Source organism: Thalassoglobus neptunius (assembly GCF_007859735.1).
GTDB classification, from domain to species: domain Bacteria; phylum Planctomycetota; class Planctomycetia; order Planctomycetales; family Planctomycetaceae; genus Thalassoglobus; species Thalassoglobus neptunius.
The window spans coordinates 1,371,265-1,486,607 of record NZ_SIHI01000001.1; the positions used below are offsets into that span (position 1 = coordinate 1,371,265).

76 protein-coding genes (1 of these 76 running past the window's edge) are annotated in these 115,343 nt (G+C 53.0%); 39 read left to right on the forward strand and 37 right to left on the reverse strand.

Annotated features, from left to right (window positions below):
- The 3 genes from KOR42_RS05605 to KOR42_RS05615 all read left to right on the forward strand — a co-directional run.
- On the forward strand, positions 1-1,368 hold the 3' portion of the coding sequence (locus KOR42_RS05605) for a hypothetical protein (protein ID WP_146507772.1). It extends 423 nt beyond the left edge of the window; 1,368 of the gene's 1,791 nt are visible here — the last part of the coding sequence; its start codon lies off the left edge, out of view; its stop codon occupies positions 1,366-1,368.
- A 7-nt stretch (positions 1,369-1,375) separates the two neighbouring features.
- Positions 1,376-3,178: an adenylate/guanylate cyclase domain-containing protein gene (locus KOR42_RS05610; protein ID WP_197440891.1), complete on the forward strand. Its 1,803-nt coding sequence runs from the start codon at positions 1,376-1,378 to the stop codon at positions 3,176-3,178.
- Positions 3,179-3,266: 88 nt separating this feature from the next.
- Positions 3,267-4,097, forward strand: coding sequence for a DUF1853 family protein (locus KOR42_RS05615; RefSeq protein ID WP_146507776.1), 831 nt, complete (start codon positions 3,267-3,269; stop codon positions 4,095-4,097).
- 15 nt (positions 4,098-4,112) lie between these two features.
- Here the strand turns inward: KOR42_RS05615 and ggt are convergent, their stop codons facing one another.
- The 5 genes from ggt to KOR42_RS05640 form a co-directional block, all read right to left on the reverse strand.
- Positions 4,113-5,819, reverse strand: a complete 1,707-nt coding sequence (ggt, locus tag KOR42_RS05620; RefSeq protein ID WP_146507778.1) for a gamma-glutamyltransferase — start codon at positions 5,817-5,819, stop codon at positions 4,113-4,115.
- Between the two features lie 14 nt (positions 5,820-5,833).
- Complete coding sequence (hisC, locus tag KOR42_RS05625; RefSeq protein WP_146507780.1) at positions 5,834-6,943, reverse strand: histidinol-phosphate transaminase; 1,110 nt, start codon at positions 6,941-6,943, stop codon at positions 5,834-5,836.
- A 109-nt stretch (positions 6,944-7,052) separates the two neighbouring features.
- On the reverse strand, positions 7,053-8,420 hold the full coding sequence (locus tag KOR42_RS05630; RefSeq protein WP_146507782.1) for a sulfatase family protein: 1,368 nt from the start codon (positions 8,418-8,420) through the stop codon (positions 7,053-7,055).
- Positions 8,421-8,864: 444 nt separating this feature from the next.
- Positions 8,865-11,012, reverse strand: coding sequence for a hypothetical protein (locus tag KOR42_RS05635; protein ID WP_146507784.1), 2,148 nt, complete (start codon positions 11,010-11,012; stop codon positions 8,865-8,867).
- Between the two features lie 263 nt (positions 11,013-11,275).
- On the reverse strand, positions 11,276-12,430 hold the full coding sequence (locus tag KOR42_RS05640; RefSeq protein WP_197440892.1) for a lactate racemase domain-containing protein: 1,155 nt from the start codon (positions 12,428-12,430) through the stop codon (positions 11,276-11,278).
- 442 nt (positions 12,431-12,872) lie between these two features.
- Between KOR42_RS05640 and KOR42_RS05645 the strand changes: the two genes are divergently transcribed.
- The 3 genes from KOR42_RS05645 (at position 12,873) to KOR42_RS05655 (ending at position 15,643) form a co-directional block, all read left to right on the forward strand.
- A complete protein-coding gene (locus KOR42_RS05645; protein ID WP_146509996.1) occupies positions 12,873-13,472 on the forward strand; it encodes an RNA polymerase sigma factor in 600 nt (199 codons plus the stop codon).
- Between the two features lie 217 nt (positions 13,473-13,689).
- Positions 13,690-14,238 carry a PspA/IM30 family protein gene (locus KOR42_RS05650; RefSeq protein WP_197440893.1) on the forward strand — a complete coding sequence of 183 codons (549 nt, stop codon included), beginning with the start codon at positions 13,690-13,692 and terminating at the stop codon, positions 14,236-14,238.
- A gap of 214 nt (positions 14,239-14,452) precedes the next feature.
- Positions 14,453-15,643, forward strand: a complete 1,191-nt coding sequence (locus KOR42_RS05655) for a pyridoxal phosphate-dependent aminotransferase (protein WP_146507796.1) — start codon at positions 14,453-14,455, stop codon at positions 15,641-15,643.
- A gap of 135 nt (positions 15,644-15,778) precedes the next feature.
- Here KOR42_RS05655 and KOR42_RS05660 read toward each other — a convergent pair whose 3' ends face one another.
- Positions 15,779-16,837: an amidohydrolase family protein gene (locus KOR42_RS05660; RefSeq protein WP_146507798.1), complete on the reverse strand. Its 1,059-nt coding sequence runs from the start codon at positions 16,835-16,837 to the stop codon at positions 15,779-15,781.
- A gap of 252 nt (positions 16,838-17,089) precedes the next feature.
- Here KOR42_RS05660 and KOR42_RS05665 point away from each other — a divergent pair, with 252 nt between their 5' ends.
- On the forward strand, positions 17,090-18,046 hold the full coding sequence (locus KOR42_RS05665; protein WP_146507800.1) for a homocysteine S-methyltransferase family protein: 957 nt from the start codon (positions 17,090-17,092) through the stop codon (positions 18,044-18,046).
- Positions 18,047-18,197: 151 nt separating this feature from the next.
- Here the strand turns inward: KOR42_RS05665 and KOR42_RS05670 are convergent, their stop codons facing one another.
- Positions 18,198-19,082 carry a PEP-CTERM sorting domain-containing protein gene (locus tag KOR42_RS05670; protein WP_197440894.1) on the reverse strand — a complete coding sequence of 295 codons (885 nt, stop codon included), beginning with the start codon at positions 19,080-19,082 and terminating at the stop codon, positions 18,198-18,200.
- 531 nt (positions 19,083-19,613) lie between these two features.
- Between KOR42_RS05670 and KOR42_RS05675 the strand changes: the two genes are divergently transcribed.
- The 3 genes from KOR42_RS05675 (at position 19,614) to KOR42_RS05685 (ending at position 23,213) form a co-directional block, all read left to right on the forward strand.
- Entirely contained in the window at positions 19,614-20,552 is a 939-nt protein-coding gene (locus tag KOR42_RS05675; RefSeq protein ID WP_146507803.1) for a DUF6807 domain-containing protein, read from the forward strand.
- Between the two features lie 140 nt (positions 20,553-20,692).
- On the forward strand, positions 20,693-22,006 hold the full coding sequence (locus KOR42_RS05680; RefSeq protein WP_197440895.1) for a Gfo/Idh/MocA family protein: 1,314 nt from the start codon (positions 20,693-20,695) through the stop codon (positions 22,004-22,006).
- A gap of 52 nt (positions 22,007-22,058) precedes the next feature.
- Positions 22,059-23,213: a leucine-rich repeat domain-containing protein gene (locus KOR42_RS05685; protein WP_146507807.1), complete on the forward strand. Its 1,155-nt coding sequence runs from the start codon at positions 22,059-22,061 to the stop codon at positions 23,211-23,213.
- Positions 23,214-23,421: 208 nt separating this feature from the next.
- Here KOR42_RS05685 and KOR42_RS05690 read toward each other — a convergent pair whose 3' ends face one another.
- Positions 23,422-24,726 (reverse strand): Gfo/Idh/MocA family protein, encoded by a 1,305-nt coding sequence (locus KOR42_RS05690; RefSeq protein WP_146507809.1) that lies wholly within the window; start codon positions 24,724-24,726, stop codon positions 23,422-23,424.
- A gap of 326 nt (positions 24,727-25,052) precedes the next feature.
- On the opposite strand from KOR42_RS05690, the gene KOR42_RS05695 reads away from it, so the two are divergent.
- The 5 genes from KOR42_RS05695 to KOR42_RS05715 all read left to right on the forward strand — a co-directional run bounded on the left by KOR42_RS05695 (position 25,053) and on the right by KOR42_RS05715 (position 30,961).
- Entirely contained in the window at positions 25,053-26,852 is a 1,800-nt protein-coding gene (locus tag KOR42_RS05695) for an arylsulfatase (RefSeq protein WP_146507811.1), read from the forward strand.
- Complete coding sequence (locus KOR42_RS05700; protein WP_197440896.1) at positions 26,809-27,819, forward strand: DUF6807 family protein; 1,011 nt, start codon at positions 26,809-26,811, stop codon at positions 27,817-27,819. Before KOR42_RS05695 ends, KOR42_RS05700 begins: the two co-directional genes overlap by 44 nt.
- Positions 27,819-29,369: a sulfatase family protein gene (locus KOR42_RS05705; RefSeq protein ID WP_146507815.1), complete on the forward strand. Its 1,551-nt coding sequence runs from the start codon at positions 27,819-27,821 to the stop codon at positions 29,367-29,369. The genes KOR42_RS05700 and KOR42_RS05705 overlap by 1 nt, the downstream gene beginning before the upstream one ends.
- Positions 29,370-29,654: 285 nt before the next feature.
- Positions 29,655-30,047, forward strand: a complete 393-nt coding sequence (locus KOR42_RS05710) for a VOC family protein (protein ID WP_146507817.1) — start codon at positions 29,655-29,657, stop codon at positions 30,045-30,047.
- Between the two features lie 116 nt (positions 30,048-30,163).
- On the forward strand, positions 30,164-30,961 hold the full coding sequence (locus KOR42_RS05715; protein WP_146507819.1) for a TrkA C-terminal domain-containing protein: 798 nt from the start codon (positions 30,164-30,166) through the stop codon (positions 30,959-30,961).
- A gap of 48 nt (positions 30,962-31,009) precedes the next feature.
- Here the strand turns inward: KOR42_RS05715 and KOR42_RS05720 are convergent, their stop codons facing one another.
- The 3 genes from KOR42_RS05720 to KOR42_RS05730 form a co-directional block, all read right to left on the reverse strand.
- The gene (locus KOR42_RS05720; protein WP_197440897.1) at positions 31,010-32,683 is read right to left on the reverse strand and encodes an ATP-binding response regulator; all 1,674 of its coding nucleotides are present in this window, start codon (positions 32,681-32,683) and stop codon (positions 31,010-31,012) included.
- Between the two features lie 317 nt (positions 32,684-33,000).
- The gene (locus tag KOR42_RS05725) at positions 33,001-33,777 is read right to left on the reverse strand and encodes a response regulator (protein ID WP_146507823.1); all 777 of its coding nucleotides are present in this window, start codon (positions 33,775-33,777) and stop codon (positions 33,001-33,003) included.
- 292 nt (positions 33,778-34,069) lie between these two features.
- Positions 34,070-35,809, reverse strand: coding sequence for a hypothetical protein (locus KOR42_RS05730; protein ID WP_146507825.1), 1,740 nt, complete (start codon positions 35,807-35,809; stop codon positions 34,070-34,072).
- Positions 35,810-36,186: 377 nt separating this feature from the next.
- Between KOR42_RS05730 and KOR42_RS05735 the strand changes: the two genes are divergently transcribed.
- Positions 36,187-37,785, forward strand: coding sequence for a glycosyltransferase family 39 protein (locus KOR42_RS05735; protein WP_146507827.1), 1,599 nt, complete (start codon positions 36,187-36,189; stop codon positions 37,783-37,785).
- A 103-nt stretch (positions 37,786-37,888) separates the two neighbouring features.
- Here KOR42_RS05735 and hemE read toward each other — a convergent pair whose 3' ends face one another.
- Positions 37,889-38,935 (reverse strand): uroporphyrinogen decarboxylase, encoded by a 1,047-nt coding sequence (hemE, locus tag KOR42_RS05740; protein WP_231740683.1) that lies wholly within the window; start codon positions 38,933-38,935, stop codon positions 37,889-37,891.
- A 382-nt stretch (positions 38,936-39,317) separates the two neighbouring features.
- Here hemE and groL (KOR42_RS05745) point away from each other — a divergent pair, with 382 nt between their 5' ends.
- The 6 genes from groL (KOR42_RS05745) to KOR42_RS05770 all read left to right on the forward strand — a co-directional run bounded on the left by groL (KOR42_RS05745) (position 39,318) and on the right by KOR42_RS05770 (position 45,898).
- Entirely contained in the window at positions 39,318-41,039 is a 1,722-nt protein-coding gene (groL, locus tag KOR42_RS05745; RefSeq protein ID WP_146507829.1) for a chaperonin GroEL, read from the forward strand.
- A gap of 199 nt (positions 41,040-41,238) precedes the next feature.
- Positions 41,239-41,529, forward strand: coding sequence for a co-chaperone GroES (groES, locus tag KOR42_RS05750; protein WP_146507831.1), 291 nt, complete (start codon positions 41,239-41,241; stop codon positions 41,527-41,529).
- Positions 41,530-41,645: 116 nt separating this feature from the next.
- Positions 41,646-43,262 (forward strand): chaperonin GroEL, encoded by a 1,617-nt coding sequence (gene groL / locus KOR42_RS05755; protein ID WP_146507833.1) that lies wholly within the window; start codon positions 41,646-41,648, stop codon positions 43,260-43,262.
- Between the two features lie 309 nt (positions 43,263-43,571).
- Positions 43,572-44,690 carry a molecular chaperone DnaJ gene (dnaJ, locus tag KOR42_RS05760; RefSeq protein ID WP_197440898.1) on the forward strand — a complete coding sequence of 373 codons (1,119 nt, stop codon included), beginning with the start codon at positions 43,572-43,574 and terminating at the stop codon, positions 44,688-44,690.
- 217 nt (positions 44,691-44,907) lie between these two features.
- The gene (grpE, locus tag KOR42_RS05765) at positions 44,908-45,486 is read left to right on the forward strand and encodes a nucleotide exchange factor GrpE (RefSeq protein WP_146507837.1); all 579 of its coding nucleotides are present in this window, start codon (positions 44,908-44,910) and stop codon (positions 45,484-45,486) included.
- 127 nt (positions 45,487-45,613) lie between these two features.
- Positions 45,614-45,898 (forward strand): FmdB family zinc ribbon protein, encoded by a 285-nt coding sequence (locus KOR42_RS05770; protein WP_146507839.1) that lies wholly within the window; start codon positions 45,614-45,616, stop codon positions 45,896-45,898.
- A gap of 310 nt (positions 45,899-46,208) precedes the next feature.
- Here KOR42_RS05770 and KOR42_RS05775 read toward each other — a convergent pair whose 3' ends face one another.
- Complete coding sequence (locus KOR42_RS05775; protein WP_146507841.1) at positions 46,209-46,865, reverse strand: hypothetical protein; 657 nt, start codon at positions 46,863-46,865, stop codon at positions 46,209-46,211.
- 454 nt (positions 46,866-47,319) lie between these two features.
- Here KOR42_RS05775 and KOR42_RS05780 point away from each other — a divergent pair, with 454 nt between their 5' ends.
- The gene (locus tag KOR42_RS05780; RefSeq protein ID WP_146507843.1) at positions 47,320-48,501 is read left to right on the forward strand and encodes a DUF3500 domain-containing protein; all 1,182 of its coding nucleotides are present in this window, start codon (positions 47,320-47,322) and stop codon (positions 48,499-48,501) included.
- Positions 48,502-48,586: 85 nt separating this feature from the next.
- Here KOR42_RS05780 and KOR42_RS05785 read toward each other — a convergent pair whose 3' ends face one another.
- From KOR42_RS05785 to glpK, 3 genes are all read right to left on the reverse strand, one after another.
- On the reverse strand, positions 48,587-49,621 hold the full coding sequence (locus tag KOR42_RS05785) for an isoaspartyl peptidase/L-asparaginase family protein (protein ID WP_197440899.1): 1,035 nt from the start codon (positions 49,619-49,621) through the stop codon (positions 48,587-48,589).
- Positions 49,622-49,728: 107 nt separating this feature from the next.
- Complete coding sequence (locus KOR42_RS05790; RefSeq protein ID WP_146507845.1) at positions 49,729-51,222, reverse strand: type VI secretion system contractile sheath domain-containing protein; 1,494 nt, start codon at positions 51,220-51,222, stop codon at positions 49,729-49,731.
- Positions 51,223-51,442: 220 nt separating this feature from the next.
- Positions 51,443-52,933, reverse strand: a complete 1,491-nt coding sequence (gene glpK / locus KOR42_RS05795) for a glycerol kinase GlpK (RefSeq protein ID WP_146507847.1) — start codon at positions 52,931-52,933, stop codon at positions 51,443-51,445.
- Between the two features lie 493 nt (positions 52,934-53,426).
- On the opposite strand from glpK, the gene lpdA reads away from it, so the two are divergent.
- Positions 53,427-54,851, forward strand: coding sequence for a dihydrolipoyl dehydrogenase (gene lpdA, locus KOR42_RS05800; RefSeq protein WP_146507849.1), 1,425 nt, complete (start codon positions 53,427-53,429; stop codon positions 54,849-54,851).
- 431 nt (positions 54,852-55,282) lie between these two features.
- Here the strand turns inward: lpdA and KOR42_RS05805 are convergent, their stop codons facing one another.
- Positions 55,283-55,510 (reverse strand): carbon storage regulator, encoded by a 228-nt coding sequence (locus tag KOR42_RS05805; RefSeq protein WP_146507851.1) that lies wholly within the window; start codon positions 55,508-55,510, stop codon positions 55,283-55,285.
- Between the two features lie 583 nt (positions 55,511-56,093).
- Here KOR42_RS05805 and dnaK point away from each other — a divergent pair.
- Both dnaK and KOR42_RS05815 read left to right on the forward strand, forming a co-directional pair.
- Positions 56,094-58,001 (forward strand): molecular chaperone DnaK, encoded by a 1,908-nt coding sequence (gene dnaK, locus KOR42_RS05810; protein ID WP_146507853.1) that lies wholly within the window; start codon positions 56,094-56,096, stop codon positions 57,999-58,001.
- 188 nt (positions 58,002-58,189) lie between these two features.
- Complete coding sequence (locus KOR42_RS05815) at positions 58,190-59,584, forward strand: (Fe-S)-binding protein (protein ID WP_231740686.1); 1,395 nt, start codon at positions 58,190-58,192, stop codon at positions 59,582-59,584.
- A gap of 239 nt (positions 59,585-59,823) precedes the next feature.
- Here the strand turns inward: KOR42_RS05815 and KOR42_RS05820 are convergent, their stop codons facing one another.
- Entirely contained in the window at positions 59,824-60,975 is a 1,152-nt protein-coding gene (locus KOR42_RS05820; protein ID WP_146507855.1) for a hypothetical protein, read from the reverse strand.
- Positions 60,976-61,447: 472 nt separating this feature from the next.
- Here KOR42_RS05820 and rplU point away from each other — a divergent pair, with 472 nt between their 5' ends.
- Positions 61,448-61,819 (forward strand): 50S ribosomal protein L21, encoded by a 372-nt coding sequence (gene rplU / locus KOR42_RS05825; protein WP_146507857.1) that lies wholly within the window; start codon positions 61,448-61,450, stop codon positions 61,817-61,819.
- 204 nt (positions 61,820-62,023) lie between these two features.
- Here rplU and KOR42_RS05830 read toward each other — a convergent pair whose 3' ends face one another.
- The gene (locus tag KOR42_RS05830) at positions 62,024-63,139 is read right to left on the reverse strand and encodes an aminotransferase class V-fold PLP-dependent enzyme (RefSeq protein WP_146507859.1); all 1,116 of its coding nucleotides are present in this window, start codon (positions 63,137-63,139) and stop codon (positions 62,024-62,026) included.
- Between the two features lie 202 nt (positions 63,140-63,341).
- On the opposite strand from KOR42_RS05830, the gene KOR42_RS05835 reads away from it, so the two are divergent.
- Complete coding sequence (locus KOR42_RS05835) at positions 63,342-64,061, forward strand: lysophospholipid acyltransferase family protein (RefSeq protein ID WP_146507861.1); 720 nt, start codon at positions 63,342-63,344, stop codon at positions 64,059-64,061.
- 90 nt (positions 64,062-64,151) lie between these two features.
- Here KOR42_RS05835 and KOR42_RS05840 read toward each other — a convergent pair whose 3' ends face one another.
- The gene (locus tag KOR42_RS05840) at positions 64,152-64,712 is read right to left on the reverse strand and encodes a hypothetical protein (RefSeq protein ID WP_146507863.1); all 561 of its coding nucleotides are present in this window, start codon (positions 64,710-64,712) and stop codon (positions 64,152-64,154) included.
- Positions 64,713-64,872: 160 nt separating this feature from the next.
- Positions 64,873-65,565: a tRNA (adenosine(37)-N6)-threonylcarbamoyltransferase complex dimerization subunit type 1 TsaB gene (gene tsaB / locus KOR42_RS05845; protein ID WP_146507865.1), complete on the reverse strand. Its 693-nt coding sequence runs from the start codon at positions 65,563-65,565 to the stop codon at positions 64,873-64,875.
- 249 nt (positions 65,566-65,814) lie between these two features.
- Between tsaB and KOR42_RS05850 the strand changes: the two genes are divergently transcribed.
- Positions 65,815-67,116: an NAD(P)/FAD-dependent oxidoreductase gene (locus tag KOR42_RS05850; RefSeq protein ID WP_146507867.1), complete on the forward strand. Its 1,302-nt coding sequence runs from the start codon at positions 65,815-65,817 to the stop codon at positions 67,114-67,116.
- Between the two features lie 74 nt (positions 67,117-67,190).
- Here KOR42_RS05850 and KOR42_RS05855 read toward each other — a convergent pair whose 3' ends face one another.
- The 6 genes from KOR42_RS05855 to KOR42_RS05880 form a co-directional block, all read right to left on the reverse strand.
- Positions 67,191-71,336, reverse strand: coding sequence for a c-type cytochrome (locus KOR42_RS05855; RefSeq protein WP_197440901.1), 4,146 nt, complete (start codon positions 71,334-71,336; stop codon positions 67,191-67,193).
- A gap of 91 nt (positions 71,337-71,427) precedes the next feature.
- Complete coding sequence (locus tag KOR42_RS05860; protein WP_146507871.1) at positions 71,428-73,032, reverse strand: amidophosphoribosyltransferase; 1,605 nt, start codon at positions 73,030-73,032, stop codon at positions 71,428-71,430.
- Between the two features lie 143 nt (positions 73,033-73,175).
- Positions 73,176-76,094, reverse strand: a complete 2,919-nt coding sequence (locus KOR42_RS05865; RefSeq protein ID WP_146507873.1) for a PQQ-dependent sugar dehydrogenase — start codon at positions 76,092-76,094, stop codon at positions 73,176-73,178.
- 193 nt (positions 76,095-76,287) lie between these two features.
- The gene (locus tag KOR42_RS05870) at positions 76,288-78,018 is read right to left on the reverse strand and encodes an SMP-30/gluconolactonase/LRE family protein (protein WP_146507875.1); all 1,731 of its coding nucleotides are present in this window, start codon (positions 78,016-78,018) and stop codon (positions 76,288-76,290) included.
- Between the two features lie 431 nt (positions 78,019-78,449).
- A complete protein-coding gene (locus tag KOR42_RS05875) occupies positions 78,450-78,752 on the reverse strand; it encodes a Dabb family protein (protein WP_146507877.1) in 303 nt (100 codons plus the stop codon).
- A 408-nt stretch (positions 78,753-79,160) separates the two neighbouring features.
- Positions 79,161-79,874, reverse strand: a complete 714-nt coding sequence (locus tag KOR42_RS05880; protein WP_146507879.1) for a CvpA family protein — start codon at positions 79,872-79,874, stop codon at positions 79,161-79,163.
- A 402-nt stretch (positions 79,875-80,276) separates the two neighbouring features.
- Here KOR42_RS05880 and KOR42_RS05885 point away from each other — a divergent pair, with 402 nt between their 5' ends.
- The 3 genes from KOR42_RS05885 (at position 80,277) to KOR42_RS05895 (ending at position 83,723) form a co-directional block, all read left to right on the forward strand.
- Positions 80,277-81,086 (forward strand): HAD-IIB family hydrolase, encoded by an 810-nt coding sequence (locus KOR42_RS05885; protein WP_146507881.1) that lies wholly within the window; start codon positions 80,277-80,279, stop codon positions 81,084-81,086.
- 58 nt (positions 81,087-81,144) lie between these two features.
- Positions 81,145-82,362, forward strand: coding sequence for a glycosyltransferase family protein (locus KOR42_RS05890; protein WP_146507883.1), 1,218 nt, complete (start codon positions 81,145-81,147; stop codon positions 82,360-82,362).
- A gap of 122 nt (positions 82,363-82,484) precedes the next feature.
- Complete coding sequence (locus KOR42_RS05895; RefSeq protein ID WP_231740688.1) at positions 82,485-83,723, forward strand: cytochrome P450 family protein; 1,239 nt, start codon at positions 82,485-82,487, stop codon at positions 83,721-83,723.
- 101 nt (positions 83,724-83,824) lie between these two features.
- Here the strand turns inward: KOR42_RS05895 and KOR42_RS05900 are convergent, their stop codons facing one another.
- The 3 genes from KOR42_RS05900 to KOR42_RS05910 all read right to left on the reverse strand — a co-directional run bounded on the left by KOR42_RS05900 (position 83,825) and on the right by KOR42_RS05910 (position 91,645).
- Positions 83,825-87,148, reverse strand: a complete 3,324-nt coding sequence (locus KOR42_RS05900; protein ID WP_146507887.1) for a TlpA family protein disulfide reductase — start codon at positions 87,146-87,148, stop codon at positions 83,825-83,827.
- Between the two features lie 78 nt (positions 87,149-87,226).
- Entirely contained in the window at positions 87,227-88,258 is a 1,032-nt protein-coding gene (locus KOR42_RS05905; RefSeq protein ID WP_231740690.1) for a squalene--hopene cyclase, read from the reverse strand.
- Positions 88,259-88,360: 102 nt separating this feature from the next.
- Positions 88,361-91,645 (reverse strand): hypothetical protein, encoded by a 3,285-nt coding sequence (locus KOR42_RS05910; protein WP_146507889.1) that lies wholly within the window; start codon positions 91,643-91,645, stop codon positions 88,361-88,363.
- Between the two features lie 734 nt (positions 91,646-92,379).
- Here KOR42_RS05910 and KOR42_RS05915 point away from each other — a divergent pair.
- The 5 genes from KOR42_RS05915 (at position 92,380) to KOR42_RS05935 (ending at position 100,774) form a co-directional block, all read left to right on the forward strand.
- Complete coding sequence (locus tag KOR42_RS05915) at positions 92,380-93,909, forward strand: hypothetical protein (RefSeq protein ID WP_146507891.1); 1,530 nt, start codon at positions 92,380-92,382, stop codon at positions 93,907-93,909.
- Between the two features lie 411 nt (positions 93,910-94,320).
- Positions 94,321-95,364 carry an AAA family ATPase gene (locus KOR42_RS05920; RefSeq protein ID WP_146507893.1) on the forward strand — a complete coding sequence of 348 codons (1,044 nt, stop codon included), beginning with the start codon at positions 94,321-94,323 and terminating at the stop codon, positions 95,362-95,364.
- Between the two features lie 101 nt (positions 95,365-95,465).
- Positions 95,466-96,359 carry a DUF58 domain-containing protein gene (locus tag KOR42_RS05925; protein WP_146507895.1) on the forward strand — a complete coding sequence of 298 codons (894 nt, stop codon included), beginning with the start codon at positions 95,466-95,468 and terminating at the stop codon, positions 96,357-96,359.
- A gap of 156 nt (positions 96,360-96,515) precedes the next feature.
- Entirely contained in the window at positions 96,516-98,534 is a 2,019-nt protein-coding gene (locus tag KOR42_RS05930; RefSeq protein WP_146507897.1) for a BatA domain-containing protein, read from the forward strand.
- Positions 98,531-100,774, forward strand: a complete 2,244-nt coding sequence (locus tag KOR42_RS05935) for a hypothetical protein (protein WP_146507899.1) — start codon at positions 98,531-98,533, stop codon at positions 100,772-100,774. The genes KOR42_RS05930 and KOR42_RS05935 overlap by 4 nt, the downstream gene beginning before the upstream one ends.
- A gap of 60 nt (positions 100,775-100,834) precedes the next feature.
- On the opposite strand, the gene KOR42_RS05940 is transcribed toward KOR42_RS05935, so the two are convergent.
- From KOR42_RS05940 to KOR42_RS05955, 4 genes are read right to left on the reverse strand one after another with little or no spacing between them, the layout of a single operon-like run.
- Positions 100,835-101,776, reverse strand: a complete 942-nt coding sequence (locus KOR42_RS05940; RefSeq protein ID WP_146507901.1) for a WD40 repeat domain-containing protein — start codon at positions 101,774-101,776, stop codon at positions 100,835-100,837.
- 21 nt (positions 101,777-101,797) lie between these two features.
- The gene (locus KOR42_RS05945; RefSeq protein WP_146507903.1) at positions 101,798-103,165 is read right to left on the reverse strand and encodes a DUF1501 domain-containing protein; all 1,368 of its coding nucleotides are present in this window, start codon (positions 103,163-103,165) and stop codon (positions 101,798-101,800) included.
- 30 nt (positions 103,166-103,195) lie between these two features.
- Complete coding sequence (locus tag KOR42_RS05950; protein WP_146507905.1) at positions 103,196-105,346, reverse strand: DUF1553 domain-containing protein; 2,151 nt, start codon at positions 105,344-105,346, stop codon at positions 103,196-103,198.
- A gap of 18 nt (positions 105,347-105,364) precedes the next feature.
- On the reverse strand, positions 105,365-106,291 hold the full coding sequence (locus KOR42_RS05955) for a hypothetical protein (RefSeq protein ID WP_146507907.1): 927 nt from the start codon (positions 106,289-106,291) through the stop codon (positions 105,365-105,367).
- A gap of 345 nt (positions 106,292-106,636) precedes the next feature.
- On the opposite strand from KOR42_RS05955, the gene KOR42_RS05960 reads away from it, so the two are divergent.
- On the forward strand, positions 106,637-107,536 hold the full coding sequence (locus tag KOR42_RS05960; RefSeq protein ID WP_146507909.1) for an NAD(P)-dependent oxidoreductase: 900 nt from the start codon (positions 106,637-106,639) through the stop codon (positions 107,534-107,536).
- 390 nt (positions 107,537-107,926) lie between these two features.
- A complete protein-coding gene (locus KOR42_RS05965) occupies positions 107,927-108,877 on the forward strand; it encodes a DUF3500 domain-containing protein (protein ID WP_146507911.1) in 951 nt (316 codons plus the stop codon).
- 287 nt (positions 108,878-109,164) lie between these two features.
- Here the strand turns inward: KOR42_RS05965 and KOR42_RS05970 are convergent, their stop codons facing one another.
- The 3 genes from KOR42_RS05970 to rnr form a co-directional block, all read right to left on the reverse strand.
- Positions 109,165-110,343, reverse strand: a complete 1,179-nt coding sequence (locus tag KOR42_RS05970; protein ID WP_146507913.1) for an alpha/beta hydrolase — start codon at positions 110,341-110,343, stop codon at positions 109,165-109,167.
- A gap of 483 nt (positions 110,344-110,826) precedes the next feature.
- Positions 110,827-112,932, reverse strand: a complete 2,106-nt coding sequence (locus KOR42_RS05975) for a hypothetical protein (protein ID WP_146507915.1) — start codon at positions 112,930-112,932, stop codon at positions 110,827-110,829.
- Positions 112,933-113,036: 104 nt separating this feature from the next.
- The gene (gene rnr, locus KOR42_RS05980; protein WP_197440904.1) at positions 113,037-115,322 is read right to left on the reverse strand and encodes a ribonuclease R; all 2,286 of its coding nucleotides are present in this window, start codon (positions 115,320-115,322) and stop codon (positions 113,037-113,039) included.
- Between the last annotated feature and the right edge of the window lie 21 nt (positions 115,323-115,343).

Here is a 115,343-nt window from a genome sequence, read left to right on the forward strand (position 1 = left end):
TTTCTCGGTCGCCGCGTCGCAGCCCGGCTGGATCTGTCCCCACTGAGTCAGGTTTTCTGCGGACTGGCTTTCCTCACACTGCCGTTTGTCCATTTGCAACTCGGAGTGATTCAACTCGGGGCCGTTTGGTCGATTCTGTTGATTCTTCTCTGTCTGATCGAATTTGAAAAGAATCCGACTCTCGTTTCGGGGACTGCGTTCGGAATGGCGTTGGGAATCTGCTATCTCGCGTGTCACTACTACGGTTTGTTTATGGTGATTCTGTTGCCATGTTTTCTGATTTATCTGGGGCGGAAATTGCTGCTTCGGTCGACGTGGATTGGATTGGTTTGCGGTGCGATCGCTGCATTCGCGATCGTCAGTCCATTTGTGTGGGCTCAATTCCGATGGCTGGAACCAATGTCCGAACCGAGACGGATCGAACTGATTTCCCGCTTATCGGCTCACGGGACCGATTACCTGTTTACCAGTGAACGACGATTCTTGTGGACCGAACTTGGACCTCTTTTCGGTTTCGATGTTCGCTATCGACGCGATGTCGGTTGTGGAACATTGATGATGGTGTTCGCGGCAATCGGTCTCATCGCCGGAAGTCTTGTTCGCTCGCGGAGAAAGTGGACGTGGTTATTACTGCTGTGGGGAGGAATCGCGGGGCTGTTGTCACTTGGCCCGACTATTCATTGCGGGAGCTGGCATCACTACGAGGTGTTCATGGACTGGATTCCGGGATTGCAATTGATTCGCAGCCCGTATCGATTCGGCGTCATCGTTCAGATTGCGATTGTTTTGCTGGCGACCTTCGGAGTCGAAACCTTGTGGAACTGGCGTGTTTGTGTCGAAGCAAACCAATCGAAGATGCGCGGCCGCTTGCGGCGTTCGCTTGAAGTCGGAGTTGTTGTCGTGCTTGCCGGGATTACGGTTGCGGAAACCTGGCCGAAACATTGTTCGTGGGCGGAACCTCCGTATACGGAAGTGAATCGGCAGTGGGTCCAGTGGCTTCAGGCAGAAACCGAACCGGAGGCCGTTGTCGCTTGTGTTCCGTTTGCAACGGGAGGAAAAACGACCGACTTCATCGAAACAACTCGTTGGATGCTTCTGGCTCTCGAGCATGACCGCAGAATGCCGGATGGCTACTCGGGATTCTTCCCTCAACAACATCGCAACTTACGCGCAGCGATGAGAAGCTTTCCAGATGACGCGAGTTGTGATTTTCTCTCGGGAGTGAGCGTCGATTATGTCGTCATCAAGGATTCAGTTCTTCCGGAAATTCTGAAAAACGTGCCTCCACTCTTTGATGACCGCACTGCGAAGGTCAGAATCTATTCTCTGGAGTCAGTCGCTCGCGCACTTCATGCGGACCGAAATTAGCGAATCAATGCCTATCCCACTTCAAATTTTTTATCACGATCGTCAGGTCTTTACGGGATCATTGAGCCATGCGCTTGAACTCGGTCGACAGCAACACCACGAGACGGATGTCGTCCTTCTGCAAGTCAATTCTGGAACCGGTCAGCAAGCACCGAGACTCGTTCTGGCTCCCTTGGCCGAAACGAGGATTGGAAGGCGACAACTTCTCATTGAAGAAGTTTCTGGCGATCAGGTACGACTTCGCAATTTGAGCCCGATTGTTCCCGTTCAAGTGACTGGACGCGGAGAACTCGATCCTGAATCCGAACAGACGTTCTCGATTCCCGTCGAAGTGGTCTTTCCCTCCAATCATCGAATTTTAGTCGGCGGGTCGTCTTCGAATACGCTTCAAAGTCTTGGCTTGGCGACGTGCGCTCCGGGACAACATCTCGATCAGTTCGTTGCCAAATCGGTTGACCAACTCGACCTCTCCGGGAGCGACGTCGAACAACTCGTCCAGGTGCTTCAAGCGGCGATGGATGTCTTTCAATCTGCGAGGACACAGGCAGACTTGTTCAAAAGCGCCGTTCAAGGTGCCCGCACAATGGTGGGGATGAACCGGGCTGTCGTGGTCATGTTGGACGATGGAAAATGGATCCCGAACTGGACGGAGTCGTCTCAGAAGCCCTGGCGGATCAGTGAGAGTGTGCTCTGGAAAGTCCATGCTGGGAAACAGACCTTTTGGGATTCTGCAGCGTTCGACACATCCAAAACTTCGACCAACGTCGAAGGCGTGATCGCCGCACCTGTTCTCAACATTGATGGAGAAGTCATCGGTGCTCTCTATGGAGAGTGTCAACGAAAGCGGCTCGAATCCGGACCAGAAGTGATTAGTCGAGTGCAGGCGCGGCTCATGGAGTTGCTGTCTTGCGGTGTGTCGTCCGGCCTTTCGCGTATCGAACAGGAAGTTCGAGCTATCAATATGAAGTTGCAGTTCGAGCAGTACTTCACCAAAAAACTGGCGGAGGAACTCGAATTGAACCCGACTCTGATCGACGGTCGGGATGCAGATGTGACAGTCTTGTTTTGCGATATCCGTCGTTTCAGTCGGATCTCAGAACGAATCGGAACAAAGCAGACCTTTCAGTGGATCAACGATGTAATGGAATCTTTGTCGATGTGTGTCAATCGCCACGACGGAGTTCTTGTCGACTATATCGGTGATGAATTGATGGCGATGTGGGGCGCACCGAAGCCGCAGACCGATCATGCCAGCCTTGCCTGCCGGGCAGCGATTGACATGTTGAAGTCGCTTCCTGAGATCGAACAACGCTGGAGTGAGACACTCGGTGAACCGCTCGAAGTCGGAATCGGAATCAACTCAGGCCAAGTGCGAGCGGGAAATACCGGCTCCCACTTCAAGTTCAAGTACAGTCCACTCGGCACGACCGTCAACCTTGCCAGTCGACTCGAAGGAGCGACGAAGTACTTACGCACACCTGCCTTGATCTCCGGTGAAACTTCTCATCTTCTCGATTCAAACATTCCGCGACGGCGGTTGTGTCAGGTGAAGGTTGTCAACATCGATGAACCGGTTCCGCTGTATGAACTCGCTGGGACCACTTGTGAACCGAAACTTGTCGCTGGGTACGAAACCGCACTCGCAGCATTCGAGCAGAAGGATTTCACGAAGGCGGCAAATTCGCTGACAGGGCTTCTGCAATCTTTTCCGAATGATGGTCCCTCGCTCGTTCTGCTTTCCCGCACGGTTCACGCAATGATCAACGGAGCCGACGCCGAACATCCTGTCTGGGTGCTGCCTGCGAAGTGATCGCGTCAAACAAGCATTGAGGTGCTAAACGCGAACGTCGTTCGTTGAGCAGTGCCGGATTCCTCTGAAAAATTCCAAGCGAACGCACATGCATCAATTGACTCGTCAAATGTTCCGCGACTTGGAATGGATTCTGAACACTCCTTCCCTGTTGACGACACCCATTCCCGAAGAGCTTGGCCCGATTGAGATCGCGGAGATGGATGACTTAGGAGTGACTCATGTTCCGAAGCGGGTTGGCCGCTATTTCGAAGAGTTGATTGCATGCTGGCTTCGTTCGCGCAGCGACATCGAAGTACTTCATCAGCAGACTCAATTGCATGACGGGAATCGAACGATCGGCGAAATCGATTTCATTTATCGCACTCCGCAAGGTGATGTCGTCCACTGCGAAACAGCTGTGAAATTTTACCTTTACGCCCCGTTCGTGGGTGATGGCCAATGTCAGTTCATCGGTCCGAATTCGGCCGACAACTTTGAAAAGAAGACATCGCGACTCTTCAGCCATCAACTTCAATTAGGGAAGAAGCACTTTCCCGAGGTGACACACACATTCGCTTTTATGAAGGGGCAGATTTTCGTTCATCCGGGAGATGCTGTTCACACTCACCGGCCGGAACTCATGAGCGGCGATCTGCTGCAGGGAACGTGGATTTACGAAGACGAACTTGATCTTCTGGAAGAACTCTTTCCGGAATGTTGTTACTACCCGGCTGAGAAACCGTTCTGGTTGAGTCCGATTTCTGTTGGTCCCGATCAGAAGAAGCATTCGCGGAAAGAGTTGACTCAGTTTCTGGATTCCCACTTCCGCCAAGCCAGAACTCCGCGGCTGTGGAGTGTGCGATCAGGTGATAGCTCCGACGTTCACGAAATCGACCGAGTCTTCGTCGTCTCTCGCGACTGGCCGGGCCCGCAATAGCTGGGAATCTTGCTGTCAGAATCCGGCGGCAGCAGCTCCCGGTCGACGGTGATCGACTCCGGTTTGAAGCCCTTCGTTCTCCGGATCAACGACGATGATTTGTGCTGAGCCCTGAGCCCCTGCCTCGTCGAGAACGTGGCCTCTTTCGAGGAGTATGTTGAGCGTGTCCGGAGAGAAACCGTTTCGTTCGTATCGAATCCGGTCAGGCAGCCACTGTTGATGAATGCGTCCGTAGTTGACCGCGTCTTGAGCATTCATTTCGTGATCGATCACATTGACGATTGTCTGCAAAACCGTGTTGATGATTGTCCGACCACCGGGGCTTCCGGTGACCATCAAGAGTTCGCCGTTTCGTTCCACAATCGTGGGAGTCATGCTGGAAAGCATTCGTTTTCCCGGGGCTGTCAGATTCGCCGGGGTTCCGATCTGTCCGGCGAGAGTTGTTACTCCTTCGACTGGATTGAAGTCGCCCATTTCGTTGTTCAGAAGGAAACCTCCACCGGAAACGACAATTCCAGAGCCGTAGCTGTATTCCAGAGTTGTCGTCAGTGCGACAGCATTCCGCTCGCCATCGACGACCGACAGGTGAGTTGTTTCTGGACTCTCGTGCAGCTGTTGAATCTGTTCGATTTCAGAGATACCCGCTTGATCCGGGGCAATCTTTAAGTGCTGTTCTTTGGCATATTGCTTCGAGATCAACAAATCGATCGGCTGGTCAGCGACGAAGTCGGGATCGCCCAAATGACGTGCGCGATCGAGGTACGAAAGTCGCATCGACTCCGCCATCCAGTGCAGCGAATTGGCTGAGCCGGCCCCGAACTCTCTCAGATTGACGTTTTCGAGGATGTTTAACATCTGAATCAACGTCACCCCGCCTGAACTGGGGGGCGGCATTGAGATGATCTTGTGTCCTCGATAGTCGCCGGTGACCGGAGATCGTTGTATCGGTCGATAGGCTTTCAGGTCCTCATGGTCGATCAGGCCACCCATTGCCTTCATTTGTTTCACAATCAGATCGGCCGTTTTTCCCTCGTAAAAGCCGGCAGGACCTTTGAGTGCAATTCGCTCCAGCGACTTTGCGAGGTCCTTTTGAACGAGCCGGTCGCCTACCACGAACAACTTGCCGTTGTTGGTGAACTGATCTAAAGCAGCTTCTGAAATCTTGAAGCGGTCGTGTGATCCCGCCAATGATTGCGCGAGGCCGGGAGTGACTTCGAAGCCTTGCTCGGCGAGTTCGATGGCAGGTTCGACAAGCCGTTTCCATGGCAGTTTTCCGTGTTCAGTCCAGGCGAGGTGAAGTCCTGCCACAGATCCGGGAACGCCAACTGCAAGAGCGCTCGAGTGATGGCGATTTCGATCGTAGTTCCCGTCTTCGTCGATCCACATTTCTGCAGTTGCACCGCGAGGAGCCACCTCTCGAAAGTCGTAAGTTGTCGTCGACCCGTCAGCGCCGCGATAAACGAGAAACCCTCCGCCTCCAATGTTTCCAGCTGCGGGATGTGTGACGGCAAGTGCGAATGCACTCGCAACAGCTGCGTCGATGGCGTTTCCCCCATCTCGCATGACATCTCTTCCGACTTGTGATGCCAGTTCACTTTGAGTGACCACCGCACAATTCGGAAACCGTTCCGGGATGCTTCCCGCGGAAAGCGACGTGCTTGAACAGACAACAACCAGAAGTGTGCTGAGGAGAGTTGTTAAGTGGTGTCTCGGAAAGACCATCTCTTGCTTCCGGTTTAAGTCGATGGAGAATCTTCGATAACCACTCGAAGCGTTTTTAAGAGACTCTGAATTTCTTCGTCCGTGCCCACGGTGATCCGCAATCCGTCGAGTTTTCCATCGGGATATCGGTCGCACGGCTCAATTCCACCGGGGAACTGCATGAATCGAATCAGGACTTTTCGAGCTTTGAGCTCTTCGTAAATTGTTTGATGTTTGAGTACCGGGTGCGTCGCCCATACGAAATTGGCATCACTTGGAACGACATCAAAGCCCGACTCTGACAGTTCCGATGCGAGTTGTGCACGTGTGTTGAGGATCTTGTTTCTGTTGGCAAGCATCCAGTCTTGATCAAGCAGCGCAGCTTCAGCAGCTGCCAATGCAATCATATCGCAGTTGTAGCTGTCTTTGACTTTTCGCATTCCGCGAATCATGTCGGGCTGAGCGATACAAAAGCCGAAGCGCAACCCGGCGAGGCTGTAGGACTTGCTGAGAGTTTTGGTCACAACGACCTGACTGCCAACTTCGGAACGGAGAAGCTCCATGCGATGCGGATTGGCAGCGAAGTCGCCGTATGCTTCATCGTGAACCAAAACTCCATTCGGGGGAACGAGTTTCTGGATACAGTCCAGCGACCAGGAATTCCCGGAGGGAGAATTTGGATTGGGAAGAAACAGCAATTTCGCTTGTTCGATGAGCGGTCGATTTCGCTGTAAATCCCAGGACCAGTCTCCGTTGAGTTGCAGCCGCGCCCGCCGGGTTCCCTGAATTTCGGCGAGCGTTTCGTAAAGGACGTAACTCGGATACGGGTAAGCAATCAAATCGTTCTTGTCGGCAAACGCTCGAACAAGAATCGTCAGGTTTTCGTCACTGCCGTTCGCGGGGAGAATCCAGTCGGGATCGACTCCGTAAACGTCCGCCGCCGCTTGGCAGAACTTCCGTCCCAATGGATCGGGATAGACATTCAGCCGACCCTCTAATGCTTGCTTGATCGCTGCAACCACTTGTGGAGACGGAGGATATGGGTTTTCGTTCGTGTTGAGTTTGACCCATCCAGATTCTTGAGGTTGTTCTCCAGGGGTGTAACCAGCAAGGGCTTCAACATCGGGCCGGAACAGTGACGTCATTAAATAGTGTCTTTCACGAGAGAACTAATGGAGTGGCTGCAGATCCGATTTCACACAATCACGGTGACTTTTGTGACCAGTTCACAGTGACCTATTGTGACGAGATCGTCTACTCTTGCCAGTCCTCACGCAACGTTTCGATGCGGGCTGTCAATTCTTGAACGACGTCCGGGTGTTCTTTCGCCACATTGGTCATTTCTTCCGGATCGCTTTGGAGATTCACAAGAAAGACATCATCTTCCGCGGTGAGTTCGCCTTTATTGCTTCGGTCTTGAGGATGAATGAGCAATTTCCACTGACCGGATCGCAATGCGAGTTGCGGCTTTCTTCCGCCTCCAAGTTCCCAGAACAATTCTTGGTGAGGAGATGGTCCATTCTCGAGAACAACATCGGCGATGCTTTTTCCGTCAAGATGATGGTCAACCGGTTCCACGTCGCACAATTCAAGGATTGTCGGATACCAGTCACAACCGAAAGCCATCTGATCGCGGACTTCACCTTGAGGAATTTTCTCGGGCCAGGAAATGAAGCTGGGAACGCGAACTCCTCCCTCAAAGAGGCATCCTTTGGCTCCGCGAAGATTTCCGGCGTTGCCTCCTCCGAAAAATGCTCGTTCTTCGGTTGAGTGTCCGTGGTCAGATTGCAGAATCACAATCGTGTTCTCTCTCAATCCTTGCTGATCGAGAAAATCAATCACTTCGCCGACTTTCTCATCCATCGTGGAGACGAACTCTGCGTACATTCGCCTCGGGGCGGGCAGATCCTGATAGACCTCTCTCCATCGCTCGGTTCCCTGCATCGGGTAATGAGGGACATTGATCGCCCAATACAGAAAGAATGGTTGATCCGATTCCTGGCTGATGAAGTTTTTGCACTCGCGGACCATCAGATCGGGGAAGAACTGGCCGTCCTCCCAGATTTCCTTCCCGTTTCGCCAGAGATCATGGCGATTCGGACCCACCCAGTAGAAGAAGTGCGAGTAGTTGTCGATGCATCCGCCCATGTGGCCGTACGACGAGTCAAAACCCTGACCGTTTGGCATCGTGGCTTCATCATAACCGAGGTGCCATTTCCCAACGTGACCAGTTCGATAACCGGCAGCCTTGAGTGCTTCGGCAATAGTCACTTCACTCGCTGGCATCCCCGCATGTCCGTGGCTCGATGAGACGTTTCCGGGAACACCGGCCCGGGCAGGAAAACGTCCGGTCATCAGCCCGGCTCGTGAAGCGGAACAGATCGCCGACGGAGAATACATATGGGTGAAACGGACTCCGGTTTCTGCAAGCAGATCCTGAGTAGGAGTGACGAGGTCTTCTGAACCGTAACAATTCGCGTCAAAGGTCCCCTGATCGTCTGTGTAAATGAGCACGACGTTGGGAGCTTCTGCACTCACGAATTGGGGAATCAATCCCCAAAGCCCAAGAATTCCAACGCGAACGATGAGCGATTTCCATTGCATTGAGAACATACGAGCCATTTCTGTTCTGTGGTGTTTATCGAGAATCAATTTCTTCCGCGATCAGAGCTTTGCCCGACTTGGGCTGAGTTCACTTCCCTTTCAAATGTTTTGAAAGATGCAAATTGTCAGACGCAGTGTGAAACGCAAATTGGATGGTTGGAGAATGAGTCGGTGGGATCGAGCGACAAACACAATCAATGAGGGACGCTTGAGAAAAGCAAGGTGCTCAAAGTTGTGTGGACGCTTGGTCGATGACTCTCAATTGGTTGTCGGTCAGGAAGGAAGTTTTTCAAGGCAGGAAAGATGCCTGTTCCGTAAAGGAGGCCACTTCCCGACATGAAGCGGCCTCGCCAGAGCAAGTTGCTCTTTCCTGTGCACTCGCTTGCGCTGTCTCATCAGTTCAAACGCTGAGTTTGCTCGTGCGAGTGAGTGCAAACCAAATCAAAACGTGCTCTCGTGTGCTCACTCCGTGGATGAGACTTGGGCGTCTTCCGTTGCATTGTCGGGGATCTGAACGACGAGAATTTCGACGACGAATTCTCCTCCGGAACTGCCCTGCTGTCCTCCTCCGTAGCCTCCGTCGTAGTTGGAGGAATCATCGTATCCGCCGGGGCTTTGAGGATTCGCGGGACCATTTTGAGCGGACTTCTGAATCAAGTCAGCAATCTTTCCGCGGGCCTTATTTCGTGAGAGGAGAACATCAACGCTTTGGAGATCGTCTGACTTTCGGTCCTTCTTCACTCCCGCGTCGAGCCACATTCCGTTGCCGTTGAGAATCGTCCGGACTTCTTCTCCGCGAACAGCGTTGCGATAGTGCTGAACCGTTGTGTTGTTCAATTCAGAGGACTCGATGCGAACGTAATTGACGATCGTCTTTTCAAGCGGAGCGAGTTCGCTCGAATCGCTTCCAGCAACTGGGATTTCGAAACGATGCGATGCTGTCACTTCAGCATTGCGATGGAGTTCCAGTGGAATTTCTGCTGGCTGAAAAGGAACGGCGTTCTCGGTGGTCGCGGCGAGTTTCATCCGATCCATCAGGCCGATCAGACTCTGTTCGCTGGCATCCAGCCAGGCATAGCCCGCTTCAATTCTTGCCTCACGCTCCGGATCCGGTTCATCCTTCTTGCGAGGTCGGAATGCGGACTGGCGATTGTTGGCCTGCCCTGCTCTTGGGTTTGCTTCCGGTCGTTCTTCCCGTGTCTGTGCTTTCGTCAGCAAGTGGATTGCCGGATCGTGCAGATGTTTTTCGAATGCTTCCTGAGCAAGTAGAACTGCCGGAGACTTCAGGTTGTGATCTGCGAAGAAGCTTCGGAGTGCATCACGCGTTTGGACAGCGGGGATTTGTGCGGCGAGCAACAGTGCGTCGGTCGACTCGGGGTTCTTCTCCATGTTCTGAGCAGCGAACTGCACGAACTCTGGGGTCCAAAGGTAAGTCACAATCGACTCGGCGTCCTTTTGCGAGAGCGGGATCGACTCCACTTCAATCGGCTCAGCTTTGACCTGCGGTCGAGGAGTTTGAGCCATCATGGGCTGGCCACCATCCGGGTTGTAGCCACTGTCGTATCCGGAGTCGTCATCGTCATCGTAATCGTTGTAGCTGTTGTACGGCGAGGATTGTGTGGACTCCACGGGATCTTGCGGGACACCGACGAGTGCGTCGATCGCCGAGATCGCAAGACCGATGTGCAGAGCAACTGCTCGGTCCGCAAACGGGGAAGCTGCTGCCGAATCGGCTTGAGTGAGCGCCGTCCACAGAAGCTGGCGTGTCGGATTGTTCGGGTGAGGAATATTGCGAAGCAAAGCGTTCGTGGCGATCTTTTCGGACTCGCCTTCTTCAAGCCCTAATTCCGTGGTCCCGCTAAAGACATTCTGAATGACGGCGTAAGCTTCTTTTGTTCCGTTCTGGGCCAGCAAGTCGATGAGCGAAGCGGCGATTTGAGATTTGGGGCTCGCCTGTTGACGTCCCCGATTCTGGTAGCCGTAGCCTCCATCGTAATCATCGTCTCCGTCATACCCTCCCGGGTATCCGCTGTTCCCTCCGGAATTGGTTTCCGGTTCAGCTGTCAGTGCGGCGATCCACAATTCGAATTGTTTGACTGCTTCCGCGCCAGCAGGCTGAGTCTTTGAGAATGTTTCAAAGACCGGAATGACTTTCACGTCACCTTCAGCGATTGCCTCGGTGACTTGTTCGGGAGTCCATTCTGCGACATTTTCCGGACGAGGCGGTTTTCGAGGTTGGCTCCCGGGATAACTTCCTCCGTCGTAACCGGGATTGTAGCCGTTGTCGTCATCATCATCGTCGTCGTCGCTTGAGTAGCCAGGATTGTAGCTCCCTCCGGAGTCTCCATGTTCTCCGCCTCCAGGAGGGCCACCGGCAGACGCCATTTCGTTTGACTGGGGTGATTCTTCACTCTCTCCGGGCGCGTTGGCGGGAGATTCTTCCGACACACTTTCGCGACTGCTGGAAGTGTCCGCTGGTGTCGAGTTTGATGCAGCTGCGTCGTCCGCACCGTCACCTCCTCCACATCCGACTGCCACGACACATGCCAAGCCGAGGGCGATTAAAAGATGCGATGACAATTTCTGATGCTCTCGCTGATGCTCTGACATTCTCTGTGTTCTCCACATCGTCGAACGCTGCGACCAAAACTTCGCTGCTACCCTGAAAGCCACATTCTCTGCCGATTGAAGCGGCAGGAATCACTCGGGCCCAGTTTCGCATTTCAACTGTGGAAAAACCAGTCTAATTGATCTTCATTGATCCGTTTCATTCAAGCACGCATCGCTGCTTCCTTCTCTGAAAGCAGACCGACAGAGTGGCTCGCGCGAAGGAGAGCAATTGATTCCGAGTTGTGTTCGAGAAGATTCAACGATCACTGACAGATTGTGAAGACTTTTTGTGCACTCTCGATGACCGCGATGGAATCGTCACTTTGAATGAGCTTTTGCACTTCCTCATCGCTTTCGAGAGGGATCATGAACAGCTCTTCCACCACATGAGATGGCAATTCGCTGCGAAGATAGACATTCGCCCAGTCTGCGACTTTGGCCAGTTGAATCGCTGTCTGATACCCCTTGGGGCGGTTGCTTTCGAGCACTTGAACTGCTTCTTCCGGCGTTCGGGCCTGACGCATCACTTCGATCGCTTCAGTCAGCTTCTGGTCGAGTTGCGTCAAGACGACGATTCGTCCTTCTCGGTCAACAATCCGGCGGGCTGAATTGACTGCTTCGGCAACCTGATCCCAATCCTGACCGGCGGGACCGGACTCGATGGCGATGAGGACCATCTCCACGCGTTGGTCCAGTTCAACGACGCACGTCTCGAAAAGTTCCTTGCGAGCCGTTCTTGCGACGGCATCACTGGCCCCTGCAAAGACAGCCTGAATTGCGTCTCCATGACCGGGAATGACGCTCACGACAAACTGCATTCCCAGCAGCCAACCCACTTCGTCGGCGAGTTGCCGCAACGGTCGTTGATCTTGAGGGGTGAGTTCGTCGTGTCCCTGCCCGACTGCCTGCTCGATGGCTTCCGAGTTCGATAAGGCGGGATACAGGACTCCTGATTCCCCGCGAAAACCCATCAGTGGATCAAAACCCGCAACGCCGACGGCAATCACGAAGTCTGAATGGACAATTCTGCTTGCAAGGTAAATTCGTTGTCCGCCGGTCGATGACGCCAGATACGCGATGTCCTCTTCCGATTGAGGATCGTGGCGGACCCACTCGATTTTCGATCGCGGATCGGGCGCAAGCAGAACGCGAGGATCGTTCACCTCCAATCCGGAGCGAGCGGCCGCCTGAAGGATGGTGACGTCTTCTGGCAACACTCCGGATTTTGACAACTCCTTCCAGAGGATGGCGATGATCGCATCTGCCCTGGGAGTTTCGGGATCGAGGGCGATCAGGACTTTATCTCCCGGAACACAGGCTTTCTGTACCGTCGGAAAGTCGATGGGATTCGCAAGAGCATCACGGATGGCACTCGCAACGTCCCCAACATCCGGACGGGGAAGGAAGTGGAGATGCATCCGCTTTTTCAGAATCTCTCCACGAAACGAACCATTGGATCCGAATGTGCAATGCAAAGAAATCAGTTCATTACTCATGTTGTGTTGAAGCGCCTACCGCTCTAAAAGGTTGTCTCAAAACCGCATTTGAATCGATCCGTGATGCGGAAAACAATCGAGGTGCCCGGTTTTCGGGTGTGGCCGAGGTTTCGTTTCGCGGGATTTCAATCACAACGGATTCCCTCAAACACGTAGGAAACCGTTCGGTCCGAAGGTTTCCAACGCGCGCCAATTGTTCTCCCGAAACGGTGTCATTTCCAGACAGGCAATTCGTGTCTGGAGATCGCTGCTCTCGGTTTGGCTGTCCGAACGAAAGTCTGCATTGGGTGACTGCTTTGATTCCCGTTGCCATCAATGATTATCATCTCTGTTCACTATGACTGACCGGATTTCCACTGAAAACATGACCGACGACGAATTGATGATCCTGATCCAGGCAGGAACTCTCGATGCGTTCAACGATATCGTTGACCGTTATCAGGGGATGTTAGTCGGGTTTTTTCTGCGCAATACCCGCGACGTCCAACTTTCTGAAGATCTCGCCCAGGAAACCCTTCTGAAGGTCTATAATCAAGCGTGGGACTACTTGCCGCTCGGACGTTTTCGAGGCTGGATGTTCCGGATTGCTCGAAATCTGTTGATCGACAATGTTCGTCGTCGCACAAACGATGCTTTGGTTCAAGCTGTCAAATGGCAACCGCAAACCGAAGACAACGCCCTGAATCGGATCGCCGAGGAGATCTTTCAGCCGGAAGAACGAGTGCAGCATGTTGAGTTTGCGTCTTTGATCGACGAACTTCTCGCGGAAATCCCTGAGGATCAACGGCAGACATTTGTGCTTCATCATTATTCAGAACTGAGTCTCCCGGAGGTTTCTGAAATTATGGAGGTCCCATTGGCAACCTGTAAGAGTCGGTTGAGGCTGGCCCGGGAGAAACTCGCCGATAAACTTCATGCACGTGGAATTGGCCCGCAGGGGCTTCAAGGGTTTACGACAATCTAGGTTCGGTCAGCGAGTTTCGATGGAATCCAACCTGTCGACGGAAAACAACCGCAAAAAACTCTCGAACAATCTCTTTACAATGTTTCACAGGCAGGCACACTGTCTATCGAATGATCGAAATTATCTCGGAAACCGAATCAGATTGATCCGCGATGAAGACTTTGACGTTTGACAATTCACTTTGCCCATGAAAAGCGGGTGTTCGGGATACCTAAAGATGCCATATTTCAGCCGATTAACAGATATTGTGACATGCAACCTTACTTCGATTCTGGAGGAAGCCGAGGACAAGGAAGCAGTTCTCAAGGAGATCATCTTTGAGATGACAGAAGGTCTCGCCGGGGCCGAACGAAGCGTCCGCACCGCTTCAACGAACGTTTCCCGACTCGAAGTCGAAATCGGAGAGCAACGTCAACAGGCTGAACAGTGGGTTCAAGAAGCACAGAACGCACTCACAAACGGAAATGAAGATCAGGCACGCTCTGCTTTGGAGCGAAAACACGAAGTTGAAGACCTGATCGCGGGGCTGGAACAACAGCTTGCCGCCGCTGTTTCGACGCGAGATCACCTGAAGACGATTCTGAATGCTCTTCAGGCTCGCCTCGCCGACGGCCGCCGCCGCCTTCGCAGCATCGATTCCGAGACGGAAGAAGTCGAAGTCGTTGCCAGTGCCGATGCTGTCCCCGAAACTCCTGCAGTCGTTGAGAAAAAGTCGAAAGTCGATGCCGAACTCGAAGCCCTGAGAAAGCAAATGCAAGCCAAGTAGGCGGCAAACTTCGCAATCTCAAGGCACTTTTCTTGACAAAACATGTGAGTTCTGACTCTTCGAAGCTTGACCGCGAAAAGACTTCGACGACTATCGTGCGAATTGTGAACTTTTCTCGACTTCAGGACTCTGGTTCTCTGAAGATCCACCTGACTGGGGAGCGTACGAACCCAGCAGCGATGCTTTATTCCTTCTAGCGTTGTGATTCCGAACCATGCGACTCTCCAAGGCTGTCCAAACTCTCAAACCGTCTGCAACAATCGCCGCTGCGACGAAAGCCAAAGAACTCAAAGCGTCTGGAGTCAAGGTTTACGAATTCACGCTGGGAGAGCCGGACTTCACGACGCCTGAGCACATTTGCGACGCAGCCAAGCAGGCAATTGATGCAGGAGAAACGCATTACACACCCGCAGCCGGGACTCCCAGACTGAAGCAGGCGATTTGCGACCGCTACCAGCGGGACTACAACCTCAGCTATGAACCATCGCAAGTTGTGGTTTCCAATGGGGCGAAGCATTCGATTCATAATGTTCTGTCGGCACTGTGCGGTCCCGGCGATGAAGTGATCATTCCGACTCCTTACTGGGTGAGCTATAGCGCACTCGTTGAGTTGACCGGCGCGACTCCCGTTCTCGTTCCAACGACTCAGGAAAGCGGATTTTGTCTTTCAGCTGAACAGTTCGAGTCAGCGATCACCGACAAAACCCGGCTTCTGATGTTGAACAATCCATGTAATCCGACCGGAGCTGCCTATCCGGTCGAGACTCTGGAGTCTCTCGCGAAAGTTGCTGTCAAACGTGAGATTCCCGTTCTCTCTGACGAAATCTACGAACATCTGGTCTACGAAGGTGCCGAGTTCCGGTCGTTTGCCTCATTCGGTGAAGACGTCAAAAATTTGACAATCATCGTCAGTGGGGTCAGCAAAGCTTACGCGATGACCGGTTGGCGAATCGGCTGGACACTCGCCCCGGTTGATGTCACCAAGGCCATGAGCAACCTCCAAAGCCAGCAAACTTCGAATCCATGCAGCATCAGCCAGTGTGCTGCAGAAGCAGCGTTGAATGGACCTCAAGACTGCGTTCAGGAAATGTTGAAGCACTTCGCCGAACGTCGCGAATACGTCCTCGAACGCCTGGGGAACATCGACGGCCTCAGCTTCGCCACTCCCGGGGGAGCGTTTTACGCGTTCTTCGATGTCAGCAAGTTCTTCGGGAAACCGCTTCAGGGGGGAGTTGTCGTCAACAATTCTACTGAGTTCTGCACGGCAGCCCTCGAACAGGCTCACGTCGGACTCGTCACCGGCGACGCGTTTGGTGCTCCGGGGTATGTCCGATTGTCTTTCGCAACGGACCTCCAAACTCTCGAAGAAGGCATCAACCAACTCGAAAAATTCCTTGCTGGCTAGTTGGCAGCGAGAGTGCCGGTCGAGATTCGAGTCTTCACACAGCGCATTCGTTTGAATGTTTAAGTGGAGGCCCGGATCTTGGCACAGCGAGCGAATTGCCTGATCCCGATTGAACGGCGGGAAAGAACTCTTTTCTCAGTTCGAGAAGAAGACCGACTCGGCGGATTTTCTGAGAATCCAGTCTTTGTCGTCATCGGACAGGAAGTCGATTCGATCCTTGATCAGCGCCAGGGAATCGTTGTAGTTGTTGGGAGGTGTCAGCTGATACGGACAGTCGCTTCCCCACATTAATCGCTGCGGGCTGAAGGCGTCGTAAAGTTGACGGATCATCGGAATCAGTTCCCGATGGGGAGGTTGTTTCTCCCCGAGAGCGTAGTATGCAGAGACCTTCACGAAGACGTTCGGAAATCGGGCAAGCCGGACCAAATTGTCGAGGTCAGACTGACGAATGGTTCCATCGATTCCGATTCGGGCAAAGTGGTCAATGACAACCGTTGTCTCCGGGAATGACTGGCACATCCGGTCGACTTCCGGAAGGTACTCCGGGTTGATGAGCGGGCACATCGCCAGCCCGACTTCAGGACCTTGACGCCACATCGCGTTCATTCCGTCGGAGTCGCTCCAAAGTTTCACTCCTCCATCTCCAGGGCGAATTCTGAGCCCGCGAAAACCCGAAGCATGCAGGCTGACGAGTGAATCAGAAAGGTTTTCCGCTCTTGGTTCAACGCAGGCAACGCCGGAGAATCGACCGGGAAACCTCTCGATCGTATCAATGAGATAGGAGTTGTCTTTGTCGTGATAAATCGTGTGTTGAATCAAGACCACGCGGTCAACGCCGACGGGCTCGGCAATCGCAAGGAGTTCTTCGGGGGTGAACGTTCGTGGCTGAAGGTCCGCGACGGTTTGCGTTCCCTGTAGAGGATACGACTCAATGTCGTCTGTCCAGACATGCGAATGGCAATCGATGAAGCCTGACTTCATGTTGTCCTCTGCAAAGATCTTCGAAAAGCCGAAGGATGTTCCGAGTGCCAGCGACGTCGACTTCAAGAACGTTCGTCGATCGCAGTTCCGAACCCTTTTCTCCCGCTCTGTGTCAACGTCTCGGCCTGAGTTCATTTTTCGACCAGTCTCTTTGGAGTTGCGAGCAAGGCTTCCGTGATTCTTGAGGGCATGTTGCTCCAGCTCAATCAGCATGGTGACATCGGTTGATTGATGATGGCAGGATTAATAGCGAGGTTCAATCCATCGATTTGGGAGATTGGTGATGTCATGTCTGAAAATCGTGTCACACATGCAGAACAAGTCCGCTTTGAAGGAAGTAGATCGAAGTCGTTCCAGGTCGACATCTTGTTTGAAATTGCGCGAGTGTGTTCGAACTTGTGAAGAGTATCTTTGCTTCGAAGTTTTTGAGTATCCCGAATTCCTATGGGTCAATGGAGTGTTTGAATGAGTTCTTATCGAAATCAATTGCCGCAACTGAATGGCGAGACTTTGCTCACCGACGGAGGATTGGAATCGACACTCTTCTTTCAGGACGGATTTGAACTTCCGGAGTATTCCGCGTACCTCTTGCTTGATGATGACGAAGGAGTCCAGCATCTGACGGATTACTTCCGAAGGTTCCTTGCCATCGCTGATCGCTTTTCATTGGGGTTTCTTTTGGAAAGTGTCACCTGGCGAGCGAATCAAGATTGGGCAGAACGCATCGGATACAGCTCGAGCCAACTCGATTCTGTCAATCAGCGCGCCATTGAAATGCTCTTGCAGCTGCGGCAAGAAAACGAGAAAGCTGGCTGCCCGATCGTTGTGAGTGGATGTCTTGGCCCTCGTGGAGATGGGTACGTAGTCGGATCAATGATGACTTCGGAACAGGCCGCCGAGTATCACGAACCGCAAATCCGTTCGCTCGCGAGTGGGGGAACAGACATGGTCACCGCGATGACACTCACCTACGCAGAGGAAGCGATTGGAATCGCACTGGCGGGTCAGAGTGCTCGTGTTCCCGTTGCGATTTCATTCACTGTGGAAACGGATGGACGTCTTCCAAGCGGTCAGCCTCTTGGGGAAGCCATCGAACAGATTGATCAGGAAACAGGTTCGGCCCCCGCGTACTACATGATCAACTGTGCCCATCCAACGCACTTCGGGCCGACTCTCACCGGAGCTTCGGATTGGCGTTCGCGGATCGGAGGGCTGCGCGCCAACGCGTCGAAATTGAGTCACGAAGAACTCGATGGATCCGAGGAACTCGACTCCGGAAATCCGGAAGAATTCGGGCAGGAACACCGCCAGCTTCTCGATTCGCTCGATCACAACATCAGTGTCCTCGGAGGATGTTGCGGGACGGACCATCGGCACATCGAAGCACTGTGTCAATCGGTGTTTGCTTCAAGACTCGATTGATGTTTTTCAATGCAAAGGGCATTGACGACCGCGGGGCACGAATCGTCTTGGGGAGTTGACGGCTAATATCACCAAAATGAAGCAAACCCGGCGAAATGACAGTTGTCATCTTGCCGGGTTTGTCTTTGCAAGCAGTGAAATTTGGCCCTTATCAGGCAGCGTTTTTGCGTCGGCGAGAAGCGAAGCCAAGTCCAGTCAGCCCCATTGCCAGCAGCGCCATGGAGGTTGGTTCAGGAACTGGATTGGTGGGAGGAATGTCGATCACGTCTGGCACTCCGCCGAGGTAGGTGATGACCGTCGCAGAGTTCGCGTTAGGATCGATGACCCAGGAGAGAGCTGTGGTGATGTCTTCAGGACCGAAAGCTGGGCCGAATGTTGGATCGACGAATGCTGGAAGAGAGGTCATGTCGACTTCTCCAGTCAGGCTGAATGCAGCTGTTCCCGCTGTGATGTCAGTTCGCAGATCCGACCACTCATCAGCTGCCCAACCTTCGAAAGTTGAATTTACAAGACCTTGAGAGTCTGAATACGCTCCGCTCTGACTGATTCCAAATTCTTCCGTCTGGTCAACGGTGAAAAGTTCGAGATCTCCACCGGCAACTGAACCGCGAGTGAACAAGATGTCGATAATACCGAAAACATCTTGATCTAGATAGTTGATGAATCGAAGGTCACCAAGCGTTTCGTTGCTGTTTGTGGTGAAGGTGATTTCATTCCGCATATTCGAATCACCGTCAGCGATCGAAGCTGTTGAACGCCAGAAAACCGTATTGCCGTTTGAACCGACGAAGGAACCACTACTGACATAGGTGTCGTCAGTCGTGATGCTGCCCGTTCCACTTAGGGCTGACACGCCAGCACCGGTCTGGACGTAGTTGATCATTTCGAACATGACGTTCGTCGTCGTTGTTCCGCTAACGGCTCCATTGGCCGTAATGTTCGCGACTTCGGACTGGCCGCCTGGATCGACGTCGACTTCGAAATGTCCAACTGTTCCGGCAGGGACGTCATTGTCGATCAGGTCTGCGGAGACCATTGTTGGAATTAGAAGGGCGCAACTGAATATGGGAAGAAAAAAACTTAGCCTCTTAAGTAAGCAATTCATGATTTCTCTCTCAATTCACAAATCTGGACTTCAACAAACCGTCTGGCCACATTGCCAATTCGTGAATATCAACGTATCCGGCCGGTATTACCGAGTGCAATCGTCAGTTTGAGAAAATAGGAGTAATAGGAAGATTTCCCCCTTGCTTTCTCAGAATCTCAACGCGGAGTGAACCCATCAATTGTTTAGCGGGCATTTCGTTGTTCAGTATTTGAATCGCGTGTTCAGAGAATTCAACAATTTTGGATTGCGAGTCTGCAACACTTGGGCGAATGGTTGTTTTTCGACGCAGTCTTGAATCGAATAAAGGTCGAGGCTGCTCCCCGCGTAACTGGTCCGCTCTTTTGACTTTTGCTCTTCGAGATGTTTGTTTGCGTTTGACGTGAAGCCGATGAACGAGAGTGAGTCTGTGGTTGAGGGGAGCACTGGATGATTCGACCCACAATGAGATGAGACGTGCTGATGAGCGGACTTCCCTATTGCGAAATCATTCCTCTTCCGAATGATCAGGTCAGTTTCCGGATCAATGGAGTCGAAAAGACTCGCTGGTATTTTGGATCGCAGTACCTGCGGCCGTTTTTCTTTCCAATCAATTCTTCGAGCGGGCAATCACTGACGCGCATGGGACATCCCGGCGCCCCGAATCATGATCACCATCAGTCGGTCTGGTTTGCGCATCATCGTGTTCTTGGAATTGACTTCTGGGCGAACGGACTCCCGCAGGTTCGCCAGAAAGAATGGTTTGTCTACGACGATGGCGAAGGAGTCGCCCGAATGGCGGTTCGCCTGGAATGGGCTGATGGACATGATCCCTCTCCCCTGCTGCATCAAGAACTGATCGTGCAAATTCGTTCTCTTCCGGACTCCAGCTACACGCTCGATCTTCAGTCCACTTTCCTCCCTGAGAGCGAGATGATTGAGTTCCAGAAGACCAACTTCGGCTTTCTAGCAGTCCGTGTGGCGAAGTCGATTTCGGTCCATTTCGGAGACGGAGTACTGACTGGTGCTTCCGGTGCGACTGGTGAACCCAATCTCTTTGGTCAGGAAAACATCTGGATGGACTATTCGGGTTCATTGGCAAACTACGACGAAGCTGGCAATCAGACGAAGGCCATCTCCGGGATTACGTACTTCGATCATCCTGAGAATCCATCACATCCGACAAAGTGGCATGTTCGCGAAGACGGATGGATGGGAGCGTCTGCCTGTTTCTCTGGTCCGCTGGAAACAACGAGAGATCGACCATTGAAGTTGCGCTATCTCCTCCATGTTCACGATGGCCCTGTCGATCCAGCAGCAGCCAATGCGCTCTTCTCGGAATGGCAAAAACTTCCGTGGCTGGAGGTGGTTCGTTCGAAGCGTCCACATCAGCACTATGAGTTGCAAAGCGTGAATGAATAGTTTCAGGAACATATCTTGATGCGTCACCGTTGTTGAACAAACAACGCAAAATGGTGAGTCAATCGCTTCCAGCGAGTGCACAGACGCGGGCAACTTGTTCTATGATGTTGCCCTCACCAGAAATGACATCAGGAGAATTCATGACTTCACCATTTCTCGATCGACGAACCTTCCTTCATAGCGCCGCAGCCACAGCACTCCTTGGACCTCTCATCGCAAAGGCTCAAACAACTCACGACCCTGTCAAGATCGCCTGTGTCGGCGTCGGCGGCAAAGGCTGGTCCGACATGATGGAGTGTTCGAAAGGAAACGAAATTGTTGCAATCTGTGACATCGACGAAGGTCGATTGCTGAAAGCGGGCGAGCAATTTCCGAAAGCCAAAAAGTTCGCGGACTGGCGCAAACTCCTCGAAATGCCCGGCATCGATGCTGTGACCATTTCAACGCCCGATCACATGCACGCCCCCGTCACACTCACTGCGATTCAAGCGGGTAAGCATGTTTATGCTCAAAAACCTCTGACTCATTCGGTCAAAGAATCACGAACGTTAACCGAAGCCGCTCGTGAGGCCGGTGTCGTGACACAAATGGGAATCCAGCATCATGCGACCGCTCGATTGAAGCTGGCCGTTGATGCCCTTCGGAAAGGTGTCGTTGGGAAGGTACACGAGGTTCACGTCTGGACGGACCGACCCGGAACATTCTGGAAACAGGGGCTGACACGACCTGAACATCACGACCCGGTTCCAAAGACCGTCGCTTGGGATTTGTGGCTTGGAGTTGCTCCCGAGCGGCCTTATGTCGCTCCGCTTTATCATCCATTCCATTGGCGAGGCTGGTGGGACTTTGGAACCGGCGCGCTGGGTGACATGGGTTGCCATCTTCTCGATCCCGTTATCCACGGACTGGAACTGGGGGCTCCGAAATCTGTGACAGCAGAGGGGCCAGAGCCCAGCCCAGAAAGTGGTCCGCTCTGGTGCGAAGTTCAATACACGTTCCCCGGAACGAGTCACACCACAGACGAGGTTCTCGTTCACTGGTATGAAGCTGGACGACAACCGGACCGAAAATTGTTTGACGCCCCGCAAGACTGGGCTGGCTCGAAGAACGGTGTTCTTTATCGTGGATCAGAAGGGAATCTTTTTGTTGGATTTCCTGAGATGCCGGAGATCTTCCCCAAGGCAAAATTCGCCGACTACGAGTGGCCGGAAATGAGTGATCACAATCACTATCAGGAGTGGACGAATGCCGTCGCGGGAATCGGAAAGACATCCTGCCCGTTCGAGTATTCCGGACCGTTGACGGAAACGGTGTTGCTCGGAAACGTTGCTTATCGTTCGCAAAGCAAAATTCACTGGAACACCGAAAAGTTGATCTGTGAAGGAAACCCCGGCGCGACGCAATTTCTTCATCGCGAATACCGTAAGGGATGGTCAATTCCCAATCTGGGATAGACATTCAATCGTTCACAGAACAACAGCTATTTTTGAATGAGAACTGAAACTGATGAGAAAAACATTCCTTTTGTTGATCGCGTGCGGAGCATGGAGTTTCGTTTCTGGATGCGTTGAGGAAAACCCACCAGAAGACACGACCGCAAAGCCGGTCGTCGAACCAGCCGTTGAGAATCCGCCGCCGAGCGAGTCCCAAGCCCCTCCTCCCGCTGAGGGAGCAGATGACGAGAATATGGTTCAGGCGATTCGGCGTGCTGCAGCCAACGTGAAGGTGAACAGCGACGGTGTCGTGACCGAAGTTGACTATCGCGGCAAGAAGGTCAATGACGAGTATCTTCTGATTCTGACGAAGCTGAGTGGTTTGCAGTCGGTCTTGTTGAACGAAACCGAAATCACGGATGCGGGTCTTGAAACACTCGGGAAAATTGAGACGTTGAGAAATCTCGACTTGCGTGACTGTCCGATCAGCAACGACGGACTCGCTCACCTCGTCGGGCTGAAAAATCTGCGAGCGCTCCGGCTTTCCGGAAAATCAGGAGCCACGACAGTCGACGATGATGGAATGGAATCGGTCGGACAATTGACGAACCTGAAAGCCTTGCTGCTTGATTTTCTGTGGGTCAGCGGCGACGGACTTGCGAAGCTGAACAGCCTCGAAAACCTCGAAGAATTGTATCTCGCCGGGACACTCGTCGGGGATGAAGATCTCAAGCAGGTGCAGCAGTTTCCGAACCTTAAAAAGTTGCGGATTTCGAAATTGTCGCAAGTGACAGGCGCGGGGCTGACACACATTCAGGAACTGCCGTTGACCGATCTCGATCTGAGTGAAAGCAGCTCGATGTTTGACAACGATCTTTCAGCGTTGGCGAACATGAATGATCTTCAGCGACTCAATCTGTGGCGTGTCGCGATGACTGACGCAGGAGCCGCTCACCTTGCCGGGCTGACCAAAATGAAATGGCTCAACCTCGACAACACACAGGTGACGGACGCCGGGATTCCGAGTTTGAAGGAGATGTCTGACCTTGAGTTTTTGCACTTGGGGTCGACTTCGGTCACCGATGAGGGAATTCAGGAGTTGGCGGCGTTGAAAGCTCTCAAAGATTTGAAGGTGACGCGAACTGCCGTAACGGAAGCTGGTGTCGACGAGCTTCAAAAGAAGCTGCCGGATGTTTCGATTCAACTCAAGTACATCGAGGGACAATAGCGTTCAGTTTCTGAATGAATGTCCAACAAGAAGATCTGAGACAATTCGCGAGCAAGTTTGTCTCGATTGTTCAAACGAGTTGGATTTGAATCGAACATGAAAAAATCGCCGTCGATAACGAGTCTGATCGACGGCGATTTTTCTGTTTGGAGCAACACTCGTCGTGAGAAACAAGCTCAGACGGGTGCAGCGAAATCTTGCCAATGCTTTAGGCGACTTCCCAGCCTTCTCGGTACTGCTTGGAAATGTACTGATCGGCTGCATCGGTGTTGGTTGCTTTCAGCTTTGCAGCGTCCCATTCGAGCTTCTGACCAGTTCGATAAGCCACGTTGCCGAGAAGAACCGTTTCCGTGAGTGCTCCGGCATAGTCAAAGTTGCAAAGTGGTTGAGTTCCATCTTTGCAAGCTTTGATCCATTCTGCGTGTTGGCCGATGGAAGATTCGATCCACGGAGTCGGAGGTTGGAAGTCAGCGAATTTTTCTTTCGGGAACAGTCTGTAGTTGTTGTAATCAGCGAACATTTTCCCTTCGCTGCCGACAAACATCACTCCGCTTCCCGGAACTCGTTCGCCAGCCACTTCGCGAGGAGTTTGATCTCCGTCGTACCAGATCAATTTGCACGCAGCGAGATCTTCCCGGGCTGGGAATTCGTATTCCACGCTCAAGCCGAGTGGGCATGTTTCCTCGTGGACTTTCGGACCATGAGCAACACAGCTTGTTGGATGACGTAGCTTGAGAGCCCAGAATGGGAGGTCCATGTAATGGCATCCCATGTCGCCGAGCGTCCCTTGACCGAAATCCCACCAGCGTCGCCACTGTGCGGGATGGTAGCGGCCAGCGGCATATGGTCGTTCAGGTGCTGGGCCAAGCCACAGATCCCAGTGAAGGTGAGCCGGTGGTTCGGTTCCATTCTCTGGTCGTTCACCTCCGCCCCAGCCTTTGCCGACCCAAACGTGAACGTCGGTCACGTCTCCAATCGCTCCCGATTGAATGATCTCGACGACGCGTCGATAGTTGTCGCCTGCGTGAATCTGCGTTCCCATTTGCGTGACAACGCCGTGCTCTTTGGCTGCTTCGGCGATGATGCGGGCTTCCTGAACTGTGTGCGTCAGCGGTTTTTCGCAGTAGACGTGAAGCCCCTGTCGAATCGCCCGGATCGTTGCCGGGGCATGATGGTGGTCCGTTGTCCCGATGACAACTGCGTCGATCTTGCCCTTTTCCTGATCGAGCATTTCACGATAGTCGTGATACGTGCGGGCGTTTGGAAACTCGCCAAGCTTTCGCTTCAGGTAGTTCTCGTCAACATCGACGAGGGCCACAATGTTTTCGCCTTGGACTCCCTGAATATCATTCGCTGCACGGTTGGCTGTTCCGATGCAGGCGATGTTGAGTTTTTCGTTGGGGGAACTCGATTCCTGTGCTTTTGCTCCAGTCCAGACAGAACTGGCGATGGCAGCGGCGCCAGCCGTTGTGGCCTGGATGAATGTCCGACGTGAGGTACGTGGGTTCAACATGGTGAGATTGTCCTCAATGGTAAGAAAGGAAGTCCGTGGTGGTGGGAGATCAGTAGACTCGTGCGGGCAATGAATCTCGGACCGTTACATATCCTGTCGCTTTGAGGGTGTCAGCGTCAAGTATTGTCGTGATCGATCAGTCAAAATCGGAATGGCATGATTGACATTTTGGATCGGTTGAGATGCTGGAAGATCGGGGTGGATCAAGATATGTTGATGCACAGGTTGTTTCAGATGGGGTTAGGACGTTGTGTCGATGCGACCGCAAAAACTCCCCAAAATACTCCCGAGGAAACAGTTTCTCCAAAAGAAAGTGAGCGTTCGCGATGCGAGGTCACGGATTGTGTTGTCTTCTCATTGTTCTGGCGAATTGTTCGGCGCAAAGCGTCGTTGCTGAAGGTCAGCCCAATGTTGTTTTGGTGATTACTGATGACCAAGGGTACGGAGATCTCTCCTGTCATGGAAATCCCGTCCTTAAGACTCCCGCGATTGATGCTCTCTTCGAAGAAAGTGTTCGGCTGACGGACTATCACGTTTCGCCAACGTGCTCGCCGACACGCGCAGCCCTGGTCACGGGACACTGGACGAATCGCACAGGGGTTTGGCATACGATTATGGGACGGTCGATGCTTCGTGAAAATGAAGTGACTATGGGGCAGATCTTCAAAGACAATGGGTACGCAACCGGAATGTTTGGGAAGTGGCACTTGGGAGACAATGCCCCCTATCGCCCTGAAGATCGCGGCTATACTGAGGTTTTGCGTCACGGTGGAGGGGGTGTCGGGCAGACTCCTGACTACTGGGACAACGCCTATTTCGACGGAAGCTACTGGCACAACGGAGAAGTTGAACCGGCGGAAGGATTCTGCACGGACGTCTTCTTCGAAGCAGCCATGGATTTTATTGACGAGGAAAGCTCCGCGGGACGCCCGTTTCTGGCCTATATCGCGACCAACGCACCACACGGCCCCATGCATTCTCCAGAAGAATTCAGCGCTCCCTATGCCGGTCTCAATAATTTTGGCCTCGAGAACTTCTTCGGAATGATTGCCAATATCGATTACAACGTTGAGCGTTTGAGATCGTTTCTTGATGAGAAAAACTTGACGGAAAATACGATCTTCATCTTCACGACGGATAACGGATCGTCATCGGGATGGAAGCTTCATAACTCGGGAATGCGAGCGGGTAAGGGAAGCCCTTACGACGGCGGGCATCGTGTTCCATTCTTTATCTACTGGCCAGAAGGCGATCTGACAGGCGGCCGGGATGTCACACCGATCACCGCGCATGTGGATGTCATTCCGACACTCCTCGAACTGTGTGGTTTGACTCCCCCGAAATCAGTGAAGTTTGACGGACAAAGTATTGTTTCACTCCTCAAAGGTGAGGACAGCGATTGGCCTGATCGAATCCTTGTGACCGATTCTCAACGAGTCAATGATCCCATCAAGTGGAGACAAAGCTCGGTGATGACCTCGCAGTGGCGATTGATCAACGGGAAAGAACTATACGACATTCAGCAAGATCCCGGACAAGAGTCGGACATCGCCTCCGGTCATCCGGAAGTGGTCGAACGCCTCCGGGATTTCTACGAAGAGTGGTGGGCCGATCTGCTTCCTTCCTTCAAACAGAATGCAGCGATTCATCTGGGAGATGCACGCGATAATCCAGCTCGGTTAACATCGCATGACTGGATCACGACCGGTTCGACTCCATGGAATCAAGGTCACATTCGCAGTGCATTAAACGGGGATGCGAATACAGGTTTCTGGAATGTGAACGTCCTTGAAGATGGCCTCTACCGAATTCGTCTACGACGATGGCCCGAAGAGACTCAGGCTGCGCTGAATGCCGAACTTCCTCCGGGTGATCCTGTTCCTGGGACGAAAGCCTTCCGAACGACGCCCGGAAAGCCGATCAATCCAGTGCGTGCGACATTGAAAATCGGAGATCTGGTCGAAGAGAAATCTGTCGATCCAGACGCCGAGGAAGTTGTGTTCGAAGTGCAGATTCCTGCTGGTCCAACTCAGATGTCGGCATTGCTCGAAGCTCCTGATGGAACCGTCTATGGCGCTTACTATGCCTACGTCGAAAAGCTCAATCAAAGGGCGTCTCTTGATTGATCGGCCCGGTTGGAATCGCACAAAGCGTCGCGGTTGCTTAAAGAAAGTCCTTCTGCTGGGGTTGGGGGTGATTGTTTTCTCGTCCCCGGCAGATGGGCAGGATTCGGCAGCGACGTTTGAATTTCGAGATCACGATGTCGTCATTCGTGACGGAAAGAATGTCATCGCAAGATATGTCTTTTCCGATGCGGAGATTCCGCGTCCGTATCTCTGCGATGTCGCGGCGCCCAATCAGTTTCAGGTGACACGTCGTCATCCTCCAAAACCGGATCTCGATGCCACTGATCATGCGACGATGCATCCGGGAATCTGGTTGGCTTTCGGCGATTTGAGTGGCTCGGACTTCTGGAGAAACCGGGCCACGATTCAGCATGTCGAATTTCTGTCAGACGCGCAGGATGACGGGGAGCCTCGAACTCTGCGGGAACGAAAACGCTATCTTTCGAAAGACGGAAAACGACTCTGCGAGGAAGAGTTTTCGTTGCAAGTTATTGTCCTCAAAAATGCCTTCGTGTTTGAATTCGATTCCGTGTTCACCAGCGATCAAGAGTTCTTCTTTGGAGATCAGGAAGAGATGGGTTTAGGAGTCCGCGCAGCGACGGAACTCGCGGAGAACGCCGGTGGAAGTATGAAGAGCTCAGGCGGGGCGGAGTCTGCAAAAGTGATCTGGGGTCAACCTGCCGAGTGGTGCGATTTGAGTCGTGCGATTGAACAGGACAAAGTCGGCGTCGCCATTTTCTGTCATCGCGAGAACTTCCGAAGCAGCTGCATGCATGCTCGTGACTACGGCTTGATGACCGCAAATCTCTTTGGTCGAGAAGCAATGAAACAGGGCGAACGGAGTCGGATCACTGTGCAGCCGGGAGAAGAATTCCGCCTGCGGTATGCTGTGTTTGTCTACGCTGTTCCCGCTGAACGAACCATCGACATCGAACATTTCTATCAAGACTATCTGGAGCGAAATTGATGTACTCAGGGAATCGAAACGTCACGCTTACGGCGATGGGGGCATTGGTCTTGCTCTTTGCAATGAGTGGGCATTCCGTCTGTCGAGGAGCGGATCAACCGAATGTCGTCTTGATCTATACCGACGATCAGGGTTACGGCGACATGAGTTCTTTGAACCCGGACAGCCGGTTTCAGACTCCAAGCCTCGATCGACTGGCTCGCGAAGGAATCCTCTTTACCGACGCGCATTGTTCCGACACCGTCTGCACTCCTTCTCGTTATGGATTGCTCACAGGCAGATACAGCTGGCGGACTTCTCTCAAAAGCGGTGTCTTCGGAGCCGAACGAGAAGGTCTGATTGCGGATGATCGCATGACGCTGGCATCGTTGTTTTCGAATCAGGGATATCGAACGATTATGGTCGGCAAGTGGCATCTGGGGATGGATTTCCCTGGTGATGCGCCGACTCGGAAAAATCCTGACTCACGCGATTGGAGTCAACCGGTCCGTGATATGCCGCTCGACAAAGGGTTTGATACGTTCTTCGGGATTCCAGCATCGATGAACTATGGAGTCCTTGCCTGGCTTGATGGACGATATGCAAGTGTGCCTCCTACGCAGTTCACGAAGAAGAAGCCCAATCAACGAGCAATCTCCGACTATCGAATCATGCCTCCATACGAAACCTCTCCCGCTCCGGATCTGATGGAGGTGGCCCCCGACTTTATTGACCATGATTGCCTGACGCGGTTTACTGATCGAGCGATTGAAGAAATTCGAAAGTCTGCGCACGAAGATCAACAGCCATCTCCGTTCTTTCTCTATCTTCCTTTCACTTCCCCTCACAAGCCGGTCATTACGTTGCCGCAATTCCAGGGCAAAAGTGAAGCGGGTGAGTACGGAGACTTCATGATCGAGACGGACTGGCATATCGGCCGACTGTTGGATGTTCTCGATGAGTTGCAACTTGCAGAGAACACCATTGTGATCGTTACCAGCGACAATGGTCCGGAAACGACATGGAAACAAAGACTGAAACAATACGGTCATGCAAGTAACGGTCCGTTTCGCGAGGGAAAACGCTCCATCTACGAAGGAGGACATCGAGTCCCGTTTGTGATGCGATGGCCGAATCGCATTCTCCCCGGGAGACTCACGGGCGCGACGATCTGTCAGACCGATCTTCTGGCTACAATGGCCGAACTTCTGGATGTTCCTCTGCCAGATGGAGCCGGAGAAGACAGCCAAAGCTTCTTGCCAGTGCTTCTCAGTGAGGATTCTCAGCACACTCGAGTGCCCATGATTCATCACTCTTCTGGAGGAGGATTCGCCATCAGAGACGGAAACTGGAAGTTGATCCTCCCACATCGAAAGCAGAAAAGTGAGCTCTACAACATCCGTGAAGATCCGGGTGAGCAACACGACCTTCTCGCAGAACATCCGGAAATCGCGAGTCGCTTGACGTCCGCCATCACGGAGATCGTCGAGAACGGACGTTCAACTCCCGGGGTCCCGCAGAAGAACGATACCGGTTACTGGAGCGATCTCACCTGGATCAAACAGAATTGATGTCTCTCAACCGCTTTCACGGTTGCTCTGCGCCCGAGCCGGGGAGATGTTTAAGATTGCCAGGAATAGGTTTTGCCCGAAAATCGTTTTGCCCGATAAATGATTCTCATCGGGTTCAGGGTTGTGTGACTTCCTGAATGCGTTCGGGAAGATTGCATGAAATACAGCCTCAGACTGATCAATCATTCGATGATCGGTGTCGCGGACGTTACCATTTGAAAAGATGGTTTGACGGTTCGCCACGGGGAATGACGAGCCTTTTTTGATTCTATTTTGGAGACGTCAATGGGCAACATGAACCGTGAAAAGAACCGCGCTGTCTGGTTTGATCTGCCTGTCGAAGACCTCGATCGGGCGGCCGAGTTTTATCGTCATGTTCTTGCAGTCGGAGTGGACATCGAAGAATTTAATGGCACTCGATTTGGTGTGATCGAACACGAAGACGGCAACGGTGGTTGTCTTGTGATTCGAAGCGAGGAAATCACAGCGACGAAGGGAGTGCTGATTTATCTCAATGTTCACGGACGAATCAATGACGCGATTGAGTGTGTGAACAACTACGGAGGCGAAGTGATTGAAGAGGTCCATTCGATTGGTCCACATGGATTGCGAGCTATCATTCTCGACACCGAGGGAAACCGAATTGCCCTTCACTCGGACCATGTTGACGATGCATAAGATGAGCATCGCGAACGATCAATAATGATCTTCAAAGTCACTTCGTACACGCCTTTCGTGATCGCGTGTCGTTTCGAAGCGTGCTGTGTTGAAACTTGTTTTTAAGAGAGGTGCTATTGGCTGCGATTTCGTCACTCCTCATCGTTTTAACGTTGTCACTTCTGGTGACGCGTGTCGCGGCGATGGCTTTGATGCTCACGGGACTTTCGAAAGAAGTTGCCCGATTTCAGGCGCGTTCTGCGTTCACGGGAGTTGGATTCCCGGCACGAGAATCGGAAGAGATTGTCAATCACCCGATCCGTCGACGCATCGTCATGCTTTTGATGCTGCTGGGAAACCTCGGGATCGGTGCGGTCGTGGCGACACTCATGGTTTCGTTTCTGCAAACCTCTGAATCGCAGTATTGGTGGCTGCGGATCATTTTCCTCGCGTCCGGGTTGATCGCTCTCTGGCTGATTGCAAGAAATCGTTTTATCGAGAAACATCTGAACCGGTTAATTTCCAAAATCCTCCGGAGATGGGGTGATCTTCCGCGTCGAAATTATGCGGCGATTCTTCAACTCGAAGGCGGATTTGCTGTGAGTGAGCTGCTCGTCAATCCGAAGGATTGGGTGGCCGGAAAGAGGCTCGCCGAATTGCGGCTTCCCAACGAAGGAGTGCTTGTGCTGGGGATTCGCCGTGCGAAAGACGGGACCTTCGTGGGGACTCCCCACGGAGCGACTGAAGTTCACGCCAACGACACATTAATTGTGTATGGACGTGTCGAAAGTGTTTCCGACCTCGACAAGCGGACATTCGGAAGACGCGGTGACGAAGCTCATCGCGAAGCAGTCTTGAAACACTCAAGTGAAACAGGCGATCAGAGTTTGAATGACTCTTCCAAAGTCCGGGATGACCAAACCGAGTCACCGTGAGTATTAAGCGTTCATCCGGATTAGAGTCTGCAGGCGAGGCGACCGAGTTCAGTCATTGAGAGTTACAGCTTTTCCGATTCCGCGGCAATTGGGAGCTTCAATCAGTTTGATTAAATCACTGGGAAGAAAAGGCTTCGCGACATGGTGATCGATTCCGACTTCTCGCGAGAGCTCTCGATACTCGTTCCCGTCCCAGCCGCTGACGGCAATGATTCGAATATCGTTCATTTCCGGCAGTCTCCTGAGAATCCGTGCCACTTCAAATCCGTCCATTCCGGGGAGCCCGATATCGAGTAGAATGACATCGGGAATGTTGAGTTCGGCAAGCTGAATTCCGTCGATTCCATTGTTTGCAGTAATGACCACATAGCCTTCCATCGACAACAGCAGCTTCAACATTTCGGCGGAATCAACGTTGTCGTCGACGATGAGAATCCGACGATTTGAGGACGCCGTTTTTGATTGAACGCTCGGTTGCACCTTCTGCGAAGGTTTTCGTCCCGATGATTCCTGTAAGCTCGTGAATTCGGATTCACTCAAAATATTCTTTGAGGATTCAGGTGAATCACATCGGTTCGACATGTTGAGGTCTGTGGTCGTCGAAGGCTTCGCGGGGATTTTATGATCAAGACATGGGAGCTGAAGAACAAAGCGTGTCCCCTGCCCCAGTCCATCGCTGAACATTTCGACTGTTCCGTGGTGGGCTGCGATGATGTGACGCACGAGCGAAAGCCCAATGCCGAGCCCTCCTTCGCGGCGAGACCGCGATGAATTGACCTGACGAAACAATTCGAAAATGTCACTTTCAAGCTCTTGTGGGATTCCGATTCCATCGTCTTCGACACACACGGACGCGATGCCGTTTTCACTGGAAACGGCCAGCCGGATGTGACCTTTGACCGGTGTAAACTTCGCTGCATTGTGGAGCAAATTCGATATCGACTGCGACATCCGGGCGAGATCTCCGTTGATGATGACAGGGTCTGTTGGGAGGCTCGCACGAAATTGATGTCCGCGTTCCTGGATGACGGAACTCGACATTTCGATGGCCATTTCCACCGCGTCAACGAGATTGATCGGTGACAACTTCACGCGAAGTTTTCCGTGAACGTACCTCGATGCGTCGAGAAGGTCATTCACGAGCCGAATCGTTTGACCGAGTTGCCGGCGAATCGTTTGCAGCGCATGAGCTTGCTGCCTCGATTTCGGACCGTCCTCCAAAATGTCGAGAGCTGTTTGAATTGGAGTCAATGGATTTCTTAACTCATGCGCAAGCATGGCAAGAAACTCGTCCTTTCTGCGGTCTGCTTCCATCAGGCCGTCGTTCAGGCGCGCATTCTCTCTCGCGCTGTTCTCTGAGATTCTTCGTTGAACCGACAGCTGATTGAAAATCATGATCGCTGCGATTGTGACGCCCAGATAAATCCAGAGGGAAACAAGATCCGACGCATGAATCAACAGCAAACTGTCATGGGGTGGAATAATGAAGTGTGCTGCGGACAAGAGACTCAAAACCGCTGCAAGAATGGCTGGCCCGGTCCCTGCCAGCCACGCAGTCAGAAGTGACGAAACGAAAAAGAGGCCGAACGGAACCTTCGATTCGAGAATCGGATCGAGCTCCATGCGAATCCAGGTCGCTGTCAGCGTGCTGAACAGTGCGATGCTGTAGCGGCGCATTTGATCAAGAAACCGCGATCCCGCATCTTGCCCAGTGACTGTCATGTCGGCAGTCTGAAAAGCTGTCTTCAGGGACAAATCATTCTTCCCACAGAACCCTGGAAATGGAAATAAGAGCCTAGTGCTCTCTGACCTCAAACTGTCATTCACTCCGCCGGCCGATTCATCATCTCGGCAAGCGGTCTTCTGAAGCACTTCTTGAGTCGCGAACCGTCTCGATGGGGGTGCCAGTATTCTCAAGGTGATTTCAAGAGTGTGCCTGAGACCTACATTATGGTTTCTCGACACTCTCCTGAAACTCACACTTTCCATGAATGGTGAGTCTGTGCATGTGAATTCGCGAAGACCAATTCAAGAATGGTTTAAGCCGATGAAGTCCGCGATCCTGGTGTGAAGCCCCCTTTGACTGTCGCGATCACTCGATCAGGATCGAGTGGCTTGGCGAACCATCCGTCGAACCCGTTGGACCGAGGAGCGATTTCATTCTCGTCCTCAGAGATTCCAGTCATGGCGTACACTTTGAGTTGAGCGAGCTCCTTGTCATCGCGGATGTGGTGCAATGTTTCGAGTCCGTCGCAGTTTGGCATCCGGATGTCGAGCAGGACTCCGTCGAGGTCTAAGTGTTCGTGCATCTGTTTTAGTGCTTCGCGGCCGTCACCCGCGTCGATCACGTGAAACCCATAGAGTCTCAGAATCGCGGAGAGCATTTCGCGTTCGTTGGCGTCATCGTCGACGACGAGCAGCTTTCGACCATTGACTGGCGATTGGACTGCCGCCGATTCCGGTTTTGATTCTCCACAAATCGAATCGAGATTGGCGATCTCGGTTTTCAGTCGATGAAAGGTCGCCTGCGCAGCTTGTGTCAAACCTGCTTCGATTTGTTTCTGAAAGAGATGAATTCCCAAATTCACGGCATTGAGCCGGTTGCGAACCTGATGCTTACTCACCGCAGTGAGTGTCCCTCCAGCGAGTTCGATCAGTTGCTCATCAGAGCAGACTTCTTTCCGAAGGATGCGAACATCGTCCGGAGCCTGAATTCCAATTTTGATGACTTGGCCGCGGACCTGAAGAAGCTTTAAAGAAATACCTGTGTTGGGAAAAACGATCTCCAGGTCAACACGTCTGGAAAGCACGAGCATGGGCGGGTTTCCTTTCCCGAAGGGCGAATGCAGAATCTGCTCACGTAGGACTTCTCGATCAACTGATGGTTGTTCGATCGACGCATTCGTCTCATTCACTCCGAAGGATTCGGAATGATGGTGAGAAGGTCGAGATCCTGCGTGGCTCCCTGAGTTGCGTGCATTCCCTGCTCGTCAGCTTTGGGAGATCAATTGCGAACCTTCATGTTTCGCAGCGGAAAGAGATACCAAGAAAAAGTCGGTCCGGCAATCAGATTCCTGAAAAATTTTCTTCGCCCGTTGACACCAACCTTCAGGCTGAAGAATTCTGTGGATGGGGTTGTTCGATCGCGGAGTGACTGGCGTGAGAGTGTCCATCGTTTCCATGAACATATCCGTCGCCGAAGTCCGGAAGATCGATGATTTTTCCGTTCGCCAGCCCGAGCAGCAGATCGTCAATCTGTTTTGGGGATGGTTCCGGTTGACAGGCAAGCGACTCCGCCGACGAATCGATATCGAGTTCGACGACGCTCTGGTCCAGAATTCGGCAAAGTTGATGTCCGTCGAAGTATTCCTCTCGATAGTGAAGCAACACCTGACGGACCTTCTCTTGCCCGGCGAACGCGGGTAGCTCACCCCAATAGAAAACCTGATCGCCGGGAGCTTTGAGCCAACTCAGCCAGCGTGGCAAGACTCGCTTGCGTTCTCCCTGATTGACGGCGTGGAAAAACTTCCGCAGATAGTTCAGGTGATTCAATTCCAACTCGGGGCTGCGGGGGAGCACACCATGCCGCTCACGCACTTCATTCAGCTTGTCGAGATCCGGACCTGCCTCGCGGAGCGCATCACGAAGATCGTGTTTCCAAACTTCACCCAGGTGGTAGGTCATGCCGGCGACAGGCGCGAGAAAGCATGCGTGGACTTTCCCGTAGAGTCGCTCATTCGGACACATATAGTTGTTGTAGATTCCGTATCGGGTTCCGCTTTCCCCGACGGCGATCCAGTGCATTCTCTGAGTGAAAGGAGTGTCCCACCAACCAAGCGGCATCGGCTTCCAGAGTTTGTGTCGAAGAGGAAACAGGCCCATGAAAATCAGGCTGATGAAAACACTGAACGGACTGAAGACCTGGGCAGTGGTTGCTTCCGGAAGCATGAAGAGTGCCCCAGCGATTGCTAGATCTGTCAGAATCCAGTCCCAGAAAAGAAGCCCGGAGACCGCGAAGACTCCCAGATGGAACGCACTCCAGGCGAGGCAAAACCCGATTCCGAAGAATGGATGCAGCAGCGCAAGAGGAGAGAGCAATTCGATGACGAAGGCGCTGATTTGCATTGGCTTCTCTGTGACCTTGAGGAAGCCAATCAATCGACTCCACTGCCGCCACGGAAGAAACCTTCCCCAACCCCAACTGTAGGCGCTGGCTGCGAGATGGTGAATTCGATTCTCCAGTGCCCACGAATACCATTTCGGCCCAAGCCAGATCTTGGCCAGGGCGGTGATCAGGTAGTGGGAGATCTGAATTGTCAGGATGAAGAACCACAGGATCGAAGAGTCCGAAAAGAGCGCTGTCGGAAACAGCCAGGCACTCGATGCTGTCACCAGAAATGCTGAAACTGCGAGAAGCACTCGCATCGGGAGTGTGGAGTGATGTTCCCAGAGTGCGAAAGGTGTCGTGAGCAGGAACGCGGAGATCAAGACACACGCGGGGCTCCACCACGATCCGATCACAGAGGCCACAAGGATGAAACGTTCCAGCGACTTTGTGTCCCCGAAGACCGGGTCGATGTCTCTTGTCGTCGCCTTCCAGGTGAGAAACGCAGAAATGAAAATCGCGACGAATCGAACGGGCTCAAAGTCTGGCACATCTGTCCACAACCAAAACGGGCAAAGAACGGCCAATGGAGCAATCACGAGGGCTGTCTTCAGCCGCGGAGTCTTCACTCCGAACCGGTCGAGGAGCTTCGTCAACCCTTCCTGATGAATCGCAACTTCCAACAACCAGTAACCAAGCGTCAGCACAATCAAATTGGCGAACGAGATGGCGGTTGCGTGCATTGTTTTTCTCCATCGAGAAATTGCGTCGACGATTGCGGTTCAAAGCAATCCTGATCCACAGAGAATAGCGGGGTTTGTGAATTCTCAGTAAAGGAGACGAACGATGGCAATTCGACCGCATTGGAAACGCCGTTTTATCCCCGTATTGGCGTCGAATCTTCTGCAATCTCATCCCGAAATCTTCGTCTTCCGGAGATTTTTGCAATTCTGCTAGAATCCCAAAAATCCCGTTCGAAGCCGAAGACAGACATCAAGATGATGTCGACGAATCGCTTCAGGAAATCGCACACGAATCAGCAGCTGTCTCTTGATGCGCGATTCTCCGCAAAATTGGCTGTGTCACCTCAGTGGCCTGATGAGAAAAGAGATATCGACGGATGAGGAAACCAGTTGAACTGATCGCGAATCAGGATGCCGCGGTCACGGCGGTTTGGCCGACCGATCGTCAGGCAGCATTGTTTTTCTGGCTGTTCTTGATCGGGCACTGTCTTGCCTGGATCGTCGTTCCCAGTTTGACGCAGCCCAACGGGACGCTCGATGCCATCGAGATGATTTACTGGGGACATGAGTGGGAACTCGGCTACTACAAACACCCTCCCCTTCCCGCCTGGCTCGCCGAATCTGCTTCGTGGTTGGGCGGAAATACCGTTTGGCCAACGTTTGTACTTGCACAAATTTCGACAGCTGCCTGTTTCTGGGCGGTGTTCATGATTGGTCGCGATATCGGGGGAAATCGATTCGCACTTTTGGCCGTACTCCTGCTGGAATCCTGCTACTACTACAACTTCACGACGACGGAGTTCAACAACAACGTCACATCGAGAGGGTTCTGCGCGGCGGCGGTTGCGCTTGTGTACTTTGCGATGACCCGAGAACGGCTCCACTACTGGGCGCTCTCCGGGGTTGCCATCGGTTGCGGAATGCTCAGCAAATACGACACAGCCTTATTTGCGATCATTATGCTTGCGTTCTCAATCGTGCATCCTCGAGGACGCGAAGCATGGAAGACTGCGGGGCCATTTGTCCTGCTTGCAACGTCAGGCCTGTGCTTTGCCCCCCATCTCTACTGGCTTGTTCAGAATGATTTCCCGACGATCGACTACCTGCTCAGGCGCTCGGATGACGGAGAAACAACGCTGATTTCGCATGTCCTGGAACCACTCGAGTTTCTCCTTTCGCAGATTTGGGCCATCGCTCCGCTCTTGATTCTCTCAATTCCGGTGACTGGATTGTGGTGGAAGAAACGGACGAATCTCTCGGAGAAGGCGAGCTTTCAGCGCGATTTTGTATTGTGGTTCGGACTCGGACCGGTCCTGCTTGTGATGGCTGTCACTATGTTGACCGGAGGAGATGTTCGGTCGATGTGGGGAGCAAAGATCTGGACGTTTACGGGCTTGGCTCTGTTGAGTTCCGTCCAGATTCAGGGATCACTTGTGGAGTTTCAAAAAGTCTGCCGACGCTGTGTTTTAGCTGGCGGAATCGCCATCATCGCGCTGCTGGGGCGAAATCTTGTTGTCCCGCATTTTCGTGATCATGGGTCCCGTGTCCACTTCCCCGGAAAGGCATTGGCGACCGTTGCTCGAGACGCCTACGAAGCAGAAGTTGGAGAAGCTCCGAAGGTGATTGGTGGGCCATGGTGGGATGCTGCCAACGTGGCGGTGTTGGGAGATCAACGGGCCACAGTCTTTGCGAATCTCGATCCATCCATCAGCCCGTGGGCTTCAGATCAATTCCTCAAGGAAAATGGCGGTGTCATTGTCTGGCAGCCGAAGTTGATTCGTGGCAGCTATGCAGCGGAGGTGCGAGAAAGATTTCCGAAGGCGATCTTCATTGATCCCGTCGAACTCGACTGGGAGACACCGGCGAAGCTGGAGCCGATTCTCTTTCAAATCGCAATCGTCAAGCCGGAACCTGCCTCGCAAAAGGTCGTCAAAGTCAGCGATGCTTCGGGCGGCGGAAATGTCGTCGTCAGGTGATGTTCACGCGAGTGCGGCTGACTCGAAATGAGTTCCGAGCCGGCCTGTTCTCAGTTGATCACTCACTCCCACGCTATTGAGCACAGGGCATAGAATGCAGTGCCTATCTGGCACTGAGTTCGTGGACCATTTTGACGAGCGCTTTCACGTTGTCGGGATTCATGTCCGGGTGGACACCGTGTCCCAGATTGAAGATGTGTCCGGGATGTCCTGCGTTGGCGTCGAGGACATCTTTCGCTCGCTGTTTCAGGGTCGGCAATTCTGTGTAGAGCGAAGCTGGGTCCAGATTTCCTTGAATGGCCCGAGACTGGCCGACAATTTCGCGGGCGGATGCGAGATCGATTCGCCAGTCGATGCCAATTACCTGTCCTCCGGCAGAAACCTGATCGGGTACGAGCGCAGGGTTTCCGGTGAGAAAGTTAATGACAGGGACGGCCGGATTGACTGAGGCAATCAGTCGCTGGGTGTGTGGAAGAACGTATTGACGGTAATCGGAAGGGCTCAGGCACCCAGCCCAGCTATCGAAGACCTGAACAGCCTGGCAACCTGCTTCGATTTGTGCGTTGAGGTAATCGGCCAGCGAATCGACAAGTCGATTCATTAACGCAGTCCAGGCGCCCGGGTCGTTGTACATGATCGTTTTAGTGCGGATGTAGTTCTTCGATCCTCCCCCTTCGATGGCGTACGAAGCAAGCGTGAATGGGGCGCCCGCAAAACCGAGCAGTGGAATATTTGCCGGCAACTGCTTGCGGATCAGCTTCACTGAGTCGAAGACATATCCCAGCACTTGAACATCCTCAACCGAGCGGACTCGTTCCACTTCTGTCGAATCGACAATCGGATTATGAATGACGGGGCCTTCTCCCTTGACGTATTCGAGGTCGAATCCCATGGGCTGCAGGATTGGCAGGAGGTCCGCGAAGAGGATGGCTGCATCGACACCGAGGGCCGCCTGGGCTGACAGCGTCACCTCTGCCGCAAGTTCCGGAGTTTTACAGAGGTCGATGAACGTCGTTTTCGACCGAACCGCCATGTACTCGGGAAGATATCGTCCCGCTTGGCGCATAATCCATACTGGAGTGCAATCGGTCGGCTCGCAGCGTGCGGCCTTCATGAAACGGCTGTTTTCAAGTTCCGGAGTCATCTGCATCAGTGGAAATCTTCGTCAATGGTCGGCGTGGAATGATGAATCAGCGTTGATCATAGCAGTCTGTGAACAAATGGAACGTGGACGAGGAAACGGATTTACAAGTTCTGTCCAGTTTTCACTCGAAGTCCGAACACTTGCAATTCCGGCTGAGTCGAGGCATCAAATCGTCTGCCAGGAAGGCAGTTTGTCAAGTTGGCAGACTGGCGTGTGGGGTTTGTAACTATTTGCGGTTATTGGAGATGTGTCTATTTGGAAATGCTTGGCACAGCGGTTGCATTCAGTGCGGGGAACTACATTTTGAGTGTCAAAACAGGCAGTCGTACGACTTGTCTGTGGAATTTGTGGTCAACACTGGCATCTGCAAGCTGGATGAGGAGCAGCCGTGGCCAAATTATTGAGCTTTGACGAAGACGCACGCAAGCAATTGCTGGCAGGAGTATCCAAGTTAGCTCGCGCTGTCGCGAGCACACTGGGTCCCCGAGGACGCAACGCCGTTCTGGACAAAGGTTGGGGGTCCCCCAAGGTGACGAAAGACGGTGTCACCGTCGCCGAAGACATCGAACTGGAAGACAAGTTCGAAAACTGTGGTGTTCAGTTGGTGAAAGAGGCAGCGTCGAAAACCGGCGATGTTGCTGGAGACGGAACCACCACAGCGACCGTGATTGCTGAAGCGGTTTACCGCGAAGGCCTGAAATTCATCGCTTCAGGTGCCGCACCAGTGGCGATGCAGCGAGGAATTCAGAAGGCTGTCGACGCGGTTGTCGAACACCTTCAGAAGATTGCCAAGCCTGTCGACGCAACCGACAAGAAGGCAATTGAAACCGTCGCGACCATCGCTGGAAACAACGACAAAGAAATCGGCAAAATCCTGGCTGATGCCCTGATGAAAGTGGGTAAAGACGGTGTCATCACTGTCGAAGAAGGTCGTGGTATGGAGACGAGTGTTGAACTCGTCGAAGGAATGCAGTTTGAGCGAGGTTTTCTCTCTCCTCATTTCGTCACAGATGAAGACGATCAGGAAGTCGCTCTTGATAACTGCTACATCCTGATTCACGAAGAAAAGATCAGCAACGCCCGCGATCTAGTTCCAGTGCTGGAACTAGTTTCGAAAGCAAACAAGCCTCTGCTGATTATTGCTGAAGATGTTGAAGGCGAAGCCTTGGCGACACTGGTTGTCAACAAGCTCCGCGGAATCGTTTCTGTCTGTGCGGTCAAAGCTCCCGGATACGGAGACCGACGCAAAGCGATGATGCAGGATCTCGCGATCCTGACCGGCGGAAAAGCGTTCTTCAAAGATCTCGGCGAAAAGCTGGAGTCTGTCACTCTCGACGACTTGGGAACAGCAAAGAAAATTCGCGTCTCTTCCGACAACACCACAGTGATTCAGGGTGGTGGAGCGAAGAAAGACGTCGAAGGCCGAGCTGCTCAGATCCGAGCGGAAATCGAAACCACAGACAGCGATTACGATCGCGAAAAGCTTCAGGAACGGCTGGCGAAACTCGCTGGTGGTGTCGCACAAGTGAATGTGGGTGCGGCGACTGAAACCGAAATGAAAGAGCGAAAAGACCTGATCGACGACGCGTTGGCTGCAACGCGAGCTGCGATTGAGGAAGGGATCGTCCCCGGGGGCGGTGTCGCTTTGCTGCGTGCTGCTGACGCTTTGAAAAAGGTGAAAGCGAAAGGCGACGAAGCACTCGGCGTTCAGATTATTCAGAACGTGTTGAGCATGCCTCTCCGCAAGATCGCTGAAAACGCCGGTCTTGATGGAGCTGTTGTTGCGAACACCATTTCGAAGAACTCGGATTCGAACTTCGGTTACGACGCTCTGAACGAAAAATATGGCGACATGTTCAGCTTCGGTGTCGTTGATCCAACGAAAGTCGTTCGTTCCGCTCTTCAGAACGGCTCCAGCGTGGCCGCTTTGTTGATGACGACCGATTCGATTGTGGTTGATGAGCCTGTCGAAGAGTCGGACGACCATTCGCACGATGACCACCACGATATGGGTGGCATGGGAGGAATGGGCGGCATGGGCGGAGGAATGCCTGGAATGGGCGGCGGAATGCCAGGGATGGGTGGAATGCCCGGAATGGGCGGCTTCTAAAGCATTTTTAGAGATCCGCTCTCGTCGACCAGTGACGCTGGGAGGCTTGGCATTTTCAAACAAACGATGGATGAACAGTTCATGCCTTCGAAAGTGCTTGAGTGACTTCACCGTTTGTTTGTCTTGTTCTTAAATCATTTACGTTCCGGGATGCCCGGTTTTATTTCAAACATCAAGAATGAATTACGGAGTTTCATAGATGACGCTCAACCCACTTGATGATCGCGTCGTGGTCAAACCATTGGACGCTGAAGAGACGACAGCTGGGGGAATTGTTCTTCCAGATTCTGCAAAAGAGAAACCACAACGTGGTAAAGTCGTGGCTGTTGGTCCAGGACGACTCCTCGACAGTGGCGAACGTTCTGCAGTCGGTGTTGTCGTTGGCGACGAAGTTCTCTTCGGAAAATACGGCGGAACCGAAATCGAAGTTGATGGCGAAGAGATCAAGATTCTTCGTGAAGGGGATATTCTGGCCAAGATCGTTGGCTAGTTCCCTGAGGTTTTAACGATGCGGTGAGACCGGGATCAGGTCTCCTTGGTCTCACCGATTTCTATTCATTCATTCGTGACAGTTAATGTCATCTGACCTCAACGAGGAGTCTCTAGGTGGCCAAGCAATTACTTTTTGAAGACCGTGCTCGATTGAAGCTGCAGCGTGGAGTGAACACTCTCGCTGACGCGGTCGCCGTCACAATGGGGCCGACTGGTCGCAATGTGATCATCGACAAGAGCTTTGGAAATCCCGTCGTGACAAAAGATGGCGTGACGGTTTCGAAAGAAGTCGAACTGGAAGACCCGTACGAGCACATGGGTGCCAAACTGGTCAACGAAGTTGCGACCAAAACCAGCGACAACGCTGGCGACGGAACGACAACGGCAACGGTTCTGGCGCGTGCGATCTATAACGAGGGGCTGCGAAGCATTTCTCTCGGAGCGAACCCGACCGTGGTTCGTAAAGGAATCGAAAAAGCAGTCAATGCTGCGATTTCCTTCCTCGAAGAAATGGCTCGCCCTGTCACCGACAAAAAGGAAATTGAGCACGTCGGTGCAATTTCCGCCAACAACGATACCGAAATCGGGAAACTGATTGCGGACGCGATGGAAAAAGTCGGTCGCGATGGTGTGATTACTGTTGAAGAAGGCAAGTCGAGCAGCACAACGCTCGAACTGGCCGAAGGGATGCAATTCGACAAGGGATACATTTCTCCCTACTTCGTCACTGACGCATCGCAGATGAAAGCAATCCTCGAGGATTGCTACATCCTTCTGCACGAGAAGAAAATCTCCAACCTGCGTGATTTCATTCCTCTCTTGGAAAAGATTTCGCAGACCGGCAAGCCTCTTCTCGTCGTGGCTGAAGATGTTGACGGAGAAGCGTTGACCGCCCTGGTTGTGAACCGGTTGCGAGGCATTTTGCCAGTCTGTGCAGTGAAAGCTCCCGGATTCGGTGACCGCCGTAAGGCAATGCTCGGCGACATGGCTGTTCTGACCGGAGCAACTCTGATCTCCGAAGATCTGGGATTGAAGCTCGAAAGCGTTGAGCTTGAGCAACTCGGTCGCGCAGCGAAGATTGAAGTCGACAAAGATTCCTGCACCATTATCGATGGAGCTGGATCACAAGACGACATCCAAAAGCGTGTTGGCCAGATCAAGCGTCACATCGAAGAAACCGACAGCGACTACGATCGCGAGAAGTTTCAGGAACGCCTGGCGAAAATGACTGGCGGAGTGGCGATTATTTCTGTCGGTGCAGCAACCGAAGCAGAAATGAAGCAAACCAAAGCACGTATGGAAGACGCATTGCATGCGACACGTGCGGCCGTTGAAGAAGGAATTCTTCCCGGTGGTGGTGTGGCATTGTTGCGTGCGATTTCCGCAGTCAGAGAAGTCAAAGCCAAAGGGGACGAAAAGATCGGCGTCGAGATTATCACTCGCGCTCTGGAAGCCCCAATCCGCCAGATTGCTTCGAACTGCGGAGTTGATGGTTCGGTCATCGCTGACGAAGTCAAGAATCTCGAAGAACCAACCATGGGGTACAATGCTGCCACTGGGAAGTACGTCGAGATGTACAAAGCTGGTGTGATTGATCCTGCCAAAGTGGTGAAGAGTGCCCTTCGATACGCATCTTCCATTTCCGGACTGATGTTGACCACTCAGGTTCTGGTCACTCGAAATGAAGACGGTGACGACAAAGCTTCTCTCGTCGAGGGAGCTGTCCACTAAAGCTGGTGTGATTTCGCTTCAGGTCTTGTCCGGCGAATCTCACTGGCTCCATAGAGCGACGCGAGCCACCGGGCCTCCGGTGGCTCGTTTTTGTAGAAGGCCTTGTCGGACGTCTGGCACGGTGATTGACCTTGAGGAGAAGTTCCACGAAGGGGTGAGAGGCGGCTGAATAATCGGGTCTTCTGACTTCGTCGTGTGGAAGCACTTCGTTCAGAACACTTTCAAATTCTTCTTGTCATTCCGGCTGTGCTCGAGAGAATGCAGTCGACGAAAACTCTCGCTTCGTGAGCCATCAGACCAATCAGAAGTATGTCTACCAAACGTGACTATTACGAAGTTCTCGAGGTGACTCGAACAGCTTCGACAACAGAGATTAAGAAAGCCTACAAGAAGCTTGCTCTCCGTTTTCACCCGGATCGTAACCCTGACGACAGCGAAGCGACCGAGCGATTTAAGGAAGCTGCTGAGGCTTACGACATACTCAGCGATGATGATAAGCGACGACGATATGACCAGTATGGTCATGCCGGAGTGCAAGGTGCTGGGGCGCGGAGTGCGGGTGGGTTTCACGACGTTTCGGATATTTTCGAAGCGTTCGGAGATCTCTTCGGAGGACGCAGCGGTGGGCGCCGCAGCGGTCCGCAACGTGGTTCAGATCTTAAGACGTCCATCGTACTCGATCTGATCGACGCAGCGACTGGTGTCGAACGCGAGATCGAAGTGACTCGTCGCACCGCATGTGAACATTGTTCGGGAAGCGGATCTGAACCGGGATACGATCCCGAAGTTTGCGACTATTGCGGTGGACACGGACAAGTTGTCCAGTCGCAAGGATTCTTTCGGCTCCAGACCACTTGCCCTGCCTGTCGCGGCCGCGGCAATGTCGTTCGTCACAAATGCAAAGTCTGCTACGGGTCCGGTCGGGAAGAGGAGACCGTGACTCGCACGGTCACGATTCCTGCGGGGATCGATACCGGTCAGCATCTCTGTTTGAGAGGCGAAGGAGAAGTTGGACCCAATGGCGGTCCGCGGGGTGATCTTTACATCGAAATTCGTGTGAATGAGCATCCCCTGTTCCACCGGGAAGGTCCGCATCTGCTGTGTGAGATTCCGATCTCCTACTCGCAGGCAGCATTGGGGGCTCGGATTACAGTGCCATTGATTGATGGTCAGGACACGCTCGTGATTCCTGCCGGAACGCAGCCGGGGCAAATGTTTAAGCTCCGGGGCAAAGGAATGCCGGATCCGAATGGACGTCCTCGTGGTGATATGCACATCGAAATCAAAGTGGTTGTCCCTAAGCGTTTAACTGATGAACATCGTGAGTTAATTGAGCAACTTGCGGAAATTGAACATGTTGATGTGCACCCGCATCAAAAGTCCTGGTTCGAGAAGATTAAAGATCTCGTCACTGGGGCCGAAGATTAATCACCGGTATGAACACGTTGACCGGGACAAGAACTGCGACTGCATCGAGTGAGATGTGTCCGTTCAGGCGAGTGATTGAAAGAACAGATTATTTTCGGTTCAGGTTTGGATCACGTTATCGAAAATCAGGTAGCGTTGAATCATTCAAGTGATTGAAAAAATTCGCCGGATAAAAAAGCGAACTCGGCGAAGCGGAATTCGGAGAGCAACACAGATCATGTCACAGGACAAATCCCCAGACACGCACGATGAAGATCTCTTCGAGGAACAACCTCAGCAGGTGGAAGCTGAAGAGATCTCGAGTGAAAGTGTCGAGGAAGTGGTGGAAACTCCTCTCGAGAAGGCAGAACGAGAGCGAGACGAGTTTCGCGATCAGTTCCTTCGACTCGCAGCTGAGATGGAAAACTTCCGCAAGCGGGCTGCACGTGAACGGGATGACGAACGCAAATACGCCAGCTACGGACTGCTCTACGATTTGCTTCCTGCCCTCGACAATCTCCAACGCGGAATCGATGCAGCCGAGAGCGATGATCGATCTGAGAGCGTGTTAACCGGCGTGCAAATGGTTCTCAAGCAGTTTGATGAGATTCTGAAGCGGCATGGAGTGGAGGCGATTGCTTCTATGGGTGAGCAATTCGATCCGAACTTTCATGAGGCTCTTCAGCAGAGACCCGATGGCAGTGTGCCTCCGATGACGGTCATTCAGGAACTGGAACGTGGCTACAAACTGCACGAACGCGTCTTGCGGCCGAGTAAGGTGATTGTTTCGTCTCAGCCTGCCAGTGAATCGTCGTAGAGATTGCCTCACGTACGAACCAAGGCAGTATCGATCGAGCGAAACCAGTTCAGATGAGTGCAACGCGACCATGAGGATGGTCTCACAACCCATTGAGTCACATACAGTTTTTAGTACGAGTTCTGAAATGCCGACATACGATTATCAATGCAACAGTTGCGAACATACTTGGGAAGCGTTTGAATCCATCAAGGCGAAGCCAACACGCAAATGCCCTGAGTGTGGCCGGAAAACCGCGAAGCGCATGATCGGTCCCGGCGCGGGGATCATTTTTAAGGGATCTGGATTCTATCAGACAGACTATCGTTCTGACTCCTATAAGAAGGACGCAGCTGCCGATAAGAAATCATCGGAGCCGGCAAAGTCGGAATCGAAGTCAGACTCAAAACCCTCGTCATCTTCCAGCGACTAGAGCGTTTCCTGTGTTGGTTTGCACTCACACGCACGAGCAAACTCAGCCTTTGATCTGATGAAAAAGTTCAGGCGAGTGCACAGAAAAGAGCAAACTGCTCTCAATCAACGGGTTTCCGATCGGTTGGCTGATCTTCGTTCGTAACGAACGGAAGAATGCTTAAACGGACGGAGTTGTGCTTGGGGACGGAGTCCCGTTCTTATCATTGCTGGTGAATTGAAAAGACTCGTGAGATCACGAATTGATCTCACGAGTCTTTTTTTGAACTGCCGTCGATTGATGCAAGAAGTTCGGCGATCAATCGGTCGTACTATCGAACGAGTTCAAAGATGCCTTTGATCGGCTGCAGGCTGGCCTTCCGCGTCACGAAGACTTTGCGAGAATCCATGTCATCGATCGTGATGTCAATTGCTTGTCGCGGGAAGACGTCCGTCGACAGCACTTCATTCGTTTTGTTCTTGTCCTCTGCGACAAAAAGCTCGAACGTATGCTTTCCGGTGTTAAAGACTCGATAAATGGCGTCGTCGCTGGAAAAAGTGAGATCGGCGATCATGACGGGAAGGTGGGTGTCCGCGATCGATCTCGGGAAGTTGAATCGACCGGATTTTCGATCGTTGTTCAAGACTGTTCCATCGGTGTCGCGGACGAGTTCCCAAATCCCTTTCATGTCTTCATTGGCGCTGGTTTTGTTTTCCGCCTGGACTTCGATTCCTTCCAGAAACATCGACGCGTCGCTTGTCGGTCCGACGGCGACGTCGATGCACATCGTTGGATACAGGATCTGGTCAACCTCTTCGGGACCGGAGTCGTAAGTGTTTTGAATTTTAATCTTCTTCTTCAAAGGAGAAGCACGATCCGTGGAGTTAAAGAACCGATAGATGGCTCCTTCACCATGATAGATCAATCGACGTGTTTCGCTGCTCATTGCCGCCACATCGATGATGAAGATTCCGTTGCGGATCGTCATGGTCTTCTCCTGCACTTGAAGGTCGGAATGGATTCAAGACACGAAGAGCCGTTCGCAGGATGGCGGTGGCCCCAACTGATATGCGGGCCTGCAACCGATCTGAATTGACAACACTCTCAGGAAACAACATGGAAATCGACTGGTGAAGTCGTTTCCGTTCGATCGCAATCAACAGCTAATGAATTTGGAGGCGAAGGAATTTGTGTTTCATTGAGTGTCCATGTCACAGATAAGTCATGCCCACTTTGTTTGAACATACGGAAATTACCGTGCAAGTTCAAGCTGCAGGCATCGTTGACCGGACCTGTCTGCCTTGTGGGAGTCACCAGAACGACGTTATGTTGAAGACGTGATCCCGCTTCCGTGATGTGCTCGACAGAGAGTGTCCGCCATCGGAGTTGGCGTTGTGAAGCGGGGCCGTTGTGATCAGTTTATCAATCGTGGGGGATTCCCAATGATAGTCGTCCGTCAATTTGCCGTTCTCGCAGTGGTCGGGGGCATTCTTTGGCTGAGTGTCGTCAGCCTGGCACAGCAACGTGGTCGCGGCCGGGGAAATGAGTCGCTCGGTCAACCGTTTCGTGGAGTTTCGATTGGCGGGGAAATTGAACCCGGAGTCTTTGAAATCGAATCGACGGGTGTGTCGACAGCTCCGGTTGTCGATGCTGCTAAGGATTTTCTGGCGAGCTTGAGTGCGCCACAACGTGAGAAGACAACTTTTCCGGTTGATGATCTCGAATGGAGAAAATGGGACAATCGCCACTCTCCACCGCGTCAGGGTGTTGGCTTTGACGAAATGTCCGAACAACAGCGAGATCTTGCATTTGGTCTGATGAAAGCGAGTCTCAGCGCACGCGGGCTGAAATTGTCGAAAGACATTATGAAGCTGAACGGCACGCTCGCAGAACTTGCCAACAATTTTGATGAGTATGGCGAGTGGTTGTACTGGATTACAATCATGGGAGAACCGTCAGAGACCGAACCGTGGGGTTGGCAGGTTGATGGACATCATCTGGTGATCAACTACTTCGTGCTCGGCGATCAAGTGGTGATGTCTCCGGTCTTTATCGGAAGCGAACCGATTCGCGCGACGAGCGGCAAGTTTGCCGGAACGGAAGTGATGCAGGCAGCTCAGGACAAGGGCCTCGATTTCGTTCTTTCGCTTGATAGTGATCAAAAGGCGAAAGCGGTTGTCTCATCGACTAAACCGGGCAACAACAACCTCGGAGAAGCTTACAAGGACAACATCGACCTTCCTGAAGAAGGGCTTCTGGTTTCCGAATTAAGCCCGGAACAAAAAGAACTGCTCTTGGTTGTCATTGAAGAGTTCATCGGCAACATGAGACCGGAACATGCCACTGTGAAGATGCGCGAAGTCAAAGAATATCTTGATCAAACACGGTTTGTCTGGGTTGGCGGAACGAGTGACGAAGATGTGTACTACTACCGCATTCAGAGTCCCGTGGTCATGATCGAATTCGACCATCAGCGGCGAGTGGCACCGTTTCGAACTTCCGAGCCAACGCGAGATCACATTCATGCCGTGATTCGAACGCCCAATGGAAACGACTACGGAAAAGACCTGTTGCGGCAACATCTCGAACAGCATCACTCAACCGAGAGTCAAAAGAGCAACTGATCGATTCTCGTCGGTTCTCTGCCCTCGCCATTTGGTGCAAAGTTCGATGAATGCTGCGTTGCAACGATCGAAAGCGGAGAGCGACTCAATCTTTGACATGAACTTCGAAGCGGCCGTTGGAATCAGCGGCCGCTCGACTCATTCCGGGTGTGTTGAATCCGATGACGATGTTGCCGGTATGGTCGATGGCAATGACTCCTCCGCGAATTGGATGATCGGTGCTGTTCAAGACTTCACGGACGGCATCCTGGAGTGACGAACCTTTGTAGCTCATGCGTGCAGAGATGTCGTAAGCGATGGCATTTCGGATGAAGTCTTCCCCGACTCCGGTGCAGGAAACTCCGCACGTCGCGTTGTCTGCAAAGGTCCCTGCCCCAGCGATGGGAGAGTCACCGATTCGGCCGAATGCTTTATTGGTCAGTCCGCCCGTTGAAGTCGCGGCTGCAATGTTTCCGGACTTGTCCAAAGCGACACAACCGACCGTGCCCATCGAATCATCTTCCTGTTGTTCCAGAGCTTTTTTCGTGCGTTCGATTGCCTGTCGCTGGTGTTCGGTTGCGAAGTACGTGTTAGGGACGATTTCGATCGAGGCGTCCTCTTCAAACTTTCTGGCGAACTCCTCCGCCCCCGCGGTCACGAGCAGCACGTGTGGCGTTTCGGTCATCACCAGTCGGGCGAGTGAAATCGGGTTCTTGACGATGCTTACTCCACCAACGGCTCCAGTTGCCCGGTTTCGTCCATCCATGATTGTTGCGTCGAGTTCATGCTTTCCTTCCGCGTTGCAGACGGCACCTCGTCCGGCGTTGAAGTGTTCGGAGTCTTCGAGAATTCGGACAACTGCCTCGACGGTTTCAAGGCTGGATCGACCCTCTTTCAACATCGTCGATCCAAGTTCGAGTGCCTGATTCAGAACCTGAGTTCGTTGTTCAATCCATTCCGGAGAAGTCGGAACGCCCCCCGCCCCGCCATGAATGACGATGGCATATTGAGCGTCCTTTTCACTTTCCTCGGGCTGCGCCATTGCAATTTCTGCCGCTCCAAAATTGATTCCGGAGAATGTCGCAATGATGAGCAGAGCCGCTCGCAACATCTGAGATTTGTCTCGAAGCGAACGTTGCATGTGCGGTTCCATGCGCGGTTGCAAGTGCGAAGGAATTGAGAAGAATTTGGCGATGTTCGGCATGAGCACTCGTCCCTTGCGAAGAGGTTGACTGCGATTGTGTCGTTTCATTGTGAAGTCCACATTCCATGGAGGAGTGAATCCGAATCACAGAGCGATCGAATGTTCTCGAAACGAACAGCCCCGTCGTGCTTCAGTGATCGGCAAACCGACAAGCCCAGTGCTGCGATTCGATCAGCCCCTCGATCAACGAGAAACAATTCCGCACACGCTTTCAGAACTTCTTCACCCGGATCATCGTAGTAGTGAAGCGGGAGCCGTTCGATCTGGCCGGAGAGTGAATCTTGAAGCTCCCATCCCTGTTCCAAATAGCTTTGGCCGATGATAGAAGCAGCAGCGAAGGCGGAGTTCACCCACAGGTACGCATCGTGATCATTGCCATCAGGAAGTTCTTCGAAAGTAAAGCTCTCGATGGGATCCGTCTCTGCCCCATAGATGCGACGGCCTAAAAATCGTGGCAGCGTCAAGCAGACGAAACGCGTTTCAGATCGCTGCCTGAGGGCATTCCAATTCTCAGATTCCGTTTGTGACAGTCCAGTCCATTCGTCTGGATCAACACAGCTTCCAAAGTTCGAGCATCCGATGACTTCGGGGTTTGCCCCCGCAATGAATGTTGAGCCGGCGGATTGACATATTCTCGCTATCTGCGCGAGCAGTCTTGTATCGTCGAGGGAAGCGCTGAATGCAAAGTCTCCCACGACGAGTGACCAAGGAGACTCACCGGCCACCGAGGGGGAATCAACGAGCAGTTTGTACAGCGACGATTGTTGAAGACTTCCATTCTCGTCGAACTGGGCTTGGAGTGCCTCGCGATCGAGGTGCAGAACTTCGATTTGAAGTGACCTGCCGGTTTCCAGGCGTTGCGTCAGGAATCGAATTCCCGACCAGGTCGACTCGATGCTTTGGAGCCGCGGGTGATGAAGCACTTTCCGCATCGTGTGACTGATCACTTCGTCGATCTGTTCGATCCACTCCGATTGTTTGGGATCTGTTTTCGCGACAAGGAGAGGCGCGACGAGTTGGCGAACATACTGGTCCCAGTCGAATTGTTCGTTGAGAACTTGTTGTTCGAGCGGAGTTTGTCGGGCTTGCGCGAGGTCGACGGCTTGGTCGAGGAGGCTCGCTGATTCGTCTGTGCTTGTTGTGCCCTGCTCTGTTGTCGAAGTTTGCGGAGGTGTGTCTGGTTCCTGGAGCGAGTTCATTTCCTCCTGAAACGTCTTGGGATCGAGCAGCCGTTTTCTGCGGAGCCGAAGCGCATCGAACAACTCGACCGATTGAACCAGTCGGTCCGGGTGAAAGTCTTCGAATTCCGAAACCGGAACGCTCACGGTGGGACCGTTTTCGTCGAGCTGAAACTGTGCTCGTACTCCCAGTTTGGCGATCACTTCATCGAGATCATCGCAGTCGACAGCGATCGGATGCGCGGCTGGAGTTGTTGCGCCGAGATCTGCAAGGACCAGAATTCGGAATGGTGCCGATGGATCAAGCTGCGGCGGATCCTTGTCCGGGAGTTCACTTCCCGAGTACAACGTGACAGACATTGGCGGGACTCCAGACAGTTCTCAGAATCGTGATGTGTCGGATGAGGGCTTCCGTTGAATTCTATATCAGCTGCCTCATCTTACTGTTTTTGATCTTAACCGGTTTGAGGTCGTGGCGTCACGGACGATGCGATGATCGAAGCGGGAATTCGTGAGAGCGATCTTGAGATTCATCGGAAGCGACCCGTTTTAGCACATCCAGAGAAGTCACGAAGATCGTTTAATCGCGAATCCAGCCTCTTGCAGCCCGCACCGCGTGGTGCCAATCGGCCGAGAGGTTTTCTCGCTGATTGACTGACATCGCCGGTTGAAACTCGCGGTCGAGCGTCCAGTGTTCAGCAATCTCATCCATGTCGGCGTAAACGCCCGTTGCGAGACCGGCAAGGAAAGCAGCTCCGAGAGCGGTCGTCTCCTGAATTTGCGGCCGAAGCACGGGAACGCCCAGCAATCCTGCCTGAAATGAGAGGAGTGAGTTATTCACCGTCGCTCCCCCGTCGACTTTCAAGCGAGTCAGTTTGACGCCCGATTCCTGTTGCATCGCATCAAGGACATCCATGGACTGAAACGCCATCGATTGAATGGCAGCCCGGGCGATGTGCCCGGAAGTTGTTCCCCGTGTGATTCCGATGATCGTCCCTCGGGCGGAAGAATCCCAGTAGGGTGTGCCGAGACCGACAAATGCGGGGACGAAGTAAACTCCCCCGTTGTCGTGCACACTGTCGCACAACTGAGTGACCTGAGCGGATTCCTCGATGATCCCGATCCCGTCGCGCAGCCACTGCACTACAGCCCCGGCGATAAAGACCGATCCTTCGAGACAATAGGTCGTTGTCTTTCCGATCTTCCAGCCGATCGTCGTCAAGAGACCAAGTTGAGAAGTTACTGCCTGTTCGCCGGTATTGAGCAGCATGAAACAACCAGTGCCATAGGTGTTCTTGGCATCTCCGGGGGAAAAACAGGCCTGACCGAACGTCGCTGCCTGTTGGTCTCCGGCACAACCCGCAATCGGGATCTCCCGACCGAAGATCGAAGGATCTGAGTGGCCAATGATTCCGGATGAGGGCATGACTTCCGGGAGCATGCACTCGGGAATCTTCAGAAGATCGAGCAGTTCCCGGTCCCATTCCTGAGTGTGAATATTGAAGAGCATCGTACGAGATGCGTTGGTGACATCTGTCGCATGGACTCGACCATTCGTGAGTCTCCAGATGAGAAAACTGTCGACCGTTCCGAAGAGAATTTCCCCCTGCTCCGCACGTCTTCGGAGTCCAGAAATGTTGTCGAGCAGATATTGAATCTTCGTTCCGGAGAAGTACGCATCGATCACCAGGCCGGTCTTTTCCCGGATGAAGCTGTCGAGTTGATCAGCTTTTAGTCGCTTACAGATGGGGTCAGTAATTCGGCTTTGCCAGACGACCGCGTTGCAAACCGGTTGCCCGGACTTTTTGTCCCACAGAACGACCGTTTCCCGTTGATTGGCGATTCCAATGGCCGCAATTTCGGAATCAGGAATTGCGTTCGTGTCGAGAGCCTCTTTCGCCGTTTCAATCTGAGACTTCCAAATGGCTTCAGGATTGTGCTCGACGTGACCCGGAGACGGAAAAATCTGTTCGAACTCCTGCTGAGCCGATGAAACAGCATGTCCTTGTTCATCGAAGACAATCGCTCGACTGGATGTGGTTCCCTGATCGAGTGCCAACAGGTATTTCATATTTGTTCTCAATCTGCTTTCGACTCAATGGGGCCTTGAGTGTCTTGTGTTGCTGGCCGAATGATCATTGCAGGCTTTGTTTCAGTGATTCGACGATTTGAGTCATTGACTTCCACGGGAACGCCCTCGCAGGCACTGTCTCAGAAAGTTCACATTGTCACTTCCCCACTTTGAGGTACCAGGGCGAAATCCCGTCGACGTCAGGGGCGTTTACGATCGCATTTGCGTTCCCTGCGACATGAATTGGGCTCGATTCAAGGATTTGTGATCAGCTGCTCTGAATGCTTCCGACGACTGAGTTCGACTCAGGTTGTTTCATTATCGGGGAGGCCGATCGTCAACTTCAATCTTCAGGGCAGATTTCATCGGAGGATTTCGATCGGTTCGCAACTTCTTTCACGGAAAAGAGCGTCAAGATCGGGCCCTAACTTTCCCTCAGCGAAATGATGCTTTATTGTGTCGAGCTTCGCCCAACGTTGAAGAAAGAACCGTCATGCCGAATGATTCAAATCACGCTCAACTTGTCGTTCTTGGAGGGGGCCCTGGCGGTTATCCAGCTGCCTTCGAAGCTGCAGACCACGGGATGCAGGTTGTTCTCGTCGATCAGGACGCACGTCCAGGTGGTGTCTGTCTGAACCGCGGATGTATTCCTTCGAAAGCCTTACTGCACCTCGCGAAACTGATTCATGAAGCGGACGAAGCGAAGGAATGGGGGCTGACATTCACTGCCCCGGAAATCGATCTCGACAAGATTCGAGACTTTAAAGACTCCGTCATCACGAAGATGACCGGCGGAATCAAGCAGTTGTGCGATGCTCGCGGCGTGAAACTCGTTCAAGCTCGCGGTGAACTCCTGAATTCTTCGACTCTCAAACTGACGGCCCCGGATGGCACCGAGTCGGAATTGACGTTCGATCACTGCATTGTCGCCGTCGGTTCACGTCCGGCGTTTCCGAAATTCCTCGATATCGGTGACGACCGCGTCATGGACTCAACGGGAGCGCTGTCCCTTCCGGATATTCCCAAGAAGCTGTTGGTTGTCGGAGGAGGCTATATCGGTCTGGAAATGGGGTCGGTCTATTCTGCACTCGGTTCGGAAGTGACGGTCGTTGAAATGGCCGACGACATCCTTCTTGGGGCCGATCGAGACCTCGTGAAGCCGTTGCGGAAACGCCTTGATCAGCAGTTTCGAGCGATCTACACAAGCACGAAGCTGAATTCCCTGACGGCCTCTGACGCCGGAATTGTCGCCGAATTCGAAGGCAAGGGCGTTGAAACTCCGCAAACGTTCGATCGAGTGCTTGTTTCAGTGGGGCGAATCCCAAATGGTCACGGAATCGGTTTGGAAACGACTTCGGTCAACGTGACTGAACGCGGCTTTATTGAAGTCGACCGCAACATGCGAACGGCAGATCCCAAAATTATGGCGATCGGGGACGTCGCTGGGGAGCCCATGCTTGCTCATAAGGCGACCCGCGAGGCGAAAGTGGCTGTCGAAACATTACTGGGCGAACCCGCAGAGTTCGACAACGTCGCGATTCCTGCTGTTGTGTTCACAGATCCAGAAGTCGCCTGGTGCGGAGTCACAGAGACTCAGGCGAAAGAAAAAGGACTGAATATCAACGTCGTCCGGTTCCCGTGGGCCGCTTCTGGACGTGCTCAGACAATTGGTCGAACCGAAGGGATTACCAAACTCATCGTTGATGCGGAGACCGATCGCATTCTCGGAATGGGAATTGTCGGTCCCGGAGCGGGTGAATTGATCGCGGAAGGTGTCCTCGCAGTCGAAACTGCGACGGTTGCCCGCGATCTCGCCGAAAGCATCCACGCTCACCCGACACTTTCGGAAACGATCATGGAATCTGCGGAAGGTGCTTACGCCCAAGCAACGCACTTCGTACGCCCAAAGCGTCGATAGACGATTTTGATGGCGTCACCGCTGAATGATGTCACGTTGCATGGCGTCGCCTTGCATGGTGTCAGCGTACGCCCTGGAGCAGATTTCAGGGCTTGCTCAAAAGAAAAATTCCGCCGTCGGCAGGCAGCTGCCGACAAGGCGGAACTTGAAGATTGAAATTTTTATGCGGAGTGAAGAATGATTCTCCTCACCTCCGCCTCGTTTGCACTCGAAGCGACCGAATCGGTCAACATTCAACGAGTGCAACTTGAACCACTCACGTGTGGGATTCTGCAATTCATCATTGCCATGTGGCGAATTGCTCAACCGCTCACACTCAATTGCTGCTTGAGTACCTTCAGACAAGGTCACTCGAACACGCAGCAGCAATTGATTCGTTCTGGCCGGTCCGTCAATTCATGGTGTGTCTTCAATCGTTACCGATCGTCGACTTAGGATGCACTCACGAATCTCGCACTCGATTTGCCGCTCGTTTGATCAGAACTGACTGCGTCCGCTTGAGCATTCATTCGCTCAGCGACTTCACCTCGCAGAATTCTCATGACTTCCGGGGCATCAATACAAAGCTTCACACGGTTTCCGGACAATTCCGAAACCTTGATGACGATCTCGTCACCGATGTGAATTTCTTCGCCCTTTTTTCGAGTCAAAACCAACATCTTCCGCTCCTTGGTACCTGTGGTTGCATTGAGAATAGATAGCTGACCGTCTTATGATCCATCTATCTCTTGACGTGATCAGCTGTTGTTATTGTACCCCTCTATGCAGGAAAAAGACCAAAACTCAATCGTTTTTGTAGAAATTTCCAAGGCGGTTGTTCGGTGTGGTTGTAAGTCGTTATTGTTTAAAGGTTTGCGGGTTTTTCAAAAACTGGAATCAGAATTCTCCACTCAAGAGACATGGACGCTGAGCACTCACTTTGACTGTTCAACTTCCGAATATGTTGCGGCGATGCGAAATGGTGGTCCAAAATGATGCACCTGATTTTGCAGCACTCATGACTTTTGAATTGTGATGCACCGAGTGCAATTTTGGCAGTTTGTGACTCCCGCAACCTTCCAGTTAGATGTGCCACACTGGCAGCTTGGCAGCTTCTTTGAGGCCTGTTTCGTTGTTGTAAGTGTTTATTTTTTAGTGTGTTACGTGAAATTTGGAGGTTGGGTGAATCTTGGCGCAATCTTTGCCCGTTGAGATGTGAGCAATCAAGAACTCACTACCACAATTTCTGTGCGAGGATAATCAATGGCAGTTTCAGAGAAGGTAATTGGAATCGATTTGGGAACAACAAACTCTGTTGTTTCCGTCATGGAAGGTGGCGAAGCGAAAGTGATCGCCAACCAGGAAGGGGCGCGGACCACTCCGAGTGTTGTGGCGTTCAACGATAAGGGAGACGTTCTCGTCGGGGAGCCTGCCAAGCGGCAAGCTGTCACCAACCCGGAAAACACGATCTACTCCGTGAAGCGATTCATGGGCCGCCGACACAGCGAAGTCCAGTCGGAAGAAAAGATCGTCCCTTACAAAATCATCGGCGGGGCTGATGACTACGTCAAAATTGACGTGAACGGGAAAGAGTTCACTCCGCCTGAGATCTCGGCGAAGGTCCTGATGAAGTTGAAAGATGCTGCTGAGAGCTATCTCGGGCATCGCGTCAACAAGGCAGTGATTACCGTTCCCGCATATTTCAATGACGCACAGCGTCAGGCGACGAAAGATGCCGGGCAAATTTCCGGGTTGGAAGTGAGTCGGATCATCAACGAACCGACCGCCGCAGCCCTTGCTTACGGACTCGAAAAGAAAAAAGACGAAAAGATCGTCGTCTTCGACCTTGGTGGCGGAACGTTCGACGTTTCGATTCTCGAAGTGGAAGAAGGGTCTGTCGAAGTTCTTTCCACAAATGGGGACACTCATCTGGGTGGAGATGACTTCGATGAAGAGCTGATCAATTATGTTGCCGACGAGTTCAAGGAAAAAGAAGGTCTCGACCTGCGTGAGCAGCCGATGGCCCTTCAGCGTCTGCGAGAGGCTTGTGAAAAAGCCAAGAAGGAATTGTCGACGCTGCAAAGCACCGAGATCAACCTTCCGTTCATTCACGAAGCAAAGCACTTGCAGGTCACAATCAGTCGTTCAAAGTTTGAGCAGCTGATCGATCCGCTTGTCGATCGTTGTAAGAAGCCTGTCGAGTTGGCTCTGAAAGACGCCAAGTTGAGCCCCAGCGACATCGACGAAATCGTCCTCGTCGGAGGTTCGACACGTGTTCCTCTCGTCGTTGAACTCGTGAAGAAGATTTTCAACGGCAAAGAGCCTCATAAGGGTGTCAATCCGGACGAAGTCGTCTCTGTTGGTGCTGCGATTCAAGGCGGAATCATCGCCGGTGACGTCAAAGACGTTGTTTTGCTGGATGTGACGCCATTGTCTCTCGGAATTGAGACCGAGGGCGGAGTCATGACAGCACTCGTCGAGCGAAACACCACAATCCCCGTGACGAAGTCGGAAGTCTTTTCGACAGCTGCCGACAATCAGTCCGCTGTGACTGTGAGTGTGTTTCAGGGTGAACGACCGATGGCTCGCGATAACCGCTTGCTTGATCAGTTCAACCTCGAAGGTATTCCGGCTGCTCCGCGTGGCGTTCCACAGATCGAAGTCACATTCGATATCGATGTGAATGGAATTCTGAACGTTTCCGCTCGAGACAAGGGAACCGGGAAGGAACACAAAGTTACAATTCAACAATCCAGCGGATTGTCTGAAACCGAAATCGAAGCGATGCGAAAAGATGCCGAATCGCACGCCGATGAAGACAAGAAGCGCAAAGAGCTGGCCGAGGTCAAAAACCAGGCGTCGAACTTTGTGTACCAGACAGAGAAGACCTTGAAGGAGCACGAGGACAAACTCGACGAATCTTCGAAGACAGCCATCGAATCTGCGATTCAAAAGGTCAAGGATGCCGAAGGCGGCGAAGATGCAGCAGCGATCAAGTCTGCTCTTGAAGACCTCGAACAGGCGACTCACGCACTGAGTAAGCACATCTATGAAGCGTCAAATCCTTCAGGTGGAGCAGAAGGTGCTGAGCCGGGAGCGGCTCCAGAGGCAGACGCAAGTGCTGCAGCGGATGATGATGTCATCGATGCAGAATTCGAGAAGAAAGAGTGATTCTTTCGGGAGTCGACTCTTCGTCGTTCTCTGTCAATCAAAGCCCGGATGCGAGTTGTCGCCTCCGGGCTTATTTTATATCACGCTGGCTTGATCGGTAGTCTCCTCTCACTCTGCTAACTACAATCGCGGACCGATGTCCTCACGATGTTTTTTGCACCCGCCAAATCAGACTGTTGTGGAACTTCATGAACCCACCGCGCACCAGCCCGGCCGATTCTCAGTCCGTGGACAGCAAGACCGGAATGCTTGAAACAGAAAGTGTGACCGCAACGACTGAAGTTCCCGGGTTGTCCTACGAACGGTTTCTTGACTGTGTTCATTGTGGGCTCTGCACTTCTGCGTGTCCCACCTATCTTGAAACAGGAAACGAAAACGACAGCCCGCGCGGACGGATTTATCTGATGCGTGCGGTCACCGACAATCGGCTGGAACTGACCGATTCTGTCGCCCGCCATCTCGATCTTTGTCTTGACTGTCGTAGCTGCGAATCGGCCTGCCCGTCCGGGGTTGAGTATGGGCGGTTGATTGAGCCGTTTCGAGTGGCGATGCACACCAACGCGAAGACCGGGAAGCCGAAATCAGACTGGTTTCAACGTTGGGTTCTTCACTGGTTGTTTCCGTATCCCAATCGAGTACGTCTCGCACTCTGGCCAGCATGGGTGATGCAAAAACTTGGGATCGATCGACTCATGGAATCGATCGGACTCACCCGACTGTTGCCTGGAAAGCTTCAGCGGATGCAGCGACTCTTGCCGCCTCTTCAACGTCGAAAGCCACCTCTTCCAGAATTTCTTCCAGCGGATGGGCCGGTCCGTGCGACAGTTGGCCTCTTCACGGGTTGTGTCGCTGATGCGATGTTTCACCATGTGAACTGGGCAACCGCTCGGGTTCTTCAGGCGAACGGATGCAACGTCGTCGTTCCTCGAAGTCAGGGATGCTGTGGAGCAATCCATTACCACTCAGGAAGTGCCTCGCCAGCGATGGATTTCGCCATTCAGAACGCGAAGGCGTTCGCGAACGCCGGAGTCGATGCCGTCATCGCGAATGTCGCGGGATGCGGTTCAATGCTTAAGGATTACGGGCACATTGCGGAAGAGCTGGAAGTGTCAGCTGCGGATCGTGAGCTGCTCTCTCAGTGCGCTTCATCGATCAAAGACGTCTCAGAGTTTCTGTCCGAGCTGGGGCCGGTTCCGCCAACGCATCCTCTGTCTGCAAATGTGACCTATCATGATGCGTGTCATCTTTGTCACGCTCAACAGATTCGCTCGCAACCGCGGGAACTTCTCAACTTGATTCCCGAGTTGACGGTCACTCCATTGATCGAATCAGAAATCTGCTGCGGAGCGGCGGGTTCCTACAACTTGACTGAACCGGAGATGGCCGATCGGCTGGGGCACCGAAAGGTGAAGAACATTCTTCAGACCGGGGCGGAGGCAGTGGTCATGGGGAATGCCGGGTGTTCGCTACAGGTGCAGTCCGTGCTTCGCTCAGAGGATCGAGACGATATCGGCGTTTATCATCCGATGGAATTGCTCGACATGAGTTATCGGGGAGTCGGGCTGGCGAAGCAAGAGTCTTAAAGCACTGCAGTCATAACACACTGCGTTGAGTGTCTGCTGCGGCAAGTGTCAGCAATTCGCTGCACGAAAAGAGACTTTGCATAGCTTCGTCACCATTCTTCGAATCAGTCGCGATGAACTGAGGCGAAGATGTCGACAGATCGGTTGGGCATTTCGCGAATGTGAACCGGCCGAAAGCAACGTGTTTCAGTTCTCACTTCAATCACGTTGCTCAACGTCCTGCAGCGTGTGGACGCGAATTAACGCACCGCCACGGCAGTTGTGCCGGCGTCCTGGATCGGTGTTGGTTTTGCTTTCGATCGCACGAGTGCCGGGAAGCTGGCGGTAGACGCTTCGACTTGAATTCGGCGACGTTGGGCTTTCAGCTGCACGACGGTCGTTGACTTGATCTCGAGGGGTTCAACACGAACTTCAGGAGGCAAGACAAGGTCTGCTTCTTCGTCGTCCACGGATTGCGGCTCGGCATCAGCGGGGGCGCGAAGCGATCGAATGAACGGAGGAAGCGTTGAGCTGTTTTCGGTGTTCTCTGCTGGTGCTGAATTGCTCGATTGTGGAGCGTTGTCGAAATCGATCGGAGGAACAACTTCGTCCAGTTCGACGGGGGCTGCAGTGTCTCCGGATTCAATTCCTTCTTCTTCGCCGAATTCTGGTCCGACGAATGGCGGAGCATCGCTTTCTCCGATTTCTCCACCGGTTGGAGTGACTTCGCTCGGTCGGCTTCCGGTTTCCGCCCATTCTGGTGGCTCAGTTGTCGCTGGACCGAGTTGAGCTTCAGGTTGAACGGGGGCGTCATCTTCGCGTCGGCGAACTGGCTCAAAGCTGTCGTCGAGATCGCTCTCTTCCGGCTCCTGGAAAGTTTGAGGCACAACCTCGTCGCCTTGAGGCTCCGAAGGAGCGGGTGCCGACTCGGTCGGTTCCGGTTCAGGAGAGTAGTTGGCACCGGAATCGACCGGTGAATTGGCACCTGAAGGAGTCACCGTGGAGGCGCTTCCACTGACATCACATGGTCCCCCTGCTCCGCAAGGTCCGCCGCATGGAGAACAGCTGCAAGGTGCACAGGAATTGCAGCCGTTGACATAGCCTGCCCCGTTCGTGTAAGTCAATGGAGCGTAGTAGGTTGCGTAGGGTTGTGGTGACCACGTTCCGCCTCGTGGTCGATACCCTGTGTAATAGTTTCCAGCTGGCCAGTAGCCCGTTTGATACATCGGAGCGGGCGAAGCTGGGGAGCCATAGCCATATGGAGCCTGATTGAAAGCAGGTCCGTATCCGAAGATCGCGTTGTAGGTCCAGGGAATGACGCCCGCCTCGACTGGCTGTGTTGAGGTCAAGCATGTTCCGAGAAATGTCAGTAAGAGACACGTCTTGAAGTTGCGAGTGGCGAAATTCAACATGGAAATCCTCGCTTCGGAAGTCTTTGATGATTCCGGTTGCGGTTGGTGGCGTGTATTTCTTGAGTGAATCTTAGCAGAAAGTCTAACTTTACGAATCGGGGAGTCAAAGAGATTGCGGATCAATTCCCTCGTTTGTAAGAAAGGGTGGGAATTTGCAAGTCATCGGGATTGGGGAAAGGTGTTCGTTTGGCGAATCCGGGCTCGTGAAATTCGGGTTATTCTTCAAGCGAGAAACCGATCGGTTGTAGCGGATGTGAACGTGCGATCAGTGGTTGTCTGTCAGTGGAATGATCCGGACGTCTGGAAAACTCCGGAATTGTTCAAATCCGACGCTCGCAATCTTTGACGCAATATTCTACCTTTCGCGATTCGCTGGACAGTCGACCATTGGGTCGAGATTCCGGCCTGAGAGCCGGAAGGAGAGATTGTCTCTCCCCCCAATTCAGAACACGTGGAAGTCGAGAGCTGAAAAATGTTTGCGATCATTGAAGACAGTGGTCATCAATTGCGGGTCGAAGAAGGTCAAACGCTTGTTGTTGATCTTCGCAAGGAAGCAGAATTGGGACAGACGATCACCTTTGACCGTGTTCTCCTGGCAAACGGTGGTGCTGACAGCATCATCGGTGCTCCTGCCATCGAAGGTGCAACTGTTGAAGCTGAAGTCGTTGAAGACCTCGTCAAAGGACCGAAACTGGAAGTCCAGAAATTCCGTCGACGTAAGAACTCTCGCCGACACACAGGACACCGCCAGAAATACACCGGCGTTAAAATTACCGCGATCAATGTTCCGAATCTCGTTGTGAAAGAGAAAACGGAAGAAGCTCCCGCGGAAGCCGCTGAATAATTGAATTTGCTCAAACGCTGAGTGATTGAGAGCAGGCTGCAAGGCGATCACGCTCTGTTCAACTCAGGCGATGATGTGAGCCGATTCAACTGCTGATTTTGTACGAAGGACGAGTGGTCTCTGGATCTTCTCGTCCTTTCTGCATTTCAGGTGGGCCACCCTGCTCTTCTTTGTGAGCGCGAGTGCAACGAGGCGGCGAAGCAATTAGATCGCCGAGAGCGCTGACTGTAGAGCCTCACACGTGAAATTAATCTCCGCATCACTCGTTAATGGGCCAAGGCTCAATCGAAGCACGCCCTGCTCCGACGTTCCGAGAGTTTCGTGAGCGGATGGAGCGCATTGAAACCCTGCCGAGACAATCAAGCTTCGTTGTTCGAGTGAGTCCGCAAGATCACCGGGCGAAATGCCGTCGACGATGAACGCGACGGTCGGAAGCCGAGCTTGCAGAGGTTCTCGACTCACTAATTTCACGCGTGAGTCCGCCTTGAGCACTTCCTCGAAGCGGCCAATCTGAGCGCGGGCTTTCGACAATCGAACGGAAGCTTCTTCTTGATTGAGCCATTCAGTCGCAGCAGCAAGTCCTTCCAGGGCGATTCGGTCGACAGATCCGGTATCGCAATAGCTGGGGCGTTTGGGGCTCTCGGAATTTGGCGACGGAACAATCGAGCACGACGCGCTCTGGCAGTGCATCTTTGCTTGTGGAGAGCAATACAGCCCACCGATTCCCCATGGGGATTGAAGACCTTTGTGGGCTGCGAACGCTACAAAATCGACTTGAGAACGGGAAAAGTCGAGGTCGATCCATCCTGCAACCTGAGCAGCGTCGAGCAAAAATGGGACTTCATGACGATGGCAAAGCTCTCCTACTTCATTCCATGGGAGAAGGTCACCAGTGACATTGCAGGCCGCTGTCATTGCCATCAACCGAACGCGTCCGGATGTCAGAGATGTTTCGAGCATCTCAAGATCGACCAACCTGTCTTGGGTTGGAGGAATGACCCGCGTAACGATTCCCATTTCGCCGAGCTTGATGAGTGGCCGCTCCATCGCGTGGTGTTCGAATCCGCTCGTCAGGACTTCGTCTTCCGGTTGAAGCGGCTGATCGAAAAGTGCGAGCGACAATGCGGATGTGCATCCCGGAGTGAGGAGCAGATCGTCCGGATTCTCGATCCCGAAGAATTCAGCAACGCGCTTGTGACCGTGTTCGAATCTCGCTCCCCAGTCTTCGGGGGACTCTTGAAGGGCATTCTGAACTGCCTTCTGGACGGTCTCTGGTTTCGGCCAACTCGTTCCAGCATGGTTCAGGTAGACGGAGGTCATTGGCAATATTTAAGCAGGGAAAACTGCGGATTCGTGAGGACAATGGCGGAATCGGAATGTCTCTCTCTTCCCGATCGGTGAAGGGTGACAGTGTACCAAATCGGAATTGGCGATTCTCGTTCGAGTCGCTACAGTCCCCGCATCCAAGGAAAGAACGGATTACTTTGCTGGTGATGCTGCCAGGGAACGGCGGAGAGAGACTGTGCGAATTCGTAGCGAGTTTATGGTAGGTGTCGCGTCCCGAATGCTTGTCTGGGTCATGCGACTTCTGTTCCTGACTGTGCGTGTCAGGAAATTTGTCGCTGTCCCCGGAGGGACGCCGGATGACCAGAATGGTGAGAATTGTCATTCGTTCAGCATCTGGCACGATTCTCTGCTTGTGACGATTTTCATTGTTCGTCGACCGCGGATGTTTGCTCTCGTCGGAAGACATCGCGATGGAAGCTACGTCTCAAACGTGCTTCGAGCGGTTGGAATTCGCCCGGTTCGGGGATCGAGTTCACGAGGAGGCGCGCAAGCTGCGGCGGAGCTCATTCAACAAAGTCGAGGACACGATCTGGCGATGACGCCGGACGGCCCGCGTGGTCCGCGTCGGCAAATGAAGCCGGGATGCGCGTTCATTGCCTCACACACGGAAAAAACCGTCGTCCCGATGGCTTTCAGTTGTTCTCGAGCGTGGCATGTTCGAGGAAGCTGGACCGATCTGATGATCCCGAAGCCATTTTCGACCGTTTATGCACTGGCAGGTCCACCGATTGCGGTCCCCAAAGGGGCCAGTCGAGCTGAACTCGTGAATGCGACACGAGAGATTCAAGCGGAGATGGACCGGTTGAATGAGATTGCCGTTCGACTCGCTGAAGGTGAAGACCTCGATGTGCCCACATTGCTCACGCAGTCAGAGTGTCAAAGCGCGGCGGCCTGATTCGGACTCTTTGCCGCAATCGGTTTCTTTCAACATAAGATCAGCTGAGAGAAACGGGTTCGGTCGAGTCTGTGAAGCGATGAGAAGGGTCTATTCGAAGAACCAGATCATTCCGCAGAAGCCAGCGACGACCAGCATGATGAACAGGACCTGCAGCGTGCTGGTTGCGAATCGGACAACTGGCGATTTTGTTTCTTCTGAGTCTTTGGCTGCCGAACTTCGAGCCGGTTGTCGGGTGACTTCGATATCTTCGATCGGAATCCATGCCCGTTTCGGCATAGCGCTGCGAGGCACGAACTTCAGGAATTCGACACGATATTCGAAGGCTTCGTCTGACTGCGCTTCGACTTGAAGCGCAGGCTCTTGCTCTCGTTTGACGATTCTGCCTTCCACAATTGATCCGGCGAGTTCAGGAATCAGCAGGTCCAGCAGGACGCGATCCTGTTCAATCGATCGATACGACTTGATCACGGCCCCGGTGTTGGAGAGATCGATCGTCCAAATTCGTTGCGGAGGGCACACTGGTGCAAATCCTTCGTCGGGTAGCGAATAGATGGCTCCCGTCGTGCGAAAGTTCGTCGTCAGCTCGCGCCGCTTTTCGACAATGTCACTCCATGCCGAAAGTTTTTCCGAGGCCGATGCGCTCGCCATTGCTGAGATCATTGCATTCTTCCAATCATAGTCATACGTGTCTGATTGGAACTTAGGTTCAAAAGAGTTTCTTTTGATCGACCAATTTTTAATTTTCGTGAACAACCTGACCAGACCGTGCGGATGTTTCGGATATGTCGAGTTTTCGAAACGCGGAATTCTACTTTTCTGCGAGTTTTTTCTCGTCAGCTTTCTCTTCGGCAGCGCTCCTCCGCAAATAGGTCGGCTTCAATGTCCAGCAGTCATCGACGTCGCCATTTCGCAACCGTTGGAATCCAATGCTCCCGATGAGTTTGGCTTGTGGGAGATGAATACTTTCCGGGGCGCATCGACAGCTTTGAAAGATTGGATTTGTTTTTTCAATCCCTGGCCCGGTCAGCAAATCACTCGGGGTGAGTCGCTCTCTGAGAGTGTGCGCCTCGACAATGTGCGGTTCGTGAAGAGTTTTGACGGTGCCATCGCTGTGGAGGCAGTACGCACCCGCAAAGACGTCTCCGCGTAGTGCGTCGTCAATGACCCAGACGGGGGACGTTTTTTCCTCTGTCGCAAGAGCGATGGCTGCGAACGTATCGACTCCTACGACCGGGACGTTCAGCGAATATGCCAGAGTCTTCGCACAGACGACCCCAACCCGGAGCCCGGTGAAACTTCCCGGCCCGAGACTGGCAGCGACTCCATCGATCTGCTTGGTCGAAAGAGAATGTTCCGCGACCAGTCGCCCGATCTCGGGGATCAGGGTTCGGGCATGTCGACGTCCAGTCGCTGCGAGTTCGCATTCTCCCAGCAATGCTCCGTCATCGTGGAGTGAGATGCTGCCCGACCGGCCGGAGGTGTCGATTCCGAGAACGATCATTGCGGGAACCTCATTTTCGCGAACTCTTGATTGGGAGATCTCATTGGGCGGCGAGCCATGTCGTTATACAATGTGAGAAACTGGCAGTTTGATGTGAACTCAGTCGACAGAATTACGGTTCTGGTTCACAATCACAATTGTTGAAACCCGAAAATCTCTCCAAACAACACATTCCACTTTCCCTCCTTTGTCGATTGCCCACTGACAGTGAACTTATCCATTCTTATCAGTCCCAGTGCATGAGATTCCATGATCCAGTCATCCTACGCTCCAGATAGCAGTTATTCTCCCGAACTCGCTTCAAGCTATGATGTTGTCGTAATAGGTGCCGGACCTGCCGGTTCAACTGTCGCGGCGCTCGTAGCCTCTGAGGGGCACTCGGTACTCGTCCTGGAGCGAGCCACGTTTCCGCGGTTTCACGTCGGAGAATCACTGATTCCCGAAACCTACTGGCCACTGAAGCGGCTCGGTTTGATTGAGAAAATGAAAGCGAGTTCCTTCCCGAAGAAGTTCAGCGTGCAGTTCGTTTCGGACGGATGGAAAGAATCTGCACCATTCTACTTTGATGAAAACGACCCTCATGAAAGTTCGCAGACATGGCAGGTTGAACGGGCCGACTTCGACAAAATGCTCGTTGACAATGCTGTTGACCGGGGAGCGACTGTGCGAACACGTGCACAGGTGCTCGAAGTTCTCTTCGACGGAGAACGGGCAACTGGCGTGAAAGTGAAACTGAGTTCGGAAGACGGAGAGACGGAGACTCGTGAGATTCGTTCGAAAGTGGTCGTCGATGCGTCCGGGAACTCGGCTTTTCTGTCCAACCGCATGAAGCTGCGCATTCCCGATCCGTATCTGCGCAAGGGAACAGTCTGGTCGTACTTCAAGGGAGCCCTCCGCGATCCAGGAAAGGATGAGGGGGCCACTCTGATCATGCAGACGGAAGATAAGAAGAGTTGGTTCTGGTACATCCCGCTGCGAGGAGACGTTGTTAGCGTCGGATGTACCGGGTCAATGGGCTATATGTTTCCGAAAGGCAGCACACCCGAGGAGACGTTTCAGCGTGAGCTTGACCGATGTCCTGCGATGAAGAAACGACTGGAGCCGTCCGAACGCTGCCTCGATTTCTTCACGACCAAGGATTACTCATACAAATCGTCACAAGCTGCGGGCGAAGGCTGGGTCTTGTGTGGTGACGCCTTCGGGTTCATTGACCCGGTCTATTCTTCCGGAGTCTATCTGGCACTCAAAGGTGGCGAATTTGTTGCCGATTCGATTAACGAAGCACTTCAGAACGGGGATCTGACAGGGGAAACTCTCGGACGCTGGCGATCCGAGTACTCAGCGGGGATCGATAATTTTCGAAAACTCGTCTATGCGTTTTACGCTCCGGATTTCAGCTTCGCATCGTTCATGAAAGAGCATCCGCAATACAAGCCGAACGTCGTTTCAATTCTGATTGGAGACGTCTTCCGACCAGAAGTTGCAGAGATCTTTACCGCCATGGGGGAAGTCTTTCCGCCGACGGAAGAAAACGTCGACGTGGCTCGCTAAACATGGCGATTGTTGACGCTCAGACTTCAGAATGAAACCGATCGGCGAGTGATTTGAACGCCGAAGACAGTCACTTAGTCTTCGGCGTTTTTATTGGACTCATCGACAAGTTTATTGATGGTGTAAGCGGCGAACGACGGGAAGAGTCCTTCACCGGTCGTTTCTTCTTCACCGAAGTCAACGTTGAGTTCGTAAACGAATTCCGGCCGCAAATCGGCGATTCGTAACGTCACAACCTTGTGATCATCAGACAGCTCGATTCCGTTGATCGGTGGAGTGTAACGCCCAGAATCTTCTGTGCCGTAAGACCCCTGCCAGACGCGCGTATAACCGGATAGCGAATACGCAGTCTTCTCTGTCGCTGTTTCTGGTTCGACGGGGGCGATGAATTCGATTTCGAATCCGTCACTGGTAAGTCGCAGTTCACGGATTCCATTCCCTGGCTGCTCAGTGGGATTCAGCTGAACAATCTCTCCGACATTCGGGCCGCCGAGCCATCCGGAATCGAAGATGCTTCCGACATAAATCGTTCCATCCTCGTCGGCGTATCCGCAGATCGGTCCAAGAAAGGTGTCGAGTTCAGTCTTCCAGGTTGCTTTCGAGAACGGATAACAAGCCCCCTGCAATTCGCCTCCGACTTCTTGTGTCGTGAAGCGAATCAGAAATTTGCTGTTGTACTCACAACCAAGACCATGACCGGCGAATGGGCTGGCGATGCCCTCCGGGAGAAAGAAGATGCCGTTGACGCTTCGCGTCCAGGGGTGCGGAACTTGAATCGTTGCTTTTCGTGGGTTGTCGACTCCAGCAAGATCACTCCGGGCAGGAACGCCATAAGCTCCCCCTTCCACGATGTGATTGATTTCATTGAAGGTGTTCTGGACCCCTTGCTGGTCACTGACGAACAGTCGCCCCTGACCGTCGAATGCAATTCCGATCGGGTATCGCAATTCGCTGGCGAAGCGCTCTTTTGTCCCGTCTGATCCGGATCGAATAATCGAACCACGCCACTTGCTGTAATTGGGATCTCGTTCCGGTTGGGAGTAGTCACTTCCGGTGGCGACGAACAGCTCTCCGTTTGACCCTCGAACCGGGCCGGTCACCCAGTCGTGGTAGTTGTCGGTATGGCCCCAGCCGTCGGTGATGATTTCGCGAACGTCGGCTCGGCCGTCTCCGTTCGTATCGATGAGGCGGAGCAATTCCGGTTTATGCACAACGAGGAGATCGTTTCCGTCACGAAGCACTCCGAATGCAGCGGAGAGACCTTCCTCAACCAGACTCGCCTGATCTTCGAGACGATCGTGATCGGAATCGGTGATTCGCCAGACATCTCCCTTGAGCGATGCGACGATCAGATTGCCTTCAGCATCACGCCAAATCGCCGTCGGCATCATGGATGTTGTCACCGGCAATCGCTTTCCTGAATACCCCGGAACAGTGATGACTGGCGCCGTTGAGGCCAGAACCTGCGGTCGATCCGGATACTCAATCAACTGGACGTTTCGCGGTGTGCTGTAGTGGACTTTCAGCGGAACGCCGGGTTGGGCGGAATACACGTCCTCCTGTGGTGTTTTCAACGCGAGAGCGGATTGGTCGGCAACTTGAATGGACGCGTCGTATCTCAAATCGAGATCATTCTGGATCAACAGCCCCAACTGATATCCGTCAGGTGTTTCTCCCGAGGTGATTTCTCGAGTCCATCCAACGGAACCGGAGTCGCGCGTCGGTTCGAATTTCTCTTCGACACGAATCACAAATGGTGCGTCGTTGAAGAGGAAGTTGAGATCGTAGACAAGACGAACCCCGGCCCCTTCCGTTTCGTACTGGACGAGATGAGCGAGCCGATCGGAGTCGACTCGTTGCAATGGTTCGATGGATTCCGAGTTCTGATTGACGAGGACAAAGTCTGGCACACTCTTCCACCCGGGAGCGAACGAAGTGCCTGCCATGTCCCAGTACCAGCTTTTGCCTTCGGTTCGCTGGCGTGCGAAATCGCCGAATCTCCAGTCGCGAACTTCCGCCCGGTCGAGATCAAAGAGAACGCTGTGATGGTTCGGAAATCCGACTGCGAACGCTCGAGCGACCGGGACGAAATCGTCACTCTCTTCGCCAAATTCCTTCGGAAGCGTGAAGACATCGCGAATGATGCGCGGAGCGGATTCACCAGCCACTTGCCAAAGTTGTTCGACCTGAGCCGGGTTCGATGGAGGTTCGAATTCGGCATCCGTGACCGCTTTCCAAAGGGCGGTCAGTTGGGTTTCAACATGCCCGTCGAGGATTCCCGGAACTGGCTTTGTATACGAAGGCATCTCCATTCCCGGAATCACACGCAGCGGAGCGCGAGTCCAGCGAAGATAGAATTCCGGTCGCAGTCGCGAACCGATCGCGGACAAGTCCGATCCTCGTGTGCCGATCGCGGTATTCTTGGGAACGTAGTCGCCAATCTGATGACAGGCGATGCAGCTGAATCCCCCAGCCCCGACGAGGTTTCTTCCGGTCAAAAGCAACTCGTCGCGATCGATCGCGACATCGTCCATGTGTGTTGCTCCTCCCTCCGGAATCCGGTCGTGTTCGACGAGAAAGGTTTTGAGAGCGTCGAGTTGTTCGGGAGAATGATTGAATTGGGGCATTCGGACCATGAGCCAGTCTGCGCGTACACGATCCTGTTTCCCTGAGAGAGCGCTGTCCAGCACATCATCTCGAAGCTTGTCACCAATGGCGTTGAGGCTGGGCGGAATGATTTCCTGAGTTCGCCCGACGAGTTTCGGAAACTTGGTCGCAATGTCGTTCGCGATTGTCCGAATTCCGGAGACGGAACCGCGCGAGTGACACGCAAGACATTGGCTGCGACTGAGAACCTGCTGTCCATGATGGAACGTCGATTCTGGCGTTCCTGATAACGTCATTGTTGATTCAACAAATGCACGGATCGGTTCAACATCGAGAGTCTTGTAGTGAGGGCGATGTTTTTCAACATCTGCTGGAGCGGCAAGACATGATTGTTCCCAGTCGATGTTCGGGGAATTCAGTGCGATTGCGGGAGTCGCGGAAGCCTCGATGGCTGGAATTTTGTGACAGTTACTGCACTGAAGTTTGTGAACGAGTTCACGGCCGCGGTCGGCTTGCTCTGATGTGGGGCGTGGGCTTGGAGTGCCAAACTTCGTCTCAGATTTTCGTCCGACTGAGGAAAGATAATCTGCTAGCGCCCCGCGTTCGGACCGGCTGAGTTGAAAGGCAGGCATCCGGTGTTGAGGGTTGAGTCTGTCAGGAACGGCGAGCCAGGTTGCGATCCAGTCCTTCGAACGCTTGTTCTCGATTTGACTCAGAGACCCTCCTGAGTAGGGATTCGATGTTCCAAGCCCATCTTTTTCATGGCAAGCGAGACATCCCATCGAATGAAACAACAGTGCGCCGTCCGGCTTTCCCTTTTTGTTTTCCACCTTGGGCGAAGTCATCAGGTCGAATGGAGCTTCGAGGCGATGCAGATAGGCTGCGATGTCTTCAGCTTGGTCACGGGTGAGACCAAAGTTGGGCATTCGGTCGTGTTGTGCTTCCGGATGTGTGCCGAGGAGCTTGTTGACGATCCATTCCGGATTGGTCCCGGAGACACTTCCCCACAGTGCCGGAGCCGGAAATCCGTCATCAAGTGTTTCGGAACTTCGGTGGCAGTTCGCACAGCGAAACGCATCGAACAGCTCTCCACCGAGCTGCTTTTGACGTGCCTGCTGGCTCTCCTCTTCGTGAAACAGAAGATGTGCGGGGATTGGTTCGACCGCAAATTCTTCACTCTCCCAGAACAATTTCAGTTCCGCTTGTGATGCCGTCGGCGTGTAATTGACCTCAATGTCGCGAAACCCTGGTGAGATTTGGACCGACTGACCGGAAATCCATTGTGATTTGTCAGAATCGGTTTCCAGAACGAGTTCGCCATCGACGAGAACTCGAAGCTGTCCGGAAATCTGAGCAAAGAACCGGTAGGGAGTGAGAGACCGAATCAAAATCTGACCCTGCCAACTGCCCTGCCATGGCGATTCTTCAGTGCGTGAGAATCCGTCCGGGCCGAACTTTCCCCAATCGAAAGCGATGTCTTCGAAGACTTGCTGTGTCGCCCCGTATTCGTCCCGAAACGTGGCGATCAACCCGCGTTGAAGCTCGTCATCTTGAGCCAGGAGGGGGAGCGAGTTTCCGATCAACAGAATCAGGGCGAGCAGATAGAGACGCATCTTGTGTCCACTTTCTGAGGCAGTGTCTCGGACAGCTTCATCAGAGAACGGACTCCCAGGCGCATCTCTGAACGAAGTTGGCGCGGGAAGTCTAAATTGTCGATGGAGGCAATACCGGGGAGTCGGTTCCCTCGACGAGTCGTCGAGACCCTCCATCTTCGGAACAGGATTCCTGAGCGTTCAGCGAAAGATCGTACAATCGCTGTCCTGCCTGTGTGGGGTATTCGCCAGTCAGGCAGGCCTGACATAAATTCGTTGCATCTGTGTTCACAGCTTTGGAAATCGATGAGATCGGCAGATAACGCAAAGAGTCTGCGTTGAAATGCCGGGCCATCTCTTCTTCCATTTCACGCGTGAGCTCGATTGAGCCGTCTGTGAATCGCGGAGCGAAGAGATCGCCGACATCGGGCATGTCGATTCCGTAAAAGCACGGAGCCATGATCGGAGGACACGCGACTCGAACGTGAACTTCCGCAGCTTTTCCACGTGTTCGGATTTGTTCGACGAGGACCTTCATCGTTGTCGAACGGACGATTGTATCATCCACGAGGAAGACTTTTTTCCCCTCGAGGACTTCTGGAAGCGGGATGTATTTCATCCGTGCTTTCGCGTCACGATCTTCACTTTCGATGAATGTTCGTCCCAGCGCTCTGTGGCGCATCAACCCTTCCAGGCAGGGGATGCTCATTTCGAAGGCCATTCCCTCAGCGGCCGCTTTGGCTGTGTCCGGAACAGGGACGACAATCGCGTTTTCTTTCGACTCTGTTTCCTGTTTCGCCAGTTCTTCCCCGAGAGTTTTGCGTGTGAGATACACGCTCTGACCATCGAGCCGGCTGCAGACATTGGCGAAATAGATCCATTCAAAGAAGCAATGAGATCGGACTGCCGCACGTGAGTATTCTTCGACACGGAGAACTCCGTCCTGAATGGTGACGGCACTTCCCGGAGGGAGATCGCGAATCCCTGAGGTATCAAACCCGAGGTTGGTCAGGGCGACACTTTCACTTGCAGCAGCGAAGAATCCGTCGCGATCGGCGTAACACAACGGGCGAAACCCTTGCGGATCACGCGAAACGAACATATCGCCCCGGGCGTTCAGATAGGCGATGTTGTAGGCCCCGTCGAGGCGAATGGAGATCGCTGAGAGCAACTCTCGCATTTTAATATCAGGGCGTACCGAGAGAACCTGACTGATGAGGTGCATCAGCGTTTCGGTATCGGTTTCTCGAGCAAGGTGAAAATCCCCTCCCGAGGTGATTTCGTTGCGAAGCTCGGCGTAATTGGCGAGTTGTCCGTTAAAGCCAAATGCGAACCATTTCCGTTTTTCGAGATGGGCGCGTTCGAATGGCTGCGCGTTGTTCGGATCGTCTTTGCCGCAGGTGGCGTAGCGAACGTGTCCGATCGCAGCTGGGCCGGAGTGTCGTTCCATCAAGTCCTGATACTTGTTCTTCCGGCTCATCCGAAAGGCTTCAGAGACCAGCCCAAGACGTTTGTGCGTTAACAGCAGCTCCTTGTCTCGCGGCTTGAATGTCGTCATGCCTGCGGCGAGCTGACCACGATTCTGGATGTCCAGCAGCATTCGCGGAACCATTCGTGAGACTTGGTTGCGAGTGTGGTTCGACGAAATGGGGCATTGGTCTGCCTGTCCATACTGGTAGACAGCGACGATGCCGCATTCATGATTCAACTCAGACATGAAAAGTCGTCCAAAGGTGGGGATGGAGCGGACGTGGTTCGAACACCCACAATGTTAATGGCAGAAGAAGTGATTTCCACTGGGTGACGGGAACTCGGGTGCAATTTAGACGAATCGAAATGAATTCGCGACCACATCCTGAACTATTGAAGTGATTTGAGGTAGTCGACAAGGTCAATTAACTCTTGAGCTGTCATTTCTCTTGTCAGAAGGTCTGGCATCATCGACCGCGGTTGGGTCACCATCGCTTCAATATCACTTCGAGGGACTCGAATTTGAATTCCATTTGCATCTTTCAAAATCAGAGAATCTTTTTCTTCAGAATGGACAACTCCCGAAACAATCTTCCCGGAAACGGTTTCGATTGTCCTCAAAGCGTACTTCTGATCGATCTTCTCAGATGGATTCAAGATGCTTGACAGAATCTCTTCCCGGCTGCGGGTCTTCCCGAGTGTTGAAAGATCCGGGCCGACTTCTCGACCGACCATACCCACGGTATGACAGTTTCGACAGGTGATTCCTTCGCTTAAGCGAAAAAGTTCCGCCCCTCGTTCGGGATCTCCCTGAAGTGCGAGAATTGCGTCGGGGTCGACACTTGTTCCGAGTGTAGCGACTCGTTCTTCAGGAGCAAGAAATCGTTCATACAATCCCCGAATGTGGGCCGGCGCGATTTGAGCCCATTGACTGGCTGCGCGCGTTCTCAGGTCGGCATCTTCAATTGAACAGAAACTGTCTGCGAGTGCCAGATGCTTCGAAGTTGTGAGTTCTGCAGCGTCCGGAGCGAGTTGTTCCGGGGAACCATTCAGGCTTTGTTTGATGAGATTCGCTGTGAATTCCAGTTTGGAGACGTCCGGAGTTCCACTTTCGGGGGGCATCGAAGAAATCCACTCGCGGATCATGGCAAGCCCTTTCTCGTCCGTCAGTTGCGATCCAAGATGCGGCATGTGCCCCCGTCCGACGGTTGCGAGTCGATAGTAGAGGACGGATCGATAGGGATGCCCAGGGGCAACAATTCTGGCGCCAGCAATTCCGAATGTTCCCTGAGTCGGCGCAGTGTCGATGAGGCGAGTTCTTTCGATCGGCAAGTGGAACGGAAGTTCAATCGGCGACGTGCCTCCACCTTCACGGCGATGGCAATGGGCACAATTGATCGCAAGATAACTTCTGACACGATCCTCAAGCGGAGCGGTTGCGTCGACCGCAGCCATCACTCTCGACCGCTGATTCTCGGGGACCGGTCGATCGAAGACATGGAGTTCAACGAGTTTCTCTAAAGTGTTTTCCGTGGAATTCGTTGCCGACGCAAGGTTCGAAAAATCAAACCCGACTGCGTTCCCCGCCCGTGGTGTGTGACAGGTTGAGCATTCCGCGCGGCTGTGAATTCGCCATTCGATGTTTCGTTGTAGCGATGAGTCCTCCGGATTGGCGACGTTGAGCGTCCGGAAGGAACCTTCCGCGGGTGCGAGAAAAGCGTCGGTCTCTTGTTCATCCCAAACGTAGGAGTAAGGATTCCAGTTGAGACCGTCAAAATGGAGCACTTGAGTCTCGATTTTTCGCCATCGGACTTCTCCGTCGTTTTCCGTGAATTGTTCGAGGGTTTTGGCGAAAACGGTCCCCGAAGGAAATTCCCAGCGATCGCGGTTTTGCTTCCATACGATCGAGTCATCTCCGGGAAGAGCAAGCTGATACGTGGCCCGTGCCCCATCTGCCCACATCTGCGTGTTCGGTGAGTACGAAATCACGCCCGGCGCGTTCACCAGATCCGGAGTGACAGATTGAAAAAGACCGGTTTCACTGAGTTGACGAGGAAATTGAGAAGATGTGTCTGATTGCGGATTGGGCTTCAGCCGGTAAATCCCGCCAGCGTAATCGAGAATAATCAGTTCCCCGCGCTCGTCGATTCCGAAGGTAATGATGGCTAAGTTTGACGATGCGAGTTCTTCGAGCGAAGCGACCTTGTCCCCGTCGTTCGTGATCCCCCAGATTTTTCCGGTCACATAGTCGCCGTAGATATAGTGCCCTGTGAGATCCGGAAGTTCCTGTCCGTAGTAGACGAACCCACCAGTCACTGACCTTGCTTCAGTATGCGGATGTTCCGCAATCGGAGGCTGAATTTCTCCCGGGCCTTGAACGATGTCGCTTCGGATTGGCTGCGAACCTTCCTTGATGCTCCAGCCGTAGTTCTCGCCGCGTTCGACTCGAAAGACGAGTTCCCAAAGTTCCCAGCCCACGTCACCGCACCAGAGTTCACCGGTTTCGGGGTCGAAGCTGATCTTCCACGGATTTCGGAATCCGAATGCCCAAACTTCGGGACGAGCATCAGGAATGTCGAGGAACGGATTGTCGTCCGGGATCGAATACGGTTTGTCCTCGTCGGGGCGATCCACATCAATTCGCATGATCGTGGAACGCAAATCCTTGAGGTTTTGGCCAACATCGTGCGAGTCCGGCGGAAACGGTCCCGATCCATCTCCGGAGGTGACATAAAACATCCCGTCCGGGCCGAATTTCAAACAGGCTCCGTTGTGTCCTCCGGAGGGCCATCGCAGAAAAACTTCTTCGCTCGTCGGATCGATTTCAGGGGATCCGTTGTCGCGGTGAAGCCGAAAACGGGAGACGAAAGTCCCGTCGGGAGTCGACGTTGGAAGAACATAAGACAGGAACACGTATTGGTTCTTGAGGTAGTCCGGGTGAAATTCAATTCCGTAGGATTTGTCGTGATTGTCAATGGTCGCCCGTGCATCGTGGACGAGAATCGGGGCTTCTTCGGAAGAGGGATCGAGGCAGAAGAGTTTTCCGTCGAGTTGAAGAATGAACCACAATCCGGTTCCCGGTTCTACTGCGAAGTCGACAGGATTCCGGAACTGGACCGATGGAAGAATGCGCTCGACGGTGTACGGCAGCGGAGGTTCGGGAGACCCGATGAGGCGAGATGTCGTCCATGGTTCACGAGGTGACTCGGCGTGAATTTGGTCGACAGTTCCGAAGATGGTCGACATAAGAATGCCGAACAGGAAAAGACTTCGTTGTCTCGGGAAACGACTCGCTGACCGCTCTGACATGCAATGCTCCAATGGAGACCGGGTGAGAGCATGTTGCTCTTGGCTGTGCACTCGTTCGGATTGTTTCACATGGTTTCGCTTGAGTTGGCTTCTGCGAGTCACGAGAAACCACTCGCGAATCGCAGCTTCGATAAAAATGAACAATACGAAGTGAGTGCAGGAAAACCGTGGAGAACTTCAACTCTCAGGCAGTTTAGTTCTCTGACAATTGAGCTTTGAAAAATGCGTCCATGTCCATTGCCATTTCATCAAACCATGGAAGCTGATTCCAGCAGCCATGTTTTCCGTCGCTGTAGACTTTCACATCGGTCCACACGCCCTGCTCCGTCAATTTGTCTCGCGACGGAGCATTACGATCGGGGTTGTCATGTTCACCGACCATAAACAGGATTGGCGCACTTTGTGAGGTGATCTGCAAGTGGGCGTCTGCCAACTTGTAAAGGTTGAAGTCTTCGTCAATTGTTTTTCCGAGCCAGGCATTGCTGTTGGAGACGGCGGGTTGGTTTCGCGATCGGTCCGCCACGCTGCCGGTGGTCATTTCCATCGGCCCTGCCATGACGATCGCAGCCTGAATCGAAGATGACTGGTCTGTCCATCCACCTTTTTCGGTCAGTTGTGGATTCTGTGATCCGGTTGCCATCAACCCGACCAGATGTCCTCCCGCCGATCCACCGACAGCCCCGATTTGCTCTGGGTCGACGCCATACCGCTCCGCATTCGCTCGCAAGAATCGGACTGCAGCAAAGCAGTCGTGAATTGCTGCGGGAAAGTGGGCTTCATCGCCGAGCCGATATTCCACAGCTGCGGTCACATAACCGAAAGAGGCCAGACGAATGGCGAGCGCACGAAACTTGGACTTGTCTCCTTTGAGCCATCCTCCGCCATGAACGACCACAATCGCTGGGAGTGGCCCTTTGGCTGACTTGGGGCGAAACAGATCCATGAGAAGTTTTCGAGACCCATCCTCGCTGTAAACGACATCCAGCGTTGATTCCACCTCATCCGGGATTGCGGTTGATGGTCGATTCCCGGATTGTGGTTGCTTCTGCGGATCAGAAGGAGGATTGGGGGAGCGTCCGCTGATCGACATGCGTTGCTTATAAAGGCCACCAAAACAGGTGATGTAGAGAGACCGCATGTCCGTATCTCCAAACCCGCAATTGATCGGCCGGGTTGGAGTGACAATCTCATCGAGCTTTTCTCCGGAGGGACTCCAGATCCAGACAGAAGTTGGTCCCGCGCAGTAGATGTTCCCTGCCCGGTCAACGGTCATTCCGTCAGCTCCGAGATCGGGGCCTTCATCCAGTCGGGCGAATTCTTTCCCCTCTCCAGTCACTCCAGGTTTTGTGATTGGATACGACCAGATGATCTTCGGTTTGTAGGCAGAGACGTACAGTGTTTTCTCATCAGGAGAGAGGATGAGGCCGTTTGGTGTTTCAATGTTCTCGACGGCGACCTGTTCTGTTCCATCGGGGGAGAGATAGACGACCTGATTCTGACGCGTCAGAGTGACGTAGCAGCCGCCGGAATGATCGACGACGAGATCATTCGGTCTCCGGACGGGTTTGTCTGAGGGATCGAGCAGAGCAACCGTTCGCTCTTTTTTTCCGTTGAACGCGAGGATCCTGGCGTTCGCATTGTCCGACAGGAACAACTCTCCATTGTTGAAAAAACTGGCGCTGAAGCGGCCCGTTGCCAAACCGCTTTTGGTGAGGCGGGACTGTTTGGGGGACCAGCGATTGAGAGTTTGTCCTTTGACATCCGGAACGAAGAGAGTGCCCAGGCCGTTCCAGGAAGGTCCATCACAGAGTTCAAAATCGGTGGTCACCTCTTCCAGAGGAACGGACCGATCGACCGGTGACTCGGCCTGACTGATCACTCCGAAAATCAAACAGAGCGGAATCGCACTCAGAACGGACTTCATTTTAGGTCCTTTTCGGTAATCTGCCAGGCGTTGAAGAATGACATGTGCAAACAAGGAATGTTTTCGATGCGTCTTGAGGTTCGAATGACGATCGCAAACTGTCTCCCGTTCTGTCTGCCCGTGATGTCGTGGCTCTCATGAAACATGTCCCTCATGAAAGGGTGTGTGATCACGCTCGTTAAGGGCTAATGTTTCACGAACCACCACGCGAGCCAACACAGAAGCGGGAACACCAGAAACATCATCACCAGTGCGATAATGTTTGCGCGCGGGTTGTCAGGCCAACGTGCCATCAAATTCTGCTTTCTGAAAACACATTCACGAGGTTGAGAGCGTGTTTTGATTCGGTTTGCACTCGCTCGCACGAGCAAACTCAGCCTTTTTCTCAGATGAAAAAGTTCAAGCGAGTGCACAGGAAAGAGCAACTTGCTCTAGCAATTGGAATCAAAGACGCGGACTTGTTTCCAACTTGCTTTGTTGTCGTCGATGAAGCGGAGATGTGCCTCGGCGACTTGATAGTCATCGTGTGCTTGCCGCGTATCAAAGACCACGTGCAGCGCGACGTGATACATCCGGTCGTTGACGGGACGGGCCAATTCTTCCTCACACTTTCCTGCTGCAAAGAAAGTGACGCCCGGATGATTCTTCAAGTACTTGTTGCACTCTTGAACCATGTGGTCTTTCGCGCTTTCACTCGGATCATTGAGCGTAAAATAAACGTTGTGAACGATCATCTGCGATGGTCTTTCGAGTTGTGAGGCACGTCTCTGTTCGTAGACGAAGAGGACGGTTTGTCAGACGATGAATTCCGACTCTGATCTGAGCCGATGATATTGATGCTGTTGAATTGCAATGACTGTCAATCCAGTCTCGTCACAGCTTCGGGAATTCATGAAACGAATTCCAGTTCGCTGATCCGACGGGAGTATATCGAAGTGGCGTCATGATCTCATCAAGTCGGGAACACAAGACTCAAATTTTTGGCGATGTTCTCTGCGGTCGATCACTGCCCGAAGCACGAGGAGAAGCGAAGAGGTTCGATTCAGGCGTTCTTCGAACAGGTCCTCACCCAATTGTGCCGGCAGGTGCACATTCATCGGTTGAAATGCTTTCAGGTGAGTCGACGACGCTCTGAAAACGGCTCAAAAGGAACTCGCTGGACTGGGTGCCGGAGCGGTTCCTCCTCGTTCGCTGGACTGCAAGCCAGGAAGTTCGATTTGGTTCTTGCCCGTTGTGTATTGCTCTCGACGAGCGGCATAGCGGATGGGGAAGGATGACCAGACACGGTTTGTTGAGAGGTCGGATGGAATTGCGGGGTACATCGCTCCATCGAAAATCGGAACGGTTCCGTCGGCCTTTCGTCGAGACAGAGAATATTCCGAGACGTATTGAGTAAATGCCAACCATTGACGGTCGGGGGCTGCGATTCCGAAGAGGTTGTCAGCTTCTGGCTGAAATCCCCTGAACGATCTCGGAAGCGGCGCGACGTGCAGCGATGTCAGCAGAATCGCCATCGTCAGGTATCCCGTTGCCAATCCAAACACCCAGCGAGCCGGTTCGTAGAAAAGATCGCTGACTTGTGCGTAAGTGGGAAACAGCCATTCTCCGAGAAGGCGAAGTCCAGTGACCGACGCAGCGAAAAGGCCGAGGAGCGCGATGATGTCCCATCGATTCTGCCACTCATAGGAAGCGAAAAAGTTTGCTCCGAGGAAGTTTGCAAGAGGCTCGAAGAAATTCATTGCGATCAAGCCGGACAACAACACACTCAAGAAGGTCATTCCCGCGCTGACGGGTCCGTCGCTGGCCACACAGACGGTAACGATCACGATGATGAGCAACAGAGCGAGTGGTATCATGGTGATAGGTGTCTTAATCGGATTTCGAATTGGTTTTCCCGTATTCGCACAGGCGAACACGAAGAAAACCGTGTCAAACAGTTCAGTCGAGTGGACTGACAAGAGCGACATGCTCAAAGAGTAAGTTACTTCCAGTGAATCAAATCAACGCAGCCTATTGGAATGGAATTTCAGGAGGTGGTCAATCACCCTTGCCGAGTCAGAGTCGAAAGTGCCCGGTTCGTGGCTATCCCGCAGAACCGCATCGTCTTTGAAGTTGGAGAATGAACTTGTGAAATCCTCCGTCATCCGCAAAGGTTCCAGCTAGAAAAGTCGGGTGCATTGTCGCACGACGGAACAGCGCACACAAACTTCGCCAATTACCGTTTCGAATCATACCTGAATGTCATTTCGGACGCTGCCATGAAGTCTCTCCAGAATCTCATTGTGTTTACCGACCTTGATGGGTGTCTTCTCAATAAGTCCGATTACAGCTATCAAGATGCCCTGCCAGCTTTGGAGCGACTCAACGAGGTGAATATTCCCGTCGTTCTCTGTTCGAGCAAGACGGAATCAGAAATGAGACCTCTGGCGATCGAACTGGAACTGAAGACTCCCATTACGTGTGAGAATGGCGGAGTCGTCTGGTGGAACGAGCAAGATCGAACAGTTCTCGGGGCAGATCGAACGGAAATTCTCGACGTTCTGACCTCTCTGAAGCAGAAATATGCGTTCGAGTCGTTTCGCGATCTTGGAGTGGCGGGAGTCATGAAAGCGACTGATTTGCCCGAAGAAAAGGCAAAACGTGCTCTCAATCGGTTCGCCACAGAGCCCTTGCTGTGGAAAGATTCCATCGAAAAAATTGCGTCATTCCGGGACGATCTGGAATCACGTGGGCTGACGCTGACTCAGGGAGGTCGTTTCTGGCATGTGGCTGGCCAGACGACGAAAGGACTGGCCATGGAAAAAGTGCTTCAAGAGTTGACTCCCGCATCTTCTGGTGAGTGGAGAACTGTTGCCATTGGTGACAGTCCCATCGACGAATCGATGCTTGAGCGCGCAACCTATCCGCGAATTATCCCTTGGCCGAATGGAGAGCTTGGAATTCCGTTAACGAATCCTCGATACTCCGTCGCGCCGTTGCCTGGAGCTGCCGGTTGGAGAGCGACTGTCGACACTCTTCTGGACGAATTGTCGCAATCTGGCCATGATGGGGGGCGCGTTCGCTCCTAGACCTGTCTGCGTGAGCGGTGGACGGTCTTTCTTTCCTTCAATATTGAGACGTTCGATTATGGCGGATTTTGTCCAGAATGGAGTCATTGGAACTCTTCACAACCTGCGGTCGCGGACCACTGAAGACCTCGAAGCCGATCTCCACGAATGGTCATCGCAGACCCCAATGGCACTGGTGCTCCCCAGTCTTTACTCCGAGCTCGAAGGGCCGGCGCTTGAGCGAATTATCGATAAGCTCACGCAAGCGACCTACGTGAACGAAATTATTATCGGGCTGGACCGTGCGAACGCATCTCAGTTCGAGCACGCGAAAAAATTCTTCTCACGGCTTCCACAACGTCATGTGATTCTCTGGAATGATGGCCCTCGACTGCGAGAAGTCGATCGGCTCCTCTCCGAGCAGGATCTGGCCCCGTCAGAGCCCGGGAAGGGACGCAATGTCTGGTACTGCATGGGATATTTCCTCGCGTCCGGAAAGTCCGAAGCGGTCGCGCTGCATGACTGCGACATTGTGACCTACGAACGCGATATGCTTGCCCGCCTCTTTTATCCGGTCGTTCATCCGCAGTTCAACTATGTCTTCTGCAAAGGATACTACTATCGTGCAGCACAGGGCCGATTGAATGGCCGGGTGGTGCGGTTGCTTGTCGCTCCACTGATTCGCGCGATGCAGATCACTCTCGGCGACAACGATTATCTCGACTACATGGGAAGCTTTCGATATCCACTCGCTGGCGAGTTTTCGATGAAAGCGGAAGTGGTTCCGTCTTTGAGAATTCCTTCCGACTGGGGACTGGAGATCGGGACACTTTCCGAAATGTATCGGAATTACTCTCACCATCGAATCTGTCAGGTTGATATTGCGGACGCCTACGATCACAAGCATCAGGATCTATCCGCGGAAGATGCCGCGAAGGGGCTGAATCGAATGTGCATCGACATCTGCAAAGCATTGATTCGCAAACTCGCGGTCAATGGGGTCGTCTTCTCGCCTGAACTCCTTCGAACACTTAAGGCATGTTATTACCGCACAGCGCTCGATCTGGTGGACCATTATTACAATGACGCTGTGATGAGCGGTCTCACGCTGGATCGTCACAGAGAGGAAGCAACGGTCGAACTATTCGGCCAAGGATTAATGCAAGCGGGTGAGGCCTTTTTGAATAAACCTCACGACGCCCCGTTTATCGCCAGTTGGTCGCGAGCGATCAGCGCCATGCCCGACGTTTTCGAAATGATTCTCAATGCCGTCAGGAACGATCAGGGGGACGCTTAACGTTCTCCTGAAATGTCATTGACCGGGAAGCGAACCGAATCAGCATTCACTGCGTCTTTCAAGGTAGCTCAACTCGTTGTTTTGAGTACGCAGATCTCTCGGTTTCAACAGGAATGGCCATCGTGGAATCTCAGCGATTCGATTTGATTAGTTCCGAGTTCAAAAGCGCGCCGCATAAAACTTATCAGCGGATGCGTGATGAGGGAGATGTCATTCGAGCGAGGATTCCCATCATCGGAAAGGTCTGGGTTTGTACGACGCATCAGGCTTGCTCGGAAATGTTGAAGGATCAGGAGTTGTTCGTTCGTGAGCCGGCTCGTGCTGGCAAGCGGAGCGTCGCCTGGTTTTTGAATTGGCTTCCTCGTCGAGTTCGAGAACTCAGCGACAATATGATGAGCTATGACGGAGAGCAACATCGACGCCTGAGAGGTCTTGTCGACAAAGCGTTTCAACGTCAAAGCGTGTCAGTCCTTCAACCTCGATTGACAGCACTCGCCAGCGACTTCGTGGAAGAACTTCCGCAGCACACTGACGATTCTGGAGTGGTGGATCTCATTCCGCATTTCGCGCGTCCGTTCCCGCTTGAAGTGATTTCGGAACTTCTCGGTCTTCCGGAATCAGATCGAACTCAATTTGCCAACTGGGGAAACCGGTTGGCGACGGTTCGATCACTTCCGACGATGCTGGCTGCCGGAGGAGGCTTGTGGAAGCTGCGAAAGTATCTGGCGCAGCAAATTGAAGAGTGTCGACAGAACCCGCGTCCGGGGCTTCTTTCCGATCTCGTTCATGTCGAGCAGGATGGTCATCGATTGAGTTCCAAAGAATTGATTGCGATGGCCTTTCTTCTACTCGTCGCGGGTCATGAGACAACCGTTCATCTCATCACCGGAGCGATTCTCACGTTCTTAAAAGAGCCTGAGCAAAAGGCTCAACTGATGAATAACTGGGATCTCGCAACGAGCGCGGTCGACGAAACGCTCCGCTATGTTTCTCCAATTGAAATGAGCAAGGGCCGATTTGTGGTTCGCGATGTTGAGTGGCATGGAAAGCCGCTCAAACGTGGTCAAACCATTATGGCAATGATTGGCTCCGCGAATCATGATCCTGCTCGATTTCCTGATCCGGAAACCTTTGATATCTCTCGATCGCCCAATCTGCATTTATCGTTCGGCTCCGGAATTCACACATGCCTCGGAATGCAACTGGCACGTGCAGAAGCTGCGACTGCTCTTCAGCAATTGTTTACTGCGTACCCAGACTTGCAGCTCGCTGATCCCGAAGGACCAGTTCCCTGGACGAAACGATTGGGAATCCGCACGCTCTCGAATCTCAACGTCCGACTGAAATCATCCGAGAACTGAAGCTGCTGGCATTTTGACAAGAGTACGGAAGTATTCTTCCGGCAGGCTCAGCGGATCTTCATTCTGCCTGGAGAGTCTGTTCGAAAGAAATCGTCGGGAGGTTATTCTTCGGATGAGCTTTCGCTCTCCTCGTCGGTGTTCGGAGTCGGGCGTTCCCAGGTCCCGTCGAGAATCTGCTGAATGGTCGTTCTCATTTCGATTCCCCCGTTCTCGCGATATCCAACGTGAACGGATTCGATGATGTTGCCGGGGCTGAGAATCACGGTATGCGGGATGCCGGAGACAGCAAAGTCCGAAGCGACGCTTCCTGCACTGTCCATCGCCACCTCGGGAGTCCAACCTTTCAGAGCGAGAAATGCTCGAACTTCCTGCGGGGTTTCCTGCAAGTTGACCGCCACGAATAAGACGTCTTCCGGATCGAATTCCGCGGTCGCAGCGATGTAATCGGGAAGTGCCTCAACACATGGTCCGCACCAGGTTGCCCAGAAGTCGAGGACAACGACTTTGTCGAGATGGTCACGGATCCGAAAGGTGTTTCCATCGATTCCGGCCAGTTCAAACGGTACGGATTCTGTGCCGATCAGTTTCGAACCTTCCACATTGCTCCCCGATTCCGGAATGTCCCAATCGGGTTCTTTGGCGAATGTCGGAATCCATTGGGAATACGCGACCGGGCCGTTTTCTTGTGGGATCTCACCGAGGACCACTTCACCGATCGCTTGAAACGGGATGCGACACTCGCCGAAGTGAGGAGTCACTCCGATCAGATAGTCCCCTTGGACACCTGTCGGTGACATGCTGAACCTCAGATGATCTTCGAAGGTCAGTTGCATCCCTTCACGAAGAGGTTCATCGCTTTCAGCTTCCTGCCCTTCTTCGGTTTCGTCTGTTTCAGTGGTCGACGGCGGATGGAGCCAGATGACCGCCGCGATTCGTTCACGTGAAAACGGGAACTCCTCCAGTTGAGATTCAAACTGAACCGTTTCTTCGTCGATGTGTTTGAGGTGTCCTCGTAACAGGTCTCCATTGCGAGCCATGAGGACGTGACTCGACGGGCGCTCTCTGCGAAAACGCGGAATGAGAAGTGTCCGATTCCGAGTTTCTTCAACGATGAACTGTTTGACGGATGTGCCATCGAGGTTCCGGACTTCGAAATCAGAAATCATGATGCCGCGCGTCAGTGGGTTTGACCCGTAAGCGGCGTTTCTGGTGATCGAATTGACGTTTGCTTTGAATGTCAGACTCTTGCCGATTCGCTTCTGATGATCCATGGGAATGGATTTGAGCAGTTGTCCATCGACGACGACATGGATCTTTCCGTCGCGCACGGAGAGTGAGATTTCGACCGATCCCTTCTCGGAGTCGATGAACGTTTGACGTCCGCCACCGGCGGGATTCATGCGAAGCTGTCGGATCTGCAATTGGTTGCCTGCCTGAACAGCGGGATCGAAATCCTCAACCCAGAGTTTGGTCCCATTCAGCATGATCTTCAGATTCGTTGCATCGCGAGGGTTTCCGAGTCGTTCGCCGTACAACTGAATCTGCAGTTCCGAGTATTGCTGGGCTCCCCAATCAAGCCGAAACCGAACCTCGTCTCCGGTGAGAATTTCAGGATGACCGTAAGTGGCCGAGGTTTTCATAATCAACCGGTCGCCATCATTCTTCGTGCCGCCGAGCATGCGCTTCCAGCCTTCGTCTTCGAAGCCACGTTGAAAAACACGTTCGGGAACGGAGAGTTCGACCGCTTTGACGATATCCGTTGAAATTTCTGACAAGTCCGAGAATGGCACTTCCAGTTCGATACGCTCATCTCGAACTGAATGAAGTATGCAGGGAATCACATCTCCATTGCGGAGATAAAGAAAGTCAGGATATCCGTCGTCTAATGCACTGCTGTCCGCCGGTTCTTCTCCTCGAATGAAACGGGCATTACCTGCGGTTGCAAATGCGTTCGGATTCAGTGCGCTCGGATTCAGTCCTCCTGCCGAAATCCAAGAGACCGGTGGAGTCGTATCATTGGAGATCACGAGTTTGCCGTTGAGCGTTCCTCCCGGGTAGACCAACCCGTCGGGAGCGTCAGGAATCGTGGGTTCACTGATCAAGCGGATCCTTTGAAGGCCAGTCAATGAGGCGGAGACAGGGGCTTCGGACCATTCCGCGGAAATCTCGATTTGCTCGTCTTCGACTCGTAGCACTTTCCCGGTGACCACTCCTCCAGTTTGCCAACTTACCTGATCGACTGCACGAAGAGGGGACGACTCCGGATCATCGTTGACGACGATGGATTCAATCTGATCGACGGAAAACTCCGTCGGCTCTTGGTCACTCTCGCCCGGAAAATTGACAGGCTCTCCCGGTTCAAATTGAGGAACATCACCGTAAAGAATGGAGCCGTCGGTCAAGTGAATTCGACTCGTTCCGGTTTTTAATGGTTTGGGAAGATTCCCGTTCCAGCGGTCGACGCGGATGTACTTCAGCGTGAGGTCGCCGTCCCGGTTCCAAATCTGCAGGCCTTTCGGTTTGTATTCAGGCTCTTCTTTCTTGGGATCTCCTTTGAGTTCACCGAGTTTCACGCCCGAGTGCGAAAAGACTTCCACGGTGTGCTTCTTCTGATCCACGAACATGTGAAGATGAACGCGTTTCTGATCTTCTTTGAGTGTTGCCAGTTCTGTGAACTGAAAACCGGAGAGCAGGACCAGAATTTCTTCCCAGCTTTCAACGCGCAGGCTCATCTCTCGGCTCTCGCCAAGTGCGAACGTGAATGATGGGCGTTTCGACTCCGATTCGATGACAAACTCGACTTCGACCCGATCGGAGAAATCGAGTTTCTGATACGCTCCATGATTTCCAGAATCGGTCACGAGTTCTCCGTTGGGCTGTTCATTCCAACCAAATGGTTCTGTATTCGGATTCGGTGTCGTCCAGCCTTCAACTCCACGCGGTCCCTGATAAATCAGATCCGGCGTGTCGACACGTTTGACGTGTTCAACGTGTTCGAGCAGGACGGAAAACGGGGAAAAGCGATCGCTTTCAAACAACAGCGACGTTTCCGTCGCACCGATGAGGTCTCCAAACAGAACGTCTCCATTGCGAAGCGAAATGCGAAACTTGTCATGACTCTGCGGCAGCGGATCAACTTTGCGGAATTGAACCGCCGAGAGAGCTGACCGCTCGATTTGAAGCGGATCGACGAACAGCGGAGATCGCCAGGTGAGCGTTTCTTCATCGACTGAGAGAAGCTCTCCGTACAGTGTGTCCCCTTCGTGCCAGTACAACGTTCCGGATGATGGATCGTCTGCAATTGCAATGGCTGCCAGATTCAGAACGAGCGCAATCCCCCCCATCAGAGCGATGAACGGGGCGATCTGTTTTCGGCGTCGATTTGGCCGCTGATCCTGAAAAATTGGGAAGCGGTTCGAAATCATAATTCACTTTCGCTTATGAACCCGATGCAGTTGGACTTCGCAAAAGGTTGTTCGGATCGAAACAGCAATCACTGTTGATCAGCGTTCGTAGATAGGAAGAAATCGGTAATTGAGAGCCATTGCCAGCATCGACATGGCTGTTCCGTAGGCCTCTCCGTGACCGCTTTGAAAACTCCCGTCATCTCTTTGTAGTGCAGAGAGTTGTTTGACTGTGATTTTGTTCCATTTCTGCCATGCTTCGAAGTCTCCTTGAAACAACGCCTGAGCCATGTAGTAGCGAAAATAGAACGGGTAGCTGTTTTCAAAGGATTCGAGAGTTGAAGTGAGTTGATTCATGACACCACGATATTGGTCCAAGTCCTTGCGATGTCCGATCGCCATCACCAGTCCCGAGATCGCCTGGAGGTTTCTTGATCCTCCGCCTCCAATTCCCGAGTACCCAACGCTGCCTTGTCGAGTGGTCATCTTTTGAAAGTACTCGAGACCTTTATCTATCACTTCGTTCGGAACATTAATCCCGGCGTTTCGAGCGGCGAGCAATCCCATCAGGACAGCCCCGGAAACAGAAGTGTCTGCATCGGTCGATTCCGGAGAATAGCGCCACGCGCCCCAGGGATTGTTCTTCTGCGATGTCGCTGCACATCCCACAGCAAGTTCGAGAGCTTCGCCAATTGTTCTTTGTTCGTTGGCGTCCTCTTCCCCAGCCCAGAGAAGTTCGTCATCGAGAACACCGTACACTTCGGCCAGGCCCAGCATTCCGAATCCGTGGTGATACATGCTGCCGGGAAGGTATCCGGTTTTGGAATCCTGTCCACGGATGAGATGTCGCACTGCTTTGCGGATGTTTTCCCGATACTTTCCAAAGTTGGGATCTTCTCCGCTCGCGAGGAATGCCATGATGCACATTCCAGTAATTCCGGAATTTCCCACTCCGCCGTGACCGATCGAAGAGCCTCCCCAACTTCCATCCGGAGACTGGTTTCGGACCAGCCATTGGAGTCCGCGCTCATAGATCTCTTCAACTTCCGGAGGGACAGCGTCACCGTAGCGCAGTTCGGAATCCTGCGCGCTACAGGCGGAAACGCTTAAGATGAGTGCTGTCCAGATCACGGCACTTTGAGACAGTGAGTGCCTGCTTCTTTGGATCGCGACGTTCATAAATCAGGGCTTTCAATGCGCGGAATTTTGTGTCAGACCAAAGCGGTCGAAAGCTCAATTTGCCGTCCGGCCTTCGAGGGCGTTGAAGAAGGCATCAAGGCCGTCGCGAAATTCTTCGGGGAGTTTTTCGACTGAGACTCCGCTTGATTGTTCGACTTCACGCTGTTCGACCTTTGCGTTCGGATCATGACCCGGACCCATTAACGCAAGGGCTGCCGAAGACGTTGTTCCTCCGCCTCCGCCGCCGGGTGTCGATCCTCCTCCGCCTCCTCCTCCACCAGGATTGGCTCGTTTGGACTGGAGGAGCCACTCAATGGCCTCTGTCTCCGCTCCGATCGCTTCTGGACCGGTATTCGGTTCGCCGAGAATTTGCGTTGCGTCCGCCATTGCATTGCTGGCCATCGAGACGAGATACAACTCTTTCTTGAATTTGGCAGCCCCTTCCGGAATGGCTCGAATATCCGTCATCACAGCCAGAGTTCGACGGTGAATGGTGTCCTGCGTTTCGGATTGTTTTTTAGCACGTTGATCGTAGATGTCGACGTCAACAGCTTCCCGAGATTGTTCGAGAGAACGCGTTTCTTCGCGGAGGTCCATTTCCGCTTCGATGATCCGCATCACTTCCAGGACGATTTCCGGCGGCAGGCTGTCAGAAGGTCCGCCCTGACATTGTCCGCATTTCGATGCACTGACGAGTTCTTCTCCCCAGCGATCGAACGTATCTGCCCAGAATTCTGCATGAACAATGGACTCTCCGGAGAGATTGTGGCGAACCCGGTTCCCGAGCTGATTCAAGCTTTTGATTGTCTCGAGTTCTTTCATTTCATCGAGAATTCGAAGGAGTTTGTCGTCGCGTTTTCGACCGTAATAGGCTTCGAGGTCCGACTGAATGTTCCAGGCATTCTCGCTTTGAGTGACTTCTGCTTCTGCAATCAGTTCCATCGTTTCGGATTGTCGATCGTCCAGGTTTTGCTCTTCGACGCCAAACCCTTTGAAGAGTGTCCGATTCAGGTTCTTGGCGATATCGAGTTGTTTTCTTGAGGCTGCTTTGAATCGTTTGACGAAGGTGCTGTTCTCAAGGTCATCGAGGATGTCCTGCATTTGTTCGCGCAGCTTGTTGAAATCTTCGATCAGTTTCGCCTGAACTTCCACAGCCTGATCGATTTGTTCCTGTGGCTCGGACTTTTGAGGTTTCTTTTCGCCCTTGGGGCCACCCATCAATGTTGTTGTGGGCAACGTCAGTTTTCCCGTACTTCCGTTCTTGGGAGGTTTGGGTTTTCCGTCCTCCTCCTCTGCCTGATTCGGCTTGTTGAATCCCTGTTCGACGTCAGAGAGAGAGGGAGCTTTGGGAACGGGCTTCTTCTCTGCTCCCCCTTCTCCTGAACCCGGTTTTTGATTGCGATTGTTTCCCGCTGTCGGGGCAGACTTCGAAGGCGATTCTGCTCCTGGGCTTGGTGGCTTCGCGACCGATTTTGCGGACTCGTTTAACAGGTCGGCGATGGATGGCATTCTTTTGTCTGCCATTTCACGCATCTGCTTCAAAGTTTCCGCAAAGAGTTCGAGATGGCCGACCAACATTTCAGGATTTTTAACGGCCTGATTAATGAGTCGTTCGCCAGCGTCGGTGACGGCGCCCAATTTTGTTGCGTTGGCTTTTTCCGCGGAAGCTTGCCGACGGATACGGCTTTGCGTTGCCGGCTGCTGCAACGCTTCGCCATCAAGTCGACGCAGTGCACGGTTTTCGTCGTGCAAGCGAACTTCTTCCTCGTAGACATCATCTGCATGGCTCGCCCATCGTCGTAACTGGTTCGCGATCCAGATTGCATGATCTTGCGGTGTCATCACGTGCAAGATGTACGGGGCGCTGTAAGCTCTCTCTCCATCGGGGCGATAGTCCTCAGCATAAGCGCGAACTTGCAGCGTCTGCGGAGTGACATTGTCGGTCTCGGCACAGAAGCTTGTCGTCCCGTTGAGGCGGGTCTGTTCGTAATCGCCTCGAAGTACTGGCTTTTCACCCTGTTCAGGATGAGGGTTGCGAACAGGATCGATGATCCCGGACCACTCAAGTCCGAGAGTTTTCAAGCCGAAGTCATCCGTCGCAGAGATCTCGAAGTTGATCACCTCTGTAGAAAGGATGACCTGATTCGGTTCGATGAGCAGGCAGCCAACGGTGGGGGAAGCATCTTCGACAGCATTCATTCGAAGCTGAAAATCATCCTTCGCTGTGAGCCCGAGTGTGTCTTGCCAGTCAAACGAAATGGTTTGAGTCGAGTCGGCGTGGAATTTTTTCCGGTGAATTTGTGCAGCCTGGATCTGTGCTTCTTCTCCGTTCACTCGTGCTGATTGCAATTCCCGATTAATGGTCGCGACGAATTCTGCCGTCGAACCCTGAACAACCGAAATCACGCCACCACGAACATCGATCTCAAGAGGTTTGGAGTAATTCAGGTACTCTGGGAGATGGACGAAGGCCTGAATGTCTTTGAGTTCAGGACGCGGTTGGGGATGGATGTCGATTGTGTGACGCGCGTCGCCGATTCTGAGATTGAGAGCCGACTCAGACGTTAAGGGTGGGATGGTGAATTCGTAGCGGTCTTCTTGTCGTTTCGTTGAGACCTGTTCACGAAGAGCGTCGGTGTGGATCGTTCCTTGATCCGGGGACCATTGCGTCGAAGAAGAGAGTGTGGCGGTCAGCGGAAACTCTTCTCCGAGCGGAACGACCATCTCTTCGGGAAGAGAATCGAGCTGAGCAAACGTGAAGCGTTTGATGTCGCTCCACGGAGCCAGCCAGCGTCCGAGTGCGTTCGCTCCGGCCGCTGGGACAACAATCAAACAAAGCAACATGAGACAAGCAGGAATTGCGGCGGTTCGCATCCAGAACTTGTGGCGAGGTTCGGGAACGGCATCGGAAAGGTCGCGATCGCGCATGACTTCGTCGACTTGATCGATGGCGGCCTGCCGCAAGGTTTTACTGTCGCTGGCTCCTTTTTCGTTTTGTGCCAGTTCGACAATTCCAAGCAATTGATCTCCGAGTGCCGGGAAGTTGTGTCGAACCAGTCCGGCGACTTGCTCCATTCGACGAGTGCCCCACAACCAGCGGTGGCATTTCAACGGAAAAAAGACAGCCAGGCCAACACTACCGAGAACGAGGATTGTTCCCCGAATGATCGCGGGGGTGTCGAAAATGCGATCGAGGGCGAAGACGGCGAGGTACGACAGGACCAATCCGAAGATTCCGGCCAACAGGCCTTCGGCCACTTTGATCATTCGAACCCGTTGACGAAAATCACTGAGACGCCGCGTCGTGTTTGGGGGGAGTCCGTGTTCTTGGCCTGTCATCGAGACTGCATCCTCATAAGGTTTCGGGTTCGAATTCCGTGCCTGCCTTGAATTTAAAAATCGTGTGCGACTTTCACTTCCGGGGCCGGATGGCGTCAACTTGTGAAATGATGGTGCGATCAAGAACTTCAGAACGATGCGAAGCGACCGGCTGAAGCCTCTCTGAAAATCCCTACGAGTGAATCTATGAGCTCGTCTGCCCTGCCCTGAGTGGCGATTCCTTAGTCGGGAAAGGGACTAACTCTTGTGACCACCGCTTCCTCTTGTTTCCAGACTGCTCATGTTTCCAGACTGCTCATGTTTCCAGATGAGGTTCTTCAATGAAACTCGACAGCTTGCCGACAGTCTTTACGACAATCCCGGACAAACTGATTACAAAAAATCCGTTCAATCTTCAGATTTCTTTGCAACATCATGAAGCCTCAGACGTAGTGACTCGCAGAAACGTTGCACAAAACCTTCAGAAAACTTTCGTTGAATATATCGTGAGACAAACATCCTCACCAGAAGAAACATGAAAATTGAGACTCAATTGAGTCGGCGCTTGCGAAGCAGCGATTCCGCGCAGAGAATGATGACAAGTCGGCTGGAGGGCTCAATTCATGATTCCTCGAAGGTCGACAGGTTGAGGTCAAGCGACCCCCAGTCGCGTCCGATGAGACGGAAAAATTGATCTTCAGCTTGCCGTTGCGAGTTCGTTCGGAACAGGCGGTGACATTTTTTGAGGCAATCACATGTGGTACTTGCAGGTGGCCCTTGGCGTGTTGGTGATCGGTGTTTCACAATCGCCAAGGCAGGTGTACGCAGATGAACCAGCAGACGGTGGATTCTTTCAGCAGCTCGCTGAGGCCATCGAAGATGTTGTTGAGGGTGTCGTCAGGCCACAGCAACCCGCGATGCGGCTCAATTTTCCAGGCAATGCCGTTCAGCCGGTTCCAGAGGCGACAATCGAAGATCGAAAGGAACGGCTCGTTCACCATCTTGAGTCGGCCGCGACCTGGGTCGATGCAGTCGTCACGCTGACGCCAGAGCAAAAGCAGCAACTCGATGAATTTCATCTCAAGGTTCTCACGACTTCGCAAGAGAATTTCATTAAGTCAACTGGCCCAAGAGATGCTCAAAAGCCGTTGAGTGATTTCGCTCCGATTCGCTTCGTCGGGAAATCAGGTGCCGCCTATCTGGCGACCGGATACGACTGGCTTCAGTTTATGAAGACGCTGCTCGACGAAGAGCAGTATCAAAAGTTTCAGGCGGCGATGTCTGAACGTCATCAACAGCTGCGAGATGCTTTAGTTGGTCACCTGATCAACAAGATTGACGCAGAACTCTTTTTTACAGCAATTCAACGAGAGGAATTCCGCGAAGAGTTTGTTCCTAAGTTGGTTCCGGGAGAAACACGGATCTTTACATTTTATCCGCAAAGTTATTATCTCGAATACGAATCACTCGAAGACTTGCTCTCAACCGTTCCTGACAGCGTTTTTCATGCCGCTCAACGGAAAAGACTTAAACAGTTGATCGACGGGTCACAATATGGCAATCGAAGTGAACAATATGTCACGTTCATGGCCAAAGAAGGCGTCGACGGTTGGCACAAGAAGTTAAGTGAATTGAATGAGTATCAACAGGATCGGCTGAAATCCGCAATTAATGTTCGAATCGAATTTTGGAAGGCTCACGGCGAGTTGAGCGACGAGAATCTGCGGGTGCTTAAAGTGGCTGGACGCGGATGTATCGTATACGTCCTGGAAAGTTGGAGAAAACAAAATCGAGCCAATATGGCTGGTTGGGAAAAGACCGTTGGTCAAAATCCGAACGTCAACTTTGGATTTAGCATTCAGGTTCCCGAGACGTCCAAAATTGATTCTCATCAGCTCTGGGTGAATTCTCTCGCTCGCTGTGTCGACGATTTCAAAACGATTGATCGCGAGCGATCGGAAGCCATGGAGCGGGCAGCAGCTGCTTATCTTGTTTCGCTCGTTGATCGTGAACTGTGGCTGACCACGGAACAGTCACAGCAATTGATTGAAGTGATGCTGGCCGATCTTCCGCGAACACTCAAGACAAATCAGGCATACATCGAAGAACTCATTTTCCTTACTATCCCGTTAGCGAACATTCCGGATGCACGGTGGGAAGAGATTCTCAATGAACGTCAACTTGATGCACTGAACGGGCTGAAAGCTCAATTTCGAATTAATGGAAACATCGCCTCGGTTCGGATGCGTAACATGGGAGAATTTCAGTTTGCGATCCCGCGTTAACTCGCAAAGCGTTGAGAGTTTCCCGGCGAGAACCCAAGCTACCTGCGGTCAAGAACTGGATGGATGATGAGGATTAAGAACATGAAGTCTGACCGTTTCCGCCCTCACTGGCCGCGAGCGATTTCTGTTTTGACATGATGTGAGAATTCATTCGAATCTGTTCGAAGTTGCCACAACACTCAATTGATCCCCAGCCCATGAAACTCCCACCTGATGATTCCGACTTCCACTCATTTTGGATGCTGTTGGATGTCTCGATCGAGTTTCGTTGAGTTGACAAACCTTGCTGCTTCAATCACAACGCCATCGAAGACATGTGAAATTGTTGACAAGTGAAATCGTTGATTTGTGGCAGGTCGGAAGTCTCACTCCCCGGTCCCATCTTTCTCTCAACTCTTGATTAGGATAGCAATGAACCCGGAATCAGCGACTACTCAGGAACTTCATGAGGATGATGTCAGTGCGATTGATGAACTGAGAAAGCGGTATCAGGAGTTAAGAGAAGAACTGTCCCGAGTCATTGTCGGTCAGGACAAGGTTGTTGAACAGCTGGCGATCTGTCTTTTCGCTCAAGGGCACTCCCTGCTGATGGGCGTCCCCGGTCTGGCAAAAACAATGCTTGTCCGTCGACTTGCGGAAACGATGTCGTTGTCGTTCAGTCGAATTCAGTTTACGCCCGATTTGATGCCGATGGACATCACCGGCACGGACATCCTTCAGGAAACCCACGAAGGCCGCAGGGAGTTTGAATTCGTCAAAGGTCCTGTGTTTGCCAACATCGTGCTTGCGGACGAAATCAACCGGGCTCCGTCGAAGACTCAAGCTGCGATGCTGGAAGCGATGCAAGAACATCGCGTGACTGTCGTGGGAAGACCTTACGAGTTGACGCCTCCCTTCTTTGTGCTCGCCACGCAGAATCCGGTTGAGCAAGAAGGAACGTATCCGCTGCCGGAAGCGCAGCTTGATCGTTTCATGTTTCTGATCACTGTCGACTATCCAAGCCGTTCGGAAGAAATCGAAATTGCCCGAACGACGACCGGGGCGAGTCTCCCTCAATTGGGCGAAATTATGGATGCCGAAACGGTCTTGCGGTTTCAGAGCCTTGTGCGACGGGTTCCCGTTCCGCAGCATATTTATGAGTATGCGGTCGATCTCGTTCGTCGAACGCGGCCGAATGTTGATGAATCGCCCGATTGGCTGAAGCCGCTTGTCGCTTGGGGAGCCGGTCCGCGGGCTGTGCAATATCTTATTCTCGGAGCGAAGTCACACGCGGCTCTTCATGGAAGTTATATGGCACGTTTAGATGATGTTCTGGCGGTCGCTGAACCGGTTTTAACACATCGTATTTTGACAAACTTTAATGCCGAGTCGGAAGGGATTCGTAGCAACGATGTCATTCGCAGACTTGTGGAAGAATTAAATGCAGAAGTGAGTGGTAAGACTCGCGAGAGTTAATCCGTTGAGGCGATGATGCTGATCGTCGAGCTGTTTTCTGTGGAAATGAGACTCGATTCCAACAAGTTCTGTGACAACTCCGATTGAATGGCAAACCCTGAATGCGAGATTTCATCGATCCTAAAGTCATCTCCCGGCTTTCAGCGCTTCCGATCGACGCCCGCATCCCGATGATCGGAAGTGTTTCCGGTAGGCACCGGAGTCCGACGCGCGGTTCAAGCCTCGAGTTTTCTGAATATCGCAAGTATGTTCCCGGGGATGATACGCGTCGGCTCGACTGGCGGGCCTGGGGGCGCAGCGATCGGTTCTTCATTAAAGAGTATGAGGCTGACACGAATCTGCGGCTGTGTCTAATCGTCGACGTCAGCGGATCGATGAATTTCGGAATCGACGGGACACAAGAAGTCGGCCAGCGAAAGATCGATTACGCCCGGAAGCTGGCAGGCACTCTGGCATATCTGGCTTCCAGTCAGGGCGATGCTGTGGGGCTGTATTGTGCTGCTGAGGACTTTCGTCGGGAAATCCCTCCCAAGCGGAGCGGCGCGCACCTGCGATTTATTCTTGATGAGTTAGGAGAGATTGAAGGAAACGGCGAAACGGGCCTCGCTGATGCTCTTCATCAAGCAGCCGAACGAATCGCTCAACGGGCGCTGGTTGTGATCATTTCGGATCTGTTCCTGGAACCGGAATCACTCAAGAGCGCCTTTCAGCATCTTCGCTTTCGAAAGCACGATGTTGCTGTCTTTCATCTACTCGAACAGAACGAAATTGATTTCCAGTTTGACCGTCCGATGCGTTTTCAGGATCTGGAAGGAGCGGCTCCGATGCTGGTCGATCCGACAACGATTGCCAAACAGTACCGCCAGGCAGTTCAGGCTTACCTTTCGGCGTTGACGTCCATCGTTCGCGATTCCGCAATTGACTATCATCGGGTGACGATTGCAGAAGACTACTCAGACGTGTTGGCGAGGTTCTTATTGGCTCGCAAGCTTTAGTCCATATTTATGGTTGTGCTGCACACTTCGGAACTCATTTCATTGGATGAAAGTCGTGCCTGCTCGTGAAATTGTTGAAAGCGAGAATTTCATTGTGTTGAGAGCCTTCACTCAGTTTGAAAAGGGAGAACCCGCGTTGATTCGACGGATCACTTTATGACATTCCTGCAACCGTACATTCTGTTTGCACTGCCGCTGATCGCACTGCCGATTCTGATTCACTTGATCAATCAGAATCGGCACAAGACGATTCACTGGGCTGCGACAATGTTTCTGGTGCAGGCGAAACGGATGTCGAAAGGGATCGCCCGACTTCGCTACCTGTTGATTATGCTTGCGAGAATGCTGGCGATTGCGGGATTGATTTTCGCCGTCAGTCGTCCGATGGCGGGAGGATGGCTCGGCCTGACATCGGGAAGTGCGCCGGATACCACCATCATTGTTCTCGATCGCTCCGTCAGCATGGAGCAGAAGGGACCGGGAACCTCTCTGTCGAAACGGGAAACGGCACTCGAGAAACTCGCTCAACTTCTTTCGGAGACGAGCAGAGATTCCCGCTTGATTCTTTTCGAAACGACAAGTCTGGAACCGCTCGAACTGACATCAGCAGCCGATCTCGCCGACCTCCCGCAAACCGGTCGGACATCCATGGCGAGCGATATTCCCGGTCTCCTACAATCCGTAGCGGATTATGTGATCGCGAATGAAAGCGGCCGGACAGACGTTTGGATCTGCTCCGATTTGCGACAAAACGACTGGGACCCTTCCGGAGGACGCTGGGAAGCGATTCGTTCTCAGTTGGCGGAACGTGAGGGATTGCGATTGTACCTCTTGTCGTATCCGGAAGTCTCGCCATCGAACCTGGCTGTCAGTGTTTCAGGAGTTCACAGACGCGAAACCTCCGGGGGCGCGGAACTGGTGATGGATCTCAAGCTCACACGCGATTCGAACGAAGAACCGGTGCGGGCTGTGCCGATCAGTTTTGTGATTAACGGAGCAAGATCGACGTTGGACGCGGAGATCTCCGGATCAGAGATGGTTCGCAACGGCTATACCATTCCGATCGATCGCGAATCGAAAGAAGGCTGGGGGCGTCTCGAAATCCCCGGCGACGACAACCCTGCCGACAATTCTTATGAACTAACTTACGCAGAGCCCGCGACCCAACGCACGTTAATTGTCTCTGACGATCCTCAGAACGCAGAACTCTTCAATCTGGCTGCGCAGACTCCAGTGGATCGCACGTTGACTTACGAAACCGTGACGATGTCATCATCGGAAACGGCAGCTCTTCCCTGGGATGAGACGGCTTTGATTCTCTGGCAGGCTCCGCTTCCTGACTCGGCGATCGCAGCACAGCTGGAGGCATTTGTTCGATCAGGACGCACCGTCATTTTCTTTCCTCCGGAATTTGCAAACAATTCACAATTTCTGGGCGTTCGATGGGGAGACTGGATCGAGTCATCAGAAGTGGACGGCTTTTCGGTTGAACGATGGAGAACCGATTCCGACCTTCTCGCAAACTCGATGAGTGGAACTCCCCTTCCGGTCGGAGAGATTGTGGTCCGCGAATACTGTGAACTTGATGCTGCAGAGGCGACGATATTGGCTCAACTCGGTGATGGCGTGCCTCTGCTATCGCGAGTCGTGACAACTCAAGGGGCTGCCTATTTCTGCACAACCTTGCCGACGTTTCCTCATTCGAATCTCGCGGATAACGGCATCGTCTTCTTTATCATGACACATCGGGCTCTGGCGAGCGGGGCTGCTGTCCTTGGAGCTTCTCGCAATCTTGTTGCAGGAGCGACGAATTTCGAGGACGTCTCAGATTGGGTTCCTCTCGACGAGTCGACATCAGAAGTTCTCGTTTCTCAGCGACCGTATAATTCCGGGGTGTATCAGTCGAAAGACTCGCTGGTGGCGATCAATCGGCCGTTGATGGAAGACAGCCCGGCGATCGTGACGGAAGAGAGTCTCGAACAAGTTTTGAGTGGATTGAATTACGTCATTATCGACGATCAGGCAGGGAGTCAGTCGGCACTCGCGAACGAAGTCTGGAGGACGTTTCTGATCGCAATGATCGTTGCACTGTTGCTGGAGGCCGTTTTGTGTTTGCCTGATCGCGAATCTGCCACCACTTCCGTTTCTCAAACTCCAGTCATGACATCGGTATGACGTTTCATTGGACTGCAACTACCCTGCTGATCTCGCTGCTCGTCCTGCTTCTGGCAGCTGGGTGCTGTTTGATCAGTTGGCGGCGAAGTGGCTACACGCGTTCGATGGGCATTCTCGAAGCCCTTCGATTTCTTCTGGTATTTATGGCTGTCGTTTCACTCAACCAACCGGAGTTGCTGCAAGAGTACCAACCGGATGAACAACCGACTCTCGTGGTGATGTACGATGTGTCGGAAAGTATGCAAACCCAAGACGTCATTGATCCCGAGAGACCGGCGGGAACTCCTCTTCGGCGAATGGATCGGATCGAGGAATTCATTCCTTCCGCAACGAGTGAAAGCGATCCCGCGACCGAAAACTCTGAGGTCGCTGACGTCAATCTCCCTGAGTTATGGTCCGGAATGAGTGATCAGCTGGAGGTCGTTTTCGAGCCGTTCTCGTCAACTCTCTCGGATGCTTCACGCGGAACAGATTTTAATCAAGCACTCAAATCAACTTACGAACTCCATTCCAATCTGCGTGGAATTGTGCTCATTTCTGACGGAGACTGGAACACCGGAACGACTCCCGCGGAAGCAGCGACGGAGTTGCGGATGCGAAACGTGCCTGTCTTTGCCGTCGCTGTGGGAAGCGAAGACCGGCTTCCGGATGTTCAGCTTGTGAATATCGATGCTCCGACTTTTGGAATCGCCGGGAAGACCATGCGCATTCCATTTCGAATTAACAACTGGCTTCCCAAAGCCCAGGAACTCTCTGTAACTCTCTCGGGAACACTCGAGGCCCCAATTTCGAAAACCGTTCGCGTGCAAGGCATGGGGGAGTTACGAGATACGATCAACTGGCGGCCGACGAAAACGGGCGACTACAAGCTTCGTCTTGAGATTCCCGTTGCGGACGAAGAATCGAACCCTGAGAATAACGTCCTTGAGTTTCCCATCAGAATTCAGAATGAAACGCTGAAAGTTTTGATTGTGGAATCTTATCCGCGATGGGAGTATCGCTATCTCCGGAATGCGTTGGAACGCGATCCCGGGGTTGATGTCCACTGCCTGTTATTTCATCCCGATCTTGACGGCGTCGGTGGAGGACGAGGTTATCTCGAACAGTTTCCCGGGGAAGAAGAACTCTTCGACTACGACGTTGTTTTTCTCGGGGATGTTGGAGTCGAGGCTTCGCAGCTTACGATTGAAGAAACCGAACAAATCCGGCAACTGGTTCGGAATCATGCAGGAGGACTGGTCTTTCTTCCCGGATTTCGTGGAAAGCAAGAGACGTTACTCTCAACCGAACTTGAGGAGTTGTATCCGGTCATCGTTGATCCAGCTGCTCCGCGAGGTCACGGTCTTCCAGTTCCCGCTCGATTTTCGCTGACAGAAAGTGGCCGACGCAGCCAACTCACCCGATTGGAAGTTGACGAGCGCGAGAATGAACGGGTCTGGAGCAACCTTCCAGGCTTTCAGTGGTACGCCTCCGCCCTTCGATCAAAAATCGGTGGGGAAGTTCTCGCGGTTCATGAGACAGAATCGACCCGATTCGGACGTGTTCCGTTAATCGTCGCTCGAACATTCGGAACAGGGAAGGTTCTGTTCATGGGAACAGACGGAGCATGGCGTTGGCGGAAAGGCGTCGAAGATTTGTACCACTATCGATTTTGGGGACAGGTCGTGCGTTGGATGGCGTACCAACGGAACATGTCACAAGGCGAATCGATGAGGCTCTTTTACTCACCGGATCGACCAGAAGCTGGGAATGTTTTGACTCTCAACGCCAATGTCTCCGGACCGACAGGAGAGCCATTACAAACCGGGACCGTCGTCTGTCAGATCACCTCTCCGTCAGGACAGGTCGAGACGCTCCGTTTGCAGACGACCGATGAGGAGTCATGGGGATTATTCACCGGGATGTTCACCCCGGAAGAGGGCGGGAATTACACCGTCCTGACAACGTGTACCGAGACTGGTACACAACTCGAAACCACGATCGCTGTGGCGGGTGGTGAACGAGAAGTGATCGGCGACCCAGCCCGTTTCGACGTGCTTCACGAAATTGCCACGATCAGCCGGGGGGAAGTGACGGACCCCTCGCAGATGAATCAGCTCGTTGACAAACTTGCCAAGCTTGAAGAGCCCGAGCCGGTTGTTCGTCGATTGAGAGTTTGGGCCCATCCACTCTGGGGTGGCCTCATGATCCTGTTGCTTGCAGTGTTCTGGTCTGGCAGAAAACTTGCCGGGCTTGCCTGATGATTCGATTCATGGACGCGGAATTTGTGGGATCGGCAATCCGCCATGCGGTTCGAGTTTTCAATCGGAATCCGTTTCTGGCAGTGTGACGGTGCGCAGCTGACCGTTCTGGCCGCCGAGATAGATAGTCTGGCCGTTGGGATGAACTGCAAGCGATGTGCACCACGAAAGATCGACTTGTTTTTCGAACAGAGTGTTTGTCGTCATCGAGTCGACTTCGAAAACTCTTCCCGATGCAGTGACGGTGATGATGCTGTCATGACCGGGACGCCACTGAATGGCAATTGGAGGATCTTCAAGTTGCAGAAACCGAACCATTCGGCCGATTGTCGGTTGCCAGAATCGCACCGTTCGATCTTCACTGATCGAGGCAATCATCGGAAGTCCTGAGGTTTCGTGGCGAACGCTCAGCCCGGTCACGGTCTTTCTGTGATTGTTCAGAGAGCGAACAAGTGATTGTTCCGCAGGATTCCAGACCCGCAGATTCTGATCGATTCCCGCGCTGACCAGAAGTTGATCTCGATCGACAAATCGAACACAGAGCACTCCTTTGGAATGTCCATCCAGAAGTTGTCCCGGCTTTACGAGTTCAACATGACTGAGGGCAATTTTCCGGTCCATGCTGGCGGAGGCAATTGTCTGCGAGTCGAGTGACCAACAGATGTCGTAGATCGAATCCTCGTGTGGGCGGATCAAGTTTTCGAGTTGTCGCGTCGACCAGTTCAACAGTTGGATCTGTCCACTCTCTCCGGGATTTCCTCCAGCGATAGCCAGAAATTTCCTGTCTGGTGAAAACGCCAATGCGTGCACTGCTGAAAACGGAACGGCGACTTCTTCTTCGATCTCTAAATCGTCGAGTGTTCGAATCGTCACCCCACGCTGAGAACCGGTGACGAGCTTCGTTTGATCCGGAGAGAAAACGATCGAAGTCACCGGCGGTTCAGTGGCTTCGAGAACTTGATGAGGATGCAGAAGAATGAGCAGTAACGTCAGTCTCAACACGAAATGTCTCGCGAAATCAGGTCAGGCAATTAACTCATCGACAACGGTCGCTTCCGGAGGTGTCAGGCGAACTGGACGTCCGTCGGGTGTTTGAAGTTCGAGTTTTGGGTCGATTCCCAGAAGCGTATAAATCGTGGCAGCGAGGTCACTCGGAGTGACCGGGCGATCTTTGGGAGACTCGCCGGAGGCGTCGCTGGCTCCGATCACCTGTCCTCCCTGAATGCCTCCGCCTGCAAGGGCCACGCTGAAGACTCTCGGCCAATGATCGCGTCCTCCGTTGACGTTCAACTTGGGCGTTCTTCCAAACTCTCCCATCACGACGATGAGAGTTTCGTCGAGGAGCCGGCGTTCCTTCAGGTCCTGAATGAGTGCTGACAGGGCGAGATCGAGTGAAGGGATCAGACCGACGGGAGTGCGCGCCCCCGTGTAACCTTCTTTGAGGCGCGTATACATGTCGTTGTGTGTATCCCATCCGTGATGATTCACGGTGACGAAGCGGACGCCTTTCTCGATCAGCCGTCGCGCGAGCAGGCAGCTTTGACCCACGGACTTCGGACCATAGCGCGACCGAAGTTCCGGGGATTCGTCGTTGAGTTGAAAGACACTTTGAGCTTCGCTCGATGAAATGAGGTCGAACGCACGCTGCAAGTCGGGGTCGACAACGTCTGCTGTTCCCCCCTGCCCGTTCGCCATGCTTCGCATTCGGTCGAGTTCGGTTGTGAAGTGTCGGCGGCGATTTAACCGGTCGAGAGTCAGTCCGCGTGAGATTCGCAAGTCGCGGACTTGAAAGTCTGCTTTCGATGGATCTGCTCCCAAAGAAAAAGGACGTGTCTGCGCCGAAAGAAATCCACTGCCGGTCAGATTTCCTCCGCCGACTCGAAAATCGGGAACGGCCACGTTTGGAGGAAGAGCGGACTCAGAATTCAGTAACTCTGCGCACACTCCTCCATACGTCGGATACTCGAGAACGGAACTCGGTTTGTATCCGGTCATCAGATAATGCGTGCCGAGATTGTGCTCACCGAGCGGGGACGTCATTGACCGGATGATGGCAATTTCGTTGAGCAGAGTCGCAGTTCGGAGAAGACATTCACTGATGCCAATTCCTGGAAGAGATGTCGAAATCGATTCCAACGGACCACGAACTTCACGCGGTGCATTCGGCTTGAGGTCAAACGTCTCAAGATGGCTCGGGCCGCCATCGAGCCAGATGAGGATGCACGACTTCGCAGGCTGTCGAGTTTGAGGATCTGCAGCGCAGCTGAGACGTTGTAAACGAAGAACGTCACTGAAGCTGAGGCCGAATGCCGTCAGTGCTCCGATCTGCAGGACATCTCTGCGTGACCATCGGTTCCATTGATGCGGAAGCGTCGATCGAATGACTGGCATTTGTGAAAGTCCCGTTTGTGGTACGCGCGGTCAATGGTTCGTCCGAAACTCTTGACACGTGCAGAGACTCCAGACAACGTCTTCGAGAAATTCTCGCGGATTGCTGGAGTTTTTGAGTTCATCGCGCCAGAAGTTCCATTCTTCGTCATTGGGAAGTCGACCGAGTGCGCGAAGATAAAATTCTTCGATGATCACTTCAGGGGAGTTTTCCGATTGCAGGCAGTCAGCCAATCGACCCGTCGAGTGTGAGAGCCGTGTGTTGATGAGTGCCCCGTTGTACTGATGCAAGAATCGCGGCAATCCCCCTGTCATCGTCTCGCTTCCTTCGCATGACTCAGTTCGTTCACATCGTCCGAGAACGTCCAGTTCCTTCGATTCGATCTGAGGATAAGGCAACTCAACGGCTCGTGTTCCAAGCGGTTTGTCACCGAATCGAGCGGGAAGTCCGAGAACGTCGGAGATGGCATCGCACATCACTTCCGCGGACATCGGACGACTGAGCGCGTGTGAATAGAACTGTTGATCGAACTCATTGTCTCGATGAGGGCGTGAGCTTCTTTGATAGGCGGAGCTGCTGGTGATCAGCCGAATGAGAGGCTTTAAGCGGAAGTTCGAACGGCGAAACTCGATCTCCAGTTGCTTCAGGAGTTCTGGATGAGTGGGAGGGTTCGTCGAACGAATATCATCGGTCGGTTCAATGAGGCCGCGGCCCATGAACTCCTTCCAGACACGATTGACGATCGTTCTCGCGAGATAGGGATTCGTGTCGCTGACAAGCCAGTCCGTGAAGGTCGATCGGCCATGTTCGGCGTTTTGGAGTGTGCGTTCCCCCGGAATTCGGGGAACGGCGGCGTCCCCGGTTTTGGGATGAATGACTTCCGCATTGGCTTTGGTTTCGATGATTCGGCCCGAGGTGACTTCCGCGAAGATGGCTGCTAAGCCGTGATAGTCGTCCTGCGTCCAGTGATCGAGCGGATGGTCGTGACAGTTGGCGCAGCGAAGTCGGCTGCCCATGAAAAATTCGCTGACGAATTCTGCCTGTTCCCGAGGTCCTCCGGTCGTTCGGTAGAAGTTGGCGGGGCCGACATCGTGGGTGTCTCCCTCTGCAAGCAACAGCGAAGCAGCGATTTCGGTGAAGGGAATTTCGTCAGCGATTTGCTGATGCAGCCACGAATGATAAGCCTCTGCCCCTTCGACATCTTGCGGAGCGGCGCGAATTCGCAGCCATCGCGAGAGCAGAAATGTCCAGTAGCTGGCAAACTCTTTCGATGCCAGCATTCGATCAATCGCAGCCGTTCTTTTCCCGGGAGATGAGTCATGCGTGAAACTCAGGACTTCTTCTGGCGTCGGAAGTCGCCCGGTCAGGTCGAGTGTGACTCGTCGCAGAAATTCGGTGTCGGAAGATGCTTCGCTGGCGGGGATTCTCAATTCCGTCAACAGTGAGTTGATCGAATCGTCGATGAAATTCGCACTCTCAATTGAATGAGTCTCGTGCGTTTCATTTTGAAACGGGATGAGAAAGATGAGCGGAGTGACGTGATCGAGATATCTCGCGATCGCCACGTGACGCCCGGGACGGGTGATGTGAGCGCGAAAGGTTTGTAAGTCAATTTGAACGGCATCTGGATCGTCAACGGTGATCACTGTCCATGGAGTGACGTCCATCGTCGAACCGTTGTCGAATGTCGCTGTGGCGGAGATTGAGAACGTCGTAGAATCAAGCGTGTTCGAAATTTTGCGGTGAGCAATTGCGAAGGATTCGAGCTTACGCAACTCATGCCGATGGGCTCCCTGATGAATCCATTTTCGAATGAGTTCGGCCGCGTCGCTGTCATCATCAAACCGATTTCCGCCTCCGTGCAATAGCACTTCGGTCGGTTTCATGAGGATCAGACTTTCGTCGGGCTGGACGAGATTGATTCGTCGGCCTTGAAACTCGCGAGCCAGCGATTGAAAGTCAAAACCCGGATCACTTCCAAATAGGGAGAGATGCAATTCTCTGCGTCCCGCAGCCGCCCCATGACAGGCTCCGGAGTTGCATCCGAATCGGGTCAGTACGGGGACGATTTCGGTATCGAAGTCGACGAGGTCTTGTCCGGATTCTGAAACAGTGGGCGGTTCCGCGAAGGTCGGGCCAGCACAGAGTGTTAAACAGATCCAGTAGACAAAATTGAGTCGCATGTCATTTCTTCAGTGCGCTTACGGACGAGAGTTTTCGGGAGAATCGTTGGGTTGTTTCTGCTCAGTTTCCGGGGGAGCGAATTTCTTCGCCCAGACTTTCAGCCAGTCCTGCGCAGCTTCGGTTCCATAGTTCGGAAGCCGATCGGAATTGACGATCGTTGTTGCGATTCGGCCGAGTTGCTTCCGTGCATCGGGATGTTCTTTCACATAGTCTTCGACCTTCTTCGCGGCAGCGTCGACATCGGCTTTCGTGGCACCGCGTTGAATGAGATCTCGCAACAGCGGCCGCATGTTGGGATCGTCTTTGTTTGACATTGTTCGTTGCGAACGATTTGCCATTCCGTCACCGTTGAGCGAAGCAATGTCCGGAACTTCACCGCTTCTGATCGTGTCGACAATTGCTTTGAGGATTTTCGGGCCGTCCGCTTGAACACTTGGTTGGATCAGTGCGAAGTTCGAAGTGACTTTCCCGTCGCGACCTGTCAGGACGGTTAAGGAGACATTCCGATTCAGGCCGTAGGCGCCGGGGCCTTCAATCCCATCGGGGGACAATCCAAACTCAACGGACTCCGGAAAGTATCGCTGAATCCCGGTCATCCACTTTTCTGTATCGGTGGGATCGCCGGTCAGAAACAGAGCAGCGCTGACGAGTCCGTCTTCTTTCCGTGACTTCGCATACTTCATGACGGCTCGCATCAGACCAAAAGCCGGGCGTGTTCGTTCATGAACGAAGAAGATCAACACGGGATCGTTCCCAGCGACTTCCATCACATCGAACGACTTCCCGGAGTGCTCGCCCAGGACCCCTTTCATGTTGAGAGAGGGAAGCGGCTCTCCCGGCTGTGGTCCGGAGAAAACGGGATCTTCGCTTCGGCAGATCCCGCTGAGCAAGAAGAGTCCCAAGCAGGACAACGTGAGAGATTGAGCAAACGCCGAGTGGTGCATGAGTGTGTCACTTCATACGAGGATGGCGGCAGTGCAGGAAATAAATCTCCTGAGAAATCGATATGCTGAGTATATGACTTTCATCAGTGGACGCCAATGTGTGTTAAGCTCAAGTCCGTCCACGAATTAATTTGATTGGGAAGAGGACGTCCGGAAGTCGTCATTTGGCTCGATGGACTCACCTGACTCAAGGCCGTTCGATGATTGAAACAACAGCAGTTTCAGGGGTGAGCGTTTAGTGGAAGAATTCAACGAATCACAAACATTTTCGGCGCCATTCAAAGATCATGGGGCAATCTTCCAGGGACGAGATTGAGGGGCTTTCTGACGAGGGAGGAAGGGAAGATGAATCGAAATTCACCTGTGATTGGTGTCATCGGGATTGGATTGCTCGGCACCGCCATTGCGGAAAGGCTGCTGCATGGGACGGCTCCCGTTTACGGATACGACCGTGATCCTGAGCGCATGGAGAATTTCGTCAAGCTTGGGGGGACGCCAGCTCAGTCGACCAACGACGTCGCGATGAAATCGCAACTTGTTTTCTTGTGCCTGCCCAACAGCGACGTCGTCACCAACGTGATCCTGGATCTGCAAGCACTCCGCAAACAGGGACAACAAGCCGCAATTCGAACAGTCATTGATTCGACGACTGGTCAGCCCGATGAAGTGATCGCGAATGCGGAACAATTGAGAGAACTTGGAATTCAATATGTGGAAGCGACGGTGGCCGGATCGAGCCAGCAAGTGAGCGATGGAACGGCCCTCATTTTTCTGGGTGGTGTCGATTGTCTTTCGAGCGAGGAACGAAAGATTCTTCGGAAGATCGCTCCTCAACAGTTCGAACTCGGCGCAATCGGGGAAGCGACACGCTTCAAGTTGGTTCATAATCTTTTGCTGGGATTGAATCGAGCAGTTCTGGCTGAAACGCTGGGCTTCGCGGAAGCTCTGGGGTTCGACGCGAGGCGGACTTTGTCGATTCTTGAACAGTCCCCTGCTGCGTCGGCGGTGATGCAATCCAAAGGCCAGAAGATGATCAAACGGGACTGGTCGCCGCAGGCGAAGCTGACCCAACACCTCAAAGATGTGGGAATCATTCTCAGCACTGCTTCCGAAGCGGGGGCCCGGACTCCATTCTCAGTCCTTCATTCTGTCCTCCTGGAACAATGCGTTCGTGCTGGTCTGGGAGATGCGGACAACAGCGCGATCCGGGAAGCATTCGATCGTCTCACTGAAGACGGTGACTGACCAGTCGTTTTGATGTTGCGACACGCTGCTTCACGACTCGTCCCTCGACCGGCGAATTTCCTCTCCTGATGAGTCATCCGCGATTCCGTTCCAGGGCGAGGTTCACTGATCGATTCCGGAATCCGGACGTGCTTTGATCAGTCGATTGTTATATGATTATTCAACGTGTCGACTCAGTCATCTGAATGGCAGCACACAGGAAATGTGTGGTCAGAGAATTGAACTTCCATCAGTGAACCCGCTGAGTCAAACCAACAAGCCGAAGATGCTGGAACGATCGACATTCGTCTGAGAGACATTTCATTCGCGTCAATGACGCCGGAGTGTCGACATCCAGGCTGACGTGCAGAGTGTGTCCCTTACCCTACATCGATTTAACAAGGAGCTGCCATGACTAACTTCGCACCACGAGTGACTCGACGTTCATTCCTGGAAACCGCCGGCGCAACTGCACTTTCAGCGACACTTGCTCCCAGTCTGTTCGCTGCTCCATCGCGATCAAGCTCGGCTGAAACTGTTGTTCAGGAGTTCTATGAAACGCTCTCTCCTCAGCAGCGCAAGGAGATCTGCTTCGGTTTCAACAGCGAACTGCGAAAGCGAATCAGTGCGAACTGGCACGTTACGAAACCTGTGATCGGTGACGACTTCTACACGGACTCTCAGCAGGCCATGATTCACAAGATCGTCAAAGGGATGACAAGTCCCGACGGATACGAACGTCTTGTCGAGCAAACAGAATTCGATGATGGTGGGATCGACTTTTACAGCGTGGGGATCTTTGGAAATCCGAACGAAGAGAAGTTTCAGTTCGAACTGACAGGTCGCCATCTGACATTGAGAGCAGATGGAAACAGTGTCGATAAAGCCGCTTTCGGAGGTCCAATCGTTTACGGTCACGGTGAGGAAGGAAAACCGGAAGACAACATTTACTTCTACCAGACGCAACAGACCAATCGCGTCTTCGAAGCTTTGGACACCGATCAGCGAAAAGCGGCGCTTCTCAAATCAGCACCGAAAGAGGCAGCGGTATTGACTCAGAAGAAAGATCCTCACTATCCCGGAATTCAAGTCGGGACGATGTCCGATGATCAAAAGCAACTCGTCAAAGAGTCTCTCGGTGTCTTGCTGGCTCCTTACCGCGAAGAAGACAAAGCGGAAGTGATGCAAATTCTGGAAGGCATTGGCGGTGTCGATGAGCTGCGTTTGGCCTTCTATCAGCAAGGCGATCTTGCGAGCGACAAGGTCTGGGATATCTGGAGAATCGAAGGACCACAGTTCGTCTGGCACTTCCGCGGGGCTCCTCATGTCCACGCATACATCAACATCGGCGGAGCGTTCTAAGAAGCGACTTCGCTGTGTCTTCTGCCCGCGACGAACGATTTCGTCTGTCAGTCACTCACGTCCACTGGTCTCATCGGCTGCGTGAGAAATTGAGTCGAATGACACACCGACGAATCGTGAGTCGTACGGGCTCTTGGAGCACACTGCTGTGGAGTCTCAGTCGGGATTTCAGATCACTGACGTTTTGGCTTCGCGCAGTGAGCTGCCAATACGGTGGCGAATCGTTCTGGTCCGAGTCGGTTCGGCAGGCCAATTGCAGAACGAATTTCCGTCGTGAGAGACGTCTCTTAGAAAGAGATCAGATACGGAAGAATGGTCCCGAGAACAACCGGATCGGAATAGTACTCCGGCCACTGGTGGTCTGATCCGAGACGGTTTGTGACATCCACCTGCCGGATTTTCTGGGCATTGTATCCGAGGGTTCTCATGTCTCGAGATGTGATCCCGGAACGGGCGATGGCGCGTTTTGCGAACGGTCGAGAAAGCGGATACCACGCCAGCGCCAAGTCGTTTTGGTTTCGCAGGTTGAGCAGACATTCCACTCGATTGAGTGCCACGCCGTATCGTTCTCCAGGATTCAGCCAATTATGATCCATGGCTCCAGCAGCCAGAATGACTCGCAGGCGGCGTGAGTTTCCGACCGAACCAGTGAAGTAATGATTTTGAATCGGTCCGCCGGATGCCAACTGCATGGCAGCGAGTGCGACGCGGCTTCCATGGCTGTGACCAATAACAGTCACCGGGCAGGATTCCGGGATCGATGAAATGAGCGTTGCCATGTGGAAGCCGTTGAATTCAGCACGCTTTCCACGCACCGTGACATCGATCGGGGCAATGTACGAGTACGGCCCGTCACTCGGCCATGTGAAGAAGATCAATTGAAGAGGCTGACCATTGGCTGCGCTTCGAAAGTAAGCGGCCGCACGAGCTGCCTGTCGGGCCTGACTCTCAAACGTCACGAAGCTCCCATGTGAGAAGACACACACAGGAATTCCGGGAACGAGCTGAGCTTTGAGTGATGCAAGATTCGAACCGACGATTTGTCCATTTCCCAGACAGTAATAGGCATCCAAGCCCCACGCCGGGCGATTCTTATGATGAATTGTCTGCACGCTTCTGCGGCTACTGACAATCCAGTAACCGTCCGGGCAGTATGCAGGGCTGGCGGAAGTGCTCGAGAGTGTGTCGCTGGACGAATCGGAATTTTGCAACGATTCGACTGAGGAATCGTCGGTGATCCGGTCCTCCTGGATTCCGACTTCTTCGTCGACGTCTTCGACAGGAAGCGGAACGGTGAGTGGTCCGAAATCTGATTCGTGGAACTCGGTCGATGTCGATTCGATCGCAGCGAGTACGTTCTCGTTTTCCCCGGCGATGATTGGAGAGGCAATCGTCGCGAAGAAGAGAACGCGCAACCAGAATCGTAATATATCAATTGTCCGAGTCGTACTGTCCGTCACAGTCATAGACGCGCACTGGATTCTTAATGTTCAGTGAGTTCGTCCGTGAGCGACAGAGGGATACGTCATGAGTTCCCAGACAATTGTGCCCGCACTGTGCGGGTGACCACGTCGTGCAAACATGAGCGAACCGGTGATGATCGAATCCCGTAAATTGGCAAACGGCATCACGCACCAAAGCAGCTTAACATCATGATCCACTGGAAAGCGGAAAGAAGATCAAATGTGCTTTGACTCCGCTGAAAAAAGGATCGGCGAAATCGGCCGTTCGCGCTAGCAGGACTGGTCGAGAGTGATGACTTCCCTTGCTGGTCCGTCAATGACACCGCTGAAACCGCTGTGAAGATTTGTGACGGATCTGCACATTCTTCATGCTGGACTTATTCCGACGGTGATTCACAGACGGCACGACCGTTTCTCGTCAGAGGCTTCGCGAACTTCCAGGAGTTACAGGACGAAAATCCAGTCCAACAGGAAATCCGCCAAGCCCTATTCTGCAGGAATTAAGGAACCTTCACGTTCGAGGTACTCATTCCAGCGACTGCTGGCGGCGCGACGTTCAACGAGCGGAAGCTGGGCATGATAGTTGTAGGTTCTGCCGCTGAGTTTTGAGGCGTGGAAGAACGCCAGTTCACGAATTGCGAGTTCATCGTCAAGGAGCAGGCCGACGAGTTGTTGGCTGATTTCGGGAGACTTCCCATCGTTCTGGCTGTAACCCCATAACATTCTCTCGAGCGCATCATCAACTTCCGACTTGTAGTAGCGATTGGCTTCTTCTCGAAACTGGAGGGCGTTCTGTGGATTGGAAAGTAGCCACTTTCGGAGTTCTGTGATCGCGACAATTCGTGTTTCTTCATGCTCTGATTGAAGTGCTGAAACGAGTTCGAGGGGATGTCCGATCAGGGCCATTGTCTTGGCAGCCATCTCAGAAACGCCAGCTCGACGATCATGAATGACTGGAGCGACACTGACGAAAACATTCGTTCCGAATTCACGTTCGAAGGCTTTGGCGAGTTGCCGCCGCGCGGGAGTTTCCTGTTCTTCTGTCAGAAAGACCATTGGAATTGCTCCTCCTTGAAGTTCGCTTTGAGGATTACGAAGCGTTGCCAACGAGAGCCACGCATTGGCTTCTGAGACCTCGCTTGCAGGGTGTCCATCTGTTTCCAGTTGAACTTTTCCCGACAGAACCGCGAGTCCTCCAATCGCTCCGGGCGAGACAGGAGGCGGAGGGAATCCATCCGGTTGGGGAAAATCGACTTCCACTGCCAGTCGAGTGCCGGGTTCAAGGAACTTGACGGCCCATCGTTGCTGATCGATAACAACTCCGAGTGTGACTGGTTCAATTGAGACTTCCGGTCGTTCGAAAATCATTCGGCCGCGATCGATCTGCACAGCGGCCATTTCTCCTTCAAGACGAGGGAGACGTTGCAGTCGAGAGTGTTTCATGACATCAACTGTGAGGTCTTCCCCGATCGAAATTTCTGCCGAGTAAGGATCAGGAACGGCAAAGGTCTCATCGACTGCGAGTTCTCCCTGATTTCGGACTTGCCATGTTGGAGCCTTCTCCGAAGTTGCGACCGAGATTCCATCGTCGGTTTGCACGGTGACGAGAACTTCAGGAAGACGAACGGGAGTCGGCGGTTCCGGTTCAGGGTCGGTCTCACTTGCGGGGGTGTCGTCGGTGTCAGGGACTACGGGATTTCCAGTGTCACCGGGAGCCGGGGGAACGGGGACATTGATGTTTGGGCCAGGGACTGTATTGGCCGATGCAATTTCTTCAGGTGGAGGGGGCGGATTGGCTGAGACGTTGGCCGGTCGTCCTCCATTCTGTGCCGGCGCATTTTCCGATGGTTTTCGATTCGGTCCGTCCGCTTGAGGTTTTGTCGAATCGGCACCGGGGGCAGAATTGTTCTTCCGCGAATCGGGAGCGTTCTGATCGGCTTCCTCGGGGGAAGGAACCGGCGGAGTATGACTTGCAATGATTTTCGGACTTTCGGGAGCTTCCCAGATCGACTGATCTGATGCGACAAGGAAGACCCAGACACCAACCATGAGTGCAATCACGAGTCCCGTCCAGATTTGCGTCGTACGAGACTTCGGCCGCAGATACTCAGGAATTCCTTCGGTGTGATCCTTCGGATGATTGTTCCCGATTCCGGATGTCATTGCTTGGACGTTTTGCGCTTGCGCTGGATGCGGAAACTCTGACTTGCTCGTTCCGAGCGCGTACATGCGATCACGGAGGCTATCGCTCACCTCTACGGGCTGACCGACGACCATCGTCAGAATTTTATGACAGGCGGCAACTTCTGCTAAGTGAACGTCGGATTGGCGGCAAAGGCGTTCAAACTCGACAACCTGATCAGGAGGCAGAACGTTTTCGAGGTACTCAGAGACGACGTTCGGATCAGGGCCCGAGCCGGGGCCAGCCAATTCCGGAGCGCCGATACGCCGACGTCGAATCGCCGCCTGAATTTTGTTGATCAGTTCAGTCGCTTCTTTGCTCTGACTGATTTTCTCGCCCAATTCACGAGCCTGATTCGGTTCAAGCACGTCGTCGAGATAAGCCAGAACGGTTCGTAACGTCAAACGCATGTGTCTACTCCTGAGAAATGTCCTCTCTAATAAGAGGGGGAATCAGGAGCGAATTTCGTACAACTTTCTGCAGATTTTGGCCCAGATTCTCAGAATACCAGGCGTCAGCGCTTCTTTCGGTTTTGATTGCGTTTTCGTTTCCCGCCGCCGTGTCCTCGTTTGGAGGAAGGCTTTCGCCCGCTCTTGGCAGACATTTTCCCTGACGGCTTCTTCTTGGACTGATCTCGCTGCGCCGTCTTTTTGGGCGGTCGCTTGGGAGAAGAATGAGTCAACAGGCGAAAATTAAGTTCGCGTCTGTCGACATCGACACGAGCGACTTCGACGAGAACCGGGTCTCCAAGCCGAAAGGTCTCGCCAGTACTCCGACCGACAAGCGCCATGGCGGGGCGGTCGAATTCAAAGTAGTCGTTTCCGGGAATCGTCGCGACAGGAACAAGTCCTTCGGCGGGAATCTCAATCCCGCGGCAAAAGAATCCGAAGCGGTCGACGCCGGTGATCACCGCGTGAAGTTGTTCGCCAATTTTGTCTTCAAAGTACGAGAGTAATTTAATCTTCGTAAGTTCGCGTTCCGCCTGTTCTGCGCGTCGTTCTGTGACGGAGCAATGGTGTCCCAGGCGAATCAGTTCTTCTTCCGAGGGACGAGTGTCGGCCAGATTGTCGAAAATTATTGACGCCATCAGTCGGTGGATGTGAAGATCGGGATAGCGACGAATGGGGCTTGTGAAGTGGCAATAATGATCTTCGGCGAGAGCGTAGTGTCCCATTTCCATTGGCGTGTAGACAGCTTGCTTCAAGCTGCGGAGGACGGCATAGTTGATGGGCCGTTCTGCGGGAGTTCCTCGCACAACACGCAAGAGCTTCTGTAAATCCTGGCGACTTTGAAATCGATCGAACGAGAATCCGAGAATTTCGACGAACTCTTTCAGGGCTTTGAGTTTCGGTTCTGCCGGATCGGGATGTGCTCGACGCAGGAAGTTTAGACCTTCATCAGTTAAACGGACCGCCACTGCGATGTTGGCAGCGAGCATAAATTCTTCGATGATTTCGTGACTCTCGTCGTGTTCCGATTCGTGGGCCCCGCTGACGTTCCCATCTTGATCGAGGTCGAGTCGGACTTCCGGCATATCGAGTTCGAGCGACCCTTTTTCGAACCGACGTTTGCGCAGAATCATCGCGAGAGTGTGCATGTTCTTGAGCAGTCCCCGGATTTCTGGCGAAACACCTTCAATCTCCTCGTTTTCCGGAGTCGCCAGAATCGGCATGACTTCTTCGTACGCGAACCGTTGTTTGACACGAATCGCAGTTCGGGCAAAACGCGTCGCGATCGGGATGCCTTCTTTGCTGAATTCGATGAATGCGGACATTGCGTACCGCACACGATTCTCTTGAAGCGAAGCGAGTCCATTCGAGATGACTTCGGGAAGCATTGGAATCACTTTGGTCGGCAGGTAAACGCTCGTGCCGCGTTTTTCTGCGTCGCGATCCAATGCTGTTCCCGGCTGAACGAAGTGCGAGACATCGGCGATGTGGACGCCCAGAAGCCAGTGGCCCTGTTCAATCTGTTCGAGGGAAATGGCATCATCAAAGTCGCGAGCGGTGGCGGGATCGATGGTGACGATGGTGTGATTCGTCAGATCCTCACGACCTTCGAGGTTGTCTTCATCGAAGTTTTCTGCCTCAAGACGCGCATCTTCTAATGCGGCCGGAGAGAACTCTTCAGGGATTCCGAATTCGTGGATGACCATCTGCGTTTCAACACCGGGTTGACCGCGCGTCCCGAGAACTTCCGTCAGGACGGCTTCGCCAATTTGTCCCACTGCCGGAAATCGAAGCATCTCGATGACGACCTTGTCGCCTTCAACCGCTCCTTTGGCTCCTGGATCACCCACCCAGACAGGTTCGAGGAAATCCTTTCCGTCGATTTGGACCCAGCCAGATTCGTCATCTTCTGAGTAAGTTCCGACGAAGACATTCGTCGCACGCTCAACCACTTCGACGACATAGCCGCACCTCTGTCCCCTGCCCTTTCGCCGTTGCAGCAAACCGATCAGAACTTCGTCTCCGTTTTGAGCGTCCTTGAGATCTTTCTTGTCGACAAAAACATCATCTGTCAGACCGACCGGTTTGGGCTCGCGAAGAATCACATAGGCATCGCCGCTTTTAATTCGATGAACGATTCCCAGATGGTTGCCCTTGGGAACTTTGGAACGGATTCGTCCACTGTCGCTGAGCTGAATCTCTCCACTGGCGAGCCCTTCTTCGAGAGCGGCATCGAATTTGGCAGCTTTCTTTTTCGTGACGCCAATCTTTTTGGCCAGTGTTTTCGGTTTCATCGGCCGATAACCGGGCTTCTTCACATACTCGATAAGTTGTTTCGTGAGATTCATCATTGGGAAGGCTCTCTGGTTGAT

Coding starts and splice junctions, on each gene's coding strand:
- KOR42_RS05610 (WP_197440891.1), top strand. CDS start 1,376: ATGCCTATCCCACTTCAAATTTTTTATCACGATCGTCAGGTCTTTACG.
- KOR42_RS05615 (WP_146507776.1), top strand. CDS start 3,267: ATGCATCAATTGACTCGTCAAATGTTCCGCGACTTGGAATGGATTCTG.
- ggt (WP_146507778.1), bottom strand. CDS start 5,819: ATGGTCTTTCCGAGACACCACTTAACAACTCTCCTCAGCACACTTCTG.
- hisC (WP_146507780.1), bottom strand. CDS start 6,943: ATGACGTCACTGTTCCGGCCCGATGTTGAAGCCCTTGCTGGTTACACC.
- KOR42_RS05630 (WP_146507782.1), bottom strand. CDS start 8,420: ATGGCTCGTATGTTCTCAATGCAATGGAAATCGCTCATCGTTCGCGTT.
- KOR42_RS05635 (WP_146507784.1), bottom strand. CDS start 11,012: ATGTCAGAGCATCAGCGAGAGCATCAGAAATTGTCATCGCATCTTTTA.
- KOR42_RS05640 (WP_197440892.1), bottom strand. CDS start 12,430: ATGCATCTCCACTTCCTTCCCCGTCCGGATGTTGGGGACGTTGCGAGT.
- KOR42_RS05645 (WP_146509996.1), top strand. CDS start 12,873: ATGACCGACGACGAATTGATGATCCTGATCCAGGCAGGAACTCTCGAT.
- KOR42_RS05650 (WP_197440893.1), top strand. CDS start 13,690: ATGCCATATTTCAGCCGATTAACAGATATTGTGACATGCAACCTTACT.
- KOR42_RS05655 (WP_146507796.1), top strand. CDS start 14,453: ATGCGACTCTCCAAGGCTGTCCAAACTCTCAAACCGTCTGCAACAATC.
- KOR42_RS05660 (WP_146507798.1), bottom strand. CDS start 16,837: ATGCTGATTGAGCTGGAGCAACATGCCCTCAAGAATCACGGAAGCCTT.
- KOR42_RS05665 (WP_146507800.1), top strand. CDS start 17,090: ATGAGTTCTTATCGAAATCAATTGCCGCAACTGAATGGCGAGACTTTG.
- KOR42_RS05670 (WP_197440894.1), bottom strand. CDS start 19,082: ATGGTCTCCGCAGACCTGATCGACAATGACGTCCCTGCCGGAACAGTT.
- KOR42_RS05675 (WP_146507803.1), top strand. CDS start 19,614: ATGAGCGGACTTCCCTATTGCGAAATCATTCCTCTTCCGAATGATCAG.
- KOR42_RS05680 (WP_197440895.1), top strand. CDS start 20,693: ATGACTTCACCATTTCTCGATCGACGAACCTTCCTTCATAGCGCCGCA.
- KOR42_RS05685 (WP_146507807.1), top strand. CDS start 22,059: ATGAGAAAAACATTCCTTTTGTTGATCGCGTGCGGAGCATGGAGTTTC.
- KOR42_RS05690 (WP_146507809.1), bottom strand. CDS start 24,726: ATGTTGAACCCACGTACCTCACGTCGGACATTCATCCAGGCCACAACG.
- KOR42_RS05695 (WP_146507811.1), top strand. CDS start 25,053: ATGCGAGGTCACGGATTGTGTTGTCTTCTCATTGTTCTGGCGAATTGT.
- KOR42_RS05700 (WP_197440896.1), top strand. CDS start 26,809: ATGCCTACGTCGAAAAGCTCAATCAAAGGGCGTCTCTTGATTGATCGG.
- KOR42_RS05705 (WP_146507815.1), top strand. CDS start 27,819: ATGTACTCAGGGAATCGAAACGTCACGCTTACGGCGATGGGGGCATTG.
- KOR42_RS05710 (WP_146507817.1), top strand. CDS start 29,655: ATGGGCAACATGAACCGTGAAAAGAACCGCGCTGTCTGGTTTGATCTG.
- KOR42_RS05720 (WP_197440897.1), bottom strand. CDS start 32,683: ATGACAGTCACTGGGCAAGATGCGGGATCGCGGTTTCTTGATCAAATG.
- KOR42_RS05725 (WP_146507823.1), bottom strand. CDS start 33,777: ATGCTCGTGCTTTCCAGACGTGTTGACCTGGAGATCGTTTTTCCCAAC.
- KOR42_RS05730 (WP_146507825.1), bottom strand. CDS start 35,809: ATGCACGCAACCGCCATCTCGTTCGCCAATTTGATTGTGCTGACGCTT.
- KOR42_RS05735 (WP_146507827.1), top strand. CDS start 36,187: ATGAGGAAACCAGTTGAACTGATCGCGAATCAGGATGCCGCGGTCACG.
- hemE (WP_231740683.1), bottom strand. CDS start 38,935: ATGCAGATGACTCCGGAACTTGAAAACAGCCGTTTCATGAAGGCCGCA.
- groES (WP_146507831.1), top strand. CDS start 41,239: ATGACGCTCAACCCACTTGATGATCGCGTCGTGGTCAAACCATTGGAC.
- dnaJ (WP_197440898.1), top strand. CDS start 43,572: ATGTCTACCAAACGTGACTATTACGAAGTTCTCGAGGTGACTCGAACA.
- grpE (WP_146507837.1), top strand. CDS start 44,908: ATGTCACAGGACAAATCCCCAGACACGCACGATGAAGATCTCTTCGAG.
- KOR42_RS05770 (WP_146507839.1), top strand. CDS start 45,614: ATGCCGACATACGATTATCAATGCAACAGTTGCGAACATACTTGGGAA.
- KOR42_RS05775 (WP_146507841.1), bottom strand. CDS start 46,865: ATGACGATCCGCAACGGAATCTTCATCATCGATGTGGCGGCAATGAGC.
- KOR42_RS05780 (WP_146507843.1), top strand. CDS start 47,320: ATGATAGTCGTCCGTCAATTTGCCGTTCTCGCAGTGGTCGGGGGCATT.
- KOR42_RS05785 (WP_197440899.1), bottom strand. CDS start 49,621: ATGCAACGTTCGCTTCGAGACAAATCTCAGATGTTGCGAGCGGCTCTG.
- KOR42_RS05790 (WP_146507845.1), bottom strand. CDS start 51,222: ATGTCTGTCACGTTGTACTCGGGAAGTGAACTCCCGGACAAGGATCCG.
- glpK (WP_146507847.1), bottom strand. CDS start 52,933: ATGAAATACCTGTTGGCACTCGATCAGGGAACCACATCCAGTCGAGCG.
- lpdA (WP_146507849.1), top strand. CDS start 53,427: ATGCCGAATGATTCAAATCACGCTCAACTTGTCGTTCTTGGAGGGGGC.
- KOR42_RS05805 (WP_146507851.1), bottom strand. CDS start 55,510: ATGTTGGTTTTGACTCGAAAAAAGGGCGAAGAAATTCACATCGGTGAC.
- dnaK (WP_146507853.1), top strand. CDS start 56,094: ATGGCAGTTTCAGAGAAGGTAATTGGAATCGATTTGGGAACAACAAAC.
- KOR42_RS05815 (WP_231740686.1), top strand. CDS start 58,190: ATGAACCCACCGCGCACCAGCCCGGCCGATTCTCAGTCCGTGGACAGC.
- KOR42_RS05820 (WP_146507855.1), bottom strand. CDS start 60,975: ATGTTGAATTTCGCCACTCGCAACTTCAAGACGTGTCTCTTACTGACA.
- rplU (WP_146507857.1), top strand. CDS start 61,448: ATGTTTGCGATCATTGAAGACAGTGGTCATCAATTGCGGGTCGAAGAA.
- KOR42_RS05830 (WP_146507859.1), bottom strand. CDS start 63,139: ATGACCTCCGTCTACCTGAACCATGCTGGAACGAGTTGGCCGAAACCA.
- KOR42_RS05840 (WP_146507863.1), bottom strand. CDS start 64,712: ATGGCGAGCGCATCGGCCTCGGAAAAACTTTCGGCATGGAGTGACATT.
- tsaB (WP_146507865.1), bottom strand. CDS start 65,565: ATGATCGTTCTCGGAATCGACACCTCCGGCCGGTCGGGCAGCATCTCA.
- KOR42_RS05850 (WP_146507867.1), top strand. CDS start 65,815: ATGATCCAGTCATCCTACGCTCCAGATAGCAGTTATTCTCCCGAACTC.
- KOR42_RS05855 (WP_197440901.1), bottom strand. CDS start 71,336: ATGCGTCTCTATCTGCTCGCCCTGATTCTGTTGATCGGAAACTCGCTC.
- KOR42_RS05860 (WP_146507871.1), bottom strand. CDS start 73,032: ATGTCTGAGTTGAATCATGAATGCGGCATCGTCGCTGTCTACCAGTAT.
- KOR42_RS05865 (WP_146507873.1), bottom strand. CDS start 76,094: ATGTCAGAGCGGTCAGCGAGTCGTTTCCCGAGACAACGAAGTCTTTTC.
- KOR42_RS05870 (WP_146507875.1), bottom strand. CDS start 78,018: ATGAAGTCCGTTCTGAGTGCGATTCCGCTCTGTTTGATTTTCGGAGTG.
- KOR42_RS05875 (WP_146507877.1), bottom strand. CDS start 78,752: ATGATCGTTCACAACGTTTATTTTACGCTCAATGATCCGAGTGAAAGC.
- KOR42_RS05880 (WP_146507879.1), bottom strand. CDS start 79,874: ATGATACCACTCGCTCTGTTGCTCATCATCGTGATCGTTACCGTCTGT.
- KOR42_RS05885 (WP_146507881.1), top strand. CDS start 80,277: ATGAAGTCTCTCCAGAATCTCATTGTGTTTACCGACCTTGATGGGTGT.
- KOR42_RS05890 (WP_146507883.1), top strand. CDS start 81,145: ATGGCGGATTTTGTCCAGAATGGAGTCATTGGAACTCTTCACAACCTG.
- KOR42_RS05900 (WP_146507887.1), bottom strand. CDS start 87,148: ATGATTTCGAACCGCTTCCCAATTTTTCAGGATCAGCGGCCAAATCGA.
- KOR42_RS05910 (WP_146507889.1), bottom strand. CDS start 91,645: ATGACAGGCCAAGAACACGGACTCCCCCCAAACACGACGCGGCGTCTC.
- KOR42_RS05915 (WP_146507891.1), top strand. CDS start 92,380: ATGTGGTACTTGCAGGTGGCCCTTGGCGTGTTGGTGATCGGTGTTTCA.
- KOR42_RS05920 (WP_146507893.1), top strand. CDS start 94,321: ATGAACCCGGAATCAGCGACTACTCAGGAACTTCATGAGGATGATGTC.
- KOR42_RS05925 (WP_146507895.1), top strand. CDS start 95,466: ATGCGAGATTTCATCGATCCTAAAGTCATCTCCCGGCTTTCAGCGCTT.
- KOR42_RS05930 (WP_146507897.1), top strand. CDS start 96,516: ATGACATTCCTGCAACCGTACATTCTGTTTGCACTGCCGCTGATCGCA.
- KOR42_RS05935 (WP_146507899.1), top strand. CDS start 98,531: ATGACGTTTCATTGGACTGCAACTACCCTGCTGATCTCGCTGCTCGTC.
- KOR42_RS05945 (WP_146507903.1), bottom strand. CDS start 103,165: ATGCCAGTCATTCGATCGACGCTTCCGCATCAATGGAACCGATGGTCA.
- KOR42_RS05950 (WP_146507905.1), bottom strand. CDS start 105,346: ATGCGACTCAATTTTGTCTACTGGATCTGTTTAACACTCTGTGCTGGC.
- KOR42_RS05955 (WP_146507907.1), bottom strand. CDS start 106,291: ATGCACCACTCGGCGTTTGCTCAATCTCTCACGTTGTCCTGCTTGGGA.
- KOR42_RS05960 (WP_146507909.1), top strand. CDS start 106,637: ATGAATCGAAATTCACCTGTGATTGGTGTCATCGGGATTGGATTGCTC.
- KOR42_RS05965 (WP_146507911.1), top strand. CDS start 107,927: ATGACTAACTTCGCACCACGAGTGACTCGACGTTCATTCCTGGAAACC.
- KOR42_RS05970 (WP_146507913.1), bottom strand. CDS start 110,343: ATGACTGTGACGGACAGTACGACTCGGACAATTGATATATTACGATTC.
- KOR42_RS05975 (WP_146507915.1), bottom strand. CDS start 112,932: ATGCGTTTGACGTTACGAACCGTTCTGGCTTATCTCGACGACGTGCTT.
- rnr (WP_197440904.1), bottom strand. CDS start 115,322: ATGATGAATCTCACGAAACAACTTATCGAGTATGTGAAGAAGCCCGGT.